This window comes from Sulfitobacter sp. G21635-S1 (assembly GCF_027213915.1).
Classification (GTDB): Bacteria; Pseudomonadota; Alphaproteobacteria; order Rhodobacterales; family Rhodobacteraceae; genus Sulfitobacter.
Window position 1 is genome coordinate 1 of record NZ_JAPWGV010000014.1, and the last position, 111,956, is coordinate 111,956.

Here is a 111,956-nt window from a genome sequence, read left to right on the forward strand (position 1 = left end):
GGCAAAGGCAGCGGCAAAGGCTCAGACGGCACCGGCAAAGGCACCGGCAAAGGCACCGGCAAGGGGTCGGATGGCACCGGCAAAGGCTCCGACGGCACCGGCAAGGGGTCGGATGGCACCGGCAAAGGCTCCGGCGGCGAGGCCTGCGGTGGCCATTCCTACCACAATGGCGGCATCGAGGGTTCGAAATTCGCCCAATGGTACGACAACCACCTGTCCGACCATTTCGACAAATCGCATTTTGGCGGCAAATTCGGCAAATGGTTCGATCATCACGATGGCACCGGCAAGGGTTCCGACGGCACCGGCAAGGGGTCGGATGGCACCGGCAAGGGCTCGGATGGTTCTGGCAAGTGGTGGTCCTGGGGCTCTGACGGCACCGGCAAATGTTCCGATGGCAGCGGCAAGGGCTCTGACGGCACGGGCAAAGGGTCTGACGGTTCCGGCAAAGGCTGGCCCTGGGGTTCCGATGGCACCGGCAAAGGCTCTGACGGTACCGGCAAGGGTTCCGATGGAACCGGCAAGGGTTCCAATGGAACGGGCAAAGGTTCCGATGGCACCGGTAAGGGTTCCGATGGAACGGGCAAAGGCTCTGACGGTACCGGTAAGGGTTCCGATGGAACCGGCAAAGGTTCTGACGGCACCGGCAAAGGGTCCTGTGGCACCAAGGGTACGGAAGAGCCGGATGACGGCAAGATCACCCATCACTACACTATGGGCGATGAGGGCGAGATCGACATCGAGGTCACGCAGGACCTGCAAGGCCAGTTGTTCGTCAAAATCAGCCAGGCCAATTATGACGGCGAGCCGCTGGACATCGACGGTCTGTTCTTCAACCTGACGGACGACAGCGAACTCGACTCGCTGAACTTCTTCCCGGACGAGAACGCGCCAGGCTACGAACTGACCGATGTTCAGGCCGAAGCGGACAGCGTCACCACCCTGCCGAACGGTGCCGGTGTGGAGCAGCCCTATGATGTGGGTCTGCAGTTCGGCCAGGTTGCGGACAGCACGCAGGGTGTCGTCACCCAGACCAACTTTACCCTGTGGTCGGATGACGGTCCCGTCACCTTCGATGACATCGACCTGTCGGGCATGCGTCTGGTGGTCAACTCCGATACCGGCGATGGCGAAGTCCTGGGTGTCAGCGCCAGCGACGATCCTGACTTTGATCCCGCAGACGGGGCCGATGACAGCGAAATCACGGTTGCGGATGTGATGGGCCTGATGACGGTCGAACTGGACGACGAGGAAGAGATCGAAGAGATCGAGGAAGAAGAGGACCTGATGGAGGTCTGATCCCCCATCACCCTTCTGAACCAGAGGCGCGCGGGCAACCGCGCGCCTTTTGCGTTGTGGCAATCAGGTTGAATGTGGCGCGGGGTGCCGGGTGGTCCCGGCGCTCAGAGCGGCCAGAAGAACAGGATCGCGGGGATCGACACGGCAACCACGATGATCTCCAGCGGCAGCCCCATGCGCCAGTAGTCACCAAAGGAATAGCCGCCGGGACCAAGGATCAGCGTGTTGTTCTTGTGGCCGATCGGGGTCAGGAAAGCGGAAGATGCCGCGACCGCCACCGCCATCAGGAAGGGATCGGGCGAGACATTCAGCGATTGCGCCATCTGGATGCCCACCGGGGCCGCCACAATGGTGGTGGCGGTGTTGTTCAGCACGTCCGACAGCGACATCGTGACCACCATCAGAACGGTCAGCACGATCCAGGGGGCCAGGCCTTCGGTCAGGCTGACCAGCGCATTCGCGATCAGCTCTGTCCCGCCGGAGGTTTCCAGCGCCGCGCCGAGCGGGATCATCGACCCCAGCAGCACGACCACGGGCCATTCGATATGGGTATAGAGCTCTGCCAGGGGCACGATCCGGGTCAGCACATAGGCGACCACCACGATCCCCAGCGCGATGGGCAGATAGATCAGCCCGACGCTGGCCGCCGCCACCGCCCCGCCGAACAAGCCGATGGCCAGCCAGACCTTGGCGTTGTCGGTGACGGTCAGACCCCGGTCCGCCAGCGGCAGGACCCCCAGCCAGTCGGTGACATGGGCTGCCGTCTCGCGCGGGACCAGCAGCAACAGGATGTCGCCGGGCTGGATCTCCGTGGTGCGCAGTGACGAGGTAATCTTGCGTCCCTTGCGCGATATGCCCAGCAGGATCGTGCGCTGCCGCCAGGCCAGACCCACCGCCTGTGCGGTGCGCCCGGTCAGACGGGAGCTTTCCGGCACCACGACCTCGATCACTTCGACCCCTTCGCCGCCCGCTTTCAGCCGTTCCTCGCGGCTTTCGTCGGCAAGGGCGAGGTCAAGGGTGGTGCGGAATTCGTCCAGCGCATCCGGCGCAGCCTCCAGCACCAGCGCATCCCCCGCCATCAGCGCGACATTGCGCGACTGGCCATAGCGGCGCTTGCCGTCGCGGATGAGGCCGAGGATGGCAACATCGGATTTCTCTGCCGTCTCGAAGAGTTCGGACAGCCGCTTGCCGATCTGCTTGTTGTTCTCGGGGATGGTCAGTTCGGCGATGTATTGCGAGATGTCTTCGGCATCCAGCGTCGCATCCTCGCGGGTGGGGATCAGCCGCCAGCCGATCAGCGCGACAAAGATCAGCCCGGCAATGGCCGCGATCCCGCCGACCGGGGCAAAGTCGAACATCTTGAACGGGGCACCCAGCGATTCCTGCCGGATGCTGGCGATGATGATGTTGGGCGGTGTGCCGATCAACGTGGCCATGCCGCCCAGGATGGTGGCGAAACTCAGCGGCATCAGGCTGAGCCCCGGCTGCCGGCCCGCCTTGCGCGCGGTCTGGATGTCGACCGGCATCAGCAGTGCCAGGGCCGCGACATTGTTCATGAAGGCAGACAGCACGCCGCCGATGGCCCCCATCAGCGTGATATGTGCGCCCAGGCTGCGCGAGGCATCCACCAGCGTGCGGGTGATCAGAAAAACCGCGCCCGACCGCACCAGCCCCGCAGAGACCACCAGCACCAGTGCCACCACCAGCGTGGCGGGGTGGCCAAAGCCGTCAAAGGCGTTTTCGCTGGGCACCACCCCCAGCACGACCCCCGCCATCAGGGCGGCAAAGGCCACGAGGTCATAGCGGAACCGTCCCCACAGCAGCAGCCCGAAAACCACGCCGAAGAGGGTGAAGAGAATGATCTGATCTGTGCTCATGACACAGGTGTAGCTTGGATGGATCAGGGGGGGAAGCTTACATTGCGCCGCCCCGGCTGGCCCACGGTTGTGCAGAGGCGCTTGATATGATTGCCTTTTGTCGCTGCCGCGCAGCACCGCGTGCTGCGGGCGCCGCCACCGCGCAAAGACACCCGGCGCGAAAGGCAGCCTCAAGCGGCGCTGTGGCTTGTTTGGTCCCAAGCGCTCATTTATAGAGGCGCAACACCAGCTATCACTGAACAAGAGGTTTCCATGGCAGGCCATTCCAAATGGGCAAACATTCAGCACCGCAAGAACCGGCAGGACTCGGTGCGCGCCAAGGTGTTTTCCAAGATGTCCAAGGAAATCACGGTCGCGGCCAAGATGGGCGACCCGGACCCCGACAAGAACCCGCGCCTGCGTCTGGCGGTCAAGGAGGCCAAGGCGGTTTCCGTGCCCAAGGATGTGATCGACCGCGCGATCAAGAAATCCACGGTGCAGGATGGGGAGGATTACGAAGAGATCCGCTATGAGGGCTATGGCCCCAATGGGGTGGCGGTGATTGTCGAGGCGATGACCGACAACCGCAACCGGACAGCTTCCAACGTGCGTTCAACCTTCACCAAGAACGGCGGTAACCTGGGCGAGACCGGATCGGTCGGCTTCATGTTCGACCGCAAGGGCGCGGTGACTTACCCTGCCTCCGTGGGCGATGCGGATACTGTCATGATGGCCGCGATCGAGGCCGGGGCGGAAGATGTGGAAAGCTCGGAGGAGGGCCACACCATCTGGTGCGCGGATACGGACCTGAACGAGGTGGCCACCGCGCTTGAGGCGGAACTGGGCGAATCTGAATCGACCAAACTGGTCTGGCGGCCCACCACCACCACCGAGATGGATCTGGAGAACATGGAAAAGCTGATGAAGCTTGTGGATGCGCTGGAGGACGATGACGACGTGCAGCGGGTCACCACAAATTTCGAGGCCTCCGACGAGGTCATGGAAGCGCTGAACGGCTGAGCGGCTTTCGCAGCGCTGACACCTCTTGACGCCAACAAAAAACCGCCCCCGGCCGGGGGCGGTTTTTTCATGCGATCAGGGCGCAGGTTACCCGAGGCTGCGCGTCCTCAGCCAGCCGAGCGCACCGCGCGTGCAGCGTTTTGGCGCGTCGGTAGGCTTTTGCTGAGACAGAAGTGCCAGCAGCCTTTTGACCTCGTTCAAGCGCTGCCGGGCGGCGCTGCCACCTGCTTCGGCCTGTACGTTCAGGATCTTGGATTGCGTGTGCAGCGCGGATTCGATCACTTCAAGTTGCTCGGCGCTGACTGCTATTTTTTGTTGGTTATCCAGCATGGCGTGTCCTTTGGTGCTGCGTGTTATCTAGAGGCACGGGTGGGATGCGCCAGAAGTTTCATAGCCGGATCACTCACTTGTGTACTTTTCATGACATGGGCTTTTAGGCCCGAAGGTTCAAGCGGTCTTGTGCAGTTTTTCGGACCGCTGTGGTCAGCCGCTTCAGCGCAGGGGCCAGCGCCCGCGTGACCTGCCAGTAGAGCGGGACATCCAGCGGCGCATCCGGCACCAATGTGACAAGCGAGCCGCGCCGCAGATGCTCCTGCACCAGGCTGAGCGGATTCATGCCCCAGCCCAGTCCGCAAAGCGCCGCATCGACAAATCCGTGGCTGGAGGGCAGGTGGTGGATCGGCGGATGAAACCGCGCGGCCCCTCGCGCTTCGGCCCAGCGGTGTTGCAGCCGGTCCTTGGGGTTGAACACCAGCATCGGTGCCTGCGCCAGAGCAGGCAGGGAGAAGATCCCGTCAAAATGGCGCTCCATAAAGGCCGGGCTGGCGGTCGCGACATAACGCAGATGACCCAGGGCGTGAACATCGCATCCCGGCGCCGCGCGGGCATGCCCGGTGACGGCGGCACTGACTTCCCCCCGGCGCAGCCAGTCGTCAGATGTGTCCTGATCGTCCAGTACCAGGTCGAAACACATGTCCCCGACCAGCGCCAGCGCCGGGATCAGCCAGGTCGCCAGGCTGTCCGCAGGCACCGCAAGCGATACCCGGGGCGCGGCGGCCTGCCGATCCGTCAGCCCCGCCAGTGCATTCGCCTCAAGCAGGGCCACGTCTTCGGCATGTTTGGCCAGCCGTTTGCCCAAAGGCGTGCCCGTGCAGGGCTGGGCGCGGTGGACAAGGGTGGTTCCGATACGTTCCTCCAGCGCCTTGATCCGTTGCGACACCGCAGAGGGGGTGACCCGCAGTGCCGCGGCCGCCGCGTCGAAACTGCCCAGCCGCAGCACGGCGGCAAGTGCAGCAAGCTGGTGCGTATCGAGTGACATTAGCTGTCCTTAACTCATCTGATCTGGATTAATTTGCGTAATCACCACCCGTCCCATAGTCAAGCGGCGCAACAAGTGCTGGAGTTCCGATGCTCACCTCCTTCCTGCCCGGCTTTGCCCTGAGCCTGACGCTGATTCTGGCGATCGGCGCGCAGAATGCCTTTGTCCTGCGGCAGGGATTGCGGCGTGCCCATGTGTTCTGGGTCTGCCTGACCTGTGCGCTGTCCGATGCGGCGCTGATCGCCGCCGGAGTCGCGGGCTTTGGCGCATTGGCGGAACAGGTCCCATGGTTCGAACCGCTGATGCGCTATGGTGGAGCTGCCTTTCTGATCTGGTACGGCGCGCGCAACGCAGTGTCGGCCTGGCGGGGCGGGGCCGCGCTGGCGGTCGCGGGCGGCGCACAGGCAAACCTGCGCAACACACTGCTGACGCTGCTGGCGCTGACCTGGCTGAACCCGCATGTCTATCTTGATACCGTGGTCCTGCTTGGCTCGATCTCGGCGCAATATCCCGACCGGCTGGCCTTTGGCAGCGGCGCAGTGGTTGCCAGCTTCTGTTTCTTCTTCAGCCTGGGCTATGGCGCGCGGCTGCTGAGCCCGCTTTTTGCCAGCCCCTACAGCTGGCAGGTTCTGGATGCGGTGATTGCCGTGACGATGTGGGCGATTGCCGCAAAGTTGCTGCTGATGTGATCTTGCCCTTGCCTGGCGGCGCGGTCATGGTCGCGCCATGACAGATCCTTCCTCCCATCGCCCGCTGGTCGGCATCTTCTGGATGCTTGTCACCGGCTTCTGTTTTCTCGCCGTGACGGCGCTGGTCAAATACATGGGGCCGCGCCTGCCCTCGGCAGAGGCGGCCTTCATCCGCTATGGCTTCGGGCTGGTGTTCCTGCTGCCCGCCATCGGGGCGCTGCAGCGTGCGCGCCTGACCAGACGGCAGTGGTCCTTGTTCGGCCTGCGTGGCCTGTGCCACGCGCTGGGGGTGATCCTGTGGTTCTTTGCCATGCCCCGGATCTCCATCGCCGAGCTGACGGCGCTCAACTATCTCGCACCGATCTATGTGACCGTCGGCGCGGCCATCTTCCTGGGGGAAAAGCTGGCCGCGAGACGAATCATCGCGGTCATGATGGGCCTTGCAGGCGCGGCCATCATCCTGCGCCCCGGCTTTCGCGAGGTCAGCCCCGGCCATCTGGCCATGCTGGCGGCGGCGGTGGTCTTTGCCGGGTCCTATCTGCTGGCCAAGGTGCTGGCGGACGAGGTGCGTCCGGCCGTCGTGGTCGGGATGATGTCGATCTTCGTGACCATCGGTCTGGCCCCCTTTGCCCTGCCTGTCTGGATCGCACCCACGGGCAAGGAGCTGATGCTGCTGGCCACTGTCGCGGTTTTTGCAACCGCGGGGCATTACACGATGACACTGGCCTTTGCCGCGGCCCCGGTCATGGTCACGCAGCCGGTCACCTTCCTGCAGCTGGTCTGGGCCACGGCACTTGGTGCCGTAGCTTTTGCCGAGCCGGTGGACATCTGGGTCGTGCTGGGCGGTTTCGTCATCCTTGCATCCGTCACGTTCATCACCTGGCGCGAAGCGATGCTGAACCGCCCGGTCACCCCGGCCAACTTCCAGACCAAGGTCTGATTGCCGCCTGCCTCAGGTTATTGATTGACGGATCAATAAACATTTCATTAGGAAGGAGCAGTAGCAACCGAAAGGTCGAATCCGCATGCCCAAAGTCGGAATGGAGCCCATCCGCCGCTCTGCCCTGGTCGAGGCCACCATCGCCGAGATCGGTGCCGCGCATTCGCTGGATGTCACCGTGGGCCAGATCGCCCGCCGCGCAGGCATGTCCACGGCGCTGGCGCATCACTATTTTGGCGGCAAGGACCAGATTTTCCTCGCGGCAATGCGCCATATTCTCACGGAATATAAATCAGAGGTGCACAAGCGGCTGTCCAGGGCCCAAAGCGGCAAGGACCGCGCTGTGGCCATCATCGAGGCCAGCTTCGACGAGACCTGCTTTGCCCCCGATACGGTCTCTGCCTGGATGACCCTTTACGCCGCATCGCGCACCCATCCCGAAACCCGGCGCCTGCTGCGCATCTATCAGCGGCGGTTGCGCTCGAACCTGAGCCATGCGCTGCGCGGGATCAGCGCGCAGCCGCAGGCAGATGCCGACACGATCGCGGCGCTGATCGACGGGCTCTACCTGCGCGCCGCCCTGTCCCGGCGCGGGCACCCCGACATTGCACGCAACAGTGCACTTTCCACACTTGAACTGCTTTTGGGGGCGCAATGATGACCAGACCGAATATCCTCATCCTGATGGTCGACCAGCTGAACGGTACGCTGTTTCCCGACGGTCCCGCCGACTGGCTCCATGCGCCCAACCTCAAGCGGCTCGCGGCGCGCGCCACCCGGTTCCGCAATGCCTATACCGCGTCACCGCTCTGCGCGCCGGGGCGGGCAGCCTTCATGTCGGGGCAATTGCCAAGCGCCACGGGCATCTATGACAATGCCGCCGAATTCGCCTCCTCGATCCCGACCTATGCGCACCACCTGCGCCGCGCGGGCTACCAGACCTGCCTGTCGGGCAAGATGCACTTTGTCGGGCCCGACCAGCTGCACGGGTTCGAGCGGCGCCTGACCACCGACATCTACCCCGCCGATTTCGGCTGGACGCCGGATTATCGCAAACCCGGCGAGCGGATCGACTGGTGGTATCACAACATGGGATCGGTCACCGGGGCAGGGGTGGCGGAAACCTCCAACCAGATGGAATACGACGACGAGGTCGCCTATAACGCCGTGCGCCAGATCTATGAATACGCGCGCGGCGGCGATGACCGTCCCTGGTGCCTGACGGCGAGTTTCACCCACCCGCATGACCCCTATGTGGCGCGGCGCAAATACTGGGACCTCTACGAGGATTGCGAACATTTGCAACCGCAGGTCCCGGCGATGGATTACGCCGATCACGACCCCCATTCGCAGCGCATATTCGATGCCAACAACTGGCGCGAATTCGACATCACCGAAGAGGACATCCGCCGCTCGCGCCGCGCCTATTTCGCCAATATCAGCTATCTCGACGACAAGATCGGCGAGATCCTGCAAACGCTGGAAGACACCCGGCAAGAGGCCATCGTGGTCTTCGTCTCCGACCACGGCGACATGCTGGGCGAACGCGGATTGTGGTTCAAGATGTCCTTCTTCGAAGGCTCGTCGCGGGTGCCCCTGATGATCGCGGCACCGCAGATGGCGCCCGGCCTGCAGTCCACACCGGTCAGCAACATCGACATCTGCCCGACGCTTTGCGACCTTGCCGGCGTCAGCATGGAAGAGGTCATGCCCTGGACCACCGGCACCTCGCTGGTGCCGATGGGGCAGGGGGTCGCACGCACCGACCCGGTCGCGATGGAATATGCAGCCGAGGCGACGCAATCGCCCATGGTGGCCCTGCGGCAGGGGCGCTGGAAATACACCAATTGCGCCATCGACCCCGAGCAGCTGTTCGATCTGGATGCCGACCCGCATGAGCTTGCCAACCTCGCCGAAGACCCCGCCCATGCCGAAACGCTGGAGAATTTCCGCATCGAGGCCGCGGGCCGCTGGGATCTCGAAGCCTTCGACGCCGATGTCCGCAAGAGCCAGGCCCGCCGCTGGGTGGTCTACGAGGCGCTGCGCGAGGGCGGCTATTACCCCTGGGACTACCAGCCGCTGCGCAATGCCTCGGAGCAATACATGCGCAATCATATGGACCTGAACATCCTTGAGGAAAGCAAACGGTTCCCGCGCGGCGAATGACCGCCAATGGTTTCATTGTTCCTCAAATACACCTGCACTCCGTTTCCGAAAGACGCGCCATGCCCTATGATACGCAACCTCCCGCCAGCCATTTCATCAATGGCGCCTATGTCGAAGACACCGCGGGCACGATCATCGACGTGATCTATCCCGCCACCGGCAAAAAGATCGCGACGGTCCATGCGGCAACGCCGGCGATCATCGAACAGGCGATAGGGGCCGCGCGCGCAGCACAGGTCGGCTGGGCCGCGATGACGGGCACGGAGCGGGGCCGCATCCTGCGCCGCGCGGCCGACATGATGCGCGCGCGGAACCACGATCTGAGCGTTCTGGAAACCTGGGACACCGGCAAACCCTATCAGGAAACATCGGTCGCCGATGCGACCTCGGGCGCGGATGCGCTGGAATATTTCGGCGGCATGGCGGCAACCCTGACCGGCGAGCATATCCAGCTGGGCGGGAACTGGGCCTATACCCGGCGCGAGCCGCTGGGGCTCTGCGTCGGGATCGGCGCCTGGAACTATCCCACGCAGATCGCCTGCTGGAAGGGCGCGCCGGCGCTGGCCTGCGGCAATGCGATGATCTTCAAACCCTCCGAGACAACACCGCTCTGCGCGCTGAAGGTGGCCGAGATCCTGCATGAGGCCGGCCTGCCCGCAGGTCTTTACAACGTGGTGCAGGGCATGGGCGAGGTCGGCGGCGCGCTGGTGACCGACCCGCGCGTCGACAAGGTGTCGCTGACCGGATCGGTGCCAACGGGGCGCAAGGTCTATGCGGCTGCGGCGGCGGGGATCAAACATGTCACCATGGAGCTGGGCGGCAAGTCGCCGCTGATCATCTTCGAGGATGCGGATATCGAGAACGCCGTGGGCGGGGCCATCCTGGGCAATTTCTACAGCTCCGGCCAGGTCTGCTCCAACGGCACAAGGGTCTTTGTGCACCGCGCCATCAAGGAGAAATTCCTGGCCCGCCTGTCTGAGCGGCTGGGCAATGCGGTGATCGGCGATCCGATGGACCCTGCGACCAGCTTTGGCCCGATGGTGTCTGAGCGGCAGATGAACATCGTGCTGGGCTATATCGAGAAAGGTCAGGCCGAGGGCGCGCGCCTTGTCACCGGCGGCAAGCGGATCGACCGGGAGGGGTTCTATCTGCAGCCCACGGTCTTTGCCGATGTGCGTGACGATATGGCCATTGCCCGCGAGGAGATTTTCGGCCCGGTCATGGCGGTGCTGGATTTCGAGGATGAGGACGACGTGATGGCGCGGGCCAATGACACGGAGTTCGGCCTGGCCGCCGGTGTCTTTACCCGGGACCTGGCGCGTGCGCACCGGGTGGCCGTCGGGTTCCAGGCGGGCACCTGTTTCATCAACAGCTATAACGATGCCCCGGTGGAAGCGCCCTTTGGCGGGTCGAAGAATTCCGGTGTGGGGCGCGAGAATTCAAAGGCGGCGATTGAATATTACAGTCAGCTCAAGTCGGTCTTTGTGCGCATGGACGATGTGGAAGCGCCCTTCTGAGGGGGCGTGATCCAATTGCGCGCTGACGCGCATGACATTCTCGGTGCCTGTTGCGGGCTGAGCCCATAGGATCAGCCGCGCGCGTGCCGGGAGGGATTTGAAATCTGCTGAGAGGTGCTTGAGGGATCAATCTGATCCTCAAGTCACCTGCACAATTTTGACGATGCGATTCCCCGCAGCGTCAAGGACAAGCCGGGCAAGCCCGGTCGCGTGCCGCGATCCTTGACCCTGCGCGGAATCACGAAAGGTGGGACAAATGCGGGCTGAATTTGTGATTGTGGGGGCCGGGTCGGCGGGATGCGCGATGGCCTATCGCCTGGCGGAGGCCGGGCGCAAGGTGATCGTGATCGAACATGGCGGTTCGGACGCGGGGCCGTTCATCCAGATGCCTGCGGCGCTGAGCTATCCGATGAACATGAAGACCTATGACTGGGGCTATACCTCCGAGCCGGAGCCGCATCTGGGCGGGCGGCGGCTGGCCTGCCCGCGGGGCAAGGTGATCGGCGGGTCGTCGTCGATCAACGGCATGGTCTATGTGCGCGGGCATGCGATGGATTTCGACCATTGGGAAGAGGCTGGCGCGCGCGGCTGGTCCTATGCGGATGTGCTGCCCTATTACAAGCGCATGGAAAGCTGGCATGACAATGGTCATGGCGGCGACCCCGCCTGGCGCGGCACCGACGGGCCGCTGCATGTCAGCCGCGGCCCGCGCAAGAACCCGCTGTTCGAAGCCTTTGTGCGGGCGGGCGAGCAGGCCGGTTACGAGGTGACCGACGATTACAACGGGGAAAAGCAGGAAGGCTTTGGCCCGATGGAACAGACCGTCTGGGGCGGGCGGCGCTGGTCGGCGGCGAATGCCTATCTGCGGCCCGCGCAGAAGACCGGGAATGTGCAGCTGATCCGTGCCCTGGCGCAGCGCGTGGTGATCGAGGACGGGCGCGCCACGGGGGTCGAGGTTGTGCGCCGGGGCCGGGTGGAGGTGATCGGGGCCGAGCGCGAGGTGGTGCTGGCGGCTTCCTCGCTGAATTCGCCCAAGCTGTTGATGCTGTCGGGGATCGGTCCTGCCGCGCATCTGGCCGGACATGGGATCGCGGTGGTCGCCGACCGCCCCGGCGTGGGGCAGAACCTGCAGGATCACCTGGAGCTTTACATCCAGATGGCGTCGAGCCAGCCGATCACCTTGTACAAGCACTGGAATCTGGTTTCCAAGGGGCTGATCGGGGCGCAGTGGCTGTTTACCAAGACCGGCATGGGCGCGTCGAACCAGTTTGAAAGCGCGGCTTTTGTGCGGTCCCGCGCAGGTGTGCCCTATCCGGACATCCAGTATCATTTCCTGCCCATTGCGGTGCGCTATGACGGTCAGGCGGCGGCGGAAGGGCATGGTTTTCAGGCCCATACCGGCCCGATGCGGTCGAAATCGCGCGGCTCGGTCAGCCTGCGGTCGGCCGATCCGGCGGCTGATCCGGTGATCCGCTTCAACTACATGTCCCATCCCGAGGATTGGGAGGATTTCCGGACCTGCATCCGCCTGACGCGGGAAATATTTGCGCAGGAGGCCTTCAGGCCTTACGTCAAGCACGAGATCCAGCCCGGTGCTGCGCAGCAATCGGATGCGGAACTGGACGGGTTCATCCGCGACCATGCGGAGAGCGCCTATCACCCCTGCGGCACCTGCCGGATGGGAAGCGCCGATGATCCGCTGGCTGTGGTGGACCCGGAAGCCCGGGTGATCGGGGTGGAGGGGCTGCGCGTGGCGGACAGTTCGGTGTTTCCCCGGATCACCAATGGCAATCTCAACGGGCCGTCGATCATGGTGGGGGAAAAGGTCTCTGATCTGTTGCTGGGCCGGGAGCCGCTGGCACGGGCGAATGATGTGCCCTGGATCCATCCGGATTGGGAAACTGCGCAGCGTTAATCATTCTTAACAACAGCCGTTGCCGGGGCGGGGAAATCCTGCCACGTTAACCAAATGTTAAGACTTTGTTCATGGTTTGTGCTGGCGATGGGCCTGACGACAGCGGTGCTGGCGGCAGAGGTCAGCGGAACATTGCGTGTCATTGATGGCGATACGGTTGATGTGGGGGGCACGCGCATCCGGATTTTCGGCATTGATGCGCCTGAGCGTGATCAACCCTGCACCACATTGTCGGGCCAGAACTGGGGCTGCGGCGATTGGGTCACGCAGCAGGTGCGCGACCTTTTCGAGGGCCAGGCGGCGCGCTGCACGCCGCTGGACCAGGACCGCTATGGCCGCATCGTGGCGAGCTGTTTCGTGGCGGGTGAGGATATGGGAAAAACCCTGGTCAGCGTCGGGTTGGCCTATGCCTATCGCAGATATTCATACGATTACGATCTGGACGAGAAGGCGGCCTTTGTTGCGGCGCGGGGGATTCACGGCTTTGCCCTGGATTCGCCCGCGCGCTACCGGCTGACCCGGATCAGGGGGCGGGTGGCCAGCGATCCGGACTGCCGCATCAAGGGCAACATCAATGCGGCGGGCGACAGGATCTATCATATGCCGGGGCAGGCATTCTACGACCGAACCGGGATCAGGCCGGAGCAGGGCGAGCGCTGGTTCTGTTCCGAAGCGCAGGCGCGCGCCTCGGGCTGGCGGCCCGCGCGGCGCTGATCATTCGATCCGGTAGGGCAGCAGGTCGCGCCGGTCAGGATCCACCACCAGATGCCGTTCCAGCGGGGGCACGGCGCGCTGGTGGCAATTCTTGCGCTCGCAGATGCGGCAGGAAATGCCGATCGGCTCAAAGGCGGAATGCCGGGTGACATCCAGCCCGTCGGCATAGACCAGCGCATCCGCATGGCGCACCTCGCACCCCAGCGCGATGGCATAGCGCCGCACCGGCGCGCCAAAGCGGCCCGCCGGTTTCGAGATGTCCCGCGCAAGGGAGATATAGCGCACGCCATCGGGGGTCTCGGCCAGTTGCCGCAGGAAGCGGCCCGGGGTTTCAAAGGCGCGATGCACATTCCACAGCGGGCAGGCCCCGCCGAACCGCGCAAATTGCAACCGGGTGGCGGAGTGGCGTTTGGTGATCGTGCCGGCCTGATCGACACGGACAAAGAAAAAGGGAATGCCCTTGGCGCCCGGCCGCTGCAGCGTGGACAGCCGGTGGGCGACCTGTTCGATGGAGGCCCCGAAATGGCTGGCCAGGATTTCCAGATCGTGACGGCATTCCTGCGCCTTGGTCAGAAAGGCGTTGTAGGGCATCAGCACCGCACCGGCAAAATAATTGGCCAGCCCGATCTTGGCGATGTCGCGGGCGGCGCCGGGCTGGAACCGGGCGAGGTCAAGGGTGGCTTCCAGCAGCTTGTTCTGACGGGTCAGGGCGACCTGCAGCAGCAGTTGAAAAGTCTGGGTTTCGGGCGCGCTTCGGTCTGACAGGGTCAGCACCCGTTCCGCCGGGTCAAAGTGACGCAGCGCGTCGGTGTCGGCAAAGATGACGCTGACGCCTGCGTTGGACAGGGCAGAGACCGCTGCGACGCGGGTGTTGCGCGGCCCGCCGGGCTGCGATGCGAAATGTTCGGCGGCACGGTCCACCGCGTCGATGTAATTGTCGCAGTAGTGAAAGAAATCGCGCACTTCCTCCCAGGGCGAGGGGGCGGCGCGGGCGTCTTCGCGGCCCAGTGCCTCGTCCAGCGAGGCGAGCCTTTCATGGGCCTGACGGTAATGCTGGTGCAGTTCCAGAAAGGCGCGCGCCAGGGCCGGGGCGTTCGAGGCGGTCAGCCGCAGGTCTGCCACCGGTGGCGTGTTGCCGCCAAAGACAGGATCGCTCAGCGCCTCGCGCATGTCGGTGACCAGCCGCTCGCCATCGCCTGCGCTGAGTTCGGTCACATCCAGCCCGAATTCCGCCGCCAAAGCCAGGACAACCGTCGTGCTCAGCGGGCGGTTGTTGTTTTCCATCTGGTTGAGATAGGGCAGCGAAATGCCCAGCCGCGCGGAAAAATCCTTTTGCGTCAGGCCCATCTTGGTGCGCAGCTCGCGCAGCTTGGCCCCGGCATAGAGTTTCTTGACTGCCATCATCCGCCCTTTGCAAATTTGCAATTCTGTCCAGGGTAGCTTTGCAAACTTAATTTCGCAAGAACGGTAGTTGAGCGTCATCGCACCCCAAGGGGGGTCTCAGAGGCGCTGAGCCTGCGGGAACTTATCAACTTCGACCTCGGCGCAGCTGCTGATCGCAGATTTGAACAGCGCCACATGCGGCGTCTGGCCATGGGCCTTCAGATCGGCCGCGGACCGCCAGATTTCATGGATCAGAATATCCTGCCCCGAGGCGGCGGACAGGTAGACTTCGTACCGGTCGCACCCTGTTTCGCGGCGGCTCTCTTCGGCGAGCTTTTCGACTGCGGCAAGGATGTGGTCGAACTGGCCGTGTCGCGGCAGAATGCGGGCAATGACGGCAATCGCGGTCATCGCCTGGCCTCCATTTGTATCATGTCGGCGGCTTTCTCCGCGATCATGACGACCGGTGATGCGGTGTTGCCCGAGGTGATTTTCGGCATGATCGACGCATCCATCACACGCAGCCCGCTCAGGCCACGAACCTTCAGCTCGCAATCCACGACAGCCCTGTCATCTGATCCCATCTTACAGGTGCCGACGGGGTGGAAGATGGTGGTCGCAATATCGCCCGCGCCCTTGATCAGATCGTCGTCGGACCGGACGCCGGGGCCGGGCAGGATCTCATTGGGGTGAAAGGGGGCCAATGCCTTGGCGCTCATCAGCTGGCGCACCTGTTTCACGGATTTTACCGCGATCTGCCGGTCCTTCTCGGCGGACAGATAGTTGAGCCGGATGTCCGGCTGCACGCCCGCGCCGCCGGCCGTGACATGACAGGAGCCCGTGCTTTCCGGGCGCAGGTTGCACACCGATACCGTGATGGCCGGAAACGGATGCAGCGGGTCGCCCAGCCTGTCGGTGGACAGGGGCTGAACATGATATTCCAGGTCCGGGGTTTCGAGCGACGGGTCCGATTTTGTGAACATGCCGAACTGGCTGGGCGCCATCGACATCGGGCCGGACCGGAGCGCCGCATATTGCGCCGCCATCCTGATCTTGCCAAACACATTGTTTGCCATCGTGTTGAGGGTACTGGCATTCTCGACGCCAAAGACCGTCCGGATCTGAAGGTGGTCCTGCAGGTTTTCACCCACCCCCTTGCTTTCATGCCGCACCTTTATGCCGAGGTCCGCCAGCAGCGCGCCGCGTCCGATCCCCGACAATTCAAGGATCTTTGGCGAATTGATGGCGCCCGCGGTCAGCAGGACTTCGGCCCTGGCATTTGCCTCGAAAACCGCGCCCTTGTGGCGGAACCGCACGCCGGTAACCTGTTTTCCGTCAAGGACCAGCCGTTCGGTTTCTGCCTGCGTCAACACCCGCAGATTGGGGTGTTTCATCGCCGGGCGCAGAAAGCCGCGCGCGGTGTTCCAGCGCCGCCCGTTTTTCTGGTTCACCTCGAAGAAACCGCTGCCCTCGTTGTTGCCGTCGTTGAAATCATCGCGGGGCATGATCCCGAATTCCTGCGCGCCGGTCTGCACGGCCTTCAGGATGTCCCATTTCAGCCGCTGGCGTGAGACCTTCCATTCGCCGCCCGCGCCATGCAGGGCTGTCTTGCCGCCATGATGGTCCTCGGATTTCAGGAAATAGGGCAGGACATCGTCCCAGCCCCAGCCGGTATTGCCCAACTGCCGCCAGTGATCATAATCGGCCGCCTGGCCCCGCATGTAGATCATGCCGTTGATCGAGGTGCAGCCGCCCAGGACCTTGCCGCGCGGATAGACCAGCGCGCGACCGTTCAGGCCCGGTTCGGGGGCTGTCTTCATCATCCAGTCGGTGCGCGGGTTGCCGATGCAATAGAGGTAACCAACCGGTATCTGCACCCAATGATACCGGTCCGATCCACCCGCTTCCAGCAAGAGCACCCTTACCTTCGGGTTCGCGCTCAGGCGGTTGGCCAGCACACAACCCGCCGTGCCTGCACCGACAATGATATAGTCATAGTCACCATCGAGGGTTTCGGATTTGCGCATGGGGGTGGACCTTTCCTGTCTGTGTTCGGTTCCCGGCGTGTTGATCGTTCAGCCCGTCGCAATGTCTGGCGGCTGCCCGGGACATTCGCGTCGAAAAACCGCCGGTTGCTCTGAGCTTATACTTGAGTTTCGCCAAATGGCACGCTCTCCCAGAAGCCGCGCATCGCGTCGATCAAAGACAGATAGCGCGCATATCTCTGGCCGTAGTGATCATGCATATCCGCATCCGGCTCAAAGGTGGTCCGGGCGCGTACCATGCGGGCCAGACCCTCTTCGTAGGAATCTACTTCGCCCAGGGCGAGGGCCGCCCCGATCGCCGCTCCCAGCGCGCCGGTCTCCTGGGTTTCCGCCACCGTGATCGGCACGCCCAGGCAATCGGCGAACATCTGCGGCCAATGCGGGCTGCGCGACCCGCCGCCGGAGAGGACGGCACTGTCGAAGGAGACCCCGGCCATCTTCAACACCGATATGTGTCGGCGATGCTCGAACATGATCCCCTCGAACAGGGCGCGCAGTATGTGCCCCTCGCCATGCCACCCGGCCAGCCCGTAGAACCCGGCGCGGCAGGTGGCGCCCTGCGCGGAACCATAAAGAAACGGGTGGAAAAACGGATCATCGGCGCGGGGCTGCGCCTGGCCCATCCGGTCATTGCAAAAGCCGAACGGATCGTCGTGATGTTTGCCGCGCTCGACGAATTCGCGCACGTACCATTCCAGGTTGGCCGCCGAGGTGGCACTGGATTCGATATTGGCAAAGCGCCCCTTGCCAAAGCCCGAGACCATGAAGACCTTCGGGTCCTTGACCGGTGTGTCAGAGAAAACCTGGTTGATGCCCCATGTTCCGGCGATGATCGAGGCTTGCCCGGCGCCCACAACACCCGATCCCATGGCGCTGGAGATCACGTCGAAATAGCCCCCGATCACCGGGGTTCCGGGCGCAAGCCCGGTTGCCGCGGCGGCCTCGGGGGTGATGTGCCCCGCGATCTCGGCCGGGTCGATCAGCCGGGGCAGTTTCGCGCGGGCATCTGCCAGGCCGTAAAGCTGCAACAACCTGTCATCATAGGTGCATCCCGGCATGGCGGTCAGGCCGCATCCGGACATGTCCGACACCTCGCTGACCCGCTCACCTGTCAGTTTGTAGGTGATGAAATCCTTGCACAAAAGCACCGTATCGCATGCATCGTAAAGCGCCGGGCGGTGGCGTTTGATCCAGGCCAGCAGGGTGGGGGTCTGTGACGGCCATGGCTTTTGCAGGCAGAGCGCGTGCAGCGCATCGCCGTTTTCTGCATCCAGTTCGGCGGCCAGCCCGGCGGCCCGCGTATCCAGCGACTGGATGCCGACAAGCGGCGCACCCGCGCGGTCAAGCATGTAAAGCCCGTTGCCATGCCCGGCACAGCCGACGGCCAGCACCTGGCGCGCATCGACACCTGCCATTTGCAGGCAGCCTGCAATCGCCTGCCGCGCGTTTGCCCAAAGCTCGGTCAGGTCACGTTCGACATGCCCCGGTTCCGGGGTTGCGGATCTGCCATCCAATGCACAGCGCGCCACCTGCCGCCCGTCAAGGTCGAACAACACGGCCTTGATCACCGTATTGCCCGCATCCAGACCCAGAAGATATCTTTCGGTATCAGCCACGGTTGTAGATATCCCAAGCTTCTTCGCCGCCGGCCTTGTTGTGGATCATCGCCATCAGTGCCGACACCACGGCCTTTGGATTGTCATGCTGATAGATGTTGCGCCCATAGACCATGCCCTGCGCGCCCTGCGCCATCAAGGCGGCTGATTTTGTCAGGACGGTCTTGAGGTCTTCCTTGCCACCGCCACGCACCAGCACGGGGACGCGCGCCGCTTCGATCACCCGATGGAAATCCTGCGGGTTGGCGGTCGGGTCCGCCTTGATGATATCGGCCCCCATTTCCGAGGCCAGCCGCACAAGCGTCACGATCTTTTCCGCATCGCCGTCGACCTGATAGCCACCGCGCAGATCGTTGGGCAGCATCACCAGCGGTTCGATCATCAGGGGCATGCCGTAGCGCTGGCAGGCATCGCGCACCCGGGCGATATTGGCGACGCATTGGCGGAAGAGTTCCGGCTCGTCCGGCAACATGAACAGGTTCACGACAACCGCCGCAGCATCCATTTCCAGCGCGCCGAGGATCGGCTCATCGGCATTTTGCAGGATCGACCACATCACGCGGTGGCGCTGATCGTTATAGGGGTTGCCCATGTCGATCCGCATCACCAGCGCCGGTTTGTCCTTTTCGGGGCGCGACTGCAGCAGGTCGGCCTGACCATAGGCGCATTGGATCGCATCGGGCCGCGCCGCGATCAGCGTGTTCATCACGCTTGCCATATCTTCCAGACCGTCGAGGAAGCTCGGCTCGTTACACACGCCGTGATCGACGGCGACATCCAGACATCCCCCATTGGTAAACATCCGGTTCATTCGGGCTTTGGTGCTTATGCGCATTATGTTCTCCTGCTTTCATTTCTTGCAACCAACATGGCGCTGTTCACGCCGTGATAGCTGTCCAGCTCGGCAATCAGCGCGTCGCTTTGCCGTTTAATTTCACGCTCCGGCAGCACCCGCTCGCGCCCGAAAAGCGCGGCAAGCGCTGCGATGATCTCCATCGAAATCTGCCCGGTGATGGCCAGTGCCGTCCGCCGCAGCACGATGTCTGACAGGGTTTCGACAAATTCGTTGCGGCAGATCCAGAGGATCTCTGCCGTGCCATAGGTGCATCCGGCGACAAGCGGCCTGTCCTGCTCTGCCTGGCAGAAGCCGGCCAGTTCTGCGGCCCGGGTCCCGTAGCGGTCGATCAATTGTTCGGCCCGGTTCGGGGGCAGGGCATATTGCGCCCGCAGTTGTCTGCACAGATCGGATGGATCATCCGGGAACTGCCTGCCGCCGCCGATGGCCATGTCACGCGTGGAGACGCGCCGGTTGCGGACAAGCGACGACAGAACGGCATCGGCGGTCTGTTCGGCGAAAGCCCGGAAGGTTGTCCACTTGCCGCCCACCATGCAGAATTGCGGCACCGCTCCGGGCAGCCGCCGGATGTCGTGCCCGCGCGAAATCCGTCCGGTGAAATCCTGATCGCTGTGGGGCAGGGGGCGAATGCCGCTGTAGCTGAACACCACCTCATCCGCCGATATCGCCACCTGCGGAAACACCAGCCGCAGCGCACCGAGGATATAGTCGCGCTCATCATCTTCGCAGCGCACGCGCCGGGCTTTCTCCACCCGGATGTCCGTCGATCCGGCCAGAACCTTACCCTGATAGGGGAACACGATGCAGACACGGCCATCGGTGTTTTCGAAATAGGCCATGTGGCCGTTCAGGGCGTCGTAAAGTTTGGCATTGTCGATGATCAGATGAGAACCCTTGGTGCCTGATACCAGGCGTTCGGTCTTGCCCTGCACAAGTTCGGCGATGGTGTCATCCAGCCAGGCACCGGTGGCATTGACCACCACTTTGGGCGAAATCTCGAAGGTTGCGCCGGTCAGGCCGTCGCGCAGGCGAAAGATATTCCCGTTCAGTTCGATCTCGGCATAATTCAGGGCGACCGAACCGGGGGCGGCCTCTGCTACGTCGCGCAGCAACTCGACGCAAAGACGTTCGGGATGGCTGATCCAGGCATCGTAATAGACGGCGGAGCGTCGCGATTTATCCGTCAGCGCAGGCCACAACCGCCGTGTCTGCGCGCCGGAATGGAACCTGTGTTTCGGCAGCACCCGCCGTTTGCGCGTAACCCAGTCATAAAGCGCCAGACCCAGTTTGATCGGCACCGCCCCGCGCGCCGCCGGTTTTCCGCCACGGCCCAGAAACTGGGCGGCCGCGTTCAAGGTCCCCGAAAACCACGAGGCGATGGGAATGACCGTGGGCAGGGGGCGCACCATATGCGGGGCGTTGCGCAGCAGGGCATCGCGCTCAAAAAGCGACTCCCGCACAAGGTCGAATTCCCCGTTCTCCAGATACCTCAGGCCGCCGTGGATCATCCGGGACGGTGCCGCGCTGCAGCCAGAGCAAAAATCGTTCCGTTCGATCAGCAGAACCCGCAGCCCCTGCAAGGACAAATCCCGGTAGACGCCAATCCCGTTCACACCGCCGCCGACGACAACCGCGTCAAAGGCCGCGTTGCGCGTCAACTGTGCCAGGTTTTGCTTCCGTTGCTCGGACATTATTTCTCCGTTCGCCGAAATCGACGTTCCTGCGGTGCAGTGGTTCTGGTTTGAAGGCCGGCCTATGCGTCCAGACCGCTCAGGTGGGTTTTTGCGTTTCGATCAATCAGGGATACCTCCTCTGCCGAGAGCCGAATGCGACCGGCTTTGGCATTCTCTGACGCCTGTTGCGCATCACGTGCGCCGCACAGCGAAAAGGTGATCCCGGGTTGTTGCAGGGTCCAGGCGATCACGATCTGCGCCGGTGTCGCCCCATGCGCCGCACCGATAGGCCTGATGGTTTCCATCAGGGCGGCGACCTTCCTGCGGTTGGCCATGGAAAAGCGAGGGTTGTCCTTGCGCTGGTCATCGCCGGAGAAAACCCGCTCCGGCGTCATTTTTCCCGAAAGCAGCCCAAGCGCCAGCGAGGAATAGCTGAGCGCCGCCACGCCAGCCTTCTGGCAAACAGGCAAGAGGGTGTTTTCGATGTCGCGCCTGACCATCGAATATTCCTCCTGGATCGCATCCAGCTGACCTGCGGCGACATAGGCCTCGACATCCGCGACCGAGGTATTGCTGGCCCCGATCGAGCGGATCTTGCCCTGGGTCTTGAGCGCCTCCAGCGCCTCCATCGTCTCTTCGATGGGGGTGGTCGGATCCTGCCAATGGGTGATGTAGTGATCAATGCACTCCACCTGCAGGCGTTTCAGGCTTTGCTCGACCTCGTAGATAATCGCGTCTTTGCCAAGGTAGCGGTGAACCGGTTTCCCCTCGTAATCGAAGAAATGATTGCCCTGCTGACTGTGCCAGACAAGGCCGCATTTGGTGGCCAGCACCACCTTGTCCCGGCGGCCTTTCAGCGCCTTGCCGACAATCTCTTCGGCCACGCCCTGCCCATAGGCCGGGGCGGTGTCGATCAGCGAAATGCCTTCGTCGATTGAGGCGTGAATTGCCGCGATGGAGCGGTCAACATCGGTCCCGCCCCACATCCAGCCGCCAATCGCCCAGGTCCCCAGTCCAACGGCGGATGCCGAAATTCCGGAGGCTCCTATCTCACGCGTTAGCATCTCATGCGACATTCTGTTTCCCTTCAAGTTCCTTCAGGACCGATCCAGCGGTTTCTTCGTCAAGGATCAGTGAGTTCAAAAAATTGCCGTTCAGCGCGGCCGTGATCGGCTGGGCCTTTTCATGGCCGGAGGCCACCCCGATGACGCGGGCGCATTTGGGCAGTTCCCTGGGTGCAAGTGCGACGAGGCGCGAGTTCAGCGCATAGTTCGACACCGCCCCGTCGCTGTGGATGAGATGGGCCAGAAACTCGCCCACGACCCCCATGCCGACCAGCATCTTGCGGTCCGCATCCGGCACCGGGTGGAGGTCGTAATAGCTTGACCCTTCCGCCTGGATCGAGCCCACGCCGACAAGCGCCACATTGGCCCGGCGGGCGAGGTCAAAGACCTCGCGGATCGAGGCGACCTCCATCAGCATGTCCCGTTGTTCCCGGCTTTCAGCGAACAGCGGCGCATGCAACAGCATCGTCTTGCCGCCCAGACGTTCGGCCATGCGTGTCGCGAGATGGTTCACATCGGTGTAATACTTGCCCTGCACGCCGCCCGTCAGCGGCACCACGGTGACATCGACCCGGTGATCGGGGGCGAGGTTTTCGACAACCGCGCTGACCGCCTTGCCGCCGGTAATTGCGATGACATCGCCGTCGCGCAGCGTTTCGAGCACCTGACTGGCGGCGGCGCGGCCAACCTGCTGCAACGTGGCCTTCGGGCTGCCCTGCACGAAGGGGGCGACCATGGCGTCATCCAGGCTGGTGGCATCGGTCAGCGCGCGTTCGATATCCATGAGCGCCTGAAACGGGCTTTCGATGTCGATCTTGACCATCCCCATCTGGCGGCCCTGGGTGATCAGCCGGTTCACCTTGGAGGTGGACAGGTTGAGCGCCGCCGCGATCTCGGCCTGTTTCTGGCCTTCGAGGAAATGCAGGGTCAGGACCGTATGGATCTGTCGCACATGTTCAAAGTCATTTGATTTGTCCGTCATGACCTACCTCCGGCGCTTGTTGAGATAATGGTCAATCGTCACCGCGCTGAGCAGGATCGAGCCGCGGATGATGTCCTGCCAGTAGACCGACACATCGAGCAGGGCCAGGGAACTGGACACCAGCGACAAGAGGATAACCCCCAGAATGGCCCCCAAGATCGACCCCGAGCCGCCGTTCAGGCTGGCCCCGCCGATCACCGCCGCGGCGATGACCGTCAGTTCAAGGCCGATCCCGAAGGTGGGTTGCGCCGACCCGAATCGCGCCATGTAGATGATCCCGGCAACCCCGCAGAGGGTCGAACACAGGGTTGTCGTCAGAAAGATGACCTTCTTGGTGCGGATGCCGGAATAGGCTGCCGCCTTTTCGTTGCTACCGGTATAAAAGACCTTCCTGAACATCGTCGTGCGCCGCAGCAGGAAATCGAAGGCGATCACAAACACCAGGAAGATGATGATCACGATGGGGATCGGGCCGATGGAACCCTGACCGATGAACTTGAACTCCGGCGGCAGGGTGAAGAGCCCGATGGGACGCCCGCCGGTGAACAGCAGGCAGGCCCCGCGTGCAATCACCATGACCGCAAGTGACACGATGAAATGATGCAGCCCGACCTTGGTGACGAAAAAGCCCTGAAAGGCACCGATCCCGGCACAGAGGGCGATGGCGATCCCCGAGGCGAGCCAGGGGTTGACGCCGTTCAGGAACAACCACCCCGCGATCACCATGGCAAAGGCGGTCACGGAGCCGACCGACAGGTCGATACCGCCGGAGATCAGCAGAATGGTCATGCCGATGACCAGAATGCCATCAACCGCAAAGGCCATCGACATGGCCCGCATATTGGCCCAGCTCAAAAAGTAGGGCGATGCAAATGACATGACGACAAAAAGGCCAAGGATGATCACGATCAACCCGGTCTCGCGCATCTTCAACAGCTTGCGCCAGAACGGCACCCCCTGCGGATTGTTCATATTCGGTTCAGCCAAGGTCACGGCACTTTCCATTTCATTCTCACCTGTCAAAACGCTGCCGCCTGTGCATCCATGACCGAAGCCAGGCGCATGATGTTTTCTTCTGTCATTTCATGGCCCGCGACCTCGCCGCTGATCCGGCCTTCGCGCACGACCATGACGCGGTCACACAGGCCGATCAGTTCGGGCAGTTCCGACGAGATCACGATGATCCCGACACCGTTGCGCGCCAGATCGCGCAGGATGCGGTGAATTTCCGATTTTGCGCCCACGTCGACCCCGCGGGTCGGTTCATCCAGAAAGATCAGGCGCGGATTGACCGACAGCATCTTTGCCAGCACCACCTTTTGCTGGTTGCCGCCAGAGAGCGACGAGACCGGATCGGTGAGGGAGCCGCATTTCAGGTTCAGCTTGCGCCCCAGATCGCCGGCCTGCCTGATTTCGGATGACGCCTTGATCAGGCCAAAGCGGTTGGCGACCTGATCGAGGTTCAGCGCCGAGATGTTTTCGGAGATGGGCAGTTCGAGGAAGACACCATCGCCCTTTCTGTCTTCGGACAGATAGACCATGCCCTTGGCGATGCTGTCCTGATAATTGCGCAATGCGAGTGTTTCACCCAGCAGCCGGACCTCCCCGGTCGCCGCCCCTTCGAGGCGGCAGATGCCCCTGGCGATTTCGCTGCGTCCGGCCCCGATCAGCCCGGCGATGCCAAGGATTTCTCCGCGTTTCAGGGCAAAGGAGACATCGCGGATCCGGGGGGCTTCAATGAGGTTCTTCACCTCCAGAATGATCTCGTCCGACATTTCCCCGGCGGATTGTTTTTCCGGGTAGAGCTTGTCGACAACCCGCCCCACCATGGCATTGACCACATCGCCCGGCGTGATGTCGGCCACATCGTTGGTCACGATATGCTTGCCGTCCCGGAACACTGTCACGCGGTCGCAATTGTCGAAAATCTCGACCATGCGGTGCGAGATATAGATGATCGAAATCCCCTGATCCGCCAGTTGCCGCATGATCCGGAACAGCGTCTGCGCCTCGTTTTCGGTCAGGGCGGCTGTGGGTTCGTCAAGGATCAGAATGCGGCACTCCAGCGTCAGGGCCTTGGCGATCTCCACCAATTGCTGGTTCGAGATCGACAAGTCGCGCAGCAGCACCGATGCGTCGATATCGCTGAGCTGACGGAACACTTCGGCGGCTTCCTGCTCCAGCTTTTCATAATTCATCAACCAGGACCTGCTGACATTGGTCCGCGACATGAAGATGTTCTCAGCCACGGAGACATCGGGGCAGAGCGCGATTTCCTGATGGACAAAACCGATGCCCAGCCGTTGCGCTTCGGTCGGGGACGCGATGGTGAACGGCACACCATCCAAAAGGATTTCGCCGCTGTCAGGTTGCAAGATCCCGTCAATCACGTTCATCAAGGTGGATTTTCCGGCACCGTTTTCACCCGCCACCGCGTGGATCTCGCCCTTGCGGAGATCAAAATCGACGCCACGCAGGGCTTTGACAGCGCCAAAGGACTTGCTGAGGTTCGAGATTTTGAGGATCACATCGTCTTGCATGGCAGTTCTCGGTTGACCGAAAGGTGTTTGAAACTGCGCAGCCCGGCTGGCCTTGTTGCCGGGCTGCGCGTAAGCGCCTGGTCCGGGCAGATCAGGAGGGGTCGCGCCCTTCCATATAGACGTTCAGATCAAAGCTGTCGGCGTTCTCCTGCGTGATTACGGCAAAGCCATTGTCCATGAAGGGGATTTGCACCGGGTTGAAGCCCGAGGTCTTCCAGTCGTTGAACGGATCAAAGAGCTCCGCCCGGTTGGCCAGATGCACCGCCATGAAACCCATGAAACCCTGCACACCCTGGTTTGGGTTCAGCGCCATATGGATGTTGCCGGCACGGATGTGTTCCAGCGTTGTCGGTGTCACATCCGCATGCATGATCAGGATGTCGGATTTGGCTTCCAGTTTCGCCGCAACAGCGCCTTCCGCCGATCCGGCCTCAGGTATCCAGATCGCCGCGATGTTCGGATTTGCCTGGATGATCGAGGCCGTTGCACGATAGGCCGCGTTGCTGTCCTGATTGGTGGCCTGACGCCCGACCAGCTTCATGTTGGGATAATTGGCTTCCATATAGTCGATCAGCGCTGTGACACGCAGGTCGTGGTTGGACTGCCCCGGATTTTCCAGCACGGCATATTCGGCGCTGTCACCGACCTGTGCCACGATCTCTTCGGCGGCAAATTTGGCTTCGGCCAGGTTGTCCGAGGTGATGTAGGCCGTGCGGTTCGAATTCGGCGAATCCGCGGCAAAGGTCACGACCTCGGTGCCATCGGCGATCGCCCGGTTGATCGGCTCGATGAAGGGATCGGACTGCATCGGGTGCAGCAGGATACCGGCAGGCGATTTGATCAGGTCCTGTTCGAACGAGGCGATTTGCTTGGTGATGTCGTAATCGGGCGTGCCCGAAAACACGGTGTCACATCCAAAGGCCGCAGCCGCTTGTTTGAAGCCCTGATAGACCGGCACCCAGTAAGGGTGGCCCGATACCATGACATTCATGATGTATGTTTCCCCGGGCTCACACATGATCCCTTCGGCGGTGGCCGTGGTCGCGCCCGCAATGCTGGTCGCCATCACGGTTGAGGCGATAAACCCTCTTAGAGTCGTAATTTTCATGAGCATCCTCCCTAGCTCTATCGCGTGGCCCTCCGGCTGCTATCCTCCATGATCACAGCCGGACTGACAGAAATTTCACGCAATGGTTTTTTGTGCGCCTCCGAACATCAGGGCGAATCTGCCGCCGGTCAACATGGTATCAAATTTTTCCCACGTACTGAAATAAATCCCATGAGCGATCATTTCGGCGTGCAGGGCGCCGTGGCAGGTGTGCCCGCAAGTCAGGATATCAAAGGGGAAATGTGCCGATTTCCGCGAGGAACGCGGCATGGCAAGGCCCGAACCGCTCCGCGATCTGTGGCGGTCTTTTCAGTCGGGCGCGTTGGTCAGCGTGGTTTTATGCCCAGGGCCTTTTCGCGGCGGATGACGACCATGATCGCCAACAGGCCCGCGATGGCCGTTCCCAGCATCAGCAGCAGCAGCGGGTAGGCGCCGGTTTCGGGTGTCAGCAAGACACCCGCCAGCACCGCAAGCGCCGATCCGCCGCCAATCATGATCGCGCCGCCCAGGCCCGATGCGGTGCCGGCCAGATGGGGCCGGACCGACAGCATGCCAGCGGTGGCATTGGGGATGCACAGCCCGTTGCCAAGGCCGACCAGGGTCATCATCCCGAAAAAGGTCAGCGCGCTGCCATTGCCGGACAGGAAGATCAGAAGCGAGACGGAGCCGCCGATGGCATTGGCCATACATCCCCAGAGCACCATGGCATTCACCCCGAAGCGGGTGGCGAAAAGGCCGGTCAGGAAGTTGCCCAGGAAATAGCCGACAGCCGGAGAACCGAAATAGATCCCCAGCCAGAACGGGTCCAGCCCGAAGACGGTGGAGCCGACAAAGGGCGCGCCGCCAAGGTAGGCAAAGAAGGCGCCCGAACAGAAGCCGGCCGCCAGCGCATAGCCCCAGAAGCGGGGAGAGCGGAGCAATTCGGGGTATTCGCGGAACTGTGCCAGCATGGATTTGCCGGAGGCCTGCACGGTTTCGCCCATGTCGGCAATCACCAGTGCAAGCGCCGCGCCACCGATGGCGAACATCACCCAGAAGGTCATATGCCAGTCGAAATACTGCTGGATCGCGCCGCCGACGGCGGGGGCAATCATCGGGACCAGCGCCATGCCCATGGTCACATAGCCGATCATCGACGCCGACTGATCCTGTGTGTAAAGGTCTCGGATCACCGCCCGGCTCAGGACCATGGCTGTTGCGATCACCGCCTGTGCGATGCGAAACAGAAGGAAAATCAGGGCGTTGGGGGCGAAAATGCAGCCAAGGGTGGCCAGCATGAACAGCACCAGGCCCCAGATCATCACCCGCCGGCGGCCCAGATTGTCCGAAATCGGGCCGATGAACAGCTGCAAGACCGCCGAAAACAGCAGGTAAAGCGGTACCGAAAGCTGCATCACCGCATAGGTGGTGCCGAAATGCTCGGCCATCTGGGGCAGGCTGGGCAGGAAAATATTCATGGCCAGCGCGGACAGGCCGGACAGCACGATCAGGGTCAGGACATTTGGTGGTGTGCTACGGTCCAGAAATCGGATCGTGGGTGTAGCGGGCTGAGCGTCTTTCATGCAAATGCAATTAGTCCGGGTGCGGTAAATTGTCCATGCCTCATCGTTGGTTTGCTGATTTGCAATTTGCAAACAAGGTAATGCATAGACTTTGCAAATATTCAGAAAGATGCTTTCCTCTTCCCCTGCCACAAGAATACTATGGCGCAAACCAGCATTGGGAGACCTTCCATGAAAGATATTCTCGAACAGCTCGAAGAGCGCCGCGCCGATGCCCGTCTGGGTGGCGGTCAGGCCCGGATCGACGCCCAGCACGGACGCGGCAAGCTGACCGCGCGCGAGCGGATCGATCTGCTTCTGGACGAGGGGTCTTTTGAAGAATTCGACATGTTTGTCGCGCACCGCTGCACCGATTTCGGGATGGAAAAACAACGCCCGGCAGGCGACGGCGTGGTCACCGGCTGGGGCACGATCAACGGCCGCCTGGTCTATGTTTTCAGTCAGGATTTCACCGTTTTCGGCGGCTCGCTGTCCGAGACCCATGCGCAGAAGATCTGCAAGATCATGGACATGGCGGTGCAGAACGGCGCGCCGGTCATCGGCATTAACGATTCCGGCGGCGCGCGGATCCAGGAAGGTGTCGCCAGCCTTGCCGGTTATGCCGAAGTATTCCAGCGCAACATCGAAGCCTCGGGCGTGATCCCGCAGATCAGCGTCATCATGGGCCCCTGCGCGGGCGGGGCGGTCTATTCCCCGGCGATGACCGACTTCATCTTCATGGTCAAGGACACCTCCTATATGTTCGTGACCGGCCCGGACGTGGTGAAGACGGTGACCAACGAACAGGTCACGGCAGAGGAGCTGGGCGGTGCCGTCACCCATACGCGCAAATCCTCCGTCGCCGATGCGGCATTCGACAATGATGTGGAGGCGCTGGCAGAGGTGCGCCGCCTGGTGGATTTCCTGCCCGCCAACAACCGCGAAAAACCCCCCGTCCGCCCGTTCTTTGACGATCCGAACCGGATCGAGGCATCGCTTGACACGCTGGTGCCAGCCAATGCCAACACCCCCTATGACATGAAGGAATTGATCCACAAGCTGGGGGACGAGGGCGATTTCTATGAGATTCAGGAAGATTTCGCCAAGAACATCATCACCGGATTCATGCGCATCGAGGGGCGCACGGTGGGCGTTGTCGCCAACCAGCCGATGGTGCTGGCGGGGTGTCTGGACATCGACAGCTCGCGCAAGGCCGCGCGCTTTGTGCGGTTCTGCGACTGCTTCGAAATTCCGATCCTGACGCTGGTGGATGTGCCCGGCTTCCTGCCCGGCACCTCACAGGAATTCGGCGGGGTGATCAAACACGGGGCCAAGCTGCTCTTTGCCTATGGGCAGGCCACGGTGCCGATGGTGACCGTGATCACCCGCAAGGCCTATGGCGGGGCCTATGACGTGATGGCGTCGAAACACCTGCGGTCCGATTTCAACTATGCCTGGCCCACGGCCGAGGTTGCGGTGATGGGGGCGAAAGGCGCCACCGAGATCATCCACCGCGCCGACCTGAAAGATCCCGAGAAGATCGCCCAGCACACGAAGGATTACGAAGACCGCTTTGCCAATCCCTTTGTCGCCGCCGAACGGGGCTTCATCGACGAGGTGATCATGCCGCATTCCACCCGCAAACGGGTGGCACGCGCCTTTGCGAGCCTTCGCAACAAGAAGGTCGTGACGCCCTGGAAGAAGCACGACAACATTCCGTTGTGAGGAACAGAGGATGCAATGGAAAGATGAAATTCTCTTAGCAATGAGACGTCTAGGCGGAGCGGCGCGTTATGACGAACTTTATTTGCTCATTGAGAAAACCACTTTTCGAGAACTCACGAAAGAGTGGAAAGCAACTGTTCGACGTACAATAGAGGATCATTCGAGTGACTCTCTCAATCATCGAGCCGCAGATATCTTCGAACATTTGGACCGTGGATTTTGGGGAATTCGCGGAGAAAAAATCTCAGAGGAATTTCTCGCTGAACGAGAAAAAGCTACCGCGCAAGATGTAGTTGAAATGGTGCTGGTTCGGGAACATTGGCGCCGAAAGCCAAGTAAGGAGATATTTCAGAACCAATCCTTCACCATCTCCCACGCTGATTCCGGCACATTCAAAGGCGCGGGCTTGCGCCCGTTCTTCGAATACCGCGACCTCGGCATCAAGGGGGCGACCAAGGGGGCTTACGGCGCACATGTGATCCGTGCGGTGCCGGGCATGGAAAGCCCCGGCACATGGCACTCCCACGACCTGGATTTCCAGATGGTCTATGTCACCAAAGGCTGGGTTGTCTTTGAATACGAAGGGCAGGGGGAGCAGATAATGCGCGCGGGGTCCTGTGTGCTGCAACCGCCCGGCATTATCCACCGGGAAGTGCGCCATTCCGACGACATGGAACTGATCGAAATCATCGCGCCCGCCGATTTCGGCACGGCGGAGGAGACGGCACCATGAGAGCCGCTGTTCTGGCCCTGTTGCTGGCCGCCACGCCTGCGCTGGCGCTCGACGTGCCCTCGGGCCAGCCGGTGAGCCTGCAGGAGGTGCTGGTCGATTCGGTCGGGCCGCAGACCTGGCTGCGCTTTCGCCTGATCGCGCCTGCGATTGCCCGTGAAACCGGTGAAATCGACTATCAGACCGCCGCCCGGGACATGATGCACCTGTGCCAGGAACTGGCGCTGCCCTACATCGGCGAACACGATCTGACCGGCGATGTCATCGTCATCTCACTGGCCGACCGCGAGACTGAATTCGGCGTTGCCGACCCCGAAGTGACCCAGTTTTTCGAGGCATTTCACATAGAGAACGACCTCTGCATTTGGGAGAGTTTGTGATGCAGCCACCATATCTAGCGGCTCAGGGCGGGCGCTTGCCGCATTCTGATGCTTTGGAGTCACATACCTGCCGATTGACGCGGCCCCCGTATCATTGGACATTCCTTTGCCGTAATCTGCGGCCAAGGAATACCCAGGTATCCCTTACCTCTGAACCGGGGCGTGCGAGGCATGTAGCAGTGCCGCGCCCCATCAACAATGACAGGAGACTTAGATGTCCAAGAGCATCAAACTCATCGCAGCCTTCGGCTTCATCGCCGCAATTTCTGCCTGCACAAGCGGCCAGACCGACGAAGAATACGTTGTCGTCGATCCCGAGCCCATCTCGGTTGAGCCGACATACACAGGCAAATACAAGTAAGCCTTCCTCAGGGCAGGCGTTTGCGCCTGCCCTGAACACAGCCCTCGTCATCGGGAGGGATGTGTAATGCCCGCATATATGTTGAAACATCGCGGGTTTCCGGGCCGTTTGCCCGGCACCGATTTCCAGTTCACCATCCGCCGCCCGAATCCGAAGGGGGTCACACCGCTGACCCGCCGGGAACGGCGGCCGGACCGCAAGGCGCCTGACCGGCGCGCCGATGCCGCTTTCATGAAAGCGCTGTGGGAGTGTTTCGGCCCGGAGCCCTTCGAGCGGGGCAATCTGGATGCGGGGCGGCTTTCCTGGCTCTTCGGGCGCGAGGTGCTGCCCGCCACCGACCCTTTCGATCCGGCGGATTACGAAGCGATGCTGGTCATTGACGAGAGAATCGCCCGTGCGTCCTTTCCCGAAGCCTTCGACGGGTGATCGGCGTGAATTTGCCAGTGGTATGCGAATTTCAGCGGGGCTTGGCCGATGTTGCGGCAACAGGCGGTATGGGCTTTTCGGCGCCGCGCGCTTGGGCCAACGTCCGGCCTGAGGATGGCGCAGATCAAACCAGCTGCCCCGCCTCGCATCTAGACCATACCCCTTCCCCCTCTGGGCAGCAGCGGGTCACATCCCTGCTGCCCGTTTTTTCCAAAGACGGGTTTCTACCAGACGGGGGGCAGGGGGCGAAAATAATCGAAGCCCGGCGGGAACCGGCAGGCAATCGCCGCGTTGACGCTTCGGAAACAAGAAAAGAAGGAACGGGCAAGTGTTCGAGCAAATTCACATTACATCAAAATCGGCCCGCAAGGTCGTGCTGGCGTTTGCCGCCTGCGGTGCGCTTGCGGCCTGCGGCGACAACATCGGCGAGCAGGCGCTTGCAGGCGGTGCAGTTGGTGCCGGTGCCGCAGCCATCACCAGCGGCAGCCTGTTGCAGGGCGCTGCCATCGGCGCAGGCGCGAACCTGGCCTATTGCCAGCTCAACCCCGGCAAGTGCAAATCCTACTGATCTGACACGCCATCAGCGCCCTTGCGGCGCTGAACCCCGCTTAACCGACCCCGCGCAGCACCCGCTGCAGCGGGGTTTCCGCGTTTTCACCAAGACCAAGAAGGACAGTGCATGTTCAAGAAAATCCTGATCGCCAACCGGGGCGAGATCGCCTGCCGCGTCATCAAGACCGCGCGCCGGATGGGCATCACCACCGTTGCCATCTATTCCGATGCCGATGCGAACGCGCTGCATGTGCAGATGGCCGATGAGGCGGTGCATATCGGTCCGGCGCCGGCGAACCAGTCCTATATCGTGATCGACAAGGTGATGGCGGCGGTGAAGTCCAGCGGTGCGGAGGCGGTGCATCCCGGCTATGGATTCCTGTCCGAGAACAGCAAGTTCGCCGAGGCGCTGAGTGCTGCCGGTGTCGCCTTTGTCGGCCCGCCGGTGGGGGCCATCGAAAAGATGGGGGACAAGATCACCTCAAAGAAGATCGCGCAGGAAGCCGGGGTCAGCACGGTGCCGGGCTATATGGGCCTGATTGCGGATGCGGATGAGGCGGTGAAGATCTCGAACGAGATCGGCTATCCGGTGATGCTCAAGGCCTCTGCCGGGGGCGGCGGCAAGGGGATGCGCATCGCCTGGAACGATGAAGAGGCGCGCGAGGGCTTCCAGTCTTCCAAGAACGAGGCGGCCAGTTCCTTTGGCGATGACCGTATCTTTATCGAGAAATTCGTGACCCAGCCGCGGCACATCGAAATCCAGGTGCTCTGCGACGCCCATGGCAATGGCATCTACCTGGCGGAGCGTGAATGTTCGATCCAGCGCCGTAACCAGAAAGTGGTCGAAGAGGCCCCGAGCCCGTTTCTGGACGAGGCGACCCGCAAGGCGATGGGCGAACAGGCCGTCGCCCTGGCGCAGGCCGTGGGCTATACCAGCGCCGGCACGGTGGAATTCATCGTGGACGGCGACAAGAACTTCTATTTCCTCGAAATGAACACCCGCCTGCAGGTGGAACACCCGGTGACCGAGCTGATCACCGGGGTCGATCTGGTGGAACAGATGATCCGCGTGGCAGATGGCCAGAAACTTGAGATGTCGCAGGACGATGTGAAGATCAACGGCTGGGCCATCGAGAACCGGCTTTACGCCGAGGATCCCTATCGCGGCTTCCTGCCCTCCATCGGGCGGCTGACCCGCTACCGCCCCCCGGCGGAGGTGGTCGAGGGCGACCATATCGTGCGCAATGACACCGGCGTTTACGAAGGTGGCGAGATCAGCATGTATTATGACCCGATGATCGCCAAACTCTGCACCTGGGCACCGACCCGGGCAGAGGCGATCGAGCGGATGCGCGTGGCGCTGGACAGTTTCGAGGTCGAGGGGATCGGGCATAACCTGCCGTTCCTCTCCGCCGTGATGGACCATCCCAAATTCGTGTCGGGCGACATGACCACCGCTTTCATCGCCGAGGAATATCCCGATGGCTTCGAGGGGGTGGACCTGCCCGAGACCGATCTGCGGCGGATTGCGGCGGCCACCGCCGCGATGCACCGGGTGGCCGAGATCCGGCGCGCAAGGGTGTCGGGCCGCATGGACAACCACGAACGCAAGGTGGGCAGCGACTGGAACGTGGCGGTGCAGGGGCAATCCTTTGACCTCACGGTCCAGGCCGATCAGGCCGGATCGACGGTGCGCTTCGAGGATGGCCAGGAGCTGCGCGTCAGCGGCAATTGGACGCCGGGCGATCAACTGGCCAAGATGAAGGTTGGTGACACGCCGCTGGTGCTGAAGGTTGGCAAGATTTCGGGCGGCTTCCGCATCCGCACGCGCGGGGCCGACCTGAAGGTGCATGTGCGCAGCCCGCGCCAGGCCGAACTGGCCCGCCTGATGCCGGAGAAGGTGGCCGCCGATACCTCGAAGCTGCTGCTGTGCCCGATGCCCGGTCTGGTGGTCAAACTGTCCGTTGCCGTGGGCGACGAGGTGCAGGAAGGCCAGGCGCTGTGCACCATCGAGGCGATGAAGATGGAGAACATCCTGCGTGCCGAACGCAAGGGCACCGTGTCCAAGGTCAACGCGGGCGAAGGCGACAGCCTCGCCGTGGATGACGTGATCATGGAGTTCGAATAACTCCCCATGCTGGCTGCCCCGACTCTTCCCCTGATCCTGCTTGCCGGTGTCGCGCTTTGCGCGCTGCTGCTGGCGGTGTGGAAGGAGGCGCGGGTGGCCGGGCGGATCATTGCACAGTTCTTTCTGACCATCGGCCTGCCGGTGGTGCTGATCCTGGGGGCGCTGATCTGGCTGGCCCTGCCGCTGATGGGGCAGATCGACCCGCGTGTGGGGCAGGCGATGATTGCCGGTCTGGTGATCGCCACCGGCTGGCTGACCACCGCGATCTTTGCCGAGGGCGGCAAGGCCCGCGCGCGGGCCGAAAAGACGCGCGACTATCACAAGGCGCTTTATGCAGAGATCGGCAATACGCTGGAATCGCTCTGGGAGGCCGACAGTTCAGAGCAATATGTGACCGCGCTGATCGACCGGATGCGCAAGGACGAGGGGTATATCCCCTTTCTGCCGCGCGAACAGCATGACCATGTCTATGACGCCGTTATCGCGGAAATCGACGTGCTGCCGCGCCAGACCATCGACGCCATCGTGGCCTATTACAGCCTGATCAAATCGCTCTCGGGCCTGGCCGAGGACATGCGCGGCGATACCTTCCGCACGCTGGATGCGGAACGGCGGATCGCGATCTATTCGGATTATGTGGGCATGCGGAAACAGGCCTTCGTTTTCGGCAAATATGCTCTCAAACTGATACTGGCCTATTCGGAGGGCGGCAGTGCTGCCGCCGATCGTGTGATCAATAGCCCGGACGCGGGCCGGTCCGCCATGTCACGGGGATCGGTGTGAACGGGATGTCTGGGTCTTTTTCCATAAACGTGCTCCCTTCCTCTTGCCCCCTCAATATAGGGCAGAGGGGCGCATCCCACAAGGTTCACCGCAGGATGAGGCCCTCGGATTCCTTGTGCTCGCGGATTTCGCGCTGGCGCATCGGCATCTTGTCGATGCTGCGGGTGATCTCGCGCACGTCCCAGGGAAAGGGTTTGCGCAGCTTGATCCCGCCATCCTTGCCCACCAGCACCAGCATGAAGCCGCGTGGCCGCATTTTTAGCCGCAAAGGCGCGCGCGCCTCCGGGTCGGTGTCGGTCAGAACCATGACGTCGCGCACCGCCAGTTCTTCGGGCTGGGCGCGCAGCAATTCCATCTGTTCGATGAAAGCAGGGTCGTCCGCGCTGTCGGCAAAGACCACCACGGGGCGCTTTTTCCATCTAAATTCACTTAAATCCGCCATGTCAGCGGGTGCAAACAACAGGCTGTCATCATCGACGGCAGGCGATTGCGCGGTGGCTGAAGTTGCGAAAATTCCAGCAAAAACAAGCGTCAACAGGCGTTTCATAAGTTCTCCCCTGACCCTGTATATAGGGATTGGGCGGGCAAATGCGATGCACATTCTTGGGACTGCGCGCATTAAGCACACTGCAAGGGTTTTGAGGTCATGACCGGGTGTATACCCGTGATGTGGCCGGACCGGGCGGCCTTTTTGCAAAAGATAGGCCAGAGCATCATGGATGTCATCCTGCACCTCGGCGCGCACCGTACCGGCACCACCACTTTCCAGCATTTCGTGCGCGGACACACCCGCACGCTGGAAGAGAACGGCATCGGCTTCTGGGGGCCGGGACGGACCCGGAAATCGGTGTTTCCGGGCATGTTCCACAACATTCCGCCCCGCGCACCGCAGCGGGCCGATGGCAGGGTCCGCCTGCTGACCGCCAAGGCTGAGGCGCGGGGCATCGCCAAGCTGCTGGTCAGCGATGAGAACATGCTGGGCAGCTGCACCTACGGATTTCGCCATGCCACGCTTTACCCAGCTGTCGGAGAGCGGATGGCGCGGATTGCCGCGGCCTTTGGCGGGCGGGTGTCGCGGGTGGTTCTGTCGATCCGCGCGCAGGACCTGTGGTGGGCCTCCGCCTCGGCTCTGACGGCGGCGCGGGGGCACAAGATCCACGATGCGGCGAAATATGCCCGGATCGCGCAAAACACCCGCAGCTGGCGCGACGTGATCACCGATCTGGCGCGCGCGGTGCCGGGGGCGGATATCCGGATCATGCCGTTCGAGACTTTCGCGGGCCGCCCGGAACGGATGCTGCAGGAAGCGGTCGATCTGCGCCTGCCCGGCAAGCCGCAGATGCTCTGGCTGAACCGGTCGCTGCCGCTGAACGATCTGCGCGGCGTGCTGGCCGATCAGGGCAGTGATCCCACGCTTCTGCCGCGCGGGCAGGGGCGCTGGCAGCCCTTCACGACGGCGCAGGCAGCGGCTCTGCGCGAACATTATTCGGACGATCTGCACTGGCTGACCGCCGGTGCGGATGGTCTGGCGACACTGACAGAGGATGAAATCCGGAAAAGAGCGGGCCCAAGCCTGCCGCCGGCACAAGAGACAAAAGGACATGAACATGACCAAAGACAAGTGGCGCGCTTTAGCTGAAAAGGAACTGCGTGGGCGCAGCCTGGAAGACCTGACATGGCGCACGCTGGAAGGGATCGACGTTGAGCCGCTTTATACGGCGGAAGACACCAAGGGGCTTGATCACCTGGGGTCCGTCCCCGGTGAAGCGCCATTCACGCGCGGGGTAAAGGCCACGATGTATGCGGGCCGTCCCTGGACCATCCGCCAATACGCCGGGTTCTCCACCGCGGAGGAATCCAACGCCTTTTACCGGCGCAACCTGGCAGCGGGGCAGCAGGGTGTCTCCGTGGCCTTCGATCTGGCAACGCACCGGGGCTATGACAGCGACCACCCCCGTGTTGAGGGCGATGTGGGCAAGGCCGGTGTGGCCATCGACAGCGTCGAGGACATGAAGATCCTGTTTGACGGCATCCCGCTGGACAAGGTCAGCGTCAGCATGACGATGAACGGTGCGGTGATCCCGATCCTGGCCAGTTTCATTGTCGCGGGCGAGGAACAGGGCGTGGACCGCGCCGCACTTTCCGGGACCATCCAGAACGACATCCTCAAGGAGTTCATGGTCCGCAACACCTATATCTACCCGCCTGAACCCTCGATGCGGATCATCGCGGATATCATCGAATACACCGCCAACGAGATGCCGAAATTCAACTCCATCTCGATTTCCGGCTACCACATGCAGGAAGCGGGCGCGAACCTGGTGCAGGAGCTGGCCTTTACCCTCGCCGACGGGCGCGAATATGTGCGCACCGCCATCGCCGCCGGTATGGACGTGGACCGTTTTGCGCCGCGCCTGTCATTCTTCTTTGCCATCGGCATGAACTTCTTCATGGAGGCCGCCAAGCTGCGCGCGGCGCGGCTGTTGTGGAGCCGGATCATGGCGGAATTCTCGCCCAGGGACGCCAAATCCTCCATGCTGCGCACCCATTGCCAGACCAGCGGTGTCAGCCTGGCCGAACAGGACCCCTACAACAACGTGGTGCGCACCGCCTATGAGGCGATGTCGGCGGTGCTGGGCGGCACCCAGTCGCTGCACACCAACTCGCTGGACGAGGCCATCGGCCTGCCCACCGACCATTCCGCCCGCATTGCGCGCAACACGCAGCTGATCCTGCAGGAAGAAACCGGGGTGACCAATGTCGTGGACCCGCTGGCGGGCTCCTACTACGTCGAAAAACTGACCGCCGATCTGGCGGAGGCCGCCTGGAAGCTGATCGAAGAGGTCGAGGAAATGGGCGGCATGACCAAGGCTGTCGCCTCCGGCATGCCCAAGCTCAGGATCGAAGAGGCCGCAGCCCGGCGGCAGGCCAATATCGACCGGGGCGACGAGGTGATTGTCGGCGTCAACAAGTACCGCCGCGACAAGGAAGATCCGATCGACATTCTGGATGTGGACAATGTCGCCGTGCGGGACAGTCAGATCAGGCGTCTGGAAAGCATCCGGGCCAGCCGTGACGAGGCCGCCTGCACCGCCGCACTGGATGAATTGAGCCGCCGCGCGGCAGAGGGCGGCAATCTGTTGGAGGGCGCGGTCGAGGCCGCGCGCGCACGTGCCACGGTGGGGGAAATCAGCATGGCGATGGAAAAACAATTCGGCCGGCACCGCGCCGAGGTCAAGACGCTGGCCGGTGTCTACGGTGCCGCCTATGAGGGTGACGAAGGCTTTGCCGCCATCCAGAAATCGGTCGAGGATTTTGCCCAGGCCGAAGGCCGTCGCCCGCGCATGCTGGTGGTCAAGATGGGCCAGGACGGCCACGACCGGGGGGCCAAGGTGATTGCCACGGCCTTTGCGGACATCGGTTTCGACGTGGATGTGGGCCCCTTGTTCCAGACCCCGGCAGAGGCGGCGCAGGATGCCGTGGACAACGACGTGCATGTGATCGGCATCAGCAGCCAGGCCGCCGGTCACAAGACATTGGCCCCGCAGCTGGTCAAGGCGCTGAAGGAGGCCGGGGCGGAGGATATTCTGGTGATCTGCGGCGGCGTGATCCCGCAGCAGGATTATCAGTTCCTTTATGACGCGGGGGTCAAGGCAATCTTCGGACCCGGCACCAATATCCCCGCAGCGGCGCAGGACATCCTGAAGCTCATCCAGGCAGCGCGCGGCTGAAACGCAAAGGGCCGCCCGCGGATGTGGACGGCCCCATAAAACCCTGGATTGCGGTCAGATCAGTTCCGGGACGGAAAGAGGCCCTGAACCACGACACAATAGCGGATGACCTGCACCGGCTGAATGTTCGGATGGGCCTGGTTCCCGCCCGCGTTTGTGATCGCGTCGGTCTCAAGCGTCTTGGGTGTGCTATCCAAAAGCTCATCCGCAAAAATCTTGAGGGGTTCTCCGGATGGCGTCATACCGCCAAAATTCGGGAAAGAGATATAGTCATTTGCGGGGCGTTGCTTGTTCCCGGTCAGATTGCTGACACGCATCAAATGATTGTGCGACGGCATCTGTGCCTCGGTCAGGGTCACCGTTTCCGTACCGAATTTCTGCCCTTGCGAGCGCGGGGTCAGGCCAGGGCCGTTCCCGGTGTGCATCGGCACCCGACCACGCAGGTCAGGCAGGGCGAATGTCGTGCGCCCGTCGCCGCCATACATAGTGCCGAAAAGTGAAAAAAGGGCCGCGTTCGGAGAGATCGGTAGCAGTTGGCCATCTGCCTCGGTTGTGGTCCGCGGGCAAAAGTTCCAGCCGCCCATGACGATCTGGCCGATCCAGTATTCCTGGGCCGCAGCGGGCAAAGCCGGGGCGCTTATACCGGCAGCAAGGGCAACAGGTGCCAGCGCCGAAATCATACGTTTGAAAGTGAACATGTCTAGGATCCTCCTAATGGGGTTTAATCAGCGAGCTTGAATAATGAACGTTCTAAAATGATAATTCTCGCGGCCTCAGTTTGACCTGTGCTGCGTCTTACGTCAAATTCAATTAACGATACATACGTATTTAACATTGGCTTCAGCAGGCGGGCATCGCATGGAACTGGATCACATCGCGGTTGCCGGTGCATTGTTGCAACAGGCGACAGACCATGTCACCCGCAGCCTGGGCCAGACCCCGCAGCCGGGGGGTGAACATGCTGTTTTCCATACGCATAACACGCTTCTCGGCCTTGAGGACGGGCTTTACCTTGAGGCGATTGCGGTCAATCCCGACGCCCCGGTGCCGGACCGGCCGCGCTGGTTCGATCTTGACCGCTTTGCCGGGCAGCCCAGGCTGACCAACTGGATTTGCCGTTGCGAGGATCTGGAGGCGACCCTTGCCGCGCTGCCAGCAGGGTTTGGCGCGCCCGTCAGCCTGCAGCGGGGCGATCTGCGCTGGCGCATGGCGGTTCCGGCCTCCGGCATCCTGCCTTTCGACAATTGCGCGCCCGCGCTCATGCAATGGGAGGGGGGCAACCATCCGGCGGCGCGCCTGGCCCCCTCTGGCTGCCGGTTGGAAAGGCTGACCGTCACCCATCCCGACGCCACCGCCCTGGCCGACATGCTGGCGCCCGTGCTGACCGACGGGCGCATTGTCTTTGCCGCCGGTCCTGCCGGATTGACGGCCGCTTTTGATACCGCTTCGGGCGCGAGAATACTGGCGTGATCATCCGGGCGGCGGTTGAGACGGATGCGGCACAGGTGGCAGAGCTGTGGAACGGCATGATCCGCGATACGCTGGCCACTTTCACCACGGAGGAATGGACCGAAGCCGCCATGGCCGCGCGGATCGCGCAGCGTCAAGGCGCTTTCTGGCTGGCCGAGGATGCGCAGGGGCTCGCGGGGGTGGTGACCTTCGGCCCGTTCCGGCCCGGGCCGGGCTATTCGATGACGGTCGAGCACAGCGTGATCCTGCGGGCCTCTGCCCAGGGCAGGGGTGTTGCCGACAGGCTGATGGACAGGGCAGAAGCCGGGGCCGCAGCACTGGGCCATCGCGTGATGGTGGCCGCGATCAGCGGTGCCAATCCGCGCGCAATCGCCTTTCACGCGCGGCGGGGGTTCCGCCAGACCGGCCACATGCCGCAGGTGGGCTTCAAGGCCGGGCAATGGCTTGACCTCATTTTGATGCAGAAATCCGTTTCCGCATCCTGACTTCCCCCTTTGGCAGCCCTATGATGGGGCCATGTCGATCTGGACCCGCATCACCGAAGCATTGTCTGCCCTGACCTCCGGCGAGGGGCTGGCGGCGGTATTCGACCGCCTGCGCAGCCCGCCCGAGCGCTCTGTGGCCTTTACCATCGCGGTGATCGCACTGGGGGCCAAGATGGCCAAGGCCGACGGGCTGGTGACGCGCGAAGAGGTCATGGCCTTTCGCGAGGTCTTCCAGATCGCCGAAGGGGATACCGCGGGCGCGGCCAGGGTCTTTAACCTGGCGCGGCAGGACGTGGCGGGATTTGACGATTACGCCCGGCGCATCGCCGACATGTTCAGCGACCAGCCGGACATGCTGCGCGACCTCATGGAGGGGTTGTTTCACATTGCCATGGCGGATGGCACCTATCACCCCAACGAGGATGCCTTCCTGGACGAGGTGGCGCGGATCTTTGGCCTGTCGGAGGACGATTTCTCGGCGCTGAAGGCGCGGTTCGTGCCCGATACATCGCCGCTGCCGCATACGGTGCTGGGCATTTCGCCCAATGCCACGCAGGAAGAGGCCCGGGCGGCCTGGCGCAGGCTGGTGCGCGAGAATCACCCCGACGCGTTGGTCGCACGGGGCCTGCCCGAAGAGGCGGTGCGCATGGCCGAGAAGCGGCTGATCGACATCAATCGCGCCTGGGAAACCCTGTCGCGCCGCGCCGCCTGATGCGGATCGCGACCTATAACGTCGAATGGTTTTCGGCGCTTTTTGATCCATCAGACCGGCTTTACGACGATGAGGGCTGGTCCGCGCGCCATGACGTCACCCGCGCCAGCCAGACGGCGGCGCTGGGCCAGGTGTTCCGCGCGATGGATGCGGATGCGGTCATGGTCATCGAAGCACCCGATCAGGGCAAATCGCATTCGACCATTGCCGCGCTGGAGCATTTTGCCGACCGGTTCGGATTGCGCACGACCGATGCGATCATGGGGTTCTCCAACGACACCCAACAGGAAATCGCGCTGCTTTACGACCCTGAGATGCTGACCCCCCGGCACGATCCCAGGGGCGAATTCGCCGGGCCGGAAGGGGCGGGCGGGGCGCCGCGGTTTGACACCGCCCTGCGGATCGACCTGGATATAGATGCGCATGAGGACCTGGTGGTCTTTTCCAAGCCGCCGCTGGAACTGGCGATCGAGACGCGGGGCGGTTTCTCCTTCCAGATGATCGGGGCCCATCTGAAATCGAAAGCGCCGCATGGGGCAAAGACCGAACAGCAGGTGCTGAGCCTTGGCGTGGCCAACCGGCGCAAGCAATTGGCGCAGGCGGTCTGGCTGCGGCGGCGGATCGACATGCATCTGGCCGAAGGCACGCCGCTGATGCTGCTGGGCGATCTCAACGACGGACCGGGGCTGGATTCCTTTGAAAACCTCTTTGGCAGATCCTCGGTCGAAATCCTGATGGGGGAGGAAGGGGCGGCAGGCGCGCTCTTTGATCCGCATGCCCGACAGGCGCTGCTGCGCAAGCTTGGCGTGGCCCCGACCACGGCGCGGTTCTGGATCAGGCAGGAAAAGCGGTTCCTGCAGGCCCTGCTGGATTACGTGATGGTCACGCCGGAGTTTCGGGCGCGGGGGGCAAGCTGGCGCATCTGGCATCCGCTGGACGACCCGGAATGCTGGCGCGATCACGCGCTGCGCGACGCCCTTGTGACTGCCTCCGATCATTTTCCCGTGACGCTGGATTTCGAGGATGGGCCGCAGGGGGTGTAATGGCGCGCATTCGTGCTAAATTATCTGTCATGAAACATCTTGCCGGTCTTGCCCTGTTGATCTGCCTTCCCCTGTCCGCTCAGGCGCAGGAGGAAGAGGAGCGGGGCCTGTCCCTGATGGAACGGGGCGCGCAGATGTTCATGGAAGGCATCATGAAGGAAATGGCCCCCGCAATCGACGGGCTGGAAGACCTTGCCGACCAGATGGGACCCGCCTTGCGCAGCTTCGCCAAGGAGATGGGGCCGAAACTGGGCGAGATTCTGGACGAGGTTGAGGATTGGAGCGTTTATGAGGCGCCGGAGATCCTGCCGAACGGGGATATCATCATCCGGCGCAAGCCGGAGCCGCCGCTGGAAGAGCCGGAGACGCCGAAGGAGCCTGCACCGCAGATTGATCTTTGAGGCGGGGCTTTCGCTGCCATGGCAATGCGCCTGGTCAGGCGGGCGCAAAGCCGAACGATGCCTGACGATTTCAGCGCAACATTCCATAAAGGACGACATGTCATGCATGACATGTCAAAAATGACATGTCTTGATTTACAGCGTTTCGGGATCAACTTGAAACATCCCACATCACTTTTCGCGTTCGACCGCAGGGAGAGGCAGCGAACAAGTGATTCAGGTATATCCCGAAGCGCTATAGGCTGCCCTCTTTCGCGACAGCTTGGGACATGGGGAGGTGCCGCCCCTTCGACTACCGGGATTCGCGGGATGCGCGCCCGACCGGTCGAGGCAGCAGATCACACAGGATATGTCATACAAGACCTGTCTAAAATGACATGTCATACATGACATGTCTGCCGGTGAAGGGTGCAGGCGGCAAATGCCGACAGCGTAAAACGCAAAGCCTGGACAGGCGCGACAACCGGATGCAGGGCGCGGCGGCAAGCCGGGCGACCCGTGCTAGCCCTTGGCCGTCTTCAACTCCACCGAGGCTTCCAACGATCCGGCGAGCGAATTCAGACGCGCTTCGGCCACTTCGCCGAACAGCGGCATCATGTCTTCGGTGATCCAGAGCTGCAGCAGCTTTTTCTTGGGAAACCAACGCAGTTCGCCGCGATCTTCATCCTTGTTCATCCACAGCATCGCCCCGAACCGCATGGCCTTGCCCAAGATCTCGGCCTCCTTGCGGGCCCGCTCGTCGATCATCTGGTAGAGATCTTCAAAACGGGTGTTCTCGCGCTTGTTGGAATAGCGGTGCAGCAGGGCAAGGCCCAGAAACACCCGTTCGGAATGCTTCAGACCCCCCAGGTTGGCCCGCGTCGCATTGTCAAAACAGACCTCGGCCCGGTAATCGGGATGCGCGCGCCAGCTGACGTCATGAAGCAGGCAGGCGGCCTTGATCAGACGCCTGCGCTGCGGCGAACTGGATTTGTAGAGCGGCAGAATGAAGTTGAAGAGGACCTTGCCGAAACCCGGTGTGCGGGCATCCTTGGCCTCGGCAAAGCGGCAGGCCTCGATCAGCGGATCCCGGTCGCGCAGGCGCTGCGGCATCTGTTCATAGAGCATCCCCTCGCGGATCCCATAGCTGGAAATCGCGATATCCTTGGGCTTGAAGGTCTTGACCAGGCGGCTCAGCACCTCTGCCGCATAGGGCACCAGCGCCATCCGGGTCGATGATACGCCCGCCTCGTTGCGCAGCTCCTCCAGGTTTGATTGCTTGATGAATTTGACCGTGGCACTGACCGCGCGCGGTGTCATGCGATATTCGTGCAGCACATGCAGCGGATAGCCCCGGCGCACCATGTCGATACGCGCGATGGCCCGCCAGGACCCGCCCACCAGGAACAACCGGTCCCGCTGGACGCCCATACGCTCCTGCAGGCCCTCCATCACCTCCTTGATCTGTGCATTCCGCGCCTTTGCGCCGCCCTTGATGTCGCGCAGCTTCAACGGTCCCAGTTGCGAAGAGACCCGCCGGCCCACGCGGCCCCCGGAAATCTCGGCCAGTTCCATGGACGACCCACCGATGTCGCAGACCAGGCCATAGGCACCGGGCCAGCCCAGCAGAACCCCCTGCGCCGAAAGCCGCGCTTCTTCCTCGCCGTCGATAACCCAGATCCGCAAGCCCGTGTCGCGCAGCACTTCTTCGCAGAACGCCGCGCCGTCGCTGGCGTCGCGCACCGCTGCCGTGGCCACAACCGTCAACTCGCTCAGGCCCATGCTGTCTGCCAGCTTGCGAAAGCGGCGCATGGCCGACAGGGCGCGCACCCGGCCCTCCGGCGACAGATGCCCGGTCTCGGCCATGCCTGCGCCCAGGGCGCACATGATCTTTTCGTTGTAGAAATAGGCGGGCGATCGCGCCGCGCCGTCAAAAACCACCAGCCGGACGGAGTTTGACCCCACATCGACAACCCCCACCCGCGACAGTTTGCGCGCGCTGGGGTCTTCGAACAGTGGTTTTGCAAACAGGCCCAGATCAGCAACGCCGGTTTCCGGCACCGGCGTGTTGGTCTCCGTAAGGTTAGCCATGAGGTCTCCTGGCGGTCGGCTCAACTGTCCGTAAGATGGTGCAGGTGGCACCGGGGGTCAATGTCCGATCCCGCCGAACATCGGGGCGGGCGGACCGGCATCCGCCCTCAGTCTTCCGTATGTGTCAACTTTGGCACGTCCGAAGCCCCCGCCGAGCCGCGCCCCGAGAGCGACGGATTTTCCATGAAGAACCGGTGGCAGTTGAAGCTGAACTGCCCCTCCACAATCGGCGGGCGGGTAAATTTGCCATCGGGTGCCATCACCCAGCTTTGCGCCACATCGGCCAGGTTCGCGGCCAGGATCTGGCTGGTGATCTGCGCCTTGACCGTCGGGTTCTCGATCTCCACCAAGGTTTCGACCCGGCGGTTCAGGTTGCGCCCCATCCAGTCGGCGGAGGAGATAAAGACCCGCGCCCTCTTGTGGGGCAGGCCGTGACCATTGCCAAAGCAGACGATGCGCGAATGCTCCAGGAACCGTCCGACGATGGATTTGACGCGGATGTTCTCGGACAGCCCCTTGATCCCCGGGCGCAATCCGCAAATGCCCCTGATCACCAGGCTGATCTTCACCCCGGCCTGGCTGGCGGCGTAAAGCGCGTCAATCACTTCCGCATCAATGATGGAGTTCATCTTGGCCCAGATCGCTGCAGGCTTGCCCGCCTCGGCATGGGCCGCCTCTGCCGCGATCAGTTCCAGCAGGCGGGGCTTCAGCGTGGTGGGGGAAATCGCCAGATTGTCCAGCTTCTCCGGTTGTGCGTAGCCCGACAGGAAGTTGAAAACCTTGGTGGCGTCGCGGCCAAGTTTCTGGTCGCAGGTGAACAGCGACAGATCGGTATAGATGCGCGCGGTGATGGGGTGATAATTGCCGGTGCCGTAATGGGTATAGGTCACCAGCTGGTTGCCCTCGCGCCGCACCACGGTGGAAATCTTCGCATGTGTCTTGAGGTCAAGGAAGCCATAGACCACATGCGCGCCCGCGCGTTCCAGCCGCCGGGACTGGCGGATGTTGGCGGCCTCGTCGAACCGCGCCTTCAGTTCGACCAGCGCGGTCACGGATTTCCCGTCTTCCGCCGCTTCACAAAGCGCCTCGACAATCGGGCTGTCGCGCGAGGTTCGGTAGAGCGTCTGCTTGATCGCCACGACATTCGGATCGCGCGCCGCCTGCGCGAGGAACCGGATCACCATGTCGAAGGTCTCATAGGGGTGGTGCAGCAGCATGTCCTTCTGGCGGATCGCCTCGAACATGTCGCCGTCATGGTCGCTGACCCGTTCCGGCACCCGCGGGGTAAAGGAGGGCCAGAGCAGGTCGGGCCTTGCGTCGGTGACCAGCTTGCTCAGGTCATCGAGCCCGATCATGCCGTCGATCTCGATCACGTCACGCTCATGAACGCCAAGCTCGGCCATCACCACGGCTTTCAGCTTTTCCGGCGCGCCGGCCGAATGGGTCAGGCGGACAACCTCACCCCGGCGGCGGCGTTTCAGCGCCACTTCGAATTCGCGCACCAGATCCTCGGCCTCGTCCTCGACTTCCAGGTCGCTGTCCCGCAGGACCCTGAATTCAAAGTGGCTTTTCAGCTTGTAGCCCGGAAACAGGTCGGGGATCTTGAGCACCAGAAGGTCCTCAAGCGGCAGGTAACGCAGGGTGCCCTCCGGGGCGGGCAGCGGCACAAAGCGGTCGATCTGCGCCGGGATCGGCAGCAGCGCCTGCAGCGGGCGCTTGTCGCGGGTCCGTTCCAGCTGCAGCGCCAGCGCATAGCCGGTGTTGGGGATGAAGGGAAAGGGATGCGCAGGGTCGATGGCCAGCGGCGACAGCACCGCAAAGACCTGCGTCAGGAACATCTCCTTGAGGTATTCGTGATCGGCCGCGGTCAGGTCCGACTGATGCTCCAGAAAGATGTTCTGCGCATCCATTTCCGCCATCAGTTCAACCAGCACCCGCTGCTGGTTCATCATCAGGTTGCGCGCGTCCTCGTTGATCAGGACCAGTTGTTCGGCGGGGGACAGGCCGTCGGCGGCAGGCGTCGTATTGCCGGCCTGGGCCAGCTCGCGCAGGCCCGCCACGCGCACGGTATAGAATTCATCGAGGTTGCCCGCGGATATCGACAGGAACCGCAGCCGCTCCAACAGCGGCACACGCGGGTTTTCCGCCTCTTCCAGCACACGCCAGTTGAATCCCAGCCAGCTGAGTTCGCGGTTGAAAAAACGGCCCGGCCCCGTGATGTCGAGGTCGGCCAGTTCGATGGCGGGCGCGAAAGGCCCTTCTAGGAAATCTGCGTGAGTCATGGCGGCCTTATGGCGCTGGTGTGTAACGATGTTGCGACAATGCGGGCAGTATCAGCCCGCTGCGGGGGGCTTGTCCAGCACCTGCGCCGCCAACTGCCGGGTAAGCGGGCGTTTTTGCGCCAGGCTGGCGGCATCAAGGCGCTGCACCAGGGCGATTGCGGCGGCAAAGGACCGGTCCATGCGGGACAGCAGGTAGGGCACCAGATCGGGCTTGGGGGTCAATTGCCGGTCGGCGAGCAATTTGACCAGCACGGCGGTCAGCAGCATGTCGTCCGGCGCCTCCAGCGCCACGGCCGTGGCACCGCGCATCCGGCTGACGAGGTCGGGCAGGGTCAGCCCCCATTGCGCAACCGGGGGCGTGCCGGTCAGCAGCAGCGTATGGCCCTCGGCCAGGATCAGGTTGTGCAGGTGGAACAGCGCTGTCTGGGCCGCGTCGTTCCCGGCGATATCCGGCACATCCTCTACGGCAAGCGGCCCTGTGGCCAGCGCAGGCACCTCCACATCCACAAGGCTGCGCGCCGGGATGATCCGGGCCTGCGCCTGATCGGCCCAGACATGGGTCAGATGGGTCTTGCCCGCCCCCTCCGGGCCGGTGAGAGCCAGCTTGCCGCCGGGCCAGCCGGGCCATTGGTCGATCATCGAAAGGGCCATGGCATTGGACGGTGCCGCGAAAAAGGCGTCACGCCCCAGTGCGGTACGGCTGGGCAGGTCGAACCCCAATTGTCGGGCCATGTCAGTCGTCCATCGTCGTTGGGTCGGTGCCGAGATAGAGCAGGCTGTGCTTGTACCGGTCGATGGCAAAGCGCGCCAGCACCCCCAGCGCGGCAGCCAGCGGCACGGCGACCAGCATCCCGACAAAGCCGAAGAGCGTGCCGAAAACCGACAGCGCCAGAAGCAGCCAGACCGGATGCAGCCCCACGGAATTGCCCACCAGCTTGGGTGTCAGCACATTGCCCTCGATCACCTGGCCGATGGCAAAGATGCCCGCAACCAGGCCGATGGACACCCAGTCGCCCCAGAACTGGAACAGCGCCAGCCCGATGGCCAGCGCCCCGCCCAGCAGGGCACCCAGATAGGGGATGAAGGTGACCAGACCGGCGATGAAGCCCACGACCAGCCCGAACTGCAGGCCCACCAGCATCAGCGCAAAGGCATAATAGGTGCCAAGGATCAGACAGACGGTGCCCATGCCCCGGATGAAAGAGGCAAGTGTTTTGTCCACGTCGCGGGCCAGCTGCCGGATCACCGGCGCATGGTCGCGCGGCAGCAGCCGGTCGATGGCGGCAACCATGCGGTCCCAGTCCAGCAGCAGATAGACAGACACGACCGGCACGATCACGAACAGCAGGATCACGTTGATGATGGAGGCAAAGGAGGCCAGCGCCGTCTCCAGCAATTGACCGCCGCGCTCCTGTATCGTTGCGCCGATCGAGGTCAGCGAGTTGCGCAGCGTCGAATCCGCATCCAGCAGCGAGGGGAAGCGTGTGGTGACGAAATTGGTGAAATCCTGCGTCAGCCTCGGCGCGGTCTCGATCAGCGATGCGGCCTGGCTGACCAGGGTCGGGACCACCAGCAGGGCCATCACCACAAAGATGAGGATGGCGACAAAGGTGATCAGCGCCGTGGACAGGGCCCGGCTCAGCCCCATACGTTCCAGCCGGTCGGCGACAGGATCAAGGAAATAGGCGATGGCCCCGCCAAGCAGGAAGGGCACCAGCACCTGACCCAGGAACCACAGGGCCACCATGAAGACCACGGCGGCGATGCCCCAGTATTTCAGTTGATCTCGGATCGGAAGGGCCATGGGGTTCTCCGCAAAGGACAGACTATCACTTCGCCCATGCAGGCGGTTATTTCAAGGGTCACGGGGGGATGACGGCGCGATTTGATCCGCGCCGCCTGACCGGCACGCGGGGTGTTGAGCCCCCCGCGCGCCGGACATAGGGTTGGCGCAACAGGCATGAACAGACCGGCAGGAGGCCATATGCGGACCGAATTCGACGCGGAACTGGAACAGCGGCTGGTCCGCTATGCGGCCATCGACAGCCAGAGCGATGCGGCTTCGCCCAGTCAGCCCAGCACGGCGATCCAGCTGGAAATGTCGCGCCTGCTGGTGAGCGAACTGCAGCAGATCGGCGCGCAGGATGTCACATTGACCGATTACGGCGTGGTGCTGGCAACAGTGCCGGGCACCGCCCCGGGCCCCACAATGGGCTGGTGCGCCCATGTGGACACCGCGCCGCAGTTCAATGCCACCGGGGTGAAACCGGTGGTCCATCGCGGCTATAACGGTGGCGACATCACCTTTGCCGATGCCCCTGAGCTGAAGCTGAACCCGGAAGTTTCGCCGCATCTCGCGGGCAAGCAGGGCGAGGACATCGTGACCGCCTCCGGCACCACCTTGCTGGGCGGGGATGACAAGGCGGGGGTGGCGATTGCCATGACCGCCGCAAGACATCTGCTTGAAAACCCTGACATTCCGCATGGGCCGATCCGCCTGGCCTTTACCCCGGACGAGGAAATCGGGCGCGGCGTCGACCCCCGGCTGCCCGCCGATCTGGGCGCTGATTTCGCCTATACCTTCGACGGCGGCAAACCGGGCGAGATCGAATTCGAGACCTTTTCGGCGGATGGCGCGGTGGTGAAGGTGGTGGGGGTCTCTGCCCATCCCGGATTTGCCAAGGGCAAGATGGTCAATGCGCTGCATCTGGTTGCGCGGATCATCCAGTGCCTGCCGCAGCAGCGCATGACCCCCGATACCACCGAGGGCACCGAAGGGTTCATTCATGTCAGCGAGGTGAAGGGGGGCTCATCGGAGGCGGAGATCACCCTGATCATCCGTGATTTCGAACTGGAAGGTCTGGCGGAAAAGGGCGCGCTGCTGCGCCAGGTCTGCGAGGTGGTGGGCAGGGGGGAGCCGCGCGCACAGATCAGCTGCGAGATCACGCCGCAATACCGCAACATGCGCTATTGGCTGGAAAAGGACATGACGCCGGTGGAACTGGTGCGCGCCGCGGTGGCGGATGTGGGGCTGACGCCGGTATCGGTGCCGATCCGGGGCGGCACCGACGGGTCGCGGCTGACCGAGATGGGGGTGCCTTGCCCGAACATCTTTACCGGGATGCAGGAGATTCATGGCCCGCTGGAGTGGATTTCGGTGCAGGACATGGCGCTGGCGACCCAGGTGGCCATCGCCCTGGCGCGGCGGGCCGTATCCTGACGGGGTGGGCCCATGGCCGACATGCGATTTTATTGATTTGGCGCTGCCAAATCGGTTTGCGAGACGCTGTCTCGCGCTCTGGTATATTTTTGGAACAATGAAGGGGGCGGGGCGGGTCTGAGGCGCGCATCGCGATTGCGGGCGGCGCGGACATGGCTTAGTCAGGCCGCAGCAATCGCCCAAAGAGGAGCCCGCCATGCGTCTGAGCCGATATTTCCTGCCCGTGCTGAAGGAGACCCCGAGCGAGGCGCAGATCGTCAGCCACCGGCTGATGCTGCGGGCGGGGATGATCAAGCAGGCCAGCGCGGGGATCTATTCCTGGCTGCCGCTGGGGTTCAAGGTGCTGCGCCGGATCGAACAGATCGTGCATGAGGAGCAGCAGCGGGTGGGGCATATCCCGATGCTGATGCCGACGCTGCAATCGGCGGATCTGTGGAAGGAATCGGGCCGCTATGACGCCTATGGTCCCGAGATGCTGCGCATCCGCGACCGGCAGGACCGTGACATGCTTTACGGGCCCACCAACGAGGAGCTGATCACCGACATCTTCCGCTCCCATGTGGGCAGCTACAAGGACCTGCCGCTGACGCTTTATCACATCCAGTGGAAGTTCCGCGACGAGATCCGCCCGCGTTTCGGTGTGATGCGGGGGCGCGAGTTCCTGATGAAGGACGGCTACAACTTTGATCTGACCAAGGAAGATGCGCTGCATGCCTATAACCGCCATCTGGTGAGCTATCTGCGCACCTATGAGCGGATGGGGTTGCAGGCGATCCCGATGCGCGCCGATTCCGGCCCCATCGGGGGTGATGACACCCATGAGTTCCTGGTGCTGGCGGAAACCGGCGAATCGGAAGTTTTCTATGACAGCCAGATCACCGACCTGAAATTCGGTGACCGCGAGATCGACCATGACGATCATGCCGCCTGTGCCGCAGTGCTGGAGGAATTCACCTCGCGCTATGCGCGCACCGACGAGACCCATGACGAGGCGCTCTTCAGCCAGGTGCCCGAAGAGCGCCGCCGGACCGCGCGCGGGATCGAGGTGGGGCAGATCTTCTACTTCGGGACCAAGTATTCCGAACCGATGGGGGCCAGGGTGCAGGGCCCTGACGGCAAGCCGGTGCCGGTCCATATGGGCAGCCACGGCATCGGGGTCAGCCGCCTGCTGGGTGCGATCATCGAGGCGAGCCATGACGAGCGCGGCATCATCTGGCCCGAGGGGGTGACACCTTTCCATGCCGGGATCGTGAACCTCAAGCAGGGCGATGCCGAAGCTGACGCGGCCTGCGAAGCGCTTTATGCCGCGCTCAAGGCGCTTGGGCTGGATCCGCTTTATGACGATACCAAGGGCGGGGCGGGGGCGAAATTTGCCACCATGGATCTGATCGGTCTGCCCTGGCGCATCACGGTGGGGCCGCGCGGGCTCAAGAACGGGGTGGTGGAACTGACCTCGCGCCGGACGGGAGAGAGCGAGGAAATGCCGCCGGAACAGGCGGTTGAGCGGATTGCGCAGATTTACGCCGGTATTCTCTGAGCATTGGACGGGCGAATGGCCGGGATGTAGGGTTGCTCGAAAAAAGGGAGCAGGCCGGATGTTCATCGGTGTCAGAATGACAGGCATGGTGCGGCGGTGCCCGGTGCCCGCCGTGCCGGTTTTGCCATGATACTGCGGGCGCTGACGCTTGCGGGCGGGCTTGCCGGGGCGGTGGTCACTTCTCAGTTCCCCGAGTTTTCCCAGCAATATGCCCAGCGTCTGGGCGGTGCGGTGGATGCGCTGGCCGAAGTGGTTGCGGATTTCGACGCATCCGCGCGCGCCGTTGGGCTGTCACGGGATCAGGCGCTGGCGCAGATGCAGGGCACCGCGTTCCTGGAGCGCAGGCGCGCGGATATGACGGCGACCTTTCAGCGCTATGACAGGCTGCGCGCGGATCTGGCGGAAGTCGAGGGGCAGGGACCCTTCATGCGGGCCTATCACGCGGCCCGGCTGACCGATCGCCAGATCGCCCGGGCGGCCTGGGCCGCCTATCAGCCGGCGGTGCCGATCCATTTCGCGGGCCTCAGCTTTGCCCTGATCGGTTTCCTGATCGGCAGTGTTGCGCTGGGGGCCGTGCTGCGCCTTCTTGCCTGGCCGTTTCGCCGCAGAATGGGCGCTTGACCCTGCCGGTCCGAAAGCCCAGTTTGCGCCAAATCTCAGGAGCCCCCATGGCGCAGAACAGCACCGCCCCCTTTGCCCCGTTCGAATGGATGATCGCCTGGCGTTACCTGCGCGCGCGCCGCGCCGAAGGCGGCGTCAGCGTGATGACCTGGATCAGCCTGATCGGCATCACCCTGGCGGTTTTTGCCCTGATCGCCACGCTGTCCGTGCGCTCCGGTTTTCGGGCGGAATTCGTGGATACGATCCTGGGGGCGAATGCCCATGTGACCATCTATCAGCTGGGCGAAGTGGCCCAGAACGGGCAGATCGATCGCAGCATATCAAATTACGCCGAAATGGCTGCGGCAGTGTCGAAAGTGCCCGGCGTGACACGTGCCGCGCCGCTGGTGCGCCAGCAGGTGATGGCCAACAAGGGGCAGTCCAACGCGGGCGTCGAAGTCTTTGGCATTGCGGCAGAGGATCTCAAGACGATCCCGCGCATCGCCCATTCGGAACATGCGCGGGGGGACATTGATCGCTTCGACGAAGGCATCGCCATCGGCGTCGGCGTGGCCCGCACGCTGGGTGTGGATGTGGGCGATACGATCAAGCTGATCTCGCCCAACGGGGTCAAGACGGCCTTTGGCACCAGCCCGCGCGTCAATGCCTATGAGGTTGTCTATATCTTCGAAGCGGGGCGGTACGACATCGACCGTACCCGTGCTTACCTGCCCCTGGCAGAGGCGCAATCCTTCTTTAATCGCGAGGGGTTGGCGGACGAACTTGAAGTGATGGTTGAAGACCCCGAAGCGGTGGACAAGATGGCCATTCCGCTGCTGGAGGCGGCGGGAGACCGGGCCCAGGTTTGGACCTGGCGCGATGCCTCGGGCTCGTTCCTGAACGCGCTGGACATCGAGGACCGGGTGATGTTCGTGATCCTCAGCGTGCTGGTGCTGATCGCGGCAATGAACATCGTCTCCGGCCTGATCATGCTGGTCAAGAACAAGGGCCGCGACATCGGCATCCTGCGCACCATGGGCCTGACCGAGGGGTCGGTGCTGCGGGTCTTCTTCATCTGCGGGGCCTTTACCGGCATCATCGGCACCGCCATGGGGGTGATCCTGGGGTGCCTCTTTGCGCTTTATGTCGATCAGATCTTTGCGGCGGTGAACTATCTGTCCGGCGGCACCGCCTGGGATCCGTCGATCCGGGGGATCTATTTCCTGCCGGCCAAGCTGCAGATGGGCGATGTGCTTTCGGCGGTGGGGCTGTCGCTGGGCCTGTCCTTTATCGTCACGATCTTTCCCGCGCGCCGTGCCGCGCGGATGAACCCGGTAGAGGCATTGCGCTATGAATGATCCGGCCCTCGATCTGCAAGGCATCACCAAATCCTACAACCCCGGTGCGCCGAATGAAGTCAGGGTGTTGCGTGGCATCGACCTGCAGGTTGCCCCGGGCGAGGTGGTGGCGCTGGTTGCCCCTTCCGGGGCGGGCAAATCCACGCTGCTGCATATCGCGGGGCTGCTCGACACGCCCGATGCCGGCAAGGTCGGCATCGGGGGCGAGGACATGACCGGCCTGGGCGACCGCCGCCGCACTGCGGTGCGGCGCGCGGACGTGGGCTTCATCTATCAGTTCCACCACCTGTTGCCGGAATTCACCGCGCTGGAAAACATCGTGCTGCCGCAGCTTGCCGGGGGCACGGGCCGCTCAGCGGCCGAGGGGCGGGCGCGCGAATTGCTGCGGCAGGTGGGCATCGAGGGGCGCGCAGACCATCGCCCGGCGGCGCTCTCCGGGGGCGAACAGCAGCGCGTGGCCTTTTGCCGTGCGCTGGCCAATGCGCCGCGCCTGCTGCTGGCGGATGAGCCCACCGGCAACCTTGATCCCGCGACCTCGGATCAGGTCTTTGGCACGCTGATGGCACTGGTGCGCAGCACCGGTCTGGCCGCGCTGATTGCCACCCATAACCTGGAACTTGCCGGGCGGATGGATCGCCAGATCCGGCTCGACGCGGGCCGTCTGGTGCCGGTCTGAACCCGCGCCAACCCGCCACCCGGGATCATCGCGCTTGACGCTCCTTTGGTGCCGGGGACACAGTGGTGGTTCCGAACCAGAGGAATGACAGATGCCCGAGGTGGCCCTGAGAGACATCGCCGAGACGGTTCAGGCCGCCCTGATGGGTCACGGTGCCGATTCCTTTGCCGCCGCAGAGGTGGCCCGCGCGGTCGCGGCGGCGGAATCGGTGGGCAACAGGATCTGCGGTCTCTACTATGTGGAAAGCTACTGCCAGCAGTTGATGACGGGCCGGGTCAAGGGGGATGTGACCCCCGGCGTGACCATGGCCCGCGCTGCCGTGGTGCATGTGGACGCACGCTTCGGCTTTGCCCAGCCGGCCTTTGCCTATGGGCTGACCCTGGCGCTGGACGCGGCGCGCCAATACGGCATCGCCACGCTGGCGGTTGCCCATGCGCACACCTGCACATCGCTGGGATATTTCACGGAACAGATCGCCCGGGCAGGGCTGATCGGTCTGGGCTTTACCAATGCCTCGCCCATCGTGGCCGCACCGGGGGGCAGGACGCGGGTCATCGGAACCAACCCGATTGCCTTTTCGGTGCCCGACGGTCAGGGCGGGATCGCCATGCAGTTCGACCAATCCACCACCATGGTCGCCCTGGGCAAGATCACCATGGCCCGGGCGGCGGGCGAGACCATCCCCGAAGGCTGGGCGGTGGATGCCAGGGGCAACCCCACCACCGACCCGGAGGAAGCGCTTGAGGGATCGCTGATCTCCCTGGGCGGCTACAAGGGCTGGGGCTTTGGCCTGATGGCCGAGATTCTGGCAGCGGGCATGACCGGCGGCGCGCTGTCGCAGGATGTGAAACCGCTCAAGGCGGCCGAGGGGCCGCCGCATGACCTGGGCCAGTATTACATCGTGATCGACCCGTCGGCATCGCCCGAATTCGGGGCGCGGCTGGCCGCCCTGGCGCAGGCGGCATCGGCGGATGAAGGTGCGCGGATGCCGGGACAGGGCAAAAAGCCCGCCGATCCGGTTGCGGTCGAGGATGCGGTATGGTCGCGCATTCAGGCGCTTGCGGATATGCCCTGAGGCCATTCCCTGAGGCCATTCCGCCGCTGCAGTTTGATCTGCATCATGGCGGCGCGCGCGGGATGGCGCAAGATGACCCTCAATCCAACCGGAGAACCATGATGCCCAGCCCGATCAAAACCCTGTCCCTGCTTTGCCTGCTCTGCACCGCTGCAGCCTGCACCCCGCAGGAGATGCCCACCGCCGGTGACGGCGCGGCCTTCTATGCGGCCAATTGCACCTCCTGCCACGGTGCCACGGGGCGGGGTGACGGGCCGCTGGCGGCGGGCCTGAACGCGCAACCTGCCGACCTGACGTTGCTGACGCGGACAAGCGGCGGCAGCTTTCCCCGGGCGCGGTCGCTCAGCTATATCTATGGCGATCCCGAACAGGGCCATCTCGCCCGGGTCATGCCGCAGTTCGGCGGGGCCATGGCGGATGATCTGGTGCCGGTGGAGGTGGACGGCGTGATGACCCCGACACCCCGCGCGCTTGCGGCACTTCTGGCCTATCTGGAAAGCATCCAGCGCTAACCGCAGATGCCCTTGATCTGGACCCCGTCCCAGGGCAGGCGCACGTCCGATTGCGGGCGTGCGGGCAGCGGGGCCACCGGCATCACCTGCGAGATCAGCGCATGCAGCCGCTTGGTGCGCGGCGCCTGCGGGGCCAGCACACGGCAACAGACGAATTCCTCCACGATGGAGCCCTGCTGTTCATAGCCGAATTCGCTGAATTTCCGGGGGGTGTCGATCTCGAACAGATAGGGATCGTCGCTGACCGTATGTTCCGACGCGGCGCGCAGCGGCGAATAGCCGGTGCTTGCCCGGTTCTGCCACTGCCAGACATGGGTCAGCTCATGCGCCAGCAGCATCCCCGCCACCAGCCCGATGGCATCGGGGTATTCGGGCAGGTAATCCTCAAGATACCAGTCCTTGTCGAACAGGATCGTGTTGAAAAGGGCGACGGCGGCGGGCTTTGTCGTCACGATCTCATCCCTTGCGGGGGGCAGGATCAGCTCGCGGCAGGTGGTGCGCGGGCGCGGCTTGCGGCGAAAGGTCACCGCGCGGGTGGGCGATCCGTTGTGCAGGCGCACCGCGTTCATGTCCAGCGTGTCGCCGTGGATACTGTCGAGGAAGGCCCGTTCATTCACCGTCAGCGGTCGCCCGCAGGAAGCCAGTAGCAACAGGATGAGAAAGACGCGGATCATGGGCGCAGTAAGGCGCGGCGCGGGGCCGGGATCAAGCGGAGAATGCGCCTCAGCGCGCGAATGTCGCGGTGGCCAGCGCCACCGGCTTGCCCGAGGGTTCCGCGATCAGGGTGCAGCGGGCGAAAAGCATGGATTTGCCCGCGCGGGTCACCTCCGCCTCGGCGCGGATGCTGTCGCCGCTGGCGGGGCGCAGGAATTGCGTATCCAGAGTCACGGTGCCCACCGGTTCGGGCGCATCCAGATGGCCGAAACAGGCAAAGACCATGGCCGTATCCGCCAGCGCCGCCAGCGCCTGCCCCGAGACGATGCCGCCGACGCGGATGATCTGCGTGCTGATCGGCATGGTCAGGATGGTACGCGTCACTCCGATCTCGGTGATGGTCGGCTGCAACGCGCGCACCCAGGGGGCAAAGGCGTTTTCAAGGATGTCTTGCGCGGCTTGCGGTGTCATGGGGCCTCCGGGGCAAAATGTGCCCCGATCCTAGGCGTGCTGCGCGCGGGCGCAAGCCCCGGCAGGGGCCCGCGCCGCGACGCGGTTACTTGACCTTCTTGCCCGCGATCACGGTGCCGTCTTTCATGCCGCTGTTGGCGGTGGCCAGCACCTTGACCTTTTCCTTCTTGGGTTTCTTGGCTTCCTTGTTGCCCTTGTTCTTTTCCTTGGACATGGCGGTATTCCTCTGATCGGGTTCCCGAACGGCAAAGCCCATCGGGTCGATGCTCAGGGGGCAGGGGCGCGGCGCGCGCGCGGCTTTTCCGGTGAGGCAACAGGCCGCGCGGATGGCGCGGGCCTGTAGGGACAAGGTGGGGGTGCAAGGGGCATTTGGCAAGGGGTTTGCCGGGCCAACCGATGATGTCGGCGGGGCTGCGGTGCGTGCAGAGCACGCACCCTACGGCAGACCCCAACATGAGACCCGCGCCCGACCTCGGGCCGGAGGTCGTCTCGCGAAAGGTCCAGGGGACAGCAACCTTGTAGGGTGCGCGCTCCGCGCGCACCGATGATGTCGGGGAGGCTGCGGTGCGTGCAGAGCACGCACCCTACGGCAGTCCCCAACATGAGATCCACGCCCGACCTCGGGCCGGAGGCCGCAGGGATGCGGCAGCGTCAGGGTGCAGTGAAAGCTGCGAGAAGCCGGTTGACGTGAGATGAGTGGACCCCCTGCGCGCCCGTGGGGGTTTATTTGTGGGGTGCGTCTAGGACGGTGGTGCGATCCCAGAGATGATAGCACTTACGGTTTCTTGCTGAAGTTCCGCGCTATTGCACCAAGCGGCCTCGCTATGGCTGAGGGTAACATTTACATGCTTTGGCCCGCGCATGTCCTGCAGATTTTAGGGTTCCAACAGCAGGAGCACATACAGGTCGGGGAAAAGTAGCGGAAGAAATGCCTTAATAAAGCTAGTTGCTACTTGCGCAGTAAGCAAGATCAACAATCCTGCGGCCAGCCAAGGTTTAGGTAGCAACGGATCAATCCGTCGCAAGTTAACCCACAGGATGACCAATGCAACAATTGCGATCAAGATCGACAGTAAGGTATCCATGCTTTCGGAAAAACTATCGGGCCAAAATGCCAGCGTGACCAGAGATAAAGTGGCCGAAAAAATATATCCAAGTGCAGTTAGACCGATGAGTATACACCAGTAGAGATTCGCGTCTGTGTCCTGAGAACCCTTTCTTTTCCACAGCTCAATTGCAGGCCAGCAGATCGTCATCACAACAATCGTCTGAACGAGCACGAGCACCTCGCTCCAGAACGGATTCTGCGCAGCCTCGAAGAATTCTACCGAATTGGAGAGCTTACCTTCAGAGCTTGATATCTGTTCAAGCAAAACTGCGGAACTCGAATTCTGGGCAAAATACCCGAACAACAGGGCCCATGCAAACAACTGCGCAAAAAACTCTAGGCCATCTTCAGATCGGGCAATTTTGTCGAGTGACAGAATATTCTTAGCTGATCGCCACAGCATCGGAGCAAGGGAGAATATCACACCGAAAATTTTCAGGAAGAAAGGTAATGGTGAACTCGTAACGCGCAATCTTCCGAGCCTCAAACATCCAACTCCTCTACAAACCGCGCGTTTTCCTGGATATACTGGAACCGCAGCTCCGGCTTCTTGCCCATCAGCCGCTCCACCAGATCGCCGGTCTCTCCGGGGATATCCTCGTCCACCGTCACCCGGATCAATTTCCGCGTTGCCGGGTCCATCGTGGTTTCTTTCAGGTCCTTCGCGTCCATCTCGCCCAGACCCTTGAAGCGTTGCAGGTCGATCTTGCCCTTGCCGCCCAGACCCTTCTCCAGCCAGTGGTTCTTCTCGGCATCATCCGCCACATACAGCCGCTTGGCCCCCTGCGTCAGCCGGTAGAGCGGCGGGCAGGCGAGGTAGAGATGCCCGTTGTCGATCAGCGGCCGCATCTGGGTAAAGAAGAAGGTCATCAGCAGCGACGCGATATGCGCGCCGTCCACATCCGCATCGGTCATGATGATGATCTTGTCATAGCGCAGATCGTCCAGGTTGAACTTCGTCCCCATGCCGACCCCCAGCGCCTCGCAGAGGTCTGAGATTTCCGCATTGGTCGTCAGCTTGCCCGAGGCCGCCCCCAGCACGTTCAGGATCTTGCCCTTGAGCGGCAGCAGCGCCTGGGTGTTGCGGTTGCGCGCGCCCTTGCCGGACCCGCCGGCCGAGTCGCCCTCGACAATGAACAGCTCCGTGCCCTCGCGGGTTTTGCTGGTGCAATCGGTCAGCTTGCCGGGCAGGCGCAGCTTTTTCGTCGCCGTCTTGCGCGCGGTTTCCTTTTCCTGACGGCGGCGCAGGCGTTCCTCGGCCCGCAGCACAAGGAAATCCAGGATCGCGCCGGCGGATTTGGTATCCGCCGCCAGCCAGTTGTCGAAATGGTCGCGCACCGCGTTCTCCACCATGCGCTGCGCCTCGGTGGTGGCCAGCCGGTCCTTGGTCTGGCCCACGAATTCCGGTTCGCGGATGAAACAGCTGACCAGCGCGCAGCCGCCGGTGATCAGGTCCTCGCGGGTGATCGTGCCCGCCTTGCGGTTGCCCACCAGCTCGCCATAGGCCTTGATCCCCTTCAGGATCGCGGCCCAGAACCCGGCCTCATGGGTGCCGCCCTCGGGCGTCGGGATTGTGTTGCAGTATGACTGGATGAAGCCATCGCGCGAGGGCGTCCAGTTGATCGCCCATTCCACCTTGCCGGGGGTGCCGAATTTCTCCTTGAAATCGACCATCCCGCCAAAGGGAGCCTCGGCATAGGTGGTGGAGCCGCCCAGCGTCTCGTTCAGATAGTCCGACAGCCCGCCGGGAAAGTGAAAGCTCGCCTCCATCGGCGTGTCGCCATCGGGCAGGGCGGATTTCCAGCGGATCTCGACCCCCGAAAACAGATAGGCCTTGGACCGCGCCATGGCGAACAGCCGGGCAGGGCGCAGTTTCAGCGCGCCAAAGATTTCCGCATCGGGGTGGAACGTCACCGCCGTGCCGCGCCGGTTGGGGGCGGCGCCGATCTTTTCCAGCTTGCCCTGCGGCAACCCGCGCGAAAACTCCATCGCGTAAAGTTCACGGTTCTGCGCAACCTCGACCCGCAGGTGATCCGACAGCGCATTCACCACCGAAGAGCCGACCCCGTGCAGACCGCCCGATGTCTCATAGCTGTCGCCCGAGAATTTGCCGCCCGCGTTCAGGGTGCAAAAGATGATCTCCAGCGCCGATTTGGTCGGGTCCTTGGGGTGCATCCCGATGGGAATGCCGCGCCCGTTGTCGCGCACGGTCACATGGCCGTTCGCATGCAGCTCCAGCTCGATCCAGGTGGCATGGCCCGCAACCGCCTCGTCCATGGAGTTGTCCATGATCTCCGCCACCATGTGATGCAGCGCGCGGTCGTCCTTGCCGCCGATGTACATGCCGGGGCGCAGGCGCACATGTTCCATATCCTCCAGCACCTGGATGGAGGAGGCATCATAGTTCTTGCCGCTGGGCTGGGCACCGGAGAGGAGATCGGACATGAGGCAGGCCTGTTTTTGTTCATTTTTGTTGGTCACCGAGTATGCCAGAGCCCGCCGCGCGGGGGAAGGGCCAAGGCCGCCTTGTCGTGCATTTCCCGAAGCTGCCCGGTGTTCGGGATCTGCGCGGCGGAACCGGGCCTGCGCCCCTTGTCCCCGGTTCAGAACAATCCGGAATATTGATGCGCGGGCGCATTCAGCCCGTTCCGGTCATAGGGCCGCCAGAAGGCCGAAAAGACCAGAGCGATCAGGATGATGGCGACGGCAAGCAATGGCACGATGCGAAGCAGCATGGTAAAATTCCCCTTCTTTCAAATGCCGTCAACCTGCGCAAATCCGCGCATCCGGGCAAGTCAGGTATTCCCGACCACCGGTCTTGCGGCTGAACGCCCCAAGCTCCTTTCTTTTTGGCCTAAAATATCCCTGCGCCTCATCTGCCGCAGGGTGTGACCTTACCGGTCGGGGAACCAGTCCAGAATCGCCCGCGCCACCTCCTGCGGCTTCTGGTGGTGCAGCCAATGGTCGGTGCCGGGGATCTCGACCCGTGTCAGATCGGCGGCGAATTCCTCCAGACCTGCGGTCGCCTCGGGCAGCAGGGCGCGGTCGTCGGTGCCCCAGATCAGCAGATGCGGGCAACGGACCTTCAATTTCTCCAGCGGCAGATCGGGCATCTTGATGCTGCCCCCGGCCTTCGGCACCACCAGCGGTGAGGCGCGATACCAGTTCACCATGCCGCGCAACCGCCCCGGGCCGGACCAGGCCGCAACATAGGCGTCGCGCGTCGCACCGCTGAGCCAGCCCGTGTCCATGTTGGCCGAGAACATCGCCAGCAATTTGGCAAATCCATCCCGCGCCAGCTTTTGCTCGGAACCCTCCGCCCGAAGGTAGTGGATATATTGCGAAGCCTCGGCCTGCGCCCCGCCCGCCGCCAGGGCGCGCTGAAAGGGAACCGGATGCACCCCGTTCATGATGATCAGCCGCGACACCAGATCGGGCCGCGAAATCGCCAGGCCATAGGCCACCGCCGCGCCCCAGTCATGCCCCAGCACGGCGAGGGGCGCATCGCCGATCAGGGCCGCCATATCGCTCACCAGTTTCGGGGTCGCATAGTCGGATACCGCTTCCGGTGCCCAGCTCTGCCCATAGCCGCGCTGGTCCGGCGCGATGCAGTGAAACCTGTGGGCCAGCAGCGGGGCCAGATCGGCCCAGGCCCCGCCGAATTCGGGAAATCCATGCAACAGCAGGAGTTTGGGCAGGCGTTCATTGCCCCAATGGCGCAGAAAGAAAGGCCTGCCATTCAGCGTCACGGTTTCGGTGCGCGGCTCGGTCATGTCTCGTATCCTTTTGCTGTCCGGCCCGTCGCGATTCTCCGCACCCCGACGGGCCCGCGCCGGGGGCCACCGGCCCGCTCCGGTCAAACCGGCGCTTCCTCCGGGGCAAAGTCTGACCCCTGGGGTCCATCAAGGCAATGGGTCACAAAAGGTGACGCAGCGCGCTTTTGAGCCTGTCAAAGACAAATGCGATCCGCGCGATCCGCGCCTGATCCTCATGCACCACCAGCCAGACCGGCATCGGATGCATGACCCCGGGCGCAACCCGGCGCAGCCCCAGACGCGCGGCCAGCTTCACCTGACAGAAGCCCAACCCCACACCACACTGGATGGCGGCGATCTGCGCCAGAGGATCGTCACAGCGCAGCACCACATTGGACGGGGCGGGCAGGCCAGCGGCCGTCAGCGCGGGCAGGATCAGGTCTTCGCGGTCGTCCGCTACAAAGGGCTGCTCCTGCCAGGGCCGATCCGGATCTGGCGGGGCAAAATCCGGGGCCGCGAACAGGGCGACCTCGCAATCGGGCAGACGGCTGGCCACCAGCGCCTGCTGGCGCGGCGGGGTAAAGCGGATGGCGATGTCCGCCGCGCGCCGGGTCAGATCCTCCGCCCGGTCGGTCGCCGCCACCTCGAAACGCAAGCCCGCTGCCTCCGCCTGCATCTGCCGGATCAGCATGGGCAGCACATGCCCCGCCACCACCCGGCTGGTGGTGATCCTGACCACACCCTCCAGCGCCTGCGCCTCGGCGCTGGCCACGCGGCCCAATGCAGCGGCCTCGGCAATGACGGCGGCGGCCAGCGGCATCAGCGTCTGCGCCATCCCCGTCGGGGTCAGCCCGTTTGCCGCACGGGTGAACAACTGGGTGCCAAGTTCCGCCTCCAGCGCCTCGATCTGCCGGCGCACCGTGGGCTGGGCCAGCCGCAAAACCCGCGCCGCAGCCGAAAGGCTGCCGTGGGTCATCACCGCATGAAAGGCCGGGATCAGGTCAAGCGAAGGTCTGCTCATCATTTTTTGATAGGTGGCTATTCCTTTTTGGTCAATTTCTTTCAGGTTACGACTCGGCCAGACTAAGGCCATCCCAACAAAAGGCGATCCCATGACAAAGCTCTCGACCCCCCGTTCAACCGCCCCGGCGCCGCTGGCCGTCACCCTTCGGCTGGAAGGGCTGGCACTGGCCGGGGTTTGCATCCTGATCTATGCCCGGCTGGGCGGCGGCTGGGGGCTCTTCGCGCTGCTGATCCTGGCCCCCGACCTCTTCATGCTGGGATACCTGCGCGACAGGCTGACCGGGGCGCTGGTCTACAACATCGGGCACAGCTACCTGACGCCGCTGGCACTGGCCGGGGCAGGGCTCTGGTCCGGCAGTGACCTTGCCCTGTCGCTCGCGCTGATCTGGGGCGCGCACATCGGATTGGACCGCGCGATGGGCTACGGCCTGAAGTACGGCACCGGCTTCAAGGCGACCCATCTGGGCCGGGTCTGAGGCGGGCGTTTCACCTCTTCACCTTCGCCATAACCCGGCGTATGGCTGGGATATGACACCGGTTCTGACATACGGCGGCCATATGCGCGCGATCCTGACACTGGGGCTGCCGCTGATCGGCGGACACCTGGCGCAGGTGGCGATCGGCGTGACCGATACGGTCATGATGGGCTGGTACGGGATCGAGGAACTGGCGGCGGTGACGCTGGCCTCCACCTTCTTTTTCGTGCTGTTCATATTCGGTTCCGGCTTTGCCTGGGCGGTGATGCCCATGGTCGCGGCCTTTGACGCCAAAGAGGACGACACCGGCATCCGCCGCGCCACCCGCATGGGGCTCTGGCTGTCGCTTGGCTTCGGGCTGCTGTCGCTGCCCCTGATGCTCTGGGCAGAGCCGATCCTGCGGATGATCGGGCAAAGCGATGAGCTGGCCCGCGACGCGGGTCGCTATCTGCGGGTCATGGGGTTTGGCATCCTGCCCGCCCTGCTGGTGATGACACTCAAAAGCTATCTGGCGGCGCTGGAACGCACCCAGATCGTGTTCTGGATCACGCTGATCTCGGCCGGGATCAACGCGCTGGCCAATTACGCGCTGATCTTCGGCAACTGGGGCGCGCCGGAACTGGGTGTGGTGGGGGCGGCCATCGCCTCTGTCAGCACCCATGTGGTTTCGCTGATCTGCGTGGTGGTCTACATCCTGACCGTGGTGCCGCAGCACCGCATCTTCGTGCGCCTCTGGCGGGCGGATGCGCAGATGCTGGGGCGGGTGTTCCGGCTGGGCTGGCCGATCGGCCTGACGGCCTTGAGCGAGGTTGGCCTCTTTGCCGGGTCCGCGGTGATGATGGGCTGGCTGGGCACCGTGCCGCTGGCCGCCCATGGCATCGCGATCCAACTGGCCTCGATCACCTTCATGGTCCACCTCGGCCTCAGCAATGCCGCCACCATCCGGGCGGGCAACGCCAATGGCAGGGGCGACGCTGCCCGCCTGTCGCGCGGCGCGATCACGGTCACCGCCATGTCGGTGGTCTTTTCCGTCTTTGCCACCGTGGTCTTCATCGGCTGGCCCGAGCCGCTGCTGTCGGCCTTCATGCAAGACGGTGAACCGGCGCGCGCGCAGATCCTGAGCATCGGCGTCGGGCTGCTGGCCATGGCGGCACTGTTCCAGTTCGTCGACGGGGCGCAGGCGATTACCCTGGGCCTGCTGCGCGGCGTGCAGGACACCCGGGTGCCGATGTGGATCGCCGCCTTCAGCTACTGGGGGCTGGGCGTGCCCTGTTCCTATCTGCTGGGGTTCACCCTGGGCGGCGGCGGCATCGGGGTCTGGTCCGGTCTGGTGACCGGCCTGGGGATTGCCGCGATCCTGCTGAACATCCGCTTCTGGGGCGTATCGGTAAAGACCGTCGGAAAGGATCAGACCGCATGATTTCCTATGTCACTCTTGGTGCCGATGACATCGCCCGCGCGAAACACTTCTATGCAGCGCTGCTGCCCGCCCTCGGCTACGGGCTCACGGAAGGCCCCGAGGGGCTGAGCTATGTGCTGCCCGTGGCAGCGGGCCAGCCGGCCTTGCCGGATTTCTACGTGAAACCAACCTTTGACGGGCGTCCGGCGACGGCCGGGAACGGCGTCATGGTGGCCTTTGAGGCCCGCAACCAGGCCCAGGTGCGCGCGCTGCACGCCGCCGCCCTTGCCGCCGGTGGCCAGGACGAGGGGCAGCCGGGCTTTCGCGCGGCCTATGGCCCGCGGTTTTACGTGGGCTACCTGCGCGACCCGCAGGGCAACAAGATCGCCCTGTTCTCCAGCAATCCGGATGAACCGGGCAGGGACGACCAGAGCGCCTGACGAAATACCTGAAACAGCAGGCATCAGGTGACGCGCTGAACGCTCTCGTTTCAGGCAGCGTTACGCAGGTCAGGTTTTCGGATAACGCTTCAAGACATCACGCTTAACGCTTTGGCGTGCCATGCCGCAACGGACGACATGTCATACATGACATGTCAAAAATGACAGGTCTTGCATGACATGTCTGCAAGTGCGGGAAACTAGGTCGTGTTGACATTCATTGTCGCCCACCCGTTTCAGTCCAAAATTGCTCAGTTCCAGGCAAGAGAGCGCAGGAATAGCCAGCTATTTCAAGCTCTCTTTGCGCGCCTCGCCTTGAAATTGAAGCGCCAATACCCTGCCGCGCTACGCGATTCCGGGACATTGGCGAAGTGATTTGCCTTAAAGTAAAGGCGGGACGCTGTAACGCAGAAATGGGCAATTTTGGGGAACCCCCTGCGGGGCGCGGCGGATTTTGCCTCTGCCCTCCCGGATGTTCGCTTCCAATGATCACATTGCTGCGCTCACATCACGGCGCCAGCGGCAAAATCCGTCTCGCGCGGGTGGGCGACAATGAATGTCAACACGACCTAGGAGCAGGCAGCGTTACGTGATGCCGGTTCTTCGCATGACGCTCTAATCCTTCAGCAGCCGGTCCGCCTTCTTGCGCACCAGCGTGCTGCGCAGGTCATGCATCGCCAGCAGCAGCGCGTCGGTGACCGCTTCCAGCTGCTCATCCGTGGCCTTGGACTGCACCCATTGCGTCGTCAGGTTCAGATAATCGACGGCGCGGTGGATGTCGTCGATGTCGCGATGTGCCAGAACCTGCCGGCGCTCCTCCATCCAGTTGCGGATGGTGTCGAGATCCGCTTCCGACAGGCTGCGGTCGCCATGGGGCTTGATCTCGCCATTGCGGATATTGGCAAGGGCGATCTGGTCCATCTCGATCCGCCGCTGCCGGTTTTCGGTGTCGATCCGAAACACTGCAGCGCCGTTTTCCCGGACCCGGAAATAGTATTCTGGCAGTTCAGTCGACATGGATACCCCGTTACACGCAACCCGCGCAGAAAGCCTGAATGCGGCCGCAGGCCTCTTTCAACGCGGCATCGGAGGTAGCGTAGCTGACCCGGAAGTTCGGCGAAAGGCCGAAGGCGGCCCCGAACACCACGGCGACCCCGGTCTCTTCCAGCAGGGCGGTGGCAAAGGCTTCGTCATTCTCGATCTTGGCCCCCCCGGCAGAGGTCTTGCCGATCAGCCCGGCGATGGAGGGATAGACATAGAATGCCCCCTCGGGCACCGGGCAGGTGACCCCCTCGATTTCGTTCAGCATGGAAACCACCAGGTTGCGGCGGCGCACGAACATCTCATTGTTGGGGGCGATATAATCCTGGGTGCCGTTCAGCGCCTCGATGGCCGCCCATTGGCTGATGGTGCAGGGGTTGGAGGTGCTTTGCGACTGGATCTTGCGCATCGCGCCGATCAGCTTTTCGGGGCCTGCGGCATAGCCGATGCGCCAGCCGGTCATGGCATAGGCCTTGGACACGCCGTTGACCGTCAGCGTGCGGTCATAAAGTGCCGGTTCGATCTGCGCCGGGGTGCAGAACTCGAAGCCGTCATAGGCCAGATGTTCATACATGTCGTCGCTCATCACCCAGACATGCGGGTGGCGCAGCAGCACGTCGGTCAGCCCTTTCAGCTCCTCCCGGCTGTAGCCCGCACCGGTGGGGTTGGAGGGGGAGTTGAAGATGAACCATTTTGTTTTCGGCGTGATCGCGGCTTCCAGCGCCTCGGGCGTCAGCTTGAAATCGTCTTCCAGCGTTGCGGGGGCGATGACAGGCTCGCCCCCCGCCAGCAGCACCATATCGGGGTAGCTGACCCAGTAGGGGGCGGGAATCACGACTTCCTCGCCGGGGTTCATTGTCGCCATCAGCGCGTTATAGAGGATCTGCTTGCCACCGCTGGCCACGCTGACCTGCGATGGTTTGTAGTCCAATCCGTTGTCACGCTTGAACTTTTCGCAGATCGCCTGCTTGAGTTCTGGAATTCCGTCAACCGCGGTATACTTTGTCTTTCCAGAGGCGATGGCCGCGACGGCCGCGTCCTTGATGTTTTGCGGCGTGTCGAAGTCCGGCTCGCCTGCGCCAAGGCCGATAACGTCTCGCCCCGCTGCCTTGAGTTCCGCCGCCTTGGTGGTGACGGCAATTGTGGGGGACGGTTTGACGCGGACAAGCGTTGCAGAGAGCAGTTCCATTCCGGACCTCGGTATGTGATGTATGCGCGACCCTCTTAGGGGGGCGAGACAAACCGATCAAGAAAGAACGCCTTTGTTCTGATGAAAGGGATGATGAATGAACGATGTAACGGACTGGTACGGACCTGATGCGGCAACTTTCGGCGACAGGCTCGCCGCCGCGCGCGAACAAGCGGGCATGAGCCAGGGAGAACTGGCCAAGCGGCTGGGGGTGCGCCTGCCCACCCTGCGGGGCTGGGAAGATGACCATGCGGAGCCGCGTGCGAACCGGCTGTCGATGCTGGCAGGATTGCTGAACGTGTCGATGATGTGGCTGATCAACGGCGAAGGCGAAGGTGTCGGTGCGCCCGATGCGGAGAGCGCCGACACCGCGGGCCTGACAGAGATCATGTCGGAAATCCGCAGCATGCGCGCGGACCTGCTGCGCAAGGCCGAAGACATGGGGCGGCTGGAGAAACGCCTGCGCCGTGTCATGACCGATGCCGCAAATGTCTGAACTTGCCGAACATCGGATCAAGCGGCTGCACATGCGGTCGATGCGGCGCGGGATCAAGGAAATGGACCTGATCCTGCCCGCCTTTGCCAGGGTGCATCTGGCCGCGATGGATGATGCCGATCTGACCCTTTACGAAGAGATGCTGAACGAAAGCGATCACGACCTCTATCTGTGGGTCTCCGAACAGGCACAGCCCCCCGACCGCTACGCACGGTTCATCACCCTGATCCGCGCGCAACTGGCAGGCGGGGTTCGACCGGCGTAGGCTCTGGACCCATACGGCCGTTCCCGCCAAGGCGCGCGCGTCCGGTAAGCGGACACTGGCCCTTTCAAATCCAGTGCCCGCTTCGCTGCTAAATCTTGTTGATGGCGTTCCCTCCATCGGCGAACAGGGCACTCCCGGTCACGAAAGACGCGTGATCGGAAAGCAAAAAGAGCGCCGCACCGGCAATCTCGGAGGGCTCAGCCATGCGTTTCAACGCATGAAAGCCGCGCACGACCTCGTGAAAACCGGCATCATCCCCGGCCATGGGCGTCATCGTGCCCCCCGGCAGCAGCGCGTTCACCCGGATGTTCTCCGGCCCGTGCTCTGCCGCGAGGACCTGCGTCATGCCGACAAGCCCCGCTTTTGCCGCCGCATAGGCTGCCATCCCCGGCAAACCGATGCCCTGGCCGACGAAGGAGGAGGTGAAGACAATCGAGCCGCCGCCGCGTTTGCGCAGGGCCGGTATCTGATGCCTGGCCGCGTAGAACCCGCTGTCGAGATTGACCGCAACCACCTTGCGCCAGTTGCTTTCCGCCATCTCGGGTACCGGTCCCATGTCTCCGGCGATGCCGGCATTGTTGAAGGCGCCATCAAGCCCGCCAAAGCGCTCCTGCGCCAGTGCCACCAGCGCCTCGGCATAGGCGCTGTCTTCGACATTCCCCGCCAGGAAGGCCGCTTCGCCACCCTTGGCAGAGATTTCCTCCGCGATTTCTTCAAGCAATCCGGCGCGGCGCGCACCAAGAACCAGTTTCGCGCCTTCCCCGGCGAACAACCTTGCGGCGGCTGCACCGATGCCGCTGCTTGCGCCCGTGACGATAATTGTCTTTCCGTTCAGAAGCATTCCCATCTCCATCCTTTGTTGATTGGGAGATGCTTAGGCTCTGGACCCATTAATTCTATATGCTCAGTTTGACAGATTTTTTCGCAGGCCAGGAACATCTGCGCAAGAATAGTGGTTCTATTTCAAGCAGATGTGACGCAGGCTGCGGGAAAATCCGTCAAACCCGAAGGGCGGCGATTTCACTTCATTTCAACGTCTTGGGTCGCTTGCAAATAGAACCACTATTGGCTGCACGCCCCAAACCTTTGAAATTTCGTGAAATCGCCGCTGAGTATATAGAATTGATGGGTCCAGAGCCTAAACAAGCAAGCGACATCGAACCGACCCGTTTCCTGCGCATTGGTCTCTGTCTGATCGTCAAACCGGCGATGTGCCGCGCAGGTCACCAGGCGCCGCTCCGCCGCGAAAACCACCACCACACGCCCGCTTCACGGTCCGATTGGAGCGTCCCGCCTTTGACCTGATACATCCGGTATCGCCGATGTCCCGAGAACGCGCAGCGCGGCAGGGTATCGGCGTTTCAAGTTGAAGGCGGGGCGATTTAACGAAATATTCTGCTTTTTTGCGCAGTTTCGCTCCAACCCACCGAGTCGGAGAGAGAAATGAGCATTCAGGAACCAATGGCCATCCCCATGCGGGAAAAGGGCTTCATGATGGGCTACCTAGAGGCGCTTTCGCTGGTTGAGCGTCTGCACCGTCTGCTGCTGGACGTGATCAAGGATGAATTCGAACGCGTCGGCGTGCTGGAAATCAACGCGGTCCAGGCCCTGCTGCTGTTCAACATCGGCGACAATGAGGTGACGGCGGGCGAATTGAAAAGCCGGGGCTACTACCAGGGCTCCAACGTCAGCTACAACCTCAAGAAACTGGTCGAAATGGGCTATATGCACCACAACCGGTGCGAGATTGACCGCCGCTCGGTCCGGGTCCGCCTGACCGAAAAGGGGCGCAACATCCGCGATGTGGTGTCGGATCTCTTCTCGCGCCATGCCGACGGGCTGGAAGAGAAGGGCGTGCTGGGGCCTTCGGGCATTGCCGACATCACCCTGTCACTGAAACGGATGGAACGCTACTGGACCGACCAGATCCGGTATATCTACTGATCTGTGCCCGGGGTGTCTGGGGCAGGCCCCAATATGGTGGAAACAAAATGCGCATTATTTCCCCCTGCCTCCGGATCGCTTGCGATCCGGTTCGCACCCGACCCCGCCCCCGTCAAACCGCAGGTTTGCCTCCGGCAAAACGGCGGGCGCGAAACTCCGACCTCGCAAGATGCTGCAAAGTATGGAGAAATGGAAATGCCTCGCCAAATGGAGGGCCGCCCTCGGTGCCGGGTGCGAACCTGCCGTTGAGAGCTGTATTCAATGAACCGAACTTTGAGTCCGGGTGACTACAGCGTTTCGGGATGGACTTGAAACATCCAACATCACTTTTCGCGTTCGACCGAAGGGAGAGGCAGCGAACAAGCGATTCAGGTATATCCCGAAGCGCTATAGTTCCGAAACCACCAGACCCTCCAGTTCCTTCAGCAATTTTTCCTTCATCGCACGGGCATAATCGGCAAAACCGATGGCCGTCTGCACAAAGGCGCCGGGCCCCATGATCACCTCCGCCCGGAAGTAGGAGGACAGCTCCGCGATCTCGGCCTGTCGGATGTCGGTGGAGCGGGGGTTGTCCACCCCGATCACCAGCGCATTGATGGTCACGCCGCTGTCTTCAAGCTGTGTCCTGACGGTGCGGGGGCGGGGTCCGAGGTTGGATTTGCCATCGCCTGAAATATCCAGCGTCCGCTTCCAGCAGTCGCTCTGGGCAGTGAGCCTGCGCACCCCTTCGGCCATCGCCACCCCCAGCGCCGTGCCGGGGGGCGTGCTGCGGCGGCTGGTCTGGCGCAGGGTCTCGATCACCCCGTCAAGGGTGGCGGCGCTGTCCAGGTCGGTCCAGGGCACCAGCTCCGCCTGTTCCTGCGGGCCGCTCCATTCGAACACCATCAGTCGGACAGGGGCCTGCGGCATCGCCAGAATGCGGGCACGCACCTCCGGACTGTCCAGCGCCTCTGCCACACCGCCGATCTGCTGGCGATATTCCCGCGCATCGACAGAGCCGGAGACATCCAGCGCCAGGGCAAGCGCCTGACGGCAATCCGCAAGGGCCTGTCCCGCCCCCGGCAGGCCGCCCAGCATCAAGGCACCTGCAAGCACAGCCAGGCGGATCACCTGTCCTCCTTGCGGCGCATCAGACCGCCGATTGCCGCCGGGGAGACTTCGCGCACCAGCTTCTGGCGCATCGCGCGGGCAAAATCGGGGAAACCGTCCGCGATCACCAGAAAGGCCCCCGGCCCGTGCAGCACCTCGCGCCGGTAAAAGGCAATCAGCCCCAATTCCCCCTCGAAATCGGCCGCATTGATCGCCAGCCCGTTCACCGTGACCCCGTCAAAGGCGAATTCGCGGTAGGCGATGGCGGGGCCGAACCCTTCGTTGTTCTGCCCGTCCCCCGACATGTCCAGGGTCTTGTCCAGACAATCGGGCGCGCGCGCCAGCAGGCCCGCGCCAAACCCCAGCGCATAGCCCATGGCGGTGGGAAACTCGGTATGACCGCGCAGGCTCGCCGCCACGGTCTGTGCCGCCCCGGTCAGGGCCGCCGGGCTGTCGATCATCGTCCAGTCCAGAATGACCTGCTGGTTATAGCGCCCCGACCATTCGTAAACGGCAAGCGCCACCGGAAGATCCGCGGCAAAGAAGGCCGCGGCCACCTCCGGCGATGCCAGGGCTTCCGCCGTGCCCTGCCGCTGCAGCCGGTCCTCGGAAGGATCCACCGAACTGGAGACATCCATCGCCAGCGCCAGTGCCAGACGGCAGTCAGCCGCCGCCGCGGGAACGGCAAGCAGCGTCAGAAGGGCGGCGGCTCTTACCAATGACCGGTATTTTCCATGCTCGCCCAGGGCTCCTGCTCGGGCAGGGCATCCCCCTCCTGCAACAGCTCGACCGAGATGTTGTCGGGGCTGCGCACAAAGGCCATGCGCCCGTCGCGCGGCGGACGGTTGATCGTCACACCCTGGTCCATCAGGCTCTGGCACATGTCATAGATATTCTCGACCGTATAGGCGAGATGGCCGAAATGCCGACTGTCGCTGGGCAGGTCATCATCCCCGTCCCAGTTATAGGTCAGTTCCACATCCGCATGGCCGTCATCCATGCCGGGAGGGCACAGGAACACCAGCGTGAACCGCCCGCCCTCATGGTCGATCCGGCGGCGTTCGATCAGCCCCAGTTTCTTGTAAAAATCAATCGAGACATCAAGGTCTTTGACGCGCACCATGGTGTGCAGGTATTTGATCGGCATGCGGGGGCTCCTTCTTCGCATTCTCGGGCAGAACCTAGCATGGTCGGGGCAGAGTGCCAGCCCTTCGAACAGCGCGGGCAGGGGGCGTCAGAACTTCGACCGCACGCCCAGCGACACCGAGAGTTCCCGCGTCTCGTAGCGGCTGACGTTGGACGAGGTGCGCCCGGCGCTGATGCGCAGGTTCGGTGCGAAACCGGCATAGTCGAGGTCGGCAAAAAAGAAATTCACATCGGCAAAGACCGACCGGTCCTGCCGCCCTCCCGGCACCGCGAAGAAGACCGCGAAATCGGGGTAGTCGGAATAGCCCGCCGTGATGCCCGTCGAGACCTGCGCCGGCCCGATCTGCCGCCCCAGCACATAGCTGGCCCGCAGCGTGGCGGCGCTGTAGCGCGCGTTGAAAAAATCGCTGTCCGTGTGCCGCAGGTTCAGGGCGAGCGAAATGCCGTCTCCGTTCTCCAGCTTGCGCCGCAGCCCGGCATCCAGGTCCAGCACCGTGGTGTCGAAGCGGTCGCCAAGGGCCGATTGCCGCTGTTCCAGCTTCGCGCCCAGGTTCAGCCGCGTGGCATTGTTCAGCCGCCAGGCCGCCCCGGCGCCCAGCCGCAGGAAATCGAACGATACGTCGCCACCGCTCCAGTAGCGACCGGCAGCGACGTCGGTCTGCAGCAGCGTGCCGCCGTCGCCCAGGACCTGCTCATGGCTCAGCCCCAACTCGGCGAAGGTCGCGCCGTAATCGCTGTTCGTGGCCGTCGGCGCCTGCGCCTTGGCGCTGTCGCTCAGCGCCACCCGACGGACGTAGAGCCGCCCTTCCAGCGTCGTGCGGCTGGTCCGGTCTTGCCACAGCTTGTAGCCCAGCCGCGTATCGAGATGCCCGACCGTTCCCGACAGCGCCTTCGCCGCGCCGCTCAAGGTGCCGATGAAGGGCAGCCCGTCGATGATCTGCACCGCCATTTCCGAGCCGTTGTTGACGTTGCTGGACGGGCGCAGGCCGCCCTGGATGCTGAACTGCCAGGGGTTCTCGGCGCGCAGCCGCGCATAATCGCGGCCCAGCTGGGCCTCGGTCCGCGCGTCGGGCGCATTCTGGACCGCCCGGCGTACCCAGATCTGCGAGAGGGTCTTGCGGTCTTCGCGGTAGGACATGGAGGCTGCCAGGCGCGCCGCCTCGAACCTGTTCTGCGGCGTTTCCGCCAACCGGTAGGCACGGGCGGCAGCGCGGCGCGCCTCGCTCGGCTGCTGCAACTGGCTATGGGCCTGCGCCAGCGTGAAATGCGCAAAGGCCGAACGCGGATCGGCCTGCAGCAACCCCTCGGCCAGGCGATAGGCCAGCACCGGCTCCCCGTCCTTCAATGCCTGCACCGCGATCGCGCGTGCCTCGGGCAGGGTGATGCGGGTTTCCTGGGCCCTGTCCTGTGGCGGGGCCGGGGTCTGGCCACCGGCCGTCAGCGGCGCGCAGAGCACGGCGCCCAGGGCTGCCGCCCGCAGCCACCGCTTCCTGCCCCCCCGGCACATCACTGGCGCTTACGGGTGGGGCTGGTTGCAGAGCGGATCGGCCTGGGGCTGCCCGCAGGCGGCAAGCACGAATATGCCCCATTCGATCTCGTTGCTGAAAGCGTCGATGTGGTCGTCGACCCGGATGCCGCCCGCCACCGCCGCCGCGCCGTCTCCGCCAAAGATGCCACCGTAATCGCCTACGGGGATGTCGTTCTGCGTCGCGATGCCCTGAAATGTCCCGTCCTCGGCAATTCCCGTGTTATCGAGCGCAATATCCTCCAGCTGAAGCGGGTTCGCCGCGTTCGGGAAGATGCCGGGACCCGAGTTGTCGTAATCGACCGCGATCCGGTTGTAGATGACCCCCGCCACCTGCGCGTCCGAGAAATCGGCGGTGATCAGAACGTCGCCCCGTGTCTCGGCAGCCTGCGCCGAGAGTACGGCAGGGTTGGTGCCCGGGGCTGTCGGCAGCAGATCCTCGTTGGAGCCCGGACCGTTCAGCAATCCCACATAGGTGCCGGCATAGCTGACCAGCCCGCCATCTGTTTCCGATCCCGGCTCCACCGGAGGGGAATAGGCCGTGGCTTCGTTGGAATAGGCCAGCCCGCCAAAGACCTGCTGGAATTGCACGCCGCTCACGATCACGGCCGCCTGCACCCCGTCAATCTCGCGCACGAAGGCGGTGTTGTGCCGGTCGAGCGAGCCATCCTGCGCCGTATAGGCCTGGTATCCGGCCTGGTCGAGCGCCGCACGGCGCCGATAGACGCCGGTCAGCGGGCCGTCGTCGGCGGGTGTGCCGACCACTGTCAGCGTCTGGTTGCGCGGATCATAGGTGAAACTCTCAAGATTGCCCGCAAGCACCTCGGGAATTGGCGCAACGCCATTGCCCGGATCGCCGCCCGTATCCGTGGTTGTCCCACCAAAAGGCGGCGTGCCGCCGCAGGCCGACAAGAAAACAGCGGCCCAGGTCAGCGCAATTGCGGTGCGTTTCATTTTTTCTGCCCTCAATATATATCTTTGTTTTTTCGCACCCTCCCAAACCCCTGCCTGCCTTGTCAACGCGCGATAGGGGGGAGTGTCATTTTCCTGCCCCAGTGCATCCCAAAAACAATACCGCATATCGTGGTTCCTGTGACGCACCCCCGCAGATATAGTAAATCCCGAATCCCAAGCCCATCACAGGACGCGCCCCATGACCCTCACGCCAGAGCAACAAGCCGAAATCGACACCCTGCGCAGCCAGTCGCAGCAGACCCTGCGCGCCACCGTGCCGGGGATGGAGGCGCATCTCTACAAGGCGCATGAGGTGCTCGACCACGGCTTCATCCGGGTGATCGACTACATGGGCGACGATTCAGCGATCTGCCAGGCCGCCCGCGTCTCCTATGGCAAGGGCACCAAGAGCGTGCAGAACGACGAAGGGCTGATCCGCTACCTGATGCGGCACTGGCATTCGACCCCCTTCGAGATGTGCGAGATCAAGCTGCATGTGAAACTGCCCGTCTTCGTCGCGCGCCAGTGGATCCGCCACCGCACCGCCAACGTGAACGAATATTCCGCCCGCTATTCGATCCTGGACCGCGAATTCTACATCCCCGCGCCGGAACACATCAACGCGCAATCCGTGGTCAACAACCAGGGCCGCGGCGGTGTGCTGGAGGGGGAGGAGGCCGCCCGCGTCCTCGAAATCCTGAAATCCGACAGCAACCGCGCCTATGACCATTACGAACAGATGATCAACCAGGACGGCCAGGACGGTCTGGCCCGCGAACTGGCCCGCATGAACCTGCCTGCCAATGTCTATACCCAATGGTACTGGAAGGTGGACCTGCACAACCTGTTCCACTTCCTGAGACTGCGCGCCGACGCCCATGCGCAATACGAAATCCGGGTCTATGCCGATGCGATCTGCAAGGTGGTGGCCGATTGGGTGCCAGCCGCCTACGGCGCCTTCGAGGATTACCGTCTTGGGGGGGCGACGCTCTCCGGCAAGGCGCTGGACTGCGTGCGGCGGATGCTGAAGGGGGAAGAGGTGACGCAGGAGAATTCGGGCATGAGCAAGGGCGAATGGCGGGAGTTTGAGGGAGTTTTGAACGACCCCACGTAGGGTGCGCATTCATTGCGCACCATCCCCCCGTGCAACCTGACGCTGCCGGTGCGCATGAATGCAGCCTGCGCCGGATGCTGAAGAGGTGACGCAGGAGAATTCAGGGATGTCCAAGGTGGAATGGCGGGAGTTTGAGTGAAAAACGGGCGCGCAAACTTGCGCGGCCAATCAAATTGGAAATGTCATGTGCGCGAGAAGAATAGGTACCGCAGAGTTTTTTGAGGCCAACCCGTTCTGTTGTTTTTGTGGTGGAACTGTACTCGCAACTACCATTGAACACGCACCCCCAAAGGTCTTGTTTAGGAATAAATATAGACTCAAGGGATTGGAGTTTGCTGCCTGTGAGCGCTGTAATCTTGGATGCTCCGACTTGGACAACGTAGCGGCTTTCTTTTGCATACTTTCTGGGGCTGTCTTTGACCCTGGCCTTATCGACGACTATTGGGAACGTATCGCTCAAGGTGTTAGGAACAACACCCCTGAAGTCCTGGACTACATTGGTACTCTTGATGCACCGGAGGTCTGGGATATTGGCTCTGGCCCGGAGCATTTGCACAAAGTCGGGATAAATAAGAGAGTCTATGTCGATTGGCTCAATCCTTGGGTTGCGAAGCAAGCCTGTGCGCTTTGGTACCATCACACGAGAAAAACAATCACTGAGACCATGTGCATCTTAGTCAGATGGATGGAAATGGAGGGAATACTTAAGGAGGGAATTCCCGAAAGTTTGATTGAAGTCGCGCCATCTCATGGCGCTTTGCAAATGGGAAAACTGAACTCTTCGGATCAGTTCGCTTACCGTCATAATCTCAATCCAACCGAAGGCATTGGTATTATTATCTTGGGTGCTCACGGAAGCTCAGTTGCGTATGCGTTGATTATGGGGAAAGATCATATGTTGGAAAGATATCGCACACGCTATCGTGGCGACCTCTTTGCGACGTCAGCTCAAAGGGGGATCGAATTGTGGAGCCCCTATGAGACCGGGTTCATTCGAGCGGATAGCCAAATAGAACCAAGTTAAGGCATCTAACCTTGGAATCCATGCCAAATCTCCGATTTGGCAGCGCCCGAACCGCCCCCGTCGTGCCGGAGGCACGCCTGCGGCGTGACGCGGGCGCTTCGCTTCCGCCCCTCGGTTCGGGCGCGGTGCTCCTTTTCAATTCACCGTAGGGTGCGCATTCATTGCGCACCATCCCCCGCGCAACCTGGCGCTATCGGTGCGCATGAATGCGCACCCTACGGTCGATCCCCCCGCGCAACCTCTCGCTGACGGTGCGCATGAATGCGCACCCTACGGTCGATCCCGCCTCTCAACCGCTCGCTGCCGGTGCGCATGAATGCGCACCCTACGGGTGGTCGCGATGCCATGATGAAAATGGCCAATCTTCGGGGCGTTCCACAAATCCGTGTTTCACCGGATTGTGCCAACAATACGCGATATGGTTGTGAAAATCGGCCTCATTTCGAATATGATGCTCCCGGAACCGCCGCTGCCAGAGGCCACGCTCTCGCCGCACGACATGGCTCAACCGCCGATGGCCCATTGGCACTCTGCGCGAAAACCGGGACTTGATCACCTGCACCCGAGTCGAGAAATCCCTGTCCCCCTCGGGCAAGGTCCACACACAATGCATGTGATCGGGCAAGACGACCCATGCATCAATCCTGAAGGGCCGCTCTTCCCGCGTCCTGCGCACCGCCATCCGCAGGCTTTCGATATGATCCACCAACCACCACGCGCCGCGCTCTGCCAGCGTGACGGTCAAAAACACACTGGCACCAGGCTGGCGGGGACGACGGTAATTGGGCATGGTCAATTTGTGGCAAATCAAGGTTAATGGAACATGAAACGCCATATGCCCATACCCCAAGGAAAGCCTCCAACATGATCCTCTACGGCCTGCCCACCTGTTCCGAGTGCAAGAAAGCCACCAAGGCGCTGAGCGACGCAGGCCATCGTGTCACCCTGCGCGATGTCCGCGCAGATCCGCTGAGCGAAGCGGAATGGGCGCCCCTGATCGCGGAATTCGGGGACAATCTCATCGACCGGAAATCCCAGACCTACCGCAACCTCAGCGTCTGGATGCGCGAGAGCGAGGCCGAGGCGCAGCTGCTGGACCAGCCCGCCCTGATGGCCCGCCCCATCCTCACCGATGGCACGCGGTACACGCTGGGCTGGGACGATGCTGCACAGGCCGTCTGGCTGGGCTGAACAGCGGCCATTGCCAGGGCACGCAGCGATCTACGCGGCGGCACCGCGGGATGAAACCCAGCCTGCGGTTTCCCGGTCCGGGCGCGTGGTCCCGGACAAAGACCTCACGGTGCGCACCGGAAACCAGAAATAAGTAAATATTAACAATGACTTAATGTTCACACCTGTGAGCCCTCCGGCACCTCATTGACAGCCGCGAAAATCCCCCCAGACTCTGCCCATGTTCGACCTGTCCCATCCCCCCGCGGATTTCCTTGAAAATCCCTTCCCGCATTACGACCGCCTGCTGGCCGAGGCCCCGGTCTGCCCGCAGCCCGACGGGTCATTCCTGATCAGCCGCCATGCCGATCTGAACGCGATCTACCGCGACACCGCGCTCTATATCTCGGACAAGAAACAGGCCTTCGCGCCCAAGTTCGGCCCCGGCTCACCGCTCTACGAACACCACACCACCAGCCTCGTTTTCAACGACCCGCCGCTGCACACCCGCGTGCGGCGCATCATGACCTCGGCGCTGACGCCAAAAGCGCTGGCGCGGATGGAGCCGGGGCTGATTGCCACCGTCGATCACCTGCTGGAGACGATGCCGCCGGAGGCCGACCTGATCGAGGATTTCGCCTCCTCCATCCCGATCCAGATCATCGGCAACCTGCTGGATGTCCCGATGGATGAACGCGCGCCCCTGCGGGACTGGTCGCTGGCCATCCTCAGCGCGCTGGAACCCACGCTGACCGAGGCGCAGCTGGCCCGTGGCCACCGGGCGGTGAGGGAATTCAAGACCTATCTGCAAGACCTCATCGCCCGCCGCCGCGCCGATCCGGGTGATCCGGAGACCGATGTGCTGACCCGCCTGATCAACGGTGACGACAGCGGCAGGCTGACCGAGACCGAGCTGATCCAGAACTGCATTTTCATCCTGAATGCGGGGCATGAGACCACGACCAACCTGATCGGCAACGGCCTTGCCTTGCTGAATGATTTTCCTGATCAGAAACAACGGCTTATCGATGATTCCGCCCTGATCGACACGATGGTGGAAGAGGTGCTGCGCCTGCGGTCTCCGAACCAGTTTGGCAACCGTGAGACAACGGCCCCGGTCACGTTGGGCGGGTACGGGATTCCGCCGGGCAGCAATCTGCACCTGTGCATCGGTGCCGCCAACCGTGATCCGGCGGTGTTCGAGGATCCCGGCGTCTTTGACATCGCGCGCCGGCCCAACCGGCATCTGGCCTTTGCCGGCGGGCCGCATGTCTGCGTCGGGCTGACCCTGGCGCGGATGGAGGGGCGTATTGCGATTGCCCGTTTCCTGCGCCGCTATCCGTCCTACCGGCTCACGGAGGGTCGCGTGCCCGGCGGGCGCATCCGCTTTCACGGCTACCAGCATCTGCCTGCACAATTGGGGTAGGGACGGGCGCCAGTCACCCCGGGACACCGGCAAATGCGGCAATAAACGCTGGACAGCTTCGCCCCGCGCGGTCACACTTGGGCGACATAGCGGTATGATAAATGAGGGATAATATGCGTTTCACAACCGGCGCGATGGCCGCCATCGCCATGACATTTACCACGCTGATGCCTGCACAGGTCGCGGCTCAGCCCAAGATTTATGCCTATCCGGCCAGCGCAAATTACTGCCCGGCGGGCCTGCAGCCCATCACCATCGCGGGGGTCATCTGCTGCGGTACGCCGAACCAGAGCATCTCATACCAGCAGGCCATGGCCCATCCGGTACGCAGACACAAACCGGTCAGGAAGACTTACGTGCGCTCGGCGCGTGCGCATTGTCAGGCGGGCCTCAAGGGCTGCGACTGATGTGATCGGGCGGTCCCGGTGCCATGCCGCCGGGACCGGATCGGTCAGAGCAGCGCCAGATCGGTCGCCATCTGACGCCCGTCGCGTCCCTCGGTGAGTTCGAAGCTCACTTTCTGCTCGTCAGCAAGGCCGGTCAGGCCGGACCGCTCCACTGCAGATATATGTACAAAAACGTCGTTCCCCCCACCTTCGGGTGCGATGAAACCGTACCCTTTGGTTGTGTTGAACCACTTCACGGTGCCAGTTGGCATAATGTCCGTGCCTCCTTTGATCTTTGCTGTTCCTGCCGCAGCAGGGTGTGCCCGTTCATCGCCCGGGCCCACAGGTAAAAAGATTGAGCACTGTGCCGGAAAATCAAGTTTCCCGTCCAAATTTCCTGCAATAAACAACCGGGGAATAACAAAAGGGCCCGCAAAATGCGCATCTATGGATTGAAGAATTGTGACACCTGCCGCAAGGCATTGAAATCGCTGCCTGCTGCGGAACTGGTGGATGTGCGGGCCGATGGCCTGCCCGATGCGGTGCTGGATGCGGCCCTGGAGCAGTTTCAGGCGGCGCTGGTCAATACGCGCTCGGCGACCTGGCGGGGGCTGGACGAGGCGGCGCGCGGCATGGCGGCGCGGGACCTGATCAAGGCGTATCCGGCGGTGATGAAACGGCCGCTGATTGCGGCGGGAAATGCGCTTTTCCTGGGGTGGAACAGCCAGGTCGAGGCCGAGGTCAAAGCGCTTGCTTCCTGATCCCGGGCCCTCAGGCAGGGCCCATGCTGCCCCGCAACGCCCGGTCGAATGACAGGGGGCCTGCGCCCTTGATCACCAGCACCAGCAGGACAAACACCCACAGGCCGCGCTGATCCAGCACAAGCGCATCGGGGAAGCGGTCAAACCATGCCCCCAGGGCATCGGTCTGGCCGTGGCCGTAGATGTCGGTCAGGGATTGCAGCACGACAAAGCCGATCATGCCAAGCGCCGCGAGCCGGGTGAACAGCCCCAGCACGATGGCAACGGGCAGGATGAATTCGGCCCAGGTTCCGGCTATGACGACAATCTGGTGAAACACGGAAAGCGCGTCGGAATCATATCCTGCGGCCTCGAACGCCTTGGGGAAAATCTGGGCATAGGCACCGGCGGAAGGCATCAGGAGGCCCGCCAGACCATCGCCCAGCTTGGTCAGACCGGAGTTCAGGAAGTAGACCAGCAGGATCGCGGCAACAAGGAACCTTGCAAGCGTCGACAGGAGCCAGTCTGCCCGTGCCAGCCTGTCGGTCACGGCGAAATAATGAGACAGGAGTGATGACATATCGTGTCCTTGATCAAAGAGCCGTAAAGGCCCGGGCATTCAGGGCGGCGGTCAGGCTGCGGCCCAGATCGAAATCCGCGTGGCATGCGGTGGCCCTGTCCACCGCCGCGCCCAGGGTGTGACCTTCGGCAAGGGCGGCGAGCCAGTCGGCGGCACCGGCGGGCAGGGGATGCGGCGCCGGGTCGAATTCGGGCCGGGTGACCAGCACGTCCTGCGGTATGGCGGCGGGTTTGGGCGCATCGGGCTGCATGTTGAAGCGCCAGATGTCGTAGAGCGGCCAGGCCGAGCGCAGGATCACGCTGGCCGGGGCCAGCGGCAGGCGCAGTTCCGTCAGCGCCCCCGGGGTCATGCTTGCCAGCGGGGTCGGATCGAACGCTGCGGCATCCGCCGCGTGGTAGGACCGGCGCAGGGCGAGGTCCAGCCGGGCGGCATCGGCCAGATAGCCGATCTGCGACAGGGGGGCGAAACCCTGGATGAAGGCGGGAAAATCAGCGCCGTAGAACATCATCAGCGGCGAGCGGGGCGGAAAGGCGCGGATGAATTCCAGCGCCAGCCGGTCAAAACGCTGCCCCCCGATCAGCTTGCGCACCAGCGGGAAGGCGGTGTTCATCGCTTCGGTCAGCGAGACCGTGACATTGTTGCGGTAGACCGCATAGCGCCGGCCGGCGGGGCTGGCCTTGCCATCGCTGAGGCCGGTCGGCACCGGCTGGTCCGGGTCCAGCAGCGCTTGCCGGAATGCCTCCTGCGCAGTCATCCGGCAAGCGCCCTTGCGGCGCGCTGCGCCTCTGCCCGCAGGATGGGCCAGTCGGGCACATCATTGTCCCATTCCACCAGCACCGGTTTCGGGCCGGTCTGCGCCAGCGCATAATCCAGCAGGGCCCAGACCGGATCGGCCACGGGTTTGCCGTGGCTGTCGATCAGCAGCGGCGCGCCATGATCGTCGTGATCCTCGTCATGGCCGCCGACATGCAGCTCTTCGACCCGGTCGGTCGGATAGGCGTCGATATAGGCCTGCGCGCTGATCCCCAGATTGGTGGCGGAAATGAAGACATTGTTCACATCCAGCAAGAGACCACAGCCAGTCTGCCGGGTCAGCGCGGATAAAAAGTCGCATTCAGACAAGTCGGACTCGTCAAAAACAAGATAGCTGGAAGGGTTTTCCAGCAGCATCCGCCGCCCCAGCCAGTCTTGCACCTGATTGATGTGGTCCGCGACACGGGCCAGTGTGGCCCGGGTATAGGGCAGCGGCAGCAGATCGTTCAGGAATTCCGCCCCATGGGTGGACCAAGCCAGATGTTCGGAGAAACTGGCCGGTTTGGCCCAGTCGCAGAGCTTTTTCAGCCGGGCGAGATGGTCGCGGTCCAGCGGCCCTTCGCCGCCGATGGAGAGGCCAACGCCATGTACCGAGAGGGGAAATTTTTCCGACAGGGCGCGCAGTTGCGCCAGCGGGCGGCCACCGTCGCCCATATAGTTCTCGGCATGGACCTCGATCCAGGCGACATCGCCGGGGTCGTTCTGCAGGTCGTTGAAATGCTGGGGTTTGTAGCCAACGCCGGGGGCATTCGGCAGGTGGTCAAACGGGCGGGCCGCGTCAAGCATCATATCGCTCCGGGCAGCTGGGGTCGGGGGCAGAGTGGCACCCCGGACAGTTGGCCCGGGGTGCGGATCCTTGGGTTATGCGGGCGGGTCGCGGTCCAGCGCCTCAAGAGAGCCCTGGCGTGGCGTTCCGTCGGCCATTTGCGGCAGCTCGATTTCGGCGCAGGTGCCAGCGTCAACCAGCGTCCAGGCGTTGCCCTGATAATCGGTCACGGAGGTGCCTGCACAGGTGGTGCCGGGGCCGGCCGCACAATCGTTTTCACCGGCAAGGCTGACGCCGTAGCATTTTTCCTTGGATGCCGCTTCGGCGGTCGTGGTGCCCTGCGCCGTCATCGCGGCGGCAACTGCGCCTGCAATGGCGAATGATTTCATGGTGTTGGACACAAAGCCTCCTGTATTCGTCATGTGGAACATGTGATGCCTTGAGTAAAGCAGTCACCGGACCTTAGCACCATTCACGAGCAGGTGTGTCACGATCCTGTCAGGAGAAACGTGAGAAATCCGGTGAAAGTTGCGCGAAGACAGCGCCATTGCGGCGAAATTGTTTCAGGCGGGCGCCGGGCGGCAGGCACCGCCCGGTGAATGTTACAACGCGCGCAGGTCCGGCGGCGTGGCCTCGGCGGCCAATGTTACAGCCACTTCGGCAAGCGGCTGCACGGATGTCTGTTTTTCGCCAAGGCGGCGGACGGAGACTGTTTTGTCTTCAACCTCGCGCGCGCCGACGGCCAGGATCACGGGCACCTTGCCGACCGAATGTTCGCGGACCTTGTAGTTGATCTTTTCGTTGCGCGTGTCCGCTTCGGCGCGCACGCCTGCGGCCAGCAGTTCGGCCACGACCTCCTGCACGTAGTCATCGGCCTCGGAAGTGATGGAGGCGACCACAACCTGACGCGGGGCCAGCCAGAAGGGCAGCTTGCCTGCGTGTTCCTCCACCAGGATGCCGACGAAGCGTTCAAAACTGCCCAGCGTGGCGCGGTGCAGCATGAAGGGGCGGTGTTTGGCCCCGTCCTCGCCGATATAGGTGGCATCAAGCCGTTCGGGCAGGTTCGGGTCCACCTGGAAGGTGCCGCATTGCCAGACACGGCCGATGGCATCGGTCAGGTAGAAGTCGAGCTTGGGGCCATAGAAGGCGCCGTCGCCCGGTTCCAGCGTGTAGGTGCGGCCGGTCTTGCGGATCGCTTCCTCCAGCGCGTTTTCGACGTAATCCCAGGATTCCTCGGTGCCCACGCGCTTTTCGGGGCGGGTGGCGAATTTGATCTCGAACTCGGGGAAGCCCAGCTCGGCATAGATCTCGGCGAGGAATTCGATGAAGCGGGCGCATTCCGCCTCGATCTGTTCCTCGGTGCAGAAGATATGGGCGTCATCCTGGGTAAAGCCGCGCACGCGCATGATGCCGTGCAGCGCGCCGGAGGGCTCGTAGCGGGTGCAGGAGCCGAATTCGGCCAGCCGCAGCGGCAGGTCGCGGTAGGATTTGAGGCCCTGATTGTAGACCTGGACGTGACAGGGGCAGTTCATCGGCTTCAGCGCGTTGATGCGGGTTTCGGCCTTGTTGGTTGCGGCGGCATCGTCATTCTCGCCGTCGCGGCTCTCGTCCACTTCGACGATGAACATATGGTGCTGATACTTGTCCCAGTGGCCCGAAAGTTCCCACAGCTTGCGGTCGACGATCTGGGGGGTGTTGATCTCGCGGTAGCCGCCCGCGCGCTGCTTGCGGCGCATGTAGTCCTGCAGGGTGGTGTAGATGGTCCAGCCGTTGGGGTGCCAGAAGACCTGACCGGGGGCTTCTTCCTGCATGTGGAAGAGGTCCATCTCGCGGCCCAGCTTGCGGTGGTCGCGCTTGGCGGCTTCTTCCAGCATGTTCAGATGCGCGCGCAGCTTTTCCTTGCCGGTGAAGGCCACGCCGTAGATGCGTTGCAGCATCTGGCGCTTGCTGTCGCCGCGCCAATAGGCGCCGGCAATGGACATCAGCTTGAAGGCGTCGCCCGGCACCTGGCCGGTATGTTGCAGGTGCGGACCCCGGCAGAGATCCTGCCAGTCGCCGTGCCAGTACATGCGCAGCGGCTCGTCGCCCGGGATGCTTTCGATCAGCTCGACCTTGTAGGGCTCGCCCCGCTCTTCGTAGTATTTGAGTGCAACATCACGGTCCCAGACCTCGGTGCGGACGGGATCGCGCTTGTTGATGATCTCTTTCATCTTCTTTTCGATCTCGCCCAGGTCTTCGGGGGTGAAGGGCTCGGCGCGGTCAAAGTCGTAGTACCAGCCGTCCTTGATGACAGGGCCGATGGTGACGCGGGTGTCGGGCCAGATTTCCTGCACGGCGCGGGCCATGATATGGGCCAGGTCGTGGCGCACCAGTTCGTTGGCCTGATCTTCGTCCGCCATGGTGTGAATGGCGATGTCGGCGTCGCCTTCGATCGGCCAGGCCAGATCGAAATGGGCGCCGTTCACGGTGGCGCTGATGGCCTTCTTGCCGAGGGATTTGGAGATGTCTGCCGCGACCTCGCCCGCAGTGATACCTGCGTCGTACTGTCGTGCATTGCCATCGGGAAGGGTAAGGGTGATCTGGGCCATCTGGGCCTCCTCGTCGGTTTGGCGCCTACGAGACGCCCGGTTGCGGGTTATGAGGGCGCAGACATCGCGCCTGGTCGGGGGCTTGTCAACCTCGGGCGGCAGCGAAGGGGGCGCGCGGTGGGAATTTTTGGCGGATGGTGTCGGGAAAGCCGGGTTTCGCCGTGATGTTTGCGCGGCGGGCGGCAGCGGGGGGGCTGGCCCTTGCGAGAGTGTCGACTGCCTTGCCAATGCGATCCGAACCCACGGATTTTCTGAAACCTGTCGGGAAGTCGCGGTGGGCAATCCTGATCCTGCCGCCAGCCATTTCCGACCCGGACCGGAGCATTGATGCGAGATGCGTGAAAGACCGGTGCGTGGACGAAACAGCCGTCGATCAAAGGCACCCAGGCCCGGAACAAGCCGAAGGCGCCGGGCCATCGCCTGCCCGCCGGTCGCACCAAAGGTGCGCCCTTGATCGTTGGCATGCCTTTGGCATGACGGGCGGGCGATTTGGAGAGGCCAGGAGTTCCACTGACGGGATTCATCATGGCAGAGAAATTAAGTGGCATTTACACAAGTCGGCATCGCCCACCCCGGGCAGGCGACGGCCCGGCTTGCGCTTCGCCTGACTCCGGGCGCTTTCCGGACCTCCGCTGCGCCAACCATGAAGGTGCCATATGCGCGCGGCACTGATCCGCAAATCAAGACATGTCAAAAATGACATGTCAGATTGCTGAAAAAACACGTTCCTGCACCCGCCCCCCCGAAACAACGAAATCGTTCTTCCACGACGCCAGCCACAAGCTTGGCCCGGGTGTCAGCCCGGGCCGCGCCCGACCCTCCCGTCAAACCGAAGGTTTGCCTCCGGCAAAACGGGAGGGCGCTTTTGGTGACTTCTCGTATCACACTGACAACATTGATATTTGTAAGGGAGGCGCTCCGAATGCGCGTCTCAATGCGCCCTCCCAGGCTCGGGCGCGGCCCTTCGTTCGAAAACGTAACGCTGAGCGCAGAAGAACGATTTACCTCCGGCGGCAGCCGTTTCCGGGTTTGTCAGCAATCTGACATGTCAAAAATGACATGTCTTCATTTGCGCAGAACCGGGGTCAACCGGTCATGCGTCGTAACTCGAAATCTCGATCAAGTTATGGTCCGGGTCGCGTATATAGACCGACAGTATAGGCCCTTGGGCGCCCGTGCGTGCGATGGGCCCGGCCTCTATCGGAACGGCAGCACGCCTGAGCATTTCCACAACGATGTCCGGGGAGAGCGACGTTATCAGGCACAGATCCATCGACCCTGGTGTGGGGCGCAGTGCCTTTGGTTCAAACTCCTGACCTGCCTGATGCAGATTGAACTTTTGTTTGCCAAACGCCATCGCCCTCCTTCCTTGCCCGAAGGTGATGATCTCGAAGCCAAGAACTTTTTCATAAAACGCGCAGGTCTTGTCCAGGTCCGAAACCGTAAGAACAAGATGGTCCAGATGTGAAATTTCCAGCATTCGGTTCGCCTGACACTCAATTTCCATTGTCTGCCCGCATTGTCGCGAGATGGGAGAATGGCCGCAAGGGGTGCGTTCCCGCCCATCGCTGCATTCTCACGACTGACCGCTTGGCTTTTGGCCCGTCCTTCTTCGGTCAGAGCGCCGCGCGCCGGGTCTGCGATCTGACGAAAGGTCGATCTTGCCTGGCAGCTGACAGACGGGCGAGCGCAAATGCATCCCCGGCTTTCACCCTGCGGCAACTGACCGTAGGTCGTGTTGACATTCATTGTCGCCCACCCGCGCGAGACGGATTTTGCCGCTGGCGCCCTGATGTGAGCGCAGCAATGTGATCATTGGAAGTGAACATCCGGGATGGCAGAGGCAAAATCCGCCGCGCCCCGCAGGGGTTTCGCCAAAATTGCCCATTTCTGCGTTAAGAGAGCTTGAAATAGCTGGCTATTCCTGCGCTCTCTTGCCTGGAACTGAGCAGTTTTGGACTGAAACGGGTGGGCGACAATGAATGTCAACACGACCTAGTCTCCGCCCTTGTAAGGCCGTCCAGCGGGATTCGGGCGCAGCGCCGCAGCTGCGCGACGCGATTTTCGGGTTGCGGTTTTGCACGGGACAACTGCGGTTTGGCGGAATAGCCTCGCCCAGAAATTTCATAGGGGATGCTCATGCAATCACATGCCAAGGTCGTTGTCGTAGGAGGGGGATGTGTTGGCGCATCCATCCTGTTCGGGTTGACCGAACAGGGGTGTTCCGATGCCGTGTTGCTGGAGCGCAGCCAGCTGACCGCCGGGTCGACCTGGCATGCGGCGGGATTGCTGGTCACCTTCGTGCGCTCGCATGTCATCAGCCAGATGACAATGGAAACGATCCGGATCTATGCAGATGTGGAACGCCGGCTGGGCACCTCCTGCGGGCTGCGTCAGGTGGGCCAGCTGCGCGTTGCCAACACCCGGGACCGCTGGGACGAGTTCCAGAGCTATATCAGCATCGCGGAGGCGGCAGGCGTTCCGGCTGAGCTGCTGACGCCTGAGCAGGTGCAGGAACAGCATCCCTATCTTTCGCCCAGCAACTCCATTTTCGGCGGGATCCTTCACCGCGAGGATGGCTATATCAACCCGGCCGACATCACCCAGGGGCTGGCGCGTCTGGCGCGGGATCAGGGTGCCAAGATCTATCAGAACACCGAGGCGCTGTCCTATGAGAAGCGGCCCGGCGGCGGCTGGAAGGTTGTCACCTCGCAGGGCGAGATCACCTGCGATCACCTGGTCTTTGCCACCGGCAATTATGCCCGCGAAAATGCAAAGCGCGTGGGCCTCGATCTGCCCTGCATCCCGATTGTCCATCAATACTGGACCACCGAAGTGGTGCCCGCGCTGAAAGACCGCAAGGCCGCGGGGCTGCCCGAACTGCCGATCCTGCGCGACGAGGATTACGGCGCCTATCTGCGCGAGGACACGGGCGCCTTTCAGTTCGGACCCTATGAATTCGAGAAGGACCTCAAGCTCTTTGCCGTGGACGGGGTGCCGAAGGATTTCGGCGCGGATCTGCTGCCGGAGGATTTCGATGCCGTCGAAAGCCAGTGGGAGCGGGCCATCGAGCGGGTGCCAACCTTGGGCGAGGTGGGCATCAAGGCCAATACGCGCGGACCCTTCCAGATGACCCCGGACGAGATGCCGCTGTGCGGTCCTGCCCCGGGCCACGAGGGGCTGTGGCTGGCCGAGGGGGTGCCGGGTGGCATCCTCTGGGGCGGCACCATGGGCGCGCGTCTGAGCCGCTGGATCCTGAACGGCGACCCGGGCATGGACATGTCCGCGCTCGACCCGCGGCGCTTTGGCGATTACGTGACCAAGCGCTGGACCGCCGACAAGGTGCGCGAGACCTGGGGGCGGCACATGCTGGCCCATATCCCGGGTGAGGATACGCCGGCGGGACGCCCGCTGAAGACGGTGGGGTCCTATGACCTTCTGACGGCGAAGGGTGCGGTCTGGACCGTGCTTGACGGCTATGAGGTTCCGAACTGGTACGCGCCATCACCCGAGCTGGCGCTGCCGGAGGCCAGCTTTCGCAGGACACGGTCGATGGAACATGTCGAGGCCGAGGTGCGGGCGACCCGCAGCGCGGCCGGGCTGATCGAGATGTCGCCGATGACCAAGTTCCGCGTGCGCGGGGCCGGGGCGGCGGCCTGGCTGGACGGGATCATGGCCAATGCGCTGCCGAAAGTGGGGCGGTTGAGTCTGAGCGTGGTCTGCAATCCACGCGGCGGGATCGACGCGGAATATACGGTGGTGCGCTATGGCGAAGACGATTTCTATCTCGTCAGCACGCCGAACGGCGAGGTCCGCAACCTTGACCAGCTGTCGCGGCTCTTGCCGCAGGATGGCAGCGTGATCCTGGAAAACCTGTCCGAGCAGCTTGGCGTCATTGCCATCGCCGGTCCGAAATCCCGCGAGATCCTGCAGCCCTTGACCGACAACGACCTGTCGAACGCGGCCTTCCCCTGGCTTTCTGCCCAGTTGGGCGAGGTCGGCTATGCACGGGATGTGCGGCTGATCCGGGTCAGCTATACCGGGGAGCTGGGGTGGGAATTGCACCACCCCGTCGCCTACAACCGGCATCTGGTCGACCTGCTGCTGAACGCGGGGGCGGCGCATGGGATGGTGCCCTTTGGCCTGCGGGCGCTGGAATCGATGCGGCTGGAGAAATCCTACCGCGCGATCAACCGCGAGCTGTCGCAGGACATCTCGCCGCTGGAGGCCGGGCTGGGCCGTTTCGTCAAGCTGGACAAGGGCGATTTCCTGGGGCGCGATGCGCTGCGTGCGGAAGCGGCGGCGGGGCCGGCGCGGGTTCTGGTGACGCTGAAACTGCCGTCCTGCGATACCTCCGTCCTCGCGGACGAGGGGGTGTATCAGGAGGGCGCACTGGTCGGACGCGTGACATCGGGCGGCTATTCCTATCATTTCGCCCATGACATCGCGATGGCGCTGGTGCCACCGGCCCTTTCGGCCGAAGGCACGGCGCTGCAGGTCTCCGTCCATGGCGAGATGCGCGAGGCGGTGGTGACCCATGACAGCATGTATGATCCCGCCAGCGCGCGCGCGCGGATGTAGAGGTAGAGGTAGATGTAGGGGACAGGGCAAGGCGGCGATCCCGTTTTGCACCGCCCGCAAGCCATAGCTCCGCGATCTGCCACTGGCCGCGCTTTTCATTCGCAGGCGACGCCCTAACTGCATCTGGATCACGGGACAGGGTGGAAGCGCGGATGACCGACGGCACGGCACAGGGAATTTTCAGCAGGATCGCGGGTGGCGAAGGCGCTGACAGCCCCGGCCCGAGCGAAGGGCGCAACGGTTTGCGGCATATCGCGGCGCTGTCGATGACCAAGGTGGCGGACGGGCTGATCGACCCCAAGCTGGTGCTGGCCTGGCTGCTCACGGCGCTGGGGGCGCCTGCGGTCTTTGCGGGCGCGCTGGTGCCGATCCGCGAGGCGGGGGCGCTGCTGCCGCAGATGCCGCTTGCGGCGCTGTTGCAGCGCATGGCCCGGCGCAAATGGATATGGGTGCTGGGCAGCGCCGGTCAGGGGCTGGCGGCGGGCATGATCGTGCTGGCGGCGCTGTCGCTGGAGGGGCAGACGGCGGGCCTTGCCATCTGCGCGGCGCTGGCGCTGCTGGCGGTCTGCCGGGCGGCCTGTTCGGTCTCTTACAAGGCGATCCTGGGCAAGACGGTGTCGCTGTCCCGGCGCGGTGCGGTGACCGGGCTGGCGGGGTCGGCCTCCTCTGTCGGTGTGCTGGTCTTTGCCGCCCTGCTGATCCTGGGGCCGGGGCAAAGCGCGGGGCTGGTCATTGCCGCGATTGCCCTGGCCGCCCTGTTCTGGGGGGCTGCCGCCCTGCTGTTCACCACCCTGGAGGAGGAAAGGAGCGAGACCGGCGGCGATACCATTGCCCATTTCGCGGTGCTCAGGGAAGACCCGGTGCTGTGGCGTTTCATCATCACGCGGGGGCTGCTGGTGTCGACGGCACTGGCGCCGCCCTATCTGGTGGTCCTGTCGGGGGAGAGCACGCTGGGCAGGCTCGGTGCCCTTGTGCTGGCCTCGGCGCTGGCCTCGCTGGTCAGCTCCTATGTCTGGGGGCGGCTTGCGGATCACTCCAGCCGCCGGGTTCTGATGTTCTCGGGCCTTCTCGGGGCTGTTGCCATGGGCGCGGGCGTTGCCCTTTGGGCGCTGGGGTTGGCGGGGCAGTGGATGGCGATGCCGCTGGTGCTTTTTGTCCTGATGATCGCCTATCACGGGGTCCGGCAGGGCCGGTCCACCTATCTGGTGGACCTCGCGCCAGAGGGCCGGCGCGCGGCCTATGCCGCTGTCACCAATACCGTCATCGGGGTCTTGCTGCTGGGGGCGGGGGTGCTGGGCGGCGGGGCCGCGCTGATCGGGCCCGAGGCCACTTTGACGCTCTTTGCCGTCATGGCGATTGCCGCATTTTTCACCGCGCGGGGGCTGACCGAGGCCGAAGGGCTGTGAATGTCAAACTATACGTTGACTGCGACGTTCAAGAGCGTAAAAGCGACACTGATACCCCGGCAACATTTCCGTGAAGGAGCGCGGCATGGCAAGCTACAACCGGACATTCAACCTGACGATTGCGGATGTCGACATGATCGAGGAAGCGCTGCGCGCCCGTGGTCGTGAATTGTCCCGCATGCGGCTTGCCCTGGGCAGCGACAACCCGGCGCATATGGAATCGATCCGGGTGATCGAGGACGACCAGCGCGAGAACGAGGAACTGCTGGGGCGGCTTCACGGTCAGAAGATCTTTTACCGGCCCAAGACATCGACCTACGTCAGCGGCTGAGGCCCGCGCGCCCGCCGGGCGCGCCGGTACAACGGTAACGCGGGATTCTCGCGGTTGCCCTTGGACCCGGTGTTGCGCATGATGACCCGAAAAAGGGGGCACCATGACCATACCGGCATTTCTGGACACGAAATCAGGGCGCAGGCTGGCCTATCACCGGACCGAGGGGGCAGGGCCCTGCATCGTGTTTCTGGGCGGTCTGAAATCCGACATGATGGGCACCAAGGCGGTGTTTCTGGAGGAATGGGCGCGCCGCAACGGGCGGGCCTTTCTGCGCTTCGATTATTCCGGACATGGCGAATCGTCGGGCGATTTCACCGATGGCTGCATCGGCGACTGGGCCGAGGACGCGGCCGAGGCGGTGGCGGCGCTGACGCAGGGGCCGATCCTGCCCGTGGGCTCCTCCATGGGGGGATGGCAGGCGCTGTTGCTGGCGCGGGCGCAGCCGGAGCGGCTGGCGGGGCTGGTGACCATCGCCGCGGCGCCGGATTTCACCGAAGACGGATATTGGGCGAATTTTACCGATGCGCAGCGCGCGCAGATCGAGGCGGGGCAGATGGTGGAGCTGCCCTCGGACTACATGGAGCCCTATCTGGTCACGCCGCGCATGATCGCGGACGGGCGCGAGCAGCTGGTGCTGCGCGCACCGCTGCATCTGCCGTTCCCGGTGCGGTTCCTGCAGGGCACGGCAGATACCGCCGTCAGCGTTGCCACCGCCACGCGGCTGCTGGAACATGCCACCGGGCCGGACATGCGGCTGCTGCTGGTCAAGGATGCGGATCACCGGTTTTCCGACGGTCCCTGTCTGGATCTGATTGTTCAGGCGATAGATGAGGTTTTGGCTGCAAATGACTGAAAAAATGGAACAACGTATTTCGCTGATCACGCTGGGCGCAGGGGATCAGGCCGGGCTGGCCGCCTTTTACGACGCCCTGGGCTGGGTCCGGGTGGAGAGCCCGGACGGCGTTGTCGCCTATGATCTGATAGGTCAGACGCTGGGACTTTACCCGATCGGGAAACTGGCCGAGGACATTGGCGTGCCGGTGGAAACGCTGGGCCATGGGGCAATGACGCTGTCCTACAATGTGCGGGACAAGGCGCAGGTTGCCCCGTTGCTGGCGCGGGCAGAGGCCGCGGGGGGCCGTATCCTGCGGCCCGCGCATGACATCTTCTGGGGCGGGCATGTGGGGTATTTTGCGGACCCCGAGGGGCATATCTGGGAGGTCACCCACAACCCCTTTGCGCCGCTGGCCCCGGATGGCGCCTTTCGCTGGAACGGCCACGGCTGATGCGCAGACCGGCCAGCATGTGGAGCCTTGAGACCTTTGGCCGGGTCCGCCTGTCGAAACATTTCTACATGCGCGATTTCCTCTACTCCGAGATTTCGGGCTTTCACGGCATTCCCAATGTGCCGGACGATCCCGATCTGGTGATCGCGAACGGGCGGGCGTTCTGCAGCGCGCTGATGGACCCTTTGGAGGAAACCTTTGGCCGGGTCGCGGTGCGGTCGGGCTATCGCAGCCGGGCGCTGAACCGCTATGGCAACGAGAACCGCCTGAACTGCGCGCACAATGACAACCCGCTGGAATGCCATATCTGGGACTGGGCCGGCGGTGACCGGGCCGTGGCCGGGGCCAGCGTCGTGATCCCCTGGTTTGCCGATCAATATGCCGAAGGGCGCGACTGGCGCGATCTGGCCTGGTGGGTGCATGACCATCTGCCCTATTCGGAGATGTGGTTCTTTCCCAAGCTGGCGGCCTTCAACCTGGTCTGGCGTCCGCAGTCCTGGCGCACGATTTCCAGCTATGTCGCGCCGCGCGGGATGCTGCTGCGGGCCGGAGAGGCGCCAGACGAAAGTGCCGCCACCCGTGCGCGGCGCTATGCCGATTTTCCGCCCCTGCGCGGCATCAAGATGCCTGATGTTGCGGCACCCCCCGGCCATGCTATAGAGGATGAAGCGGGCACTCGCCCGGACTGAAAGACTTTTGAGATCAACAAGGTGCGCTGATATGGCCGAGCCGCTGGTGCTGTTGCCCGGCATGATGTGTGACGCGCGGCTTTTCGGGCCCCAGATCGCCGAGCTTTCGGCTGACATGGCTGTCATGCTGGCCCCCATCACAAAGGGTGAACGGATCGAGGAGATTGCCTCGGGCATTCTCGACCTCTTGCCGAACCGCTTTGCCGTGGCGGGGCAGGGCATGGGCGGCGTGGTGGCGATGGAACTGCTGCGGCGCGCGCCGGACCGGGTGACCCGGATCTGCCTGATGGGCACCAATCCGCTTGCCGAAACCCCCGTTGCCGCCGCGAACCGCGAGCCGCAGATCGTGCGGGTCCGGTCGGGGCGGCTGCTTGAGGTGATGCGCGACGAAATTCCGGCGGCCAGCCTGGCCCCCGGCGGTCAGCGTGCCGAGGTGCTGGAACTGGCCCTGGACATGGCCGAGACGCTGGGGCCGGAGGTGTTCATCCGCCAGTCCCGCGCCTTGCAGCGGCGGCGCGACCAGCAGGCGGTGCTGCGCAAATGCAAGGCCCCGGCGCTGGTGCTCTGCGGGCGGCATGACACGTTGAGCCCGGTCAAACGCCACAGTTTCATGGCAGAGCTGATCCCCTATGCCGAGCTTCTGGTGCTGGAGGATGCGGGCCATCTGCCAACCCTGGAACAACCCGCAGAGACCACGGCGGCGCTGCGCAAATGGATGCGCCAGCCGCTGGTGTTGCGGTAACGGCAGCGGATTTGGTCAGGACGCGGCGTCGAGCAGGGCTTTGCGGGTGCCCTGTGGCAGCACCTCGACCGGGCTGACCAGCGTGGCGCCATCGGCCTTGAAAAACGGTGTTTTCTTCCATCTGCCGGTGATGAGCTGAAGCGCGCTGCGGCTGAGCGCGCCCCAGATGAACCGCGGCAGACCTTTGTGGCGGGTCTTGCCGCTGTCGGTGGGGAGGAAGGCCTGACCGACCACCGGGCCAAGCGGCGCGGTTTCCCCCAGGATATTGGTGCGGATGCCGACGAAGGAAAACCGCGCGCTGCGCGGCGTGTTGAACAGCGGCGTGCCGCAGCAGGCGGCTTGCCAGCGCAGCAGGTTCTTGTCGCCAAAGGAGAAGACCGCCAGCCTATCGGCCCCCTTGGTGATGGTCAGCCGGTCCGGTGTGGTCTGAAAGATGCCGACCGGGCCGGGGGCCGGGTCGGGCTGGCCCAGGTGCAGTTCCGCCGCGCGGCAGTCGCGGCAAAAGCACTCGGAATGGGTGCCGGCACCGGGGCTGGCCCCCCGCAGGGTGCCTGCCAGTTTGCCGCAGTTGCAGGCGAATGCGATATCATGCGGCCTGGCCATGGATCAGGCCGCCTGGTTCTTGTTCGCCGCCTTTTTTGTCTTGGGCTGCGGATCGCCGCTGTTTTCGTCGATGAAGTTCAGCACCAGCGGGCGGATGTTCTCGCGCCAGCTGCCACCGGCAAAGATGCCGTAGTGTCCGGCCCCTTCTTCCAGGTGGCTGGCCTTCTTGCTGTCGGGCAGGCCGGTCAGCAGATCCAGCGCGGCGACGCATTGGCCGGGGGCGGAGATGTCGTCCTTGGAGCCTTCGACGGTCTTGACCGCGACGGTGGTGATCTTGCCGATGTCCACCTTGCGCCCTGCGACGGTAAAGTTGTTGCTGGCGATTTCGTGGTTCTTGAAGATCCGGTCGACGGTCGACAGGTAGAATTCCGCCGTCATGTCCATCACGGCAAGATATTCATCGTAGAACTTGTTGTGCTTGTCGTGTTCATGCGCCTCGCCCCGGGCGACGCGGCCGATCTGGTCGCTGAACGCCTTGAAATGGGTTTCCGCGTTCATCGAGATGAAGGAGGACAGCTGCAGCAGGCCGGGATAGACCTTGCGGCCGACGCCGGCGTATTTGAAGCCGACCCGCTGGATCATCATGTGTTCCAGCTGGCCCATGGTGACGCTGTGGCCAAAGTCGGTGACTTCGGTGGGGGCGGCACCGGGGTCGATCGGGCCGCCGATCAGGGTCAGGCTGCGCGGCTGGGCGTCTGGCGCTTCCTCGGCCAGGTAGGCGGTGGCGGCCAGCGCCAGCGGGGCGGGCTGGCAGACGGCGATCACATGGGTGTCCGGGCCCAGATGCTTCATGAAATCGACAAGATAGAGTGTATAATCCTCGACATCGAACTTGCCGGCGCTGACGGGAATGTCGCGCGCATTGTGCCAGTCGGTGATATAGACGTCGCAATCGGGCAGCAGGCTGATCACGGTGGAGCGCAGCAATGTGGCATAATGGCCGGACATCGGGGCCACCAGCAGCACCTTGCGGGGCGGTGTGGGACGGCCCGAAATCTTGAAATGCAGCAGATCGCCAAAGTCGCGCGACAGGGAGATTTCAGCGCTGACGACATGGTCCTGGCCGTCGTTGCCGGGGATCGCGGGGATGTTCCAGTCGGGTTTGACGACGATCCGGCTGAAGGTCCGTTCGGTTACTTCGCCCCAGGCCGCCATCCAGTTCAAGCCAGGGTTTGGAAACATTGAAAAAGCAGGGTAGGATGCCATGGCAAGCGCTGACGCGCCGAGCCATTGGTTGGTATTTCTGACGGTCTCCATCAGATCGTAAGAAGCCATGTAACGCATAGGGGTCTCCTTTGGGCCCGAGATTGCGCACCTCCTTGGTCCGGCCCCTGAAGCGGTCCATGAAATGCTGCACCTGCGAAGATAGGAGCAAAAGGTTAAGATGACAACTAAAACTAAAAACGACCCGGCATTGAGTGACGCGTCCCTGTCCCGGATGGTGGAAAACCTCAAGAAGGTGGAGCAGCTGACCGAGCGGCTGGGGCAGGTGATGGCACATCGCCAGACCCACCGGCAGGCGCTGGACGGACCGAACCAGGAATTGTTCGCCAAGGCGCAGCAGGCCTATCTGACCGAAGCCATGACCAACCCGGCCAAGCTGATGGAACATCAGCTGTCGTTCTGGACCAGGACGATGACCCATTTCGTCGAGGCGCAGCAGGCCCTGGCCAAGGGCACGCTGACCGCACCGGAGGACAATACGCCAAGCGACCGGCGCTTTGCCAATCCGCTGTGGCAGACCCATCCCTATTTCAACTTCGTCAAGCAGCAGTACATGATCAACGCGCAGGCGCTGGAGCAGGCGGTCGAAGATGTCACCGACATGGAGCCGCATGAGAAAAAGCGGCTGGCCTATTTCAGCCGTCAGATCATCGACATGATGAGCCCGACGAATTTCCTGGCCACCAACCCCGACGCGCTGGAACGCGCGATCGAGACCGAGGGCGAGAGCCTGGTGAAGGGAATCGAGAACCTGATTTCCGATCTGGAGGCCAACGACGGTGAACTGATCGTGCGGCTGGCCGATGAAAAGGCCTTCAAGCTGGGCGAGAATATCGCAAGCACACCGGGCAAGGTGGTCTATCGCAACAAGATGTTCGAGCTGATCCAGTACACGCCGACCACCGAAAAGGTGTACAAGACGCCGCTGCTGGTGTTCCCGCCCTGGATCAACAAGTTCTATATCCTCGACCTGAAGGAACAGAACTCATTGGTGAAATGGCTGCTGGATCAGGGTCACACGCTGTTCATGGTGTCCTGGGTCAATCCTGACAGCACCTACCGCGATGTCGGGATGGAGGATTACATCGAGGATGGCTATCTGGCCGCGATTCGCGAGGTCAAGGCGATCACCGGCGAGAAGAAGGTGAATGCGGTGGGCTATTGCATTGCCGGGACCACCCTGTCGCTTGTCCTGGCGCTGCTCAAGCAGCGCGGCGACAAATCGGTCAAATCCGCGACCTTCTTTACCGCGCTGACCGATTTCTCCGATCAGGGGGAGTTCCAACCCTTCCTGACCGACGATTTCATCGACGGGATCGAGGGGGAGACGGCGGACAAGGGGATTCTCCCCTCGGTCATCATGGCGCGCACCTTTTCCTTCCTGCGGTCGAACGACCTAGTTTATGCCCCTGCCGTCAAACATTACATCATGGGAGAAACGCCGCCGGCCTTCGATCTGCTCTACTGGAACGGGGACGGGGCCAACCTGCCTGCCAAGATGGCGATGCAGTACCTGCGCGGCCTGTGTCAGCGCAACGAGCTGGCGGAAGGGGGATTCGACATTCTGGGGCATCATCTGGTGCTGGGCGATGTGGATGTGCCGCTGTGTGCCGTGGCCTGCGAGACCGACCATATCGCGCCCTGGAAAGACAGCTACCGCGGCGTGCGGCAGATGGGATCCTCGGACAAGACCTTTATCATGACCCAGTCGGGCCATATCGCGGGGATCGTGAACCCGCCGTCCAAGAAGAAATACGGCCATTACGTGAACCCCTCGCTTGAAGCGGAGCACACAGGCTGGCTGGAAGCGGCGGAATTTCACGAAGGGTCGTGGTGGCCGCGCTGGGGAGCCTGGCTGAAAAAGCGGTCCGGCGCGATGATCAAGGCGCGGAAACCGGGGGATGATGGCAGGAAAATTCTGGGAGATGCGCCGGGAGAATACGTGGCAAAGAAGGCAAATCACTGATCGGAAAGCACTTTTTGCCGTCATGAAAGTTTAATGCTGCGATGCAGAAAAAGACTTGAAATGCTGCGGTGCAGCATGTATATAATTTAGGCAGACGCGGAAGGCTGGATTCACCACTGGACGCGAAAGGCGGGACAGACCCGTCGAACTAAACAGCGTAACCTAAGGATATACAGACATGACAAAGACACCTGATATGACCGCGATCTTCAAAGACGTAATGGGCTCTTTCCCGGTTGACACAGCCGCAATGGAAGGCGCGTTCAAAACAAGCGCGACCCTGAACGAAAAACTGTCCGGCGTTGCCCTGGCAGCGGTTGAGAAATCCACCGAGGTTTCCTCCAAGTGGACAAAAGACACCGTCGCAAAGATGACCGAGATGGCCAAGGCGAAGTCCGAGCCCGCCGATTACGCAAAAGCGATGTCCGACTTCGCTTCTGCTTCCGCTGAATCCGCAGCCGAGCACATGGCTGCTTTCGCGGAAATCGCCAAGAAGGTTCAGATGGACACCGTTGAGCTGATGATGGCTGCCGGCAAGGACATCCAGGAAGACGCAACCGCCGCGATGAAGAAAGCTTCGAGCGACGTGCAGGCCGCCACCAAGAAGGCGACAGCGAAGTAAGACCGATTACCGGTATCTCCTCCTCCCTGAAAGAAGATGCCGTGGGGCGGGTGCTGATGCACCCGCCCTTTCTTTTTGTGAAACATGCGCCTAAGCTGCATTGCAGCACGTAATCGGGAGGATGATTGTGGCGGACCAACCCAAGCCTTTGCTGATCAAGCGCTACGCGTCTCGGCGGCTATATAATACCGAAACCAGCGACTATGTGACGCTGGAGGATATTGCCGGTTTCATCCGTGATGGCCGCGAGGTGCAGATTGTGGATCTGAAGTCGGGCGATGACCTGACCCGTCAGTATCTGTTGCAGATCATTGCCGAACACGAGAGCCGGGGCGAAAGCGTCTTGCCGGTCGAGGTGCTGAACGACCTGGTGCGCAGCTACATGTCCGGCAATGTTTCGGTGGTGCCGCAATTCCTGCAGGCGTCATTCGACATGCTGCGCGACGGGCAGGCCAAGATGATGGAAAACATGTCGACGATCAATCCGATCGCGACGATGCCCGGCATGGAAGCGGTGAAGGCCCAGCAGGAAGCCTTCATGAAGGCGATGACCGGCGGCTGGGGCGGCAAGAAGGGTGCGATGGGCACCACCATGCCGACCATGTCGGAAGAAGACGAACCGGAGCCGGAAAAGTCCGAGGATCTGGACGCGATCAAGAAGCAACTCGCCGAGTTGCAGGACAAGCTGTCAAAGATGAAGTGATCCTGCGGACGCGCGCCCCTGACGGGGCACGCGGCGCGATCATCGGCGCCATGTGGCGGGCTTGAGCCCTTGGCTCTTGTCAATTGCCATGCAAAACCGGCTTCTGGTCACATCGCTGCCCCGGATCGCGGCGCGACGTCCGCAGGGCGGGGCAGGGGCCATGCGGTTATTGGTGAAAATAGCAGCGAACGGCGGGAGGGAGGCCAGAGTGACGCTAAAAGCAAGCCGGGCCAGCGCCTGCCCGGGGTGGGCGATGCCGACCTATGTTCATGCCACTTTATTTCTCAGCTTTGATGAATCCCATCGGGGACACAGACAGCCTCACCAAATCGCCTACCCGAGGGGCGGGCAGGCGATGGCCCGGCGCCTTCGGCTTGTTCCGGGCCTGGGTGCTCATGTTTGATGGCAAGAAAGACCGCTCACCTGACCTTGCCCCATACCACGCCCAAAGTCTGGTTTAAGTCGGAATTGCTTGGCGCGGCCCACTGACTTGATTCAGAAAACCCGCCGCCAAGAGTCGGAGTTGTGCGGCATTCTACAGCTCTGCTGTCGGCGCTGCCCTGCGGTCAGGCCGCTGCGGCCTTTGTGGTCTGCGCCAGCGCGTGCAGGATCACGTCGCAGACCGCATCAAGTTGTTCCATGGTCAGCTGAACGGGCAGGCGCACGTCGCAGGCCTGCATCAGCATGGCGCGGGTCCGGGGCAGTTCCGGCAGGTCAGGGATGAATTTCCAGTTCCAGAAGGCCCGCGCGTTGTCCGTGCTCTGGCCAAAGACCTGCACCTTGACGCCCTGCGCATCGGCGGCTGCGGCAAAGCTGCGGATCGCGGCATCATCCATGTCCACCAGGTTGAACTGGATCGAATCCGGAGCGCGCTGTTCACCCTCCAGCGGGGCGGGCACATGGATATGGGGCGCGGCGGAGAGGCGCGCCGCCACATGATCGTGGTTGCGCAGCCCGTCGCGCACCCGGCGCGGCAGTTCCGGCAGCTGTGGCCGGATCACCGCGGCGGCAAGGTTCGACATGCGCATGTTGTACAGGGGCAGGGTGTTCTGAAGCGGGGCAAAGGCATCTTTGAGCACCGCGTGCTTGCTCCAGTTGTGCTCATAGGCGCCGGACATGATGACGGCGCGCGCCGCCAGGTCCGGGTCATCGGTGATCATGATCCCGCCTTCGCCCGCGTTGATCATCTTGTAGGACTGGAAGGAGAAACAGCCGATCCGGCCGATGGTGCCGATCCTGCGGCCCTTCCACAGCGTGCCAAGCGAATGTGCTGCATCCTCGACCACGGGAATCCCGGCGGCATCGCAGAGCGCCATGATCGCATCCATGTCGGAGGTATGGCCGCGCATGTGGCTGACGATCACCGCTTTCACGCCGGGCAGTTTTGCCGCGAAATCATCCATGTCGATGCGGTAATTCTCGCCCACTTCACAAAGCACCGGCAGGCAATCGGCGTGCAGGACGGCGGAAGGCACGGCGGCAAAGGTAAAGCCGGGGATCAGCACCGGCGCCTTTTCCGGCAGGTCCAGCGCCTTGAGCGAGAGGAACAGCGCGGCAGAGCAGGAAGAGACCGCCAGCGCATAGCTGCTGCCCATCATCTGCGCGAATTCCTGTTCCAGCAGTGTCACCGGCGCGTCGGATGCGGCGGTATAGCGGAACAGGTCGGCATCCTCCATCAACCGGGTGATCTCGGCCATCGCCGCTGGCGGGATGGGTTCGGCGCGGTGCAGGTCAGGAAGGGTCATTTCATCTTTCCCAAATAGTCATTTTCGTTTTTGTAAAACAAAAAGCTGCACGCAGAAAGTGTTTTCGCGGCGTCATCGCGTTAAGTTTTTGTGACCCGCTGCAGGGCCAATGGACATTCATCTTCGTCCACAGGCCCTGGATCAGACGCCCAGGCGGTCGCGCAGGCTGTACCAGCTCATGGCCAGCACCAGCAGCGGAGACCGCATGGCGGGGCCGCCGGGGAAGGGCGTGTTGGGGATGGCTGCCATGGTGTCGAACCCGTCGCTGTCGCCCGTCACCGCCTGTGCCATTAGGGCACCTGCATGGGTCGCGGTGCCCAGCCCATGCCCGGAATAGCCCGAGGCGGACAGGATGTTGCGCCCGACACGCGCCACATAGGGCAGGCGTTTCATGGTGATGCCCAATGTGCCGCCCCAGGCGTAGTCGATGCGCACATCGCTGAGCTGCGGAAAGATCACCGACATCGGTTTGCGCACCTTGGCGGCAATGTCCTGGGGGAAGCGGTAGCCATAGCTTTCACCGCCGCCGAACAGCAGCCGCCCGTCATGGGACAGGCGGAAGTAGTTCACGACAAAGCGGCTGTCGGCCACGGCCACATCACGCGGCAGCACCGCGCTGATCCGGTCGCCCAGCGGTTCGGTGGCGGCAATGAAATTGTTGATCGGCATGACCCGTGCCGCGACCTTGCGGTTCAGCCCGCCGAGATAGCCGTTGCAGGCGAGGATGACGTGATCCGCCTCGATCCGCCCGGCATCGGTCTGCACGGTGCAGGGAGAGGCTTCGTCGATGTGATGGGCGGGGGAGGTCTCGAATATCCGCACCCCGGCCTCTTTCGCGGCGCGGGCCAGACCCAGGGCAAAGTTCAGCGGGTGCAGATGGGCCGCGCCCATGTCGAGGATGCCGCCGACGTAATCGGGGGAGGGGCAGACGCCCTGCAGGGCGGCATGGTCCAGCACCTCGATCTGGTCATAGCCATAGCGGTTTTCCAGATGTGCGGCGTAGGCGTGCAGATGCGCCAGGTCGCCCTTGTCAGAGGCGGTCCAGGCCACACCGGGTTTCAGGTGGCAGTCGATTCCGTGTTCGGCGATCAGCGATTTGACCAGCGCCTTGGCCTCTTCGCCCATCTGCCACAGGCGGGTGGCATGGTCCTGGCCCAGCATCTTTTCCAGCGCATCCTGTTCCACGCGCTGACCGCTGCCCAATTGCCCCCCGTTTCGGCCCGAGGCGCCAAAGCCCACGCGCTGCGCGTCGATCAGGATGACGTCGCGCCCGGCCTTGGCCAGATGCAGCGCCGCCGACAGGCCGGTATAGCCGCCGCCGACCACGCAGACATCGGCCTTGTGATGCCCCTTGAGCACCCCGAATCGTTCCAGCGGGGTCGCGGTGGCCGCATACCAGCTTTGGGGATACTGGCCGCGCCGGTCATTGGCATAGAGCAGGTTCACGTCAGGTTCCTATGCAGGCTTTTGCACGGCGCGCCGCATTACACGTTCATCAGAAGGTGCTCGCGCTCCCATGGCGAGATGACCTGCAGGAATTCGTCGTATTCCGCGCGTTTCACGATGGCATAGACCCGCGCGAAATCGGGGCCGAGAACCTCGTGCAGCTTGGTGGCCTCTTCGAACAGGTCCAGCGCATTGCCCAGCACCTGCGGGATGTCGCCGTCACCGTCATAGGCGTCACCCATGAATTCGGCTTTCGGTTTCTTCTGTTCCATCAGCCCCAGATAGCCGCAGGCGAGGCTGGCGGCGATGCCGAGGTAGGGGTTGCAATCCATGCCCGGAATCCGGTTTTCGACCCGGCGCGAGTTCGGTTTCGACAGCGGGACCCGGATGCCGGTTGTGCGGTTGTCGCGGCCCCATTCGAGATTGATCGGGGCGGCGTGATCCTTGACGTAGCGCCGGTAGCTGTTGACGTAGGGCGCAATCACCGCCAGCGCGTCGGGCATGTGGTTCTGCAGCCCGGCGATGAAATACATGAAGGCGTCCGTCTCGCCCTCCTGCGCGTCGGAAAAGATGTTCTTGCCGGTGCTGCTGTCGAGCACGGAATGATGGATGTGCATGGCGCTGCCGGGTTCATTCGCGATCGGCTTGGCCATGAAGGTGGCATAGCAGTCGTGGCGCAGCGCCGCCTCGCGGATCAGGCGCTTGAAGTAGAACACCTCGTCGGCCAGCTTGACCGGGTCGCCGTGGATCAGGTTGATCTCCAGCTGGCCCGCGCCGCCCTCCTGGGTGATGCCGTCGATCTCGAAACCCTGGGCTTCCGCGAAATCGTAGATGTCGTCGATCACCGGGCCGAATTCGTCGACGGCGGTCATCGAATAGGCCTGCCGCGCGGCGGCGGGGCGGCCGGAGCGGCCCATCATCGGCTGGATCTCATGCGCGGGGTCGAGGTTGCGCGCGACCAGGAAGAATTCCATCTCGGGGGCCACCACCGGTTCCCAGCCCTGCGCGCGGTAAAGGCCCACCACCCGTTTCAGCACGTTGCGCGGCGAATAGGGGACCGGCTTGTTGTTGCGGTCATAGGCGTCATGGATCACCTGCAGCGTCCAGTCGGCGGTCCAGGGGGCAGCGGTTGCGGTGCTCATGTCGGGGCGCAGGATCATGTCCTTTTCGATGAACCCGTCATCCCCCGCCGCTTCGCCCCAATCGCCGGTGATGGTCTGGAAAAAGATGCTGTCGGGCAGGTGGAAATATTCCTGGCGCGCGAATTTGGACGCGGGCACGGCCTTGCCGCGCGCGATGCCGGGCAGGTCGGAGATGATGCACTCGACCTCGTCCAGCCGCCTGCCTTCGAGATAAAGTTGTGCCGCTTCGGGCAGATCTGTCATCCTGTCGGCCATCAGGCCCTCTCTTTCTTGAAGAATGCAGCCATCTTGGCAGCTATCGCATGATTGTCGAGCGGTTGCGTCAGAGCGGCGGTTGCACTGTCGAGCTGCGCATCGGGGATCACGCCCTTGCCGCGATGGCGGATCAGCCCGCCGATGAAATCGGATTCGTATTCGGGATGGGGCTGAATGGTCCAGATGCGGTCATCATAGAGCAGGGCCGCATTGGCGCAGAAATCCGTCGCGCCGATCACTTGCGCCATCGCGGGTTTTTCCACCACCTGATCCTGATGCCAGGCGTTGATGGCATACTCCTGCCCCTCGATCGGATAGACCACGCGGCCCACGGACCAGCCGCCTGCGAATTTCTCGACCTTGCCACCCATCGCCTGGGCGATGACCTGATGGCCGAAACAGACGCCGATCATCGGCACATGCGCGGCGTAGCAGTCGCGGATGAACTGCTCCAGCGGCGGAATCCAGGGGTGGGGTTCATAGGCGCCATGGCGCGACCCGGTGATCAGCCAGCCTTCGGCGTCATGCACGCCCTGCGGCATCTCGCCGTCTACGACGGACCAGGCCTGATAGGTGAAATCGCGGTCGCCCAGGAGCCGCGCAAAATAGGCGTCGTAACGCCCGCCGTCAGACATTTCCTCGGGCGGATGGCCGGTGATGAGGATGCCGATTTTCATAGCCTCTCCTATACGGTGTCGAGATAGATGATGACCCGTTCTTCAGGGGTAAGTTCCTGCATGTAATGCAGTTCCTGCCGCTTTGTCAGGACAAGATTTCTTATCATTTCGGGCGCGAAGATGCGCGCGACATAGGGGTCGCTCTCGAAGGCGTCGATGGCCGCCTGCCAGTTGTCGGGGATCTGCGGCAGATCGGCGTCATAGGCGTTGCCGGTGACCGGGGGCGGCGGCGTGGCACCATCCTCGATGCCGGTGATGGCGGCGCCCAGAACGGCGGCCAGCATCAGATAGGGGTTCACGTCGCCGCCCGAGACGCGGTGCTCGATCCGCCGCGCCGAGCTGCTGCCCGAGGGGATGCGGATGGAGGAGGTGCGGTTCTCATAGGCCCAGCTGACCCCGGTGGGCGCATGGTTGCCCGGCACCAGCCGGTCAAAGCTGTTCAGATGCGGGGCAAAGACCAGCGCGGAACCGGGCATGGCGGAAATGCAGCCCGCAACCGCGTTCTTCATCAGGTCGGTGCCTTCGGGCCCGCCATTGTCAAAGACGTTCTTGCCGGATTGGTCCAGGACCGAGAAATGCGTGTGCAGGCCGGAGCCGGGATAATCCTCATAGGGTTTGGCCATGAAAGAGGCGGCAAAGCCGTGCCGCCGCGCCAGCCCTTTCACCAGCATCTTGAACAGCCAGGCATCGTCGGCGGCGCGCAGGGCGTCGTCGCAATGCATCATGTTGATCTCGAACTGGCCCAGCCCGGCCTCTGAAATCGCGGTATCGGCGGGAATGTCCATTTCCTCGCAGGCGTCGTAGAGATCGGTGAAGAAACTGTCGAACTGGTCCAGGGCGCGGATCGACAGGGTTTCAGCCGCCTTGCGCCGCTTGCCGGAGCGGGGCGAGATCGGGACCTGCAGATTGCGGCCTGAATCGTCGATCAGGAAGAATTCCAGCTCCACCGCGCAGACCGGCGTCAGGCCACGGGCCTTGAACCGGTCGAGTACCGCGCGCAGCGCATGGCGCGGATCGCCCTCGTAGGGGCGGCCGTCTTCGTGGAACATCCAGATCGGCAGCAGGGCAGAGGGGGTCTCAAGCCAGGGCATCGGCAGGAAGCCGCGCTCGGTCGGTTTCAGCACGCCGTCACGGTCGCCGCTGTCAAAGACCAGCGGGCTGTCGTCGATGTCCTCGCCCCAGATGTCGAGATTCAGCACGGAGAAGGGAAAGCGCGTGCCTTCGGTTGTCACCTTGTCCGCGAAACGGGTCGGGACACGTTTGCCACGCGGCTGGCCGTTAAGGTCAGCGGCGGCCACACGGATCGTGCGGACATGAGGGTTCTTGCGGAGCCAGTTTTTCATTGCACACCTGATAGGCTGTGGGACAAGCGTTCAGGCTTCAGCCTGTCAGCCGTCAACCACCGCCGGATAATTTGATCAAAAGTTTGATACTACCGGATCAGATTAGGGCGCAAGCGTAATTTTTGGCGGCGTTCCTGCGGCAGGTGCCGGTTCAGCCGTTTGTTGATCAGCCCGAAAAGCGTGATCACGACCAAAGTCAGCAGGATGAAATACCCCGCCAGGATCGGATAGGGGACAAAGGGGTTGAAGGTCTTGTCCGCGAAATAGCTGGCGTAATAAAGCGCGTCGCCTTTTTGCTGAACTGCCGGGAACCCACTGAAAAATACCAGTGTTGTGGCGTGAAACAGGAAAATCGCCTCATTCGTATAGGCGGGCCAGGCCAGCCGCAGCATGGTGGGCCAGATCACCCGGCGAAAGCGTTTCCAGCCCGAGAGGCCATAGGCATCCGCCGCCTCGATGTCGCCCTTGGGCACCGACAGCAGCGCGCCGTAAAAGATTTCACCGGTATAGGCGGCGGTGTTGCAGAAAAGCACAACCAGCGCCCCCAGCCAGGCGGCAGAGAAGGGATCAAAGAAGGCGGCCTGCTGTTTCAGGGTCAGGAACAGGAAGTAGCCAAAGAAGAACTGGATAAAGAGCGGTGAGCCCCGGAAGATGAAGATGAACCATTCCGACGGCTTGCGCAGCAGCGGGTTGGGGCTGGCCTTGCCCAGGCCAAGGGCGGTGGCCAGGAAAAAGCCGGTGATCAGCGCCAGGGTGCCGAAATAGATGTTCCACAGCATGCCGGAGCCGATCAGGGTGAACTGGTCGCAGAGCGTGAAATTGTCACGCGGCAGCAGGCGTTCGCCGATGCCCAGCGACCGCAGGCCGTAATCCTGGATGGTCTGAAGGCAGGTCATGCGTTCTTCCTCTGCGCTTCGCCGCCCATGGTGGCCTGCCCGCGTGTCAGCCGGGTCATCAGCCGGCCCAGCACGATTTCGGAGACCCGCGTGAAGGCGAGGTAGAAGACCAGCAGGGCGAGGAAGTACCACACGCGCCAGTCGCCATGCGGGAAATCGGTAAAGCGCGGGGTCTTGGCCGCGCCCAGTTCCCGCGCCCAATAGACGATATCCTCGACCCCCAGCAGGAACAGCAGGGGGGTGGATTTGATCAATACCATCCAGAGGTTCGACAGGCCGGGCAGGGCATAGACCCACATCTGCGGCACCAGGATGCGCCAGAAGGTCTGGCGCGGGGACATGCCATAGCTTTCGGCGGTCTCCAGCTGCGCATGGGGCACGGCGCGCATGGCACCGAACAGCACATTGGCCGCGAAGGCGCCAAAGACGATGGCAAAGGTCAGCACCGCAAGGGCGAAACCATAGGTTTCATGCACCCATTGGGGGGAGTTGCCCAGCGGCATTTTGGCCGCCTGGCAGACCAGGAAATCGCTGCCCTGGCGGATCGGCTGATCCCAGTCGGGGCATTTCCACAGGTGGCGCATGTATTCCACGGCCTGGTCCAGCGCGATGACGAAGAACAGGAAAAAGGCGATGTCCGGCACACCGCGCACGATGGCGATATAGCCCTTGCCGAACCAGCGCAGCGGCGCAAACTGTGCCCGCGCCGCCATCGCCCCGCCAAAGCCGAAGGCCAGCGCCGTAGGGGCCGTGATCGCCAGCAGCAGCAGCACGGTGCCGAAGGCGCCGTAAAAGGCCACATGCTTGCCCGTGGTCAGGTAGCAGGTCAGCCAGATCAGGCCGTCCAGCGTTCCGGGATCTGTACAATCGGGAAGGATCAGCAGGGCCCTCCGACGGGGTCAGGAATACCCGACTGTTCAGCAAGAGACAGGTCTGGAATGCTCGGACCATTCAGAGATCCGCATTCAGCCAAAGGAAAACACATGTCAGACCAATTCATTTTCAAAAGCTCCGCCGCCACCGTGATCGACAACGGATCAGGCATGTTCGAGGATCCGCTGCTGGGGCTGACGATGCCCCGCGTGCTGGGTCTGGTGGTCGAAAACGGCTTCGAAGACCCATTGCTTGGCGCGACCGGTCCGCAGTCTTTCAGTCTGGATGACGCGGGCACTGATTTCCTCGTTCCTGTGGCATTTGAAGACCCGCTGCTGGGCTAGGGCTTCGGGGCGGAAAGGCCGGCCGCATCGGGCCGGCCTTTGTTGCATCAGAAGGTTTTGGCGTCTGCGCCGAACCATTTGATGATCAGCTCGTTCAGGCTGCCGTCGTCCTTCATGGACTGGATCGCCGCGTCGAGCTTTCCTTTCAGCTCGGTGTCGCTTTCGCGGACGCCGACGCCGATACCGCCGCCCAGCGGCACGTCATCGCCAACAAAGCTCAGCTCACCGCCCGATTCCTCGACCGTGGGGGCCAGCGCGTCCTTGTCGGCGAAAACCGCATCGGCTTCGCCCGACATCACGGCGGCGACGGTTTCGTCATAGGTGGCGAATTCCAGCAGGGTGGCACCGGATTCAGCAACATAGCCGGCCTGGATGGTGCTGGTCTGCGCCGCGATGACACCGCCGGTCAGATCCGCATCAGCCGATTTCGCCACATAGGCGGAGGCGGCGGGCGGGAAGTAGTTCTGCGTGAAGTCGATGACTTCATCACGCTCGTCGGTGATCGACATGCCGGCGATGATGGTGTCGTAGTTGCCGGAGGTCAGGTTGGGGATGATGCTGTCCCATTCATTGGTGACCCATTCGCAGGTCAGCTCGGCCCGCGCGCAAAGCTCGTCGCCCACTTCGCGCTCGAAGCCGTCGACTTCACCCGCATCGTTGAGGAAGTTGTAGGGAGGGTAGGCGCCCTCGGTCCCCATGCGGACGGTGCTGGAATGCGAATCGGCAAAGGCCGCTCCGGCGATCATCGCCAGCGCCGTGGCGGAAAGGATAATCTTTTTCATAACGTGTTACTCCCGTTCTGGTTTTCGTTCTGGTCTACGTTGCGTGGGTCGCCGAAAGGAACCCGCGCAGGCGTTCTGATGTGGGCGCGCCGAACAGCCGGTCGGGCGGCCCCTGTTCCTCGATCAGGCCCTGATGCAGGAAAATGACGTGGTCGGACACATCAGCGGCCAGTTTCATGTCATGGGTGACGATCAGCATCGTGCGCCCCTCGGTGGCCAGATCCTTGATGACCCTGACCACCTCCTGCTCCAGCTCGGGGTCAAGCGCGCTGGTCGGCTCGTCAAAGAGCAGCGCCTCGGGCTCCATGCAGAGCCCCCGTGCAATTGCGGCGCGCTGCTGCTGGCCGCCGGAAAGCTGGGCCGGGTAGACATCGCATTTGTCGCCGATGCCGACCTTGTCGAGATAGCCGCGCGCGGCCTGTTCGACCTCTGCCCGGTCGCGCCCCAGCACGGTCAGCGGCGCCTCCATCACGTTTTGCAGGATGGTCATATGGGACCACAGGTTGAATTGCTGGAACACCATGCTGAGATTGGTGCGGATGCGCAGCACCTGTTTGGGGTCGCTGGGCCTGCGGCCATGGTGGCTGCCCTTCCAGGTGACGGGTTCGCCCTTGAACAGGATGTCGCCCTGCTGGCTGTCTTCCAGCAGGTTGCAGCACCGCAGCAGCGTGGATTTGCCCGACCCGGATGATCCGATCAGCGAAATCACATTGCCCTTGGGGGCGCTCAGGCTGACGCCTTTGAGCACTTCGAGCGCGCCATAGGCCTTGTGCAGGTCGTTGATCTGGATGACGGGGGTCTCAGGGTCCACGAGTGTCACTTCTTACCGTTTCGATGTGACATAAGGGAATAATTTCCCTCAGATTGCAACGCCGTGTTTGGCAGGGCCGCATAATTTGCGGGCTGACCTAGGGTCAATCGCTGAAGGACAGGGCAGGCACCCGGCGCGGGCGGTGGCAAAGCTGCGTCACGGGCCCGGCCGCGGGGTGGGTTTCACGGGCGTGTGGCGCTCGATGGCCTCCAGTACCGTTTGCAGGGCGGCGGTCAGCTCCTCTGTCCTCATGCCGCCAAAGGCCAGCCTCAGCGCCTGGGGAATCGCGGCGGTGGTGGCAAAAGGCTCCGCACCGGAGACGGAAAGCCCCTTTTGTTTCAGATGGGTGACGATGGGGCCGGCGCGCAGCCCCCTGTCCAGGGGCAGCCAGGCGAACCCCGCATTGCGGTGCGCCAGCACCGGCCGCGCGCCAAACACGGCGCGGCAGATGCGCTGACGTTCGGCACCGTCCGCGCGGCGGGTCTGCTCGGAGGCTGCAAGCGTGCCATCCGTGATCCAGCCGGTGACCAGGCCGGAAATCAGCGCGGGCGCGTTCCATGTGGTTGCCCGGATCGCATCAAGCAGCCCGTCGAGATACCGCGCCGGGGCAATCACATAGCCAAGCCGCAGCCCCGTCGCGAGGCTTTTGGAGAAACCGCCAAGATGGATCGTAAGATCGGGGGCAAGGGCAAGGAAGCCCGGCGGCGGATCCGGTTCGAGAAAGGCATATGCCGCGTCCTCCAGGATCAACAGGTCATGCTTTCGCGCCACCTCGATCAGGCGTTGCCGGGTGGCCAGGTCCATGACCGCGCCCAGCGGGTTCTGTACGGTCGGGATCAGATAGAGCGCGCGCAGCTTGCGGATGCGGCATTGCCGGTCCAGCGCATCGGGGTTCATCACGCCATCCACCCCCTCGATGCCCACCAGGTCGAGCCCCTGCAGGGCGGCGACGGATTTGAAGCCGGGATAGGTCAGCATGTCGGTGGCCACCGCATCCCCGCGCCGCAGCACCCCAAGTGCGGTGATCGCCAGCCCGTGCTGCGCGCCCGATGTGACCAGCAGCGCCTCCGGATCGACCGGGCCGAGGCTGGTCGAGAGATGTTCCGCGATGATCCGGCGTTCGTGGGGGCGGCCGCCGTGGGGCTGATAGCGCAGCATCGCCTCAAGATCGCCCGAGGCCGCGAGCCGCCGCAGCCCGGAGCGCAGCATATCCGCATCCCCGGCACCGCCGGGCATGTTGAAGACAAGATCGACCAGCCCTTCGCTGTCGGTCTGCCGCACCCCCAGGGTAAGCGGCAGGCCCGGATCGCGCACGAAGGTGCCGCGCCCCGCCTCGCCCAGGACCATGCCCCGGCGTTCAAGTTCGCCATAGGTGCGCGTGGCCGTGGCTAGGGCGACGCCGAAT

Annotated in this window: 112 protein-coding genes and 1 pseudogene (1 of these 113 running past the window's edge); 55 read left to right on the forward strand and 58 right to left on the reverse strand. The window is 63.0% G+C overall.

Annotated elements, in window-relative coordinates; all coding sequences use genetic code 11:
* Nucleotides 1–1,299 (forward strand): annotated as a pseudogene (locus O4H53_RS14295) (hypothetical protein); the annotation flags it as partial.
* 104 nt (nt 1,300–1,403) lie between these two features.
* Here O4H53_RS14295 and O4H53_RS14300 read toward each other — a convergent pair.
* Nucleotides 1,404–3,176 (reverse strand): SLC13 family permease, encoded by a 1,773-nt coding sequence (locus tag O4H53_RS14300; protein WP_269364716.1) that lies wholly within the window; start codon nt 3,174–3,176, stop codon nt 1,404–1,406.
* A gap of 252 nt (nt 3,177–3,428) precedes the next feature.
* Between O4H53_RS14300 and O4H53_RS14305 the strand changes: the two genes are divergently transcribed.
* Nucleotides 3,429–4,175, forward strand: coding sequence for a YebC/PmpR family DNA-binding transcriptional regulator (locus O4H53_RS14305; RefSeq protein WP_269364718.1), 747 nt, complete (start codon nt 3,429–3,431; stop codon nt 4,173–4,175).
* An 87-nt stretch (nt 4,176–4,262) separates the two neighbouring features.
* On the opposite strand, the gene O4H53_RS14310 is transcribed toward O4H53_RS14305, so the two are convergent.
* Together O4H53_RS14310 and O4H53_RS14315 are read right to left on the reverse strand one after the other, a co-directional pair.
* A complete protein-coding gene (locus tag O4H53_RS14310; RefSeq protein WP_269364720.1) occupies nt 4,263–4,505 on the reverse strand; it encodes a hypothetical protein in 243 nt (80 codons plus the stop codon).
* A 103-nt stretch (nt 4,506–4,608) separates the two neighbouring features.
* Nucleotides 4,609–5,493, reverse strand: a complete 885-nt coding sequence (locus O4H53_RS14315; RefSeq protein ID WP_269364722.1) for a LysR family transcriptional regulator ArgP — start codon at nt 5,491–5,493, stop codon at nt 4,609–4,611.
* A gap of 89 nt (nt 5,494–5,582) precedes the next feature.
* Here O4H53_RS14315 and O4H53_RS14320 point away from each other — a divergent pair, with 89 nt between their 5' ends.
* From O4H53_RS14320 to O4H53_RS14350, 7 genes are all read left to right on the forward strand, one after another.
* Complete coding sequence (locus O4H53_RS14320; RefSeq protein ID WP_269364724.1) at nt 5,583–6,182, forward strand: LysE/ArgO family amino acid transporter; 600 nt, start codon at nt 5,583–5,585, stop codon at nt 6,180–6,182.
* Nucleotides 6,183–6,219: 37 nt separating this feature from the next.
* Entirely contained in the window at nt 6,220–7,122 is a 903-nt protein-coding gene (locus O4H53_RS14325; protein WP_269364726.1) for a DMT family transporter, read from the forward strand.
* An 85-nt stretch (nt 7,123–7,207) separates the two neighbouring features.
* A complete protein-coding gene (betI, locus tag O4H53_RS14330) occupies nt 7,208–7,780 on the forward strand; it encodes a choline-binding transcriptional repressor BetI (protein WP_269364728.1) in 573 nt (190 codons plus the stop codon).
* Nucleotides 7,780–9,288 carry a choline-sulfatase gene (gene betC, locus O4H53_RS14335; protein ID WP_269364730.1) on the forward strand — a complete coding sequence of 503 codons (1,509 nt, stop codon included), beginning with the start codon at nt 7,780–7,782 and terminating at the stop codon, nt 9,286–9,288. The genes betI and betC overlap by 1 nt, the downstream gene beginning before the upstream one ends.
* A 59-nt stretch (nt 9,289–9,347) precedes the next feature.
* Entirely contained in the window at nt 9,348–10,805 is a 1,458-nt protein-coding gene (gene betB, locus O4H53_RS14340) for a betaine-aldehyde dehydrogenase (RefSeq protein ID WP_269364732.1), read from the forward strand.
* A 256-nt stretch (nt 10,806–11,061) separates the two neighbouring features.
* Nucleotides 11,062–12,720 (forward strand): choline dehydrogenase, encoded by a 1,659-nt coding sequence (gene betA, locus O4H53_RS14345; protein WP_269364734.1) that lies wholly within the window; start codon nt 11,062–11,064, stop codon nt 12,718–12,720.
* A gap of 54 nt (nt 12,721–12,774) precedes the next feature.
* Nucleotides 12,775–13,434, forward strand: coding sequence for a thermonuclease family protein (locus O4H53_RS14350; protein WP_269364736.1), 660 nt, complete (start codon nt 12,775–12,777; stop codon nt 13,432–13,434).
* On the opposite strand, the gene O4H53_RS14355 is transcribed toward O4H53_RS14350, so the two are convergent.
* The 13 genes from O4H53_RS14355 to O4H53_RS14415 form a co-directional block, all read right to left on the reverse strand.
* Nucleotides 13,435–14,835, reverse strand: coding sequence for a helix-turn-helix domain-containing protein (locus O4H53_RS14355; RefSeq protein ID WP_114275964.1), 1,401 nt, complete (start codon nt 14,833–14,835; stop codon nt 13,435–13,437).
* 99 nt (nt 14,836–14,934) lie between these two features.
* Nucleotides 14,935–15,228, reverse strand: coding sequence for a putative quinol monooxygenase (locus tag O4H53_RS14360; protein ID WP_269364739.1), 294 nt, complete (start codon nt 15,226–15,228; stop codon nt 14,935–14,937).
* Nucleotides 15,225–16,844, reverse strand: coding sequence for a GMC family oxidoreductase (locus O4H53_RS14365; RefSeq protein WP_269364742.1), 1,620 nt, complete (start codon nt 16,842–16,844; stop codon nt 15,225–15,227). The genes O4H53_RS14360 and O4H53_RS14365 overlap by 4 nt, the downstream gene beginning before the upstream one ends.
* Before the next feature lie 116 nt (nt 16,845–16,960).
* Nucleotides 16,961–18,478 carry an FGGY-family carbohydrate kinase gene (locus tag O4H53_RS14370; protein ID WP_269364744.1) on the reverse strand — a complete coding sequence of 506 codons (1,518 nt, stop codon included), beginning with the start codon at nt 18,476–18,478 and terminating at the stop codon, nt 16,961–16,963.
* Entirely contained in the window at nt 18,471–19,313 is an 843-nt protein-coding gene (locus tag O4H53_RS14375) for a class I fructose-bisphosphate aldolase (RefSeq protein WP_269364747.1), read from the reverse strand. Before O4H53_RS14375 ends, O4H53_RS14370 begins: the two co-directional genes overlap by 8 nt.
* The gene (locus tag O4H53_RS14380) at nt 19,313–21,025 is read right to left on the reverse strand and encodes a glycerol-3-phosphate dehydrogenase/oxidase (RefSeq protein WP_269364749.1); all 1,713 of its coding nucleotides are present in this window, start codon (nt 21,023–21,025) and stop codon (nt 19,313–19,315) included. The genes O4H53_RS14375 and O4H53_RS14380 overlap by 1 nt, the downstream gene beginning before the upstream one ends.
* Before the next feature lie 62 nt (nt 21,026–21,087).
* A complete protein-coding gene (locus tag O4H53_RS14385) occupies nt 21,088–22,071 on the reverse strand; it encodes an aldo/keto reductase (protein ID WP_269364751.1) in 984 nt (327 codons plus the stop codon).
* Between the two features lies 1 nt (nt 22,072).
* Nucleotides 22,073–23,053, reverse strand: a complete 981-nt coding sequence (locus O4H53_RS14390) for a sugar-binding transcriptional regulator (protein WP_269364753.1) — start codon at nt 23,051–23,053, stop codon at nt 22,073–22,075.
* Between the two features lie 3 nt (nt 23,054–23,056).
* Nucleotides 23,057–24,040 carry an ABC transporter permease gene (locus O4H53_RS14395; RefSeq protein ID WP_443069607.1) on the reverse strand — a complete coding sequence of 328 codons (984 nt, stop codon included), beginning with the start codon at nt 24,038–24,040 and terminating at the stop codon, nt 23,057–23,059.
* A gap of 32 nt (nt 24,041–24,072) precedes the next feature.
* The gene (locus tag O4H53_RS14400; protein ID WP_269364757.1) at nt 24,073–25,593 is read right to left on the reverse strand and encodes a sugar ABC transporter ATP-binding protein; all 1,521 of its coding nucleotides are present in this window, start codon (nt 25,591–25,593) and stop codon (nt 24,073–24,075) included.
* A gap of 91 nt (nt 25,594–25,684) precedes the next feature.
* Nucleotides 25,685–26,701, reverse strand: coding sequence for a substrate-binding domain-containing protein (locus tag O4H53_RS14405; protein ID WP_269364759.1), 1,017 nt, complete (start codon nt 26,699–26,701; stop codon nt 25,685–25,687).
* Nucleotides 26,702–26,776: 75 nt separating this feature from the next.
* A complete protein-coding gene (locus O4H53_RS14410; protein ID WP_269364761.1) occupies nt 26,777–26,971 on the reverse strand; it encodes a hypothetical protein in 195 nt (64 codons plus the stop codon).
* Nucleotides 26,972–27,027: 56 nt separating this feature from the next.
* Nucleotides 27,028–28,263, reverse strand: a complete 1,236-nt coding sequence (locus O4H53_RS14415) for a multidrug effflux MFS transporter (protein ID WP_269364763.1) — start codon at nt 28,261–28,263, stop codon at nt 27,028–27,030.
* 171 nt (nt 28,264–28,434) lie between these two features.
* Between O4H53_RS14415 and O4H53_RS14420 the strand changes: the two genes are divergently transcribed.
* The 8 genes from O4H53_RS14420 to O4H53_RS14455 all read left to right on the forward strand — a co-directional run bounded on the left by O4H53_RS14420 (nt 28,435) and on the right by O4H53_RS14455 (nt 35,327).
* Nucleotides 28,435–29,967: an acyl-CoA carboxylase subunit beta gene (locus tag O4H53_RS14420; RefSeq protein ID WP_114275844.1), complete on the forward strand. Its 1,533-nt coding sequence runs from the start codon at nt 28,435–28,437 to the stop codon at nt 29,965–29,967.
* A gap of 10 nt (nt 29,968–29,977) precedes the next feature.
* Nucleotides 29,978–30,700, forward strand: a complete 723-nt coding sequence (locus O4H53_RS14425; protein WP_269364765.1) for a cupin domain-containing protein — start codon at nt 29,978–29,980, stop codon at nt 30,698–30,700.
* A complete protein-coding gene (locus tag O4H53_RS14430; protein ID WP_269364767.1) occupies nt 30,697–31,077 on the forward strand; it encodes a DUF6497 family protein in 381 nt (126 codons plus the stop codon). Before O4H53_RS14425 ends, O4H53_RS14430 begins: the two co-directional genes overlap by 4 nt.
* Nucleotides 31,078–31,291: 214 nt before the next feature.
* On the forward strand, nt 31,292–31,438 hold the full coding sequence (locus O4H53_RS14435; protein ID WP_162841705.1) for a hypothetical protein: 147 nt from the start codon (nt 31,292–31,294) through the stop codon (nt 31,436–31,438).
* Nucleotides 31,439–31,516: 78 nt separating this feature from the next.
* On the forward strand, nt 31,517–31,864 hold the full coding sequence (locus O4H53_RS14440; RefSeq protein ID WP_269364952.1) for a hypothetical protein: 348 nt from the start codon (nt 31,517–31,519) through the stop codon (nt 31,862–31,864).
* A gap of 328 nt (nt 31,865–32,192) precedes the next feature.
* Nucleotides 32,193–32,432, forward strand: coding sequence for a hypothetical protein (locus O4H53_RS14445; RefSeq protein ID WP_443069608.1), 240 nt, complete (start codon nt 32,193–32,195; stop codon nt 32,430–32,432).
* 111 nt (nt 32,433–32,543) lie between these two features.
* A complete protein-coding gene (locus O4H53_RS14450) occupies nt 32,544–34,544 on the forward strand; it encodes an acetyl-CoA carboxylase biotin carboxylase subunit (protein WP_269364772.1) in 2,001 nt (666 codons plus the stop codon).
* Between the two features lie 6 nt (nt 34,545–34,550).
* The gene (locus O4H53_RS14455) at nt 34,551–35,327 is read left to right on the forward strand and encodes a hypothetical protein (RefSeq protein ID WP_269364774.1); all 777 of its coding nucleotides are present in this window, start codon (nt 34,551–34,553) and stop codon (nt 35,325–35,327) included.
* 85 nt (nt 35,328–35,412) lie between these two features.
* Here O4H53_RS14455 and O4H53_RS14460 read toward each other — a convergent pair whose 3' ends face one another.
* Nucleotides 35,413–35,874, reverse strand: coding sequence for a DUF4174 domain-containing protein (locus O4H53_RS14460; protein ID WP_269364776.1), 462 nt, complete (start codon nt 35,872–35,874; stop codon nt 35,413–35,415).
* Between the two features lie 168 nt (nt 35,875–36,042).
* Here O4H53_RS14460 and O4H53_RS14465 point away from each other — a divergent pair, with 168 nt between their 5' ends.
* Nucleotides 36,043–36,966, forward strand: coding sequence for a hypothetical protein (locus O4H53_RS14465; RefSeq protein WP_269364778.1), 924 nt, complete (start codon nt 36,043–36,045; stop codon nt 36,964–36,966).
* The gene (scpA, locus tag O4H53_RS14470; protein WP_269364780.1) at nt 36,929–39,058 is read left to right on the forward strand and encodes a methylmalonyl-CoA mutase; all 2,130 of its coding nucleotides are present in this window, start codon (nt 36,929–36,931) and stop codon (nt 39,056–39,058) included. The genes O4H53_RS14465 and scpA overlap by 38 nt, the downstream gene beginning before the upstream one ends.
* Before the next feature lie 59 nt (nt 39,059–39,117).
* Here scpA and O4H53_RS14475 read toward each other — a convergent pair whose 3' ends face one another.
* Nucleotides 39,118–39,756: a phage tail protein gene (locus O4H53_RS14475; RefSeq protein WP_269364783.1), complete on the reverse strand. Its 639-nt coding sequence runs from the start codon at nt 39,754–39,756 to the stop codon at nt 39,118–39,120.
* Between the two features lie 160 nt (nt 39,757–39,916).
* Here O4H53_RS14475 and O4H53_RS14480 point away from each other — a divergent pair, with 160 nt between their 5' ends.
* From O4H53_RS14480 to O4H53_RS14500, 5 genes are read left to right on the forward strand one after another with little or no spacing between them, the layout of a single operon-like run.
* The gene (locus tag O4H53_RS14480; protein ID WP_269364785.1) at nt 39,917–40,528 is read left to right on the forward strand and encodes a VOC family protein; all 612 of its coding nucleotides are present in this window, start codon (nt 39,917–39,919) and stop codon (nt 40,526–40,528) included.
* Nucleotides 40,525–41,013 carry a GNAT family N-acetyltransferase gene (locus tag O4H53_RS14485; protein ID WP_269364787.1) on the forward strand — a complete coding sequence of 163 codons (489 nt, stop codon included), beginning with the start codon at nt 40,525–40,527 and terminating at the stop codon, nt 41,011–41,013. The genes O4H53_RS14480 and O4H53_RS14485 overlap by 4 nt, the downstream gene beginning before the upstream one ends.
* A gap of 31 nt (nt 41,014–41,044) precedes the next feature.
* Nucleotides 41,045–41,725, forward strand: a complete 681-nt coding sequence (locus O4H53_RS14490; RefSeq protein WP_269364789.1) for a molecular chaperone DjiA — start codon at nt 41,045–41,047, stop codon at nt 41,723–41,725.
* The gene (locus tag O4H53_RS14495) at nt 41,725–42,768 is read left to right on the forward strand and encodes an endonuclease/exonuclease/phosphatase family protein (protein WP_269364791.1); all 1,044 of its coding nucleotides are present in this window, start codon (nt 41,725–41,727) and stop codon (nt 42,766–42,768) included. The genes O4H53_RS14490 and O4H53_RS14495 overlap by 1 nt, the downstream gene beginning before the upstream one ends.
* Before the next feature lie 29 nt (nt 42,769–42,797).
* Nucleotides 42,798–43,169 (forward strand): hypothetical protein, encoded by a 372-nt coding sequence (locus O4H53_RS14500; protein ID WP_269364793.1) that lies wholly within the window; start codon nt 42,798–42,800, stop codon nt 43,167–43,169.
* 501 nt (nt 43,170–43,670) lie between these two features.
* On the opposite strand, the gene O4H53_RS14505 is transcribed toward O4H53_RS14500, so the two are convergent.
* The 4 genes from O4H53_RS14505 to O4H53_RS14520 all read right to left on the reverse strand — a co-directional run bounded on the left by O4H53_RS14505 (nt 43,671) and on the right by O4H53_RS14520 (nt 49,325).
* Nucleotides 43,671–45,239: a Ppx/GppA family phosphatase gene (locus tag O4H53_RS14505; protein ID WP_269364795.1), complete on the reverse strand. Its 1,569-nt coding sequence runs from the start codon at nt 45,237–45,239 to the stop codon at nt 43,671–43,673.
* Nucleotides 45,240–45,346: 107 nt separating this feature from the next.
* Nucleotides 45,347–47,521 carry an RNA degradosome polyphosphate kinase gene (locus O4H53_RS14510; RefSeq protein WP_269364797.1) on the reverse strand — a complete coding sequence of 725 codons (2,175 nt, stop codon included), beginning with the start codon at nt 47,519–47,521 and terminating at the stop codon, nt 45,347–45,349.
* Nucleotides 47,522–47,572: 51 nt separating this feature from the next.
* A complete protein-coding gene (locus tag O4H53_RS14515; protein WP_114275829.1) occupies nt 47,573–48,253 on the reverse strand; it encodes an HdaA/DnaA family protein in 681 nt (226 codons plus the stop codon).
* A 1-nt stretch (nt 48,254) separates the two neighbouring features.
* Nucleotides 48,255–49,325 carry an AI-2E family transporter gene (locus O4H53_RS14520; RefSeq protein ID WP_269364799.1) on the reverse strand — a complete coding sequence of 357 codons (1,071 nt, stop codon included), beginning with the start codon at nt 49,323–49,325 and terminating at the stop codon, nt 48,255–48,257.
* A 180-nt stretch (nt 49,326–49,505) separates the two neighbouring features.
* Between O4H53_RS14520 and pepT the strand changes: the two genes are divergently transcribed.
* The 7 genes from pepT to O4H53_RS14555 all read left to right on the forward strand — a co-directional run bounded on the left by pepT (nt 49,506) and on the right by O4H53_RS14555 (nt 56,499).
* Nucleotides 49,506–50,741: a peptidase T gene (pepT, locus tag O4H53_RS14525; protein WP_269364801.1), complete on the forward strand. Its 1,236-nt coding sequence runs from the start codon at nt 49,506–49,508 to the stop codon at nt 50,739–50,741.
* Nucleotides 50,742–50,937: 196 nt separating this feature from the next.
* Nucleotides 50,938–52,278: a proline--tRNA ligase gene (gene proS, locus O4H53_RS14530; RefSeq protein ID WP_269364803.1), complete on the forward strand. Its 1,341-nt coding sequence runs from the start codon at nt 50,938–50,940 to the stop codon at nt 52,276–52,278.
* Nucleotides 52,279–52,374: 96 nt separating this feature from the next.
* Entirely contained in the window at nt 52,375–52,899 is a 525-nt protein-coding gene (locus O4H53_RS14535; protein WP_331284236.1) for a DUF2937 family protein, read from the forward strand.
* A gap of 47 nt (nt 52,900–52,946) precedes the next feature.
* Entirely contained in the window at nt 52,947–54,236 is a 1,290-nt protein-coding gene (locus O4H53_RS14540) for a lipoprotein-releasing ABC transporter permease subunit (protein WP_269364806.1), read from the forward strand.
* Nucleotides 54,229–54,912, forward strand: a complete 684-nt coding sequence (locus O4H53_RS14545) for an ABC transporter ATP-binding protein (protein ID WP_269364808.1) — start codon at nt 54,229–54,231, stop codon at nt 54,910–54,912. Before O4H53_RS14540 ends, O4H53_RS14545 begins: the two co-directional genes overlap by 8 nt.
* A gap of 91 nt (nt 54,913–55,003) precedes the next feature.
* Complete coding sequence (locus O4H53_RS14550) at nt 55,004–55,987, forward strand: Ldh family oxidoreductase (protein WP_269364810.1); 984 nt, start codon at nt 55,004–55,006, stop codon at nt 55,985–55,987.
* Nucleotides 55,988–56,088: 101 nt separating this feature from the next.
* Nucleotides 56,089–56,499 (forward strand): c-type cytochrome, encoded by a 411-nt coding sequence (locus tag O4H53_RS14555; protein WP_269364812.1) that lies wholly within the window; start codon nt 56,089–56,091, stop codon nt 56,497–56,499.
* On the opposite strand, the gene O4H53_RS14560 is transcribed toward O4H53_RS14555, so the two are convergent.
* From O4H53_RS14560 to O4H53_RS14595, 8 genes are all read right to left on the reverse strand, one after another.
* Nucleotides 56,496–57,173 (reverse strand): hypothetical protein, encoded by a 678-nt coding sequence (locus O4H53_RS14560; protein WP_269364814.1) that lies wholly within the window; start codon nt 57,171–57,173, stop codon nt 56,496–56,498. The genes O4H53_RS14555 and O4H53_RS14560 overlap by 4 nt on opposite strands.
* Before the next feature lie 49 nt (nt 57,174–57,222).
* Nucleotides 57,223–57,624, reverse strand: coding sequence for a PaaI family thioesterase (locus tag O4H53_RS14565; RefSeq protein WP_269364815.1), 402 nt, complete (start codon nt 57,622–57,624; stop codon nt 57,223–57,225).
* Nucleotides 57,625–57,709: 85 nt separating this feature from the next.
* The gene (locus tag O4H53_RS14570; protein WP_269364817.1) at nt 57,710–57,973 is read right to left on the reverse strand and encodes a hypothetical protein; all 264 of its coding nucleotides are present in this window, start codon (nt 57,971–57,973) and stop codon (nt 57,710–57,712) included.
* Nucleotides 57,974–58,499: 526 nt separating this feature from the next.
* Nucleotides 58,500–59,204: a hypothetical protein gene (locus O4H53_RS14575; RefSeq protein ID WP_269364819.1), complete on the reverse strand. Its 705-nt coding sequence runs from the start codon at nt 59,202–59,204 to the stop codon at nt 58,500–58,502.
* Between the two features lie 11 nt (nt 59,205–59,215).
* On the reverse strand, nt 59,216–61,177 hold the full coding sequence (locus O4H53_RS14580) for a DNA gyrase/topoisomerase IV subunit B (RefSeq protein WP_269364821.1): 1,962 nt from the start codon (nt 61,175–61,177) through the stop codon (nt 59,216–59,218).
* Nucleotides 61,178–61,335: 158 nt separating this feature from the next.
* Nucleotides 61,336–61,467, reverse strand: a complete 132-nt coding sequence (locus O4H53_RS14585; protein ID WP_269364823.1) for a hypothetical protein — start codon at nt 61,465–61,467, stop codon at nt 61,336–61,338.
* Between the two features lie 159 nt (nt 61,468–61,626).
* Complete coding sequence (locus O4H53_RS14590) at nt 61,627–62,505, reverse strand: alpha/beta fold hydrolase (RefSeq protein ID WP_269364826.1); 879 nt, start codon at nt 62,503–62,505, stop codon at nt 61,627–61,629.
* A 142-nt stretch (nt 62,506–62,647) separates the two neighbouring features.
* Nucleotides 62,648–63,508, reverse strand: a complete 861-nt coding sequence (locus O4H53_RS14595) for a LysR family transcriptional regulator (RefSeq protein WP_269364828.1) — start codon at nt 63,506–63,508, stop codon at nt 62,648–62,650.
* 91 nt (nt 63,509–63,599) lie between these two features.
* Between O4H53_RS14595 and O4H53_RS14600 the strand changes: the two genes are divergently transcribed.
* Genes O4H53_RS14600 through O4H53_RS14610 form a run of 3 tightly spaced genes read left to right on the forward strand, consistent with a single transcriptional unit; the run spans nt 63,600 to nt 65,825 of the window.
* A complete protein-coding gene (locus tag O4H53_RS14600; protein WP_269364829.1) occupies nt 63,600–63,986 on the forward strand; it encodes a DUF4260 domain-containing protein in 387 nt (128 codons plus the stop codon).
* Nucleotides 63,987–64,038: 52 nt separating this feature from the next.
* Complete coding sequence (locus O4H53_RS14605; RefSeq protein WP_269364831.1) at nt 64,039–65,406, forward strand: MATE family efflux transporter; 1,368 nt, start codon at nt 64,039–64,041, stop codon at nt 65,404–65,406.
* Nucleotides 65,403–65,825 (forward strand): VOC family protein, encoded by a 423-nt coding sequence (locus O4H53_RS14610; protein ID WP_269364833.1) that lies wholly within the window; start codon nt 65,403–65,405, stop codon nt 65,823–65,825. Before O4H53_RS14605 ends, O4H53_RS14610 begins: the two co-directional genes overlap by 4 nt.
* A 615-nt stretch (nt 65,826–66,440) precedes the next feature.
* On the opposite strand, the gene O4H53_RS14615 is transcribed toward O4H53_RS14610, so the two are convergent.
* Both O4H53_RS14615 and O4H53_RS14620 read right to left on the reverse strand, forming a co-directional pair.
* A complete protein-coding gene (locus O4H53_RS14615) occupies nt 66,441–66,842 on the reverse strand; it encodes a hypothetical protein (RefSeq protein WP_269364835.1) in 402 nt (133 codons plus the stop codon).
* Nucleotides 66,843–66,852: 10 nt separating this feature from the next.
* Nucleotides 66,853–68,055, reverse strand: a complete 1,203-nt coding sequence (locus O4H53_RS14620) for a pyridoxal phosphate-dependent aminotransferase (protein ID WP_269364838.1) — start codon at nt 68,053–68,055, stop codon at nt 66,853–66,855.
* Nucleotides 68,056–68,152: 97 nt separating this feature from the next.
* Between O4H53_RS14620 and O4H53_RS14625 the strand changes: the two genes are divergently transcribed.
* Together O4H53_RS14625 and O4H53_RS14630 are read left to right on the forward strand one after the other, a co-directional pair.
* Nucleotides 68,153–68,551 carry a helix-turn-helix domain-containing protein gene (locus O4H53_RS14625; RefSeq protein ID WP_269364840.1) on the forward strand — a complete coding sequence of 133 codons (399 nt, stop codon included), beginning with the start codon at nt 68,153–68,155 and terminating at the stop codon, nt 68,549–68,551.
* Nucleotides 68,544–68,816 (forward strand): FAD assembly factor SdhE, encoded by a 273-nt coding sequence (locus O4H53_RS14630; RefSeq protein WP_269364842.1) that lies wholly within the window; start codon nt 68,544–68,546, stop codon nt 68,814–68,816. The genes O4H53_RS14625 and O4H53_RS14630 overlap by 8 nt, the downstream gene beginning before the upstream one ends.
* A gap of 88 nt (nt 68,817–68,904) precedes the next feature.
* Here O4H53_RS14630 and O4H53_RS14635 read toward each other — a convergent pair whose 3' ends face one another.
* Nucleotides 68,905–69,657 carry an SDR family oxidoreductase gene (locus O4H53_RS14635; protein WP_269364844.1) on the reverse strand — a complete coding sequence of 251 codons (753 nt, stop codon included), beginning with the start codon at nt 69,655–69,657 and terminating at the stop codon, nt 68,905–68,907.
* Nucleotides 69,658–69,716: 59 nt separating this feature from the next.
* Here O4H53_RS14635 and O4H53_RS14640 point away from each other — a divergent pair, with 59 nt between their 5' ends.
* Together O4H53_RS14640 and O4H53_RS14645 are read left to right on the forward strand one after the other, a co-directional pair.
* Complete coding sequence (locus O4H53_RS14640; RefSeq protein WP_269364846.1) at nt 69,717–70,121, forward strand: hypothetical protein; 405 nt, start codon at nt 69,717–69,719, stop codon at nt 70,119–70,121.
* Nucleotides 70,122–70,259: 138 nt separating this feature from the next.
* Nucleotides 70,260–70,760 (forward strand): MarR family winged helix-turn-helix transcriptional regulator, encoded by a 501-nt coding sequence (locus O4H53_RS14645; RefSeq protein WP_269364848.1) that lies wholly within the window; start codon nt 70,260–70,262, stop codon nt 70,758–70,760.
* 387 nt (nt 70,761–71,147) lie between these two features.
* Here the strand turns inward: O4H53_RS14645 and O4H53_RS14650 are convergent, their stop codons facing one another.
* From O4H53_RS14650 to O4H53_RS14670, 5 genes are all read right to left on the reverse strand, one after another.
* Nucleotides 71,148–71,870 carry a DUF1194 domain-containing protein gene (locus tag O4H53_RS14650; protein ID WP_331284237.1) on the reverse strand — a complete coding sequence of 241 codons (723 nt, stop codon included), beginning with the start codon at nt 71,868–71,870 and terminating at the stop codon, nt 71,148–71,150.
* Nucleotides 71,867–72,568: a DUF1194 domain-containing protein gene (locus tag O4H53_RS14655; RefSeq protein WP_269364850.1), complete on the reverse strand. Its 702-nt coding sequence runs from the start codon at nt 72,566–72,568 to the stop codon at nt 71,867–71,869. The genes O4H53_RS14650 and O4H53_RS14655 overlap by 4 nt, the downstream gene beginning before the upstream one ends.
* On the reverse strand, nt 72,562–72,996 hold the full coding sequence (locus O4H53_RS14660) for a VOC family protein (protein WP_269364852.1): 435 nt from the start codon (nt 72,994–72,996) through the stop codon (nt 72,562–72,564). The genes O4H53_RS14655 and O4H53_RS14660 overlap by 7 nt, the downstream gene beginning before the upstream one ends.
* A gap of 87 nt (nt 72,997–73,083) precedes the next feature.
* Entirely contained in the window at nt 73,084–74,502 is a 1,419-nt protein-coding gene (locus O4H53_RS14665; RefSeq protein WP_269364853.1) for a hypothetical protein, read from the reverse strand.
* Between the two features lie 9 nt (nt 74,503–74,511).
* Nucleotides 74,512–75,474 carry a thymidylate synthase gene (locus O4H53_RS14670; RefSeq protein ID WP_269364854.1) on the reverse strand — a complete coding sequence of 321 codons (963 nt, stop codon included), beginning with the start codon at nt 75,472–75,474 and terminating at the stop codon, nt 74,512–74,514.
* Nucleotides 75,475–75,673: 199 nt separating this feature from the next.
* Between O4H53_RS14670 and thyX the strand changes: the two genes are divergently transcribed.
* Both thyX and O4H53_RS14680 read left to right on the forward strand, forming a co-directional pair.
* Nucleotides 75,674–76,588: an FAD-dependent thymidylate synthase gene (gene thyX / locus O4H53_RS14675; RefSeq protein ID WP_269364855.1), complete on the forward strand. Its 915-nt coding sequence runs from the start codon at nt 75,674–75,676 to the stop codon at nt 76,586–76,588.
* Between the two features lie 370 nt (nt 76,589–76,958).
* On the forward strand, nt 76,959–77,612 hold the full coding sequence (locus O4H53_RS14680) for a hypothetical protein (protein ID WP_269364857.1): 654 nt from the start codon (nt 76,959–76,961) through the stop codon (nt 77,610–77,612).
* A 325-nt stretch (nt 77,613–77,937) separates the two neighbouring features.
* On the opposite strand, the gene O4H53_RS14685 is transcribed toward O4H53_RS14680, so the two are convergent.
* Complete coding sequence (locus tag O4H53_RS14685) at nt 77,938–78,402, reverse strand: REP-associated tyrosine transposase (protein ID WP_269364859.1); 465 nt, start codon at nt 78,400–78,402, stop codon at nt 77,938–77,940.
* Nucleotides 78,403–78,428: 26 nt separating this feature from the next.
* On the opposite strand from O4H53_RS14685, the gene O4H53_RS14690 reads away from it, so the two are divergent.
* The 3 genes from O4H53_RS14690 to O4H53_RS14700 all read left to right on the forward strand — a co-directional run bounded on the left by O4H53_RS14690 (nt 78,429) and on the right by O4H53_RS14700 (nt 80,615).
* On the forward strand, nt 78,429–78,803 hold the full coding sequence (locus O4H53_RS14690; protein WP_443069609.1) for an arsenate reductase family protein: 375 nt from the start codon (nt 78,429–78,431) through the stop codon (nt 78,801–78,803).
* 220 nt (nt 78,804–79,023) lie between these two features.
* On the forward strand, nt 79,024–80,208 hold the full coding sequence (locus O4H53_RS14695; RefSeq protein WP_269364861.1) for a cytochrome P450: 1,185 nt from the start codon (nt 79,024–79,026) through the stop codon (nt 80,206–80,208).
* Nucleotides 80,209–80,321: 113 nt separating this feature from the next.
* The gene (locus tag O4H53_RS14700; RefSeq protein WP_269364862.1) at nt 80,322–80,615 is read left to right on the forward strand and encodes a hypothetical protein; all 294 of its coding nucleotides are present in this window, start codon (nt 80,322–80,324) and stop codon (nt 80,613–80,615) included.
* Nucleotides 80,616–80,659: 44 nt separating this feature from the next.
* On the opposite strand, the gene O4H53_RS14705 is transcribed toward O4H53_RS14700, so the two are convergent.
* Nucleotides 80,660–80,866: a cold-shock protein gene (locus O4H53_RS14705; protein WP_114275799.1), complete on the reverse strand. Its 207-nt coding sequence runs from the start codon at nt 80,864–80,866 to the stop codon at nt 80,660–80,662.
* 165 nt (nt 80,867–81,031) lie between these two features.
* Here O4H53_RS14705 and O4H53_RS14710 point away from each other — a divergent pair, with 165 nt between their 5' ends.
* On the forward strand, nt 81,032–81,355 hold the full coding sequence (locus O4H53_RS14710; protein ID WP_269364864.1) for an arsenate reductase family protein: 324 nt from the start codon (nt 81,032–81,034) through the stop codon (nt 81,353–81,355).
* 10 nt (nt 81,356–81,365) lie between these two features.
* On the opposite strand, the gene O4H53_RS14715 is transcribed toward O4H53_RS14710, so the two are convergent.
* From O4H53_RS14715 to O4H53_RS14740, 6 genes are all read right to left on the reverse strand, one after another.
* Nucleotides 81,366–81,914 (reverse strand): DoxX family protein, encoded by a 549-nt coding sequence (locus tag O4H53_RS14715; RefSeq protein WP_269364866.1) that lies wholly within the window; start codon nt 81,912–81,914, stop codon nt 81,366–81,368.
* Between the two features lie 13 nt (nt 81,915–81,927).
* Nucleotides 81,928–82,668, reverse strand: coding sequence for an HvfC/BufC N-terminal domain-containing protein (locus O4H53_RS14720; RefSeq protein WP_269364868.1), 741 nt, complete (start codon nt 82,666–82,668; stop codon nt 81,928–81,930).
* Complete coding sequence (bufB, locus tag O4H53_RS14725) at nt 82,665–83,513, reverse strand: MNIO family bufferin maturase (RefSeq protein ID WP_269364869.1); 849 nt, start codon at nt 83,511–83,513, stop codon at nt 82,665–82,667. Before bufB ends, O4H53_RS14720 begins: the two co-directional genes overlap by 4 nt.
* Nucleotides 83,514–83,588: 75 nt before the next feature.
* On the reverse strand, nt 83,589–83,894 hold the full coding sequence (locus O4H53_RS14730) for a BufA1 family periplasmic bufferin-type metallophore (RefSeq protein WP_269364958.1): 306 nt from the start codon (nt 83,892–83,894) through the stop codon (nt 83,589–83,591).
* A gap of 201 nt (nt 83,895–84,095) precedes the next feature.
* A complete protein-coding gene (gene thrS, locus O4H53_RS14735; RefSeq protein ID WP_269364871.1) occupies nt 84,096–86,081 on the reverse strand; it encodes a threonine--tRNA ligase in 1,986 nt (661 codons plus the stop codon).
* 1,093 nt (nt 86,082–87,174) lie between these two features.
* Nucleotides 87,175–87,561, reverse strand: coding sequence for a VOC family protein (locus O4H53_RS14740; RefSeq protein ID WP_269364873.1), 387 nt, complete (start codon nt 87,559–87,561; stop codon nt 87,175–87,177).
* Nucleotides 87,562–88,220: 659 nt separating this feature from the next.
* On the opposite strand from O4H53_RS14740, the gene O4H53_RS14745 reads away from it, so the two are divergent.
* The 7 genes from O4H53_RS14745 to O4H53_RS14775 all read left to right on the forward strand — a co-directional run bounded on the left by O4H53_RS14745 (nt 88,221) and on the right by O4H53_RS14775 (nt 95,119).
* Nucleotides 88,221–90,662: a GcvT family protein gene (locus tag O4H53_RS14745; RefSeq protein WP_269364875.1), complete on the forward strand. Its 2,442-nt coding sequence runs from the start codon at nt 88,221–88,223 to the stop codon at nt 90,660–90,662.
* Between the two features lie 152 nt (nt 90,663–90,814).
* Nucleotides 90,815–92,068, forward strand: a complete 1,254-nt coding sequence (locus O4H53_RS14750) for an MFS transporter (protein WP_269364877.1) — start codon at nt 90,815–90,817, stop codon at nt 92,066–92,068.
* A gap of 85 nt (nt 92,069–92,153) precedes the next feature.
* Nucleotides 92,154–92,399, forward strand: coding sequence for a hypothetical protein (locus O4H53_RS14755; RefSeq protein WP_269364879.1), 246 nt, complete (start codon nt 92,154–92,156; stop codon nt 92,397–92,399).
* Between the two features lie 103 nt (nt 92,400–92,502).
* The gene (locus O4H53_RS14760; protein ID WP_269364881.1) at nt 92,503–93,255 is read left to right on the forward strand and encodes an alpha/beta hydrolase; all 753 of its coding nucleotides are present in this window, start codon (nt 92,503–92,505) and stop codon (nt 93,253–93,255) included.
* Between the two features lie 4 nt (nt 93,256–93,259).
* Nucleotides 93,260–93,688, forward strand: coding sequence for a VOC family protein (locus O4H53_RS14765; protein WP_269364883.1), 429 nt, complete (start codon nt 93,260–93,262; stop codon nt 93,686–93,688).
* Nucleotides 93,689–93,705: 17 nt separating this feature from the next.
* Nucleotides 93,706–94,377: a hypothetical protein gene (locus tag O4H53_RS14770; protein WP_269364960.1), complete on the forward strand. Its 672-nt coding sequence runs from the start codon at nt 93,706–93,708 to the stop codon at nt 94,375–94,377.
* Nucleotides 94,378–94,408: 31 nt separating this feature from the next.
* Nucleotides 94,409–95,119 (forward strand): alpha/beta fold hydrolase, encoded by a 711-nt coding sequence (locus O4H53_RS14775; protein ID WP_269364884.1) that lies wholly within the window; start codon nt 94,409–94,411, stop codon nt 95,117–95,119.
* 15 nt (nt 95,120–95,134) lie between these two features.
* Here the strand turns inward: O4H53_RS14775 and O4H53_RS14780 are convergent, their stop codons facing one another.
* Together O4H53_RS14780 and phaZ are read right to left on the reverse strand one after the other, a co-directional pair.
* Entirely contained in the window at nt 95,135–95,722 is a 588-nt protein-coding gene (locus O4H53_RS14780; protein ID WP_269364886.1) for a DUF6151 family protein, read from the reverse strand.
* A 3-nt stretch (nt 95,723–95,725) separates the two neighbouring features.
* Nucleotides 95,726–97,006 (reverse strand): polyhydroxyalkanoate depolymerase, encoded by a 1,281-nt coding sequence (phaZ, locus tag O4H53_RS14785; RefSeq protein WP_269364888.1) that lies wholly within the window; start codon nt 97,004–97,006, stop codon nt 95,726–95,728.
* A gap of 100 nt (nt 97,007–97,106) precedes the next feature.
* Here phaZ and O4H53_RS14790 point away from each other — a divergent pair, with 100 nt between their 5' ends.
* The 3 genes from O4H53_RS14790 (at nt 97,107) to phaR (ending at nt 100,237) form a co-directional block, all read left to right on the forward strand.
* Complete coding sequence (locus tag O4H53_RS14790) at nt 97,107–98,912, forward strand: PHA/PHB synthase family protein (RefSeq protein WP_269364890.1); 1,806 nt, start codon at nt 97,107–97,109, stop codon at nt 98,910–98,912.
* A gap of 178 nt (nt 98,913–99,090) precedes the next feature.
* On the forward strand, nt 99,091–99,534 hold the full coding sequence (locus O4H53_RS14795) for a phasin family protein (protein ID WP_269364892.1): 444 nt from the start codon (nt 99,091–99,093) through the stop codon (nt 99,532–99,534).
* Between the two features lie 127 nt (nt 99,535–99,661).
* Nucleotides 99,662–100,237 (forward strand): polyhydroxyalkanoate synthesis repressor PhaR, encoded by a 576-nt coding sequence (gene phaR / locus O4H53_RS14800; RefSeq protein WP_114275949.1) that lies wholly within the window; start codon nt 99,662–99,664, stop codon nt 100,235–100,237.
* A gap of 566 nt (nt 100,238–100,803) precedes the next feature.
* Here the strand turns inward: phaR and O4H53_RS14805 are convergent.
* From O4H53_RS14805 to O4H53_RS14835, 7 genes are all read right to left on the reverse strand, one after another.
* A complete protein-coding gene (locus O4H53_RS14805; protein WP_269364895.1) occupies nt 100,804–101,982 on the reverse strand; it encodes a DegT/DnrJ/EryC1/StrS family aminotransferase in 1,179 nt (392 codons plus the stop codon).
* Between the two features lie 141 nt (nt 101,983–102,123).
* The gene (locus O4H53_RS14810) at nt 102,124–103,428 is read right to left on the reverse strand and encodes an NAD(P)/FAD-dependent oxidoreductase (protein WP_269364897.1); all 1,305 of its coding nucleotides are present in this window, start codon (nt 103,426–103,428) and stop codon (nt 102,124–102,126) included.
* Between the two features lie 38 nt (nt 103,429–103,466).
* On the reverse strand, nt 103,467–104,825 hold the full coding sequence (locus O4H53_RS14815; protein ID WP_269364899.1) for a glutamine synthetase family protein: 1,359 nt from the start codon (nt 104,823–104,825) through the stop codon (nt 103,467–103,469).
* The gene (locus O4H53_RS14820; protein WP_269364901.1) at nt 104,825–105,502 is read right to left on the reverse strand and encodes a type 1 glutamine amidotransferase; all 678 of its coding nucleotides are present in this window, start codon (nt 105,500–105,502) and stop codon (nt 104,825–104,827) included. The genes O4H53_RS14815 and O4H53_RS14820 overlap by 1 nt, the downstream gene beginning before the upstream one ends.
* A gap of 8 nt (nt 105,503–105,510) precedes the next feature.
* Nucleotides 105,511–106,845, reverse strand: a complete 1,335-nt coding sequence (locus O4H53_RS14825) for a glutamine synthetase family protein (RefSeq protein WP_269364903.1) — start codon at nt 106,843–106,845, stop codon at nt 105,511–105,513.
* Nucleotides 106,846–106,934: 89 nt separating this feature from the next.
* On the reverse strand, nt 106,935–107,741 hold the full coding sequence (locus tag O4H53_RS14830) for an ABC transporter permease (RefSeq protein ID WP_269364905.1): 807 nt from the start codon (nt 107,739–107,741) through the stop codon (nt 106,935–106,937).
* Nucleotides 107,738–108,619, reverse strand: coding sequence for an ABC transporter permease (locus O4H53_RS14835; RefSeq protein ID WP_269364962.1), 882 nt, complete (start codon nt 108,617–108,619; stop codon nt 107,738–107,740). Before O4H53_RS14835 ends, O4H53_RS14830 begins: the two co-directional genes overlap by 4 nt.
* Before the next feature lie 105 nt (nt 108,620–108,724).
* Between O4H53_RS14835 and O4H53_RS14840 the strand changes: the two genes are divergently transcribed.
* Complete coding sequence (locus O4H53_RS14840; RefSeq protein ID WP_114275775.1) at nt 108,725–108,958, forward strand: hypothetical protein; 234 nt, start codon at nt 108,725–108,727, stop codon at nt 108,956–108,958.
* Nucleotides 108,959–109,005: 47 nt separating this feature from the next.
* Here the strand turns inward: O4H53_RS14840 and O4H53_RS14845 are convergent, their stop codons facing one another.
* From O4H53_RS14845 to O4H53_RS14855, 3 genes are all read right to left on the reverse strand, one after another.
* Nucleotides 109,006–109,740: a transporter substrate-binding domain-containing protein gene (locus O4H53_RS14845; protein ID WP_269364908.1), complete on the reverse strand. Its 735-nt coding sequence runs from the start codon at nt 109,738–109,740 to the stop codon at nt 109,006–109,008.
* A 34-nt stretch (nt 109,741–109,774) separates the two neighbouring features.
* Complete coding sequence (locus tag O4H53_RS14850; protein WP_269364910.1) at nt 109,775–110,551, reverse strand: ABC transporter ATP-binding protein; 777 nt, start codon at nt 110,549–110,551, stop codon at nt 109,775–109,777.
* A gap of 156 nt (nt 110,552–110,707) precedes the next feature.
* Nucleotides 110,708–111,956: the 3' portion of an aminotransferase-like domain-containing protein gene (locus O4H53_RS14855; protein ID WP_269364912.1), read on the reverse strand. The gene runs 110 nt beyond the window's last position; the window shows 1,249 of its 1,359 coding nt (coding positions 111–1,359); its start codon lies off the right edge, out of view; the stop codon is at nt 110,708–110,710.

Excerpts from the sequence above, each read along its gene's own strand:
- O4H53_RS14320 (WP_269364724.1), top strand. The coding sequence starts at position 5,583 with ATGCTCACCTCCTTCCTGCCCGGCTTTGCCCTGAGCCTGACGCTGATT.
- O4H53_RS14410 (WP_269364761.1), bottom strand. The coding sequence starts at position 26,971 with ATGCCGCGTTCCTCGCGGAAATCGGCACATTTCCCCTTTGATATCCTG.
- O4H53_RS14550 (WP_269364810.1), top strand. The coding sequence starts at position 55,004 with ATGCCCGAGGTGGCCCTGAGAGACATCGCCGAGACGGTTCAGGCCGCC.
- O4H53_RS14820 (WP_269364901.1), bottom strand. The coding sequence starts at position 105,502 with ATGAAAATCGGCATCCTCATCACCGGCCATCCGCCCGAGGAAATGTCT.
- O4H53_RS14580 (WP_269364821.1), bottom strand. The coding sequence starts at position 61,177 with ATGTCCGATCTCCTCTCCGGTGCCCAGCCCAGCGGCAAGAACTATGAT.
- O4H53_RS14710 (WP_269364864.1), top strand. The coding sequence starts at position 81,032 with ATGCGCATCTATGGATTGAAGAATTGTGACACCTGCCGCAAGGCATTG.
- O4H53_RS14455 (WP_269364774.1), top strand. The coding sequence starts at position 34,551 with ATGCTGGCTGCCCCGACTCTTCCCCTGATCCTGCTTGCCGGTGTCGCG.
- O4H53_RS14780 (WP_269364886.1), bottom strand. The coding sequence starts at position 95,722 with ATGGCCAGGCCGCATGATATCGCATTCGCCTGCAACTGCGGCAAACTG.
- O4H53_RS14300 (WP_269364716.1), bottom strand. The coding sequence starts at position 3,176 with ATGAGCACAGATCAGATCATTCTCTTCACCCTCTTCGGCGTGGTTTTC.
- O4H53_RS14315 (WP_269364722.1), bottom strand. The coding sequence starts at position 5,493 with ATGTCACTCGATACGCACCAGCTTGCTGCACTTGCCGCCGTGCTGCGG.
- O4H53_RS14490 (WP_269364789.1), top strand. The coding sequence starts at position 41,045 with ATGTCGATCTGGACCCGCATCACCGAAGCATTGTCTGCCCTGACCTCC.
- O4H53_RS14365 (WP_269364742.1), bottom strand. The coding sequence starts at position 16,844 with ATGCGCAAATCCGAAACCCTCGATGGTGACTATGACTATATCATTGTC.
- pepT (WP_269364801.1), top strand. The coding sequence starts at position 49,506 with ATGCGGACCGAATTCGACGCGGAACTGGAACAGCGGCTGGTCCGCTAT.
- O4H53_RS14640 (WP_269364846.1), top strand. The coding sequence starts at position 69,717 with ATGCTCAGTTTGACAGATTTTTTCGCAGGCCAGGAACATCTGCGCAAG.
- O4H53_RS14700 (WP_269364862.1), top strand. The coding sequence starts at position 80,322 with ATGCGTTTCACAACCGGCGCGATGGCCGCCATCGCCATGACATTTACC.
- O4H53_RS14505 (WP_269364795.1), bottom strand. The coding sequence starts at position 45,239 with ATGGCTAACCTTACGGAGACCAACACGCCGGTGCCGGAAACCGGCGTT.
- O4H53_RS14540 (WP_269364806.1), top strand. The coding sequence starts at position 52,947 with ATGGCGCAGAACAGCACCGCCCCCTTTGCCCCGTTCGAATGGATGATC.
- O4H53_RS14595 (WP_269364828.1), bottom strand. The coding sequence starts at position 63,508 with ATGAGCAGACCTTCGCTTGACCTGATCCCGGCCTTTCATGCGGTGATG.
- O4H53_RS14385 (WP_269364751.1), bottom strand. The coding sequence starts at position 22,071 with ATGCTAACGCGTGAGATAGGAGCCTCCGGAATTTCGGCATCCGCCGTT.
- O4H53_RS14405 (WP_269364759.1), bottom strand. The coding sequence starts at position 26,701 with ATGAAAATTACGACTCTAAGAGGGTTTATCGCCTCAACCGTGATGGCG.
- O4H53_RS14350 (WP_269364736.1), top strand. The coding sequence starts at position 12,775 with ATGTTAAGACTTTGTTCATGGTTTGTGCTGGCGATGGGCCTGACGACA.
- O4H53_RS14425 (WP_269364765.1), top strand. The coding sequence starts at position 29,978 with ATGCAATGGAAAGATGAAATTCTCTTAGCAATGAGACGTCTAGGCGGA.
- O4H53_RS14825 (WP_269364903.1), bottom strand. The coding sequence starts at position 106,845 with ATGAAAAACTGGCTCCGCAAGAACCCTCATGTCCGCACGATCCGTGTG.
- betC (WP_269364730.1), top strand. The coding sequence starts at position 7,780 with ATGACCAGACCGAATATCCTCATCCTGATGGTCGACCAGCTGAACGGT.
- O4H53_RS14705 (WP_114275799.1), bottom strand. The coding sequence starts at position 80,866 with ATGCCAACTGGCACCGTGAAGTGGTTCAACACAACCAAAGGGTACGGT.
- O4H53_RS14355 (WP_114275964.1), bottom strand. The coding sequence starts at position 14,835 with ATGGCAGTCAAGAAACTCTATGCCGGGGCCAAGCTGCGCGAGCTGCGC.
- O4H53_RS14660 (WP_269364852.1), bottom strand. The coding sequence starts at position 72,996 with ATGCCGATCAAATACCTGCACACCATGGTGCGCGTCAAAGACCTTGAT.
- O4H53_RS14845 (WP_269364908.1), bottom strand. The coding sequence starts at position 109,740 with ATGAAAAAGATTATCCTTTCCGCCACGGCGCTGGCGATGATCGCCGGA.
- O4H53_RS14625 (WP_269364840.1), top strand. The coding sequence starts at position 68,153 with ATGAACGATGTAACGGACTGGTACGGACCTGATGCGGCAACTTTCGGC.
- phaZ (WP_269364888.1), bottom strand. The coding sequence starts at position 97,006 with ATGCGTTACATGGCTTCTTACGATCTGATGGAGACCGTCAGAAATACC.
- O4H53_RS14685 (WP_269364859.1), bottom strand. The coding sequence starts at position 78,402 with ATGCCCAATTACCGTCGTCCCCGCCAGCCTGGTGCCAGTGTGTTTTTG.
- O4H53_RS14430 (WP_269364767.1), top strand. The coding sequence starts at position 30,697 with ATGAGAGCCGCTGTTCTGGCCCTGTTGCTGGCCGCCACGCCTGCGCTG.
- O4H53_RS14325 (WP_269364726.1), top strand. The coding sequence starts at position 6,220 with ATGACAGATCCTTCCTCCCATCGCCCGCTGGTCGGCATCTTCTGGATG.
- O4H53_RS14615 (WP_269364835.1), bottom strand. The coding sequence starts at position 66,842 with ATGTCGACTGAACTGCCAGAATACTATTTCCGGGTCCGGGAAAACGGC.
- O4H53_RS14480 (WP_269364785.1), top strand. The coding sequence starts at position 39,917 with ATGGAACTGGATCACATCGCGGTTGCCGGTGCATTGTTGCAACAGGCG.
- O4H53_RS14310 (WP_269364720.1), bottom strand. The coding sequence starts at position 4,505 with ATGCTGGATAACCAACAAAAAATAGCAGTCAGCGCCGAGCAACTTGAA.
- O4H53_RS14415 (WP_269364763.1), bottom strand. The coding sequence starts at position 28,263 with ATGAAAGACGCTCAGCCCGCTACACCCACGATCCGATTTCTGGACCGT.
- O4H53_RS14795 (WP_269364892.1), top strand. The coding sequence starts at position 99,091 with ATGACAAAGACACCTGATATGACCGCGATCTTCAAAGACGTAATGGGC.
- O4H53_RS14555 (WP_269364812.1), top strand. The coding sequence starts at position 56,089 with ATGCCCAGCCCGATCAAAACCCTGTCCCTGCTTTGCCTGCTCTGCACC.
- O4H53_RS14495 (WP_269364791.1), top strand. The coding sequence starts at position 41,725 with ATGCGGATCGCGACCTATAACGTCGAATGGTTTTCGGCGCTTTTTGAT.
- thyX (WP_269364855.1), top strand. The coding sequence starts at position 75,674 with ATGACCCTCACGCCAGAGCAACAAGCCGAAATCGACACCCTGCGCAGC.
- O4H53_RS14435 (WP_162841705.1), top strand. The coding sequence starts at position 31,292 with ATGTCCAAGAGCATCAAACTCATCGCAGCCTTCGGCTTCATCGCCGCA.
- O4H53_RS14305 (WP_269364718.1), top strand. The coding sequence starts at position 3,429 with ATGGCAGGCCATTCCAAATGGGCAAACATTCAGCACCGCAAGAACCGG.
- O4H53_RS14380 (WP_269364749.1), bottom strand. The coding sequence starts at position 21,025 with ATGTCCGAGCAACGGAAGCAAAACCTGGCACAGTTGACGCGCAACGCG.
- O4H53_RS14460 (WP_269364776.1), bottom strand. The coding sequence starts at position 35,874 with ATGAAACGCCTGTTGACGCTTGTTTTTGCTGGAATTTTCGCAACTTCA.
- O4H53_RS14515 (WP_114275829.1), bottom strand. The coding sequence starts at position 48,253 with ATGGCCCGACAATTGGGGTTCGACCTGCCCAGCCGTACCGCACTGGGG.
- scpA (WP_269364780.1), top strand. The coding sequence starts at position 36,929 with ATGAACATGACCAAAGACAAGTGGCGCGCTTTAGCTGAAAAGGAACTG.
- O4H53_RS14420 (WP_114275844.1), top strand. The coding sequence starts at position 28,435 with ATGAAAGATATTCTCGAACAGCTCGAAGAGCGCCGCGCCGATGCCCGT.
- O4H53_RS14475 (WP_269364783.1), bottom strand. The coding sequence starts at position 39,756 with ATGTTCACTTTCAAACGTATGATTTCGGCGCTGGCACCTGTTGCCCTT.
- O4H53_RS14790 (WP_269364890.1), top strand. The coding sequence starts at position 97,107 with ATGACAACTAAAACTAAAAACGACCCGGCATTGAGTGACGCGTCCCTG.
- O4H53_RS14690 (WP_443069609.1), top strand. The coding sequence starts at position 78,429 with ATGGAACATGAAACGCCATATGCCCATACCCCAAGGAAAGCCTCCAAC.
- O4H53_RS14840 (WP_114275775.1), top strand. The coding sequence starts at position 108,725 with ATGTCAGACCAATTCATTTTCAAAAGCTCCGCCGCCACCGTGATCGAC.
- O4H53_RS14620 (WP_269364838.1), bottom strand. The coding sequence starts at position 68,055 with ATGGAACTGCTCTCTGCAACGCTTGTCCGCGTCAAACCGTCCCCCACA.
- O4H53_RS14500 (WP_269364793.1), top strand. The coding sequence starts at position 42,798 with ATGAAACATCTTGCCGGTCTTGCCCTGTTGATCTGCCTTCCCCTGTCC.
- O4H53_RS14755 (WP_269364879.1), top strand. The coding sequence starts at position 92,154 with ATGGCAAGCTACAACCGGACATTCAACCTGACGATTGCGGATGTCGAC.
- betI (WP_269364728.1), top strand. The coding sequence starts at position 7,208 with ATGCCCAAAGTCGGAATGGAGCCCATCCGCCGCTCTGCCCTGGTCGAG.
- O4H53_RS14360 (WP_269364739.1), bottom strand. The coding sequence starts at position 15,228 with ATGACCGCGATTGCCGTCATTGCCCGCATTCTGCCGCGACACGGCCAG.
- O4H53_RS14775 (WP_269364884.1), top strand. The coding sequence starts at position 94,409 with ATGGCCGAGCCGCTGGTGCTGTTGCCCGGCATGATGTGTGACGCGCGG.
- O4H53_RS14375 (WP_269364747.1), bottom strand. The coding sequence starts at position 19,313 with ATGCGCATAAGCACCAAAGCCCGAATGAACCGGATGTTTACCAATGGG.
- O4H53_RS14805 (WP_269364895.1), bottom strand. The coding sequence starts at position 101,982 with ATGACCCTTCCTGACCTGCACCGCGCCGAACCCATCCCGCCAGCGGCG.
- O4H53_RS14815 (WP_269364899.1), bottom strand. The coding sequence starts at position 104,825 with ATGGCCGACAGGATGACAGATCTGCCCGAAGCGGCACAACTTTATCTC.
- O4H53_RS14390 (WP_269364753.1), bottom strand. The coding sequence starts at position 23,053 with ATGACGGACAAATCAAATGACTTTGAACATGTGCGACAGATCCATACG.
- bufB (WP_269364869.1), bottom strand. The coding sequence starts at position 83,513 with ATGCTTGACGCGGCCCGCCCGTTTGACCACCTGCCGAATGCCCCCGGC.
- O4H53_RS14610 (WP_269364833.1), top strand. The coding sequence starts at position 65,403 with ATGATTTCCTATGTCACTCTTGGTGCCGATGACATCGCCCGCGCGAAA.
- O4H53_RS14450 (WP_269364772.1), top strand. The coding sequence starts at position 32,544 with ATGTTCAAGAAAATCCTGATCGCCAACCGGGGCGAGATCGCCTGCCGC.
- O4H53_RS14465 (WP_269364778.1), top strand. The coding sequence starts at position 36,043 with ATGGATGTCATCCTGCACCTCGGCGCGCACCGTACCGGCACCACCACT.
- O4H53_RS14400 (WP_269364757.1), bottom strand. The coding sequence starts at position 25,593 with ATGCAAGACGATGTGATCCTCAAAATCTCGAACCTCAGCAAGTCCTTT.
- O4H53_RS14590 (WP_269364826.1), bottom strand. The coding sequence starts at position 62,505 with ATGACCGAGCCGCGCACCGAAACCGTGACGCTGAATGGCAGGCCTTTC.
- O4H53_RS14645 (WP_269364848.1), top strand. The coding sequence starts at position 70,260 with ATGAGCATTCAGGAACCAATGGCCATCCCCATGCGGGAAAAGGGCTTC.
- O4H53_RS14745 (WP_269364875.1), top strand. The coding sequence starts at position 88,221 with ATGCAATCACATGCCAAGGTCGTTGTCGTAGGAGGGGGATGTGTTGGC.
- O4H53_RS14760 (WP_269364881.1), top strand. The coding sequence starts at position 92,503 with ATGACCATACCGGCATTTCTGGACACGAAATCAGGGCGCAGGCTGGCC.
- O4H53_RS14600 (WP_269364829.1), top strand. The coding sequence starts at position 63,600 with ATGACAAAGCTCTCGACCCCCCGTTCAACCGCCCCGGCGCCGCTGGCC.
- proS (WP_269364803.1), top strand. The coding sequence starts at position 50,938 with ATGCGTCTGAGCCGATATTTCCTGCCCGTGCTGAAGGAGACCCCGAGC.
- O4H53_RS14715 (WP_269364866.1), bottom strand. The coding sequence starts at position 81,914 with ATGTCATCACTCCTGTCTCATTATTTCGCCGTGACCGACAGGCTGGCA.
- O4H53_RS14720 (WP_269364868.1), bottom strand. The coding sequence starts at position 82,668 with ATGACTGCGCAGGAGGCATTCCGGCAAGCGCTGCTGGACCCGGACCAG.
- O4H53_RS14740 (WP_269364873.1), bottom strand. The coding sequence starts at position 87,561 with ATGCTGGAAATTTCACATCTGGACCATCTTGTTCTTACGGTTTCGGAC.
- O4H53_RS14665 (WP_269364853.1), bottom strand. The coding sequence starts at position 74,502 with ATGTGCCGGGGGGGCAGGAAGCGGTGGCTGCGGGCGGCAGCCCTGGGC.
- O4H53_RS14560 (WP_269364814.1), bottom strand. The coding sequence starts at position 57,173 with ATGATCCGCGTCTTTCTCATCCTGTTGCTACTGGCTTCCTGCGGGCGA.
- thrS (WP_269364871.1), bottom strand. The coding sequence starts at position 86,081 with ATGGCCCAGATCACCCTTACCCTTCCCGATGGCAATGCACGACAGTAC.
- O4H53_RS14695 (WP_269364861.1), top strand. The coding sequence starts at position 79,024 with ATGTTCGACCTGTCCCATCCCCCCGCGGATTTCCTTGAAAATCCCTTC.
- O4H53_RS14750 (WP_269364877.1), top strand. The coding sequence starts at position 90,815 with ATGACCGACGGCACGGCACAGGGAATTTTCAGCAGGATCGCGGGTGGC.
- O4H53_RS14830 (WP_269364905.1), bottom strand. The coding sequence starts at position 107,741 with ATGACCTGCCTTCAGACCATCCAGGATTACGGCCTGCGGTCGCTGGGC.
- O4H53_RS14630 (WP_269364842.1), top strand. The coding sequence starts at position 68,544 with ATGTCTGAACTTGCCGAACATCGGATCAAGCGGCTGCACATGCGGTCG.
- O4H53_RS14440 (WP_269364952.1), top strand. The coding sequence starts at position 31,517 with ATGTTGAAACATCGCGGGTTTCCGGGCCGTTTGCCCGGCACCGATTTC.
- O4H53_RS14565 (WP_269364815.1), bottom strand. The coding sequence starts at position 57,624 with ATGACACCGCAAGCCGCGCAAGACATCCTTGAAAACGCCTTTGCCCCC.
- O4H53_RS14545 (WP_269364808.1), top strand. The coding sequence starts at position 54,229 with ATGAATGATCCGGCCCTCGATCTGCAAGGCATCACCAAATCCTACAAC.
- betA (WP_269364734.1), top strand. The coding sequence starts at position 11,062 with ATGCGGGCTGAATTTGTGATTGTGGGGGCCGGGTCGGCGGGATGCGCG.
- betB (WP_269364732.1), top strand. The coding sequence starts at position 9,348 with ATGCCCTATGATACGCAACCTCCCGCCAGCCATTTCATCAATGGCGCC.
- O4H53_RS14770 (WP_269364960.1), top strand. The coding sequence starts at position 93,706 with ATGTGGAGCCTTGAGACCTTTGGCCGGGTCCGCCTGTCGAAACATTTC.
- O4H53_RS14585 (WP_269364823.1), bottom strand. The coding sequence starts at position 61,467 with ATGCTGCTTCGCATCGTGCCATTGCTTGCCGTCGCCATCATCCTGATC.
- O4H53_RS14635 (WP_269364844.1), bottom strand. The coding sequence starts at position 69,657 with ATGCTTCTGAACGGAAAGACAATTATCGTCACGGGCGCAAGCAGCGGC.
- O4H53_RS14670 (WP_269364854.1), bottom strand. The coding sequence starts at position 75,474 with ATGAAACGCACCGCAATTGCGCTGACCTGGGCCGCTGTTTTCTTGTCG.
- O4H53_RS14520 (WP_269364799.1), bottom strand. The coding sequence starts at position 49,325 with ATGGCCCTTCCGATCCGAGATCAACTGAAATACTGGGGCATCGCCGCC.
- O4H53_RS14510 (WP_269364797.1), bottom strand. The coding sequence starts at position 47,521 with ATGACTCACGCAGATTTCCTAGAAGGGCCTTTCGCGCCCGCCATCGAA.
- O4H53_RS14605 (WP_269364831.1), top strand. The coding sequence starts at position 64,039 with ATGACACCGGTTCTGACATACGGCGGCCATATGCGCGCGATCCTGACA.
- O4H53_RS14765 (WP_269364883.1), top strand. The coding sequence starts at position 93,260 with ATGGAACAACGTATTTCGCTGATCACGCTGGGCGCAGGGGATCAGGCC.